The 95,553-nt window shown below is 69.8% G+C and carries 98 protein-coding genes; 61 read left to right on the forward strand and 37 right to left on the reverse strand.

Annotation, left to right across the window (positions count from 1 at the left end; genetic code table 11):
* The 7 genes from rhlB to H0E82_RS02905 form a co-directional block, all read left to right on the forward strand.
* Positions 1-412, forward strand: a 412-nt coding sequence (gene rhlB, locus H0E82_RS02880) for an ATP-dependent RNA helicase RhlB (protein ID WP_180543551.1), incomplete at its 5' end; no start/stop codon positions are given.
* Positions 413-557: 145 nt separating this feature from the next.
* On the forward strand, positions 558-1,247 hold the full coding sequence (gene ftsE, locus H0E82_RS02885) for a cell division ATP-binding protein FtsE (protein ID WP_180543553.1): 690 nt from the start codon (positions 558-560) through the stop codon (positions 1,245-1,247).
* The gene (ftsX, locus tag H0E82_RS02890; RefSeq protein WP_180543555.1) at positions 1,240-2,190 is read left to right on the forward strand and encodes a permease-like cell division protein FtsX; all 951 of its coding nucleotides are present in this window, start codon (positions 1,240-1,242) and stop codon (positions 2,188-2,190) included. Before ftsE ends, ftsX begins: the two co-directional genes overlap by 8 nt.
* An 8-nt stretch (positions 2,191-2,198) precedes the next feature.
* On the forward strand, positions 2,199-3,032 hold the full coding sequence (locus H0E82_RS02895; protein WP_180543557.1) for a response regulator: 834 nt from the start codon (positions 2,199-2,201) through the stop codon (positions 3,030-3,032).
* Between the two features lie 41 nt (positions 3,033-3,073).
* The gene (ung, locus tag H0E82_RS02900) at positions 3,074-3,772 is read left to right on the forward strand and encodes a uracil-DNA glycosylase (RefSeq protein ID WP_180543559.1); all 699 of its coding nucleotides are present in this window, start codon (positions 3,074-3,076) and stop codon (positions 3,770-3,772) included.
* Entirely contained in the window at positions 3,772-4,548 is a 777-nt protein-coding gene (locus H0E82_RS16650; RefSeq protein ID WP_328796952.1) for a HipA family kinase, read from the forward strand. Before ung ends, H0E82_RS16650 begins: the two co-directional genes overlap by 1 nt.
* Complete coding sequence (locus H0E82_RS02905) at positions 4,526-4,930, forward strand: DUF3037 domain-containing protein (protein WP_328796944.1); 405 nt, start codon at positions 4,526-4,528, stop codon at positions 4,928-4,930. The genes H0E82_RS16650 and H0E82_RS02905 overlap by 23 nt, the downstream gene beginning before the upstream one ends.
* Positions 4,931-5,022: 92 nt before the next feature.
* Here the strand turns inward: H0E82_RS02905 and H0E82_RS02910 are convergent, their stop codons facing one another.
* Both H0E82_RS02910 and queD read right to left on the reverse strand, forming a co-directional pair.
* Positions 5,023-5,424, reverse strand: a complete 402-nt coding sequence (locus tag H0E82_RS02910) for a phasin family protein (protein ID WP_180543563.1) — start codon at positions 5,422-5,424, stop codon at positions 5,023-5,025.
* Positions 5,425-5,613: 189 nt separating this feature from the next.
* Positions 5,614-5,976 carry a 6-carboxytetrahydropterin synthase QueD gene (gene queD, locus H0E82_RS02915; protein WP_180543565.1) on the reverse strand — a complete coding sequence of 121 codons (363 nt, stop codon included), beginning with the start codon at positions 5,974-5,976 and terminating at the stop codon, positions 5,614-5,616.
* A gap of 171 nt (positions 5,977-6,147) precedes the next feature.
* Here queD and H0E82_RS02920 point away from each other — a divergent pair, with 171 nt between their 5' ends.
* The 8 genes from H0E82_RS02920 to H0E82_RS02955 are packed head-to-tail and all read left to right on the forward strand — an operon-like array spanning position 6,148 to position 13,403.
* Positions 6,148-7,095, forward strand: a complete 948-nt coding sequence (locus tag H0E82_RS02920; protein ID WP_180543567.1) for an acyl-CoA desaturase — start codon at positions 6,148-6,150, stop codon at positions 7,093-7,095.
* A gap of 2 nt (positions 7,096-7,097) precedes the next feature.
* Positions 7,098-8,411, forward strand: coding sequence for an NAD(P)/FAD-dependent oxidoreductase (locus H0E82_RS02925; protein ID WP_180543720.1), 1,314 nt, complete (start codon positions 7,098-7,100; stop codon positions 8,409-8,411).
* Positions 8,402-9,214: a DUF1365 domain-containing protein gene (locus tag H0E82_RS02930; RefSeq protein ID WP_180543569.1), complete on the forward strand. Its 813-nt coding sequence runs from the start codon at positions 8,402-8,404 to the stop codon at positions 9,212-9,214. Before H0E82_RS02925 ends, H0E82_RS02930 begins: the two co-directional genes overlap by 10 nt.
* The gene (locus H0E82_RS02935; protein ID WP_180543571.1) at positions 9,211-10,464 is read left to right on the forward strand and encodes an SAM-dependent methyltransferase; all 1,254 of its coding nucleotides are present in this window, start codon (positions 9,211-9,213) and stop codon (positions 10,462-10,464) included. The genes H0E82_RS02930 and H0E82_RS02935 overlap by 4 nt, the downstream gene beginning before the upstream one ends.
* Positions 10,461-11,252 carry a DUF1295 domain-containing protein gene (locus H0E82_RS02940; RefSeq protein ID WP_180543573.1) on the forward strand — a complete coding sequence of 264 codons (792 nt, stop codon included), beginning with the start codon at positions 10,461-10,463 and terminating at the stop codon, positions 11,250-11,252. The genes H0E82_RS02935 and H0E82_RS02940 overlap by 4 nt, the downstream gene beginning before the upstream one ends.
* On the forward strand, positions 11,249-12,328 hold the full coding sequence (locus H0E82_RS02945) for an SAM-dependent methyltransferase (protein ID WP_180543575.1): 1,080 nt from the start codon (positions 11,249-11,251) through the stop codon (positions 12,326-12,328). The genes H0E82_RS02940 and H0E82_RS02945 overlap by 4 nt, the downstream gene beginning before the upstream one ends.
* Positions 12,329-12,360: 32 nt before the next feature.
* Positions 12,361-12,951 (forward strand): lipocalin family protein, encoded by a 591-nt coding sequence (locus H0E82_RS02950; protein ID WP_219338387.1) that lies wholly within the window; start codon positions 12,361-12,363, stop codon positions 12,949-12,951.
* A gap of 56 nt (positions 12,952-13,007) precedes the next feature.
* The gene (locus H0E82_RS02955) at positions 13,008-13,403 is read left to right on the forward strand and encodes a YbaN family protein (RefSeq protein ID WP_180543577.1); all 396 of its coding nucleotides are present in this window, start codon (positions 13,008-13,010) and stop codon (positions 13,401-13,403) included.
* Between the two features lie 209 nt (positions 13,404-13,612).
* Here the strand turns inward: H0E82_RS02955 and H0E82_RS02960 are convergent, their stop codons facing one another.
* The gene (locus H0E82_RS02960; RefSeq protein ID WP_180543579.1) at positions 13,613-14,047 is read right to left on the reverse strand and encodes a hypothetical protein; all 435 of its coding nucleotides are present in this window, start codon (positions 14,045-14,047) and stop codon (positions 13,613-13,615) included.
* Positions 14,048-14,059: 12 nt separating this feature from the next.
* Entirely contained in the window at positions 14,060-15,157 is a 1,098-nt protein-coding gene (locus H0E82_RS02965) for a DNA/RNA non-specific endonuclease (protein WP_180543580.1), read from the reverse strand.
* A 138-nt stretch (positions 15,158-15,295) separates the two neighbouring features.
* Between H0E82_RS02965 and H0E82_RS02970 the strand changes: the two genes are divergently transcribed.
* From H0E82_RS02970 to H0E82_RS03015, 10 genes are all read left to right on the forward strand, one after another.
* A complete protein-coding gene (locus tag H0E82_RS02970; protein WP_180543582.1) occupies positions 15,296-15,583 on the forward strand; it encodes a hypothetical protein in 288 nt (95 codons plus the stop codon).
* 41 nt (positions 15,584-15,624) lie between these two features.
* Entirely contained in the window at positions 15,625-16,473 is an 849-nt protein-coding gene (dapF, locus tag H0E82_RS02975; RefSeq protein WP_235974152.1) for a diaminopimelate epimerase, read from the forward strand.
* A gap of 25 nt (positions 16,474-16,498) precedes the next feature.
* A complete protein-coding gene (locus tag H0E82_RS02980) occupies positions 16,499-17,173 on the forward strand; it encodes a DUF484 family protein (RefSeq protein WP_180543584.1) in 675 nt (224 codons plus the stop codon).
* A gap of 11 nt (positions 17,174-17,184) precedes the next feature.
* Complete coding sequence (gene xerC / locus H0E82_RS02985) at positions 17,185-18,075, forward strand: tyrosine recombinase XerC (protein WP_180543586.1); 891 nt, start codon at positions 17,185-17,187, stop codon at positions 18,073-18,075.
* A gap of 212 nt (positions 18,076-18,287) precedes the next feature.
* Positions 18,288-18,650: a hypothetical protein gene (locus H0E82_RS16735; protein ID WP_235974153.1), complete on the forward strand. Its 363-nt coding sequence runs from the start codon at positions 18,288-18,290 to the stop codon at positions 18,648-18,650.
* 48 nt (positions 18,651-18,698) lie between these two features.
* Positions 18,699-19,253, forward strand: a complete 555-nt coding sequence (gene hslV / locus H0E82_RS02995; protein WP_096297100.1) for an ATP-dependent protease subunit HslV — start codon at positions 18,699-18,701, stop codon at positions 19,251-19,253.
* Between the two features lie 85 nt (positions 19,254-19,338).
* The gene (gene hslU, locus H0E82_RS03000; protein WP_180543590.1) at positions 19,339-20,724 is read left to right on the forward strand and encodes an ATP-dependent protease ATPase subunit HslU; all 1,386 of its coding nucleotides are present in this window, start codon (positions 19,339-19,341) and stop codon (positions 20,722-20,724) included.
* 76 nt (positions 20,725-20,800) lie between these two features.
* A complete protein-coding gene (locus H0E82_RS03005) occupies positions 20,801-21,157 on the forward strand; it encodes a type II toxin-antitoxin system prevent-host-death family antitoxin (protein WP_180543592.1) in 357 nt (118 codons plus the stop codon).
* Between the two features lie 53 nt (positions 21,158-21,210).
* A complete protein-coding gene (locus H0E82_RS03010; RefSeq protein WP_180543594.1) occupies positions 21,211-21,843 on the forward strand; it encodes an ATPase in 633 nt (210 codons plus the stop codon).
* A gap of 67 nt (positions 21,844-21,910) precedes the next feature.
* A complete protein-coding gene (locus tag H0E82_RS03015) occupies positions 21,911-23,104 on the forward strand; it encodes a DUF1176 domain-containing protein (RefSeq protein ID WP_180543596.1) in 1,194 nt (397 codons plus the stop codon).
* A 34-nt stretch (positions 23,105-23,138) separates the two neighbouring features.
* Here the strand turns inward: H0E82_RS03015 and H0E82_RS03020 are convergent, their stop codons facing one another.
* From H0E82_RS03020 to H0E82_RS03030, 3 genes are all read right to left on the reverse strand, one after another.
* Positions 23,139-24,017, reverse strand: a complete 879-nt coding sequence (locus tag H0E82_RS03020; RefSeq protein WP_180543598.1) for a universal stress protein — start codon at positions 24,015-24,017, stop codon at positions 23,139-23,141.
* Between the two features lie 10 nt (positions 24,018-24,027).
* Positions 24,028-25,656, reverse strand: coding sequence for a SulP family inorganic anion transporter (locus H0E82_RS03025; protein WP_180543600.1), 1,629 nt, complete (start codon positions 25,654-25,656; stop codon positions 24,028-24,030).
* 280 nt (positions 25,657-25,936) lie between these two features.
* The gene (locus tag H0E82_RS03030; protein ID WP_180543602.1) at positions 25,937-26,392 is read right to left on the reverse strand and encodes a nucleoside deaminase; all 456 of its coding nucleotides are present in this window, start codon (positions 26,390-26,392) and stop codon (positions 25,937-25,939) included.
* Between the two features lie 103 nt (positions 26,393-26,495).
* On the opposite strand from H0E82_RS03030, the gene ubiE reads away from it, so the two are divergent.
* From ubiE to H0E82_RS03045, 3 genes are all read left to right on the forward strand, one after another.
* Positions 26,496-27,257, forward strand: coding sequence for a bifunctional demethylmenaquinone methyltransferase/2-methoxy-6-polyprenyl-1,4-benzoquinol methylase UbiE (gene ubiE / locus H0E82_RS03035; RefSeq protein WP_180543604.1), 762 nt, complete (start codon positions 26,496-26,498; stop codon positions 27,255-27,257).
* Positions 27,258-27,341: 84 nt separating this feature from the next.
* Positions 27,342-29,321 carry a M1 family metallopeptidase gene (locus H0E82_RS03040; protein WP_180543606.1) on the forward strand — a complete coding sequence of 660 codons (1,980 nt, stop codon included), beginning with the start codon at positions 27,342-27,344 and terminating at the stop codon, positions 29,319-29,321.
* A 268-nt stretch (positions 29,322-29,589) separates the two neighbouring features.
* Entirely contained in the window at positions 29,590-30,318 is a 729-nt protein-coding gene (locus H0E82_RS03045) for a hypothetical protein (RefSeq protein WP_180543608.1), read from the forward strand.
* A 21-nt stretch (positions 30,319-30,339) separates the two neighbouring features.
* Here the strand turns inward: H0E82_RS03045 and H0E82_RS03050 are convergent, their stop codons facing one another.
* Both H0E82_RS03050 and H0E82_RS03055 read right to left on the reverse strand, forming a co-directional pair.
* Complete coding sequence (locus tag H0E82_RS03050) at positions 30,340-30,888, reverse strand: hypothetical protein (RefSeq protein ID WP_180543610.1); 549 nt, start codon at positions 30,886-30,888, stop codon at positions 30,340-30,342.
* The gene (locus H0E82_RS03055; protein ID WP_180543612.1) at positions 30,863-32,359 is read right to left on the reverse strand and encodes an MATE family efflux transporter; all 1,497 of its coding nucleotides are present in this window, start codon (positions 32,357-32,359) and stop codon (positions 30,863-30,865) included. Before H0E82_RS03055 ends, H0E82_RS03050 begins: the two co-directional genes overlap by 26 nt.
* 255 nt (positions 32,360-32,614) lie before the next feature.
* Here H0E82_RS03055 and H0E82_RS03060 point away from each other — a divergent pair, with 255 nt between their 5' ends.
* Positions 32,615-34,219, forward strand: coding sequence for a hypothetical protein (locus H0E82_RS03060; protein WP_180543614.1), 1,605 nt, complete (start codon positions 32,615-32,617; stop codon positions 34,217-34,219).
* A gap of 788 nt (positions 34,220-35,007) precedes the next feature.
* Here the strand turns inward: H0E82_RS03060 and H0E82_RS03065 are convergent.
* The 7 genes from H0E82_RS03065 to H0E82_RS03095 all read right to left on the reverse strand — a co-directional run bounded on the left by H0E82_RS03065 (position 35,008) and on the right by H0E82_RS03095 (position 41,058).
* Positions 35,008-35,448 (reverse strand): bleomycin resistance protein, encoded by a 441-nt coding sequence (locus H0E82_RS03065; protein ID WP_180543616.1) that lies wholly within the window; start codon positions 35,446-35,448, stop codon positions 35,008-35,010.
* 181 nt (positions 35,449-35,629) lie between these two features.
* Positions 35,630-36,046, reverse strand: a complete 417-nt coding sequence (locus H0E82_RS03070; protein WP_180543618.1) for a cupin domain-containing protein — start codon at positions 36,044-36,046, stop codon at positions 35,630-35,632.
* Positions 36,047-36,124: 78 nt separating this feature from the next.
* Positions 36,125-36,454 carry a hypothetical protein gene (locus H0E82_RS03075; protein ID WP_180543620.1) on the reverse strand — a complete coding sequence of 110 codons (330 nt, stop codon included), beginning with the start codon at positions 36,452-36,454 and terminating at the stop codon, positions 36,125-36,127.
* Positions 36,455-37,707: 1,253 nt separating this feature from the next.
* Positions 37,708-38,025: a hypothetical protein gene (locus H0E82_RS03080; RefSeq protein WP_180543622.1), complete on the reverse strand. Its 318-nt coding sequence runs from the start codon at positions 38,023-38,025 to the stop codon at positions 37,708-37,710.
* 189 nt (positions 38,026-38,214) lie between these two features.
* On the reverse strand, positions 38,215-38,556 hold the full coding sequence (locus H0E82_RS03085) for a hypothetical protein (protein ID WP_180543624.1): 342 nt from the start codon (positions 38,554-38,556) through the stop codon (positions 38,215-38,217).
* A gap of 57 nt (positions 38,557-38,613) precedes the next feature.
* On the reverse strand, positions 38,614-39,132 hold the full coding sequence (locus H0E82_RS03090) for a hypothetical protein (protein WP_180543626.1): 519 nt from the start codon (positions 39,130-39,132) through the stop codon (positions 38,614-38,616).
* A 978-nt stretch (positions 39,133-40,110) separates the two neighbouring features.
* Positions 40,111-41,058: a carbohydrate kinase family protein gene (locus H0E82_RS03095; protein ID WP_180543628.1), complete on the reverse strand. Its 948-nt coding sequence runs from the start codon at positions 41,056-41,058 to the stop codon at positions 40,111-40,113.
* 223 nt (positions 41,059-41,281) lie between these two features.
* On the opposite strand from H0E82_RS03095, the gene H0E82_RS03100 reads away from it, so the two are divergent.
* The 8 genes from H0E82_RS03100 to H0E82_RS03135 all read left to right on the forward strand — a co-directional run bounded on the left by H0E82_RS03100 (position 41,282) and on the right by H0E82_RS03135 (position 50,954).
* Positions 41,282-42,328, forward strand: coding sequence for a rod shape-determining protein (locus H0E82_RS03100; protein WP_180543630.1), 1,047 nt, complete (start codon positions 41,282-41,284; stop codon positions 42,326-42,328).
* Between the two features lie 128 nt (positions 42,329-42,456).
* Positions 42,457-43,482: a rod shape-determining protein MreC gene (gene mreC / locus H0E82_RS03105; protein ID WP_180543632.1), complete on the forward strand. Its 1,026-nt coding sequence runs from the start codon at positions 42,457-42,459 to the stop codon at positions 43,480-43,482.
* Entirely contained in the window at positions 43,479-43,958 is a 480-nt protein-coding gene (gene mreD, locus H0E82_RS03110; protein ID WP_180543634.1) for a rod shape-determining protein MreD, read from the forward strand. The genes mreC and mreD overlap by 4 nt, the downstream gene beginning before the upstream one ends.
* 15 nt (positions 43,959-43,973) lie before the next feature.
* The gene (mrdA, locus tag H0E82_RS03115) at positions 43,974-45,995 is read left to right on the forward strand and encodes a penicillin-binding protein 2 (protein ID WP_180543636.1); all 2,022 of its coding nucleotides are present in this window, start codon (positions 43,974-43,976) and stop codon (positions 45,993-45,995) included.
* Positions 45,992-47,101 (forward strand): rod shape-determining protein RodA, encoded by a 1,110-nt coding sequence (gene rodA / locus H0E82_RS03120; protein ID WP_180543638.1) that lies wholly within the window; start codon positions 45,992-45,994, stop codon positions 47,099-47,101. Before mrdA ends, rodA begins: the two co-directional genes overlap by 4 nt.
* Positions 47,102-47,168: 67 nt before the next feature.
* On the forward strand, positions 47,169-48,299 hold the full coding sequence (mltB, locus tag H0E82_RS03125) for a lytic murein transglycosylase B (RefSeq protein WP_180543640.1): 1,131 nt from the start codon (positions 47,169-47,171) through the stop codon (positions 48,297-48,299).
* A complete protein-coding gene (locus H0E82_RS03130; RefSeq protein WP_180543642.1) occupies positions 48,299-49,654 on the forward strand; it encodes a septal ring lytic transglycosylase RlpA family protein in 1,356 nt (451 codons plus the stop codon). The genes mltB and H0E82_RS03130 overlap by 1 nt, the downstream gene beginning before the upstream one ends.
* Positions 49,655-49,709: 55 nt before the next feature.
* Positions 49,710-50,954, forward strand: a complete 1,245-nt coding sequence (locus tag H0E82_RS03135) for a D-alanyl-D-alanine carboxypeptidase family protein (protein WP_425600308.1) — start codon at positions 49,710-49,712, stop codon at positions 50,952-50,954.
* 74 nt (positions 50,955-51,028) lie between these two features.
* Here the strand turns inward: H0E82_RS03135 and H0E82_RS03140 are convergent, their stop codons facing one another.
* Genes H0E82_RS03140 through H0E82_RS03165 form a run of 6 tightly spaced genes read right to left on the reverse strand, consistent with a single transcriptional unit; the run spans position 51,029 to position 56,776 of the window.
* Positions 51,029-51,976, reverse strand: coding sequence for a phosphatidate cytidylyltransferase (locus H0E82_RS03140; RefSeq protein WP_180543644.1), 948 nt, complete (start codon positions 51,974-51,976; stop codon positions 51,029-51,031).
* Complete coding sequence (locus H0E82_RS03145) at positions 51,973-52,605, reverse strand: lysophospholipid acyltransferase family protein (RefSeq protein WP_180543645.1); 633 nt, start codon at positions 52,603-52,605, stop codon at positions 51,973-51,975. Before H0E82_RS03145 ends, H0E82_RS03140 begins: the two co-directional genes overlap by 4 nt.
* Complete coding sequence (locus H0E82_RS03150) at positions 52,605-53,060, reverse strand: hypothetical protein (protein WP_219338388.1); 456 nt, start codon at positions 53,058-53,060, stop codon at positions 52,605-52,607. Before H0E82_RS03150 ends, H0E82_RS03145 begins: the two co-directional genes overlap by 1 nt.
* A complete protein-coding gene (locus H0E82_RS03155; protein ID WP_180543647.1) occupies positions 53,057-54,394 on the reverse strand; it encodes a phosphatase PAP2/dual specificity phosphatase family protein in 1,338 nt (445 codons plus the stop codon). Before H0E82_RS03155 ends, H0E82_RS03150 begins: the two co-directional genes overlap by 4 nt.
* A complete protein-coding gene (locus tag H0E82_RS03160; protein ID WP_180543649.1) occupies positions 54,391-56,151 on the reverse strand; it encodes a bifunctional alpha/beta hydrolase/class I SAM-dependent methyltransferase in 1,761 nt (586 codons plus the stop codon). The genes H0E82_RS03155 and H0E82_RS03160 overlap by 4 nt, the downstream gene beginning before the upstream one ends.
* Positions 56,144-56,776, reverse strand: coding sequence for a CDP-alcohol phosphatidyltransferase family protein (locus tag H0E82_RS03165; protein ID WP_180543651.1), 633 nt, complete (start codon positions 56,774-56,776; stop codon positions 56,144-56,146). The genes H0E82_RS03160 and H0E82_RS03165 overlap by 8 nt, the downstream gene beginning before the upstream one ends.
* A 97-nt stretch (positions 56,777-56,873) precedes the next feature.
* Here H0E82_RS03165 and H0E82_RS03170 point away from each other — a divergent pair, with 97 nt between their 5' ends.
* The 7 genes from H0E82_RS03170 to rarD all read left to right on the forward strand — a co-directional run bounded on the left by H0E82_RS03170 (position 56,874) and on the right by rarD (position 65,077).
* Positions 56,874-57,152, forward strand: a complete 279-nt coding sequence (locus tag H0E82_RS03170) for a DUF493 family protein (RefSeq protein ID WP_180543653.1) — start codon at positions 56,874-56,876, stop codon at positions 57,150-57,152.
* 19 nt (positions 57,153-57,171) lie between these two features.
* Positions 57,172-57,618 carry a BLUF domain-containing protein gene (locus tag H0E82_RS03175; protein WP_180543655.1) on the forward strand — a complete coding sequence of 149 codons (447 nt, stop codon included), beginning with the start codon at positions 57,172-57,174 and terminating at the stop codon, positions 57,616-57,618.
* 8 nt (positions 57,619-57,626) lie between these two features.
* Positions 57,627-58,286 (forward strand): lipoyl(octanoyl) transferase LipB, encoded by a 660-nt coding sequence (gene lipB, locus H0E82_RS03180; protein ID WP_180543657.1) that lies wholly within the window; start codon positions 57,627-57,629, stop codon positions 58,284-58,286.
* Between the two features lie 80 nt (positions 58,287-58,366).
* The gene (gene lipA / locus H0E82_RS03185) at positions 58,367-59,377 is read left to right on the forward strand and encodes a lipoyl synthase (protein ID WP_180543659.1); all 1,011 of its coding nucleotides are present in this window, start codon (positions 58,367-58,369) and stop codon (positions 59,375-59,377) included.
* A gap of 175 nt (positions 59,378-59,552) precedes the next feature.
* Positions 59,553-61,745, forward strand: coding sequence for a carboxy terminal-processing peptidase (locus H0E82_RS03190; RefSeq protein ID WP_180543661.1), 2,193 nt, complete (start codon positions 59,553-59,555; stop codon positions 61,743-61,745).
* A gap of 1,503 nt (positions 61,746-63,248) precedes the next feature.
* On the forward strand, positions 63,249-64,169 hold the full coding sequence (yedA, locus tag H0E82_RS03195) for a drug/metabolite exporter YedA (protein ID WP_180543663.1): 921 nt from the start codon (positions 63,249-63,251) through the stop codon (positions 64,167-64,169).
* On the forward strand, positions 64,166-65,077 hold the full coding sequence (gene rarD, locus H0E82_RS03200; RefSeq protein ID WP_328796950.1) for an EamA family transporter RarD: 912 nt from the start codon (positions 64,166-64,168) through the stop codon (positions 65,075-65,077). The genes yedA and rarD overlap by 4 nt, the downstream gene beginning before the upstream one ends.
* A 9-nt stretch (positions 65,078-65,086) precedes the next feature.
* Here the strand turns inward: rarD and H0E82_RS03205 are convergent, their stop codons facing one another.
* Positions 65,087-66,154, reverse strand: coding sequence for an alpha/beta fold hydrolase (locus H0E82_RS03205; protein WP_180543664.1), 1,068 nt, complete (start codon positions 66,152-66,154; stop codon positions 65,087-65,089).
* A gap of 139 nt (positions 66,155-66,293) precedes the next feature.
* Between H0E82_RS03205 and H0E82_RS03210 the strand changes: the two genes are divergently transcribed.
* On the forward strand, positions 66,294-67,292 hold the full coding sequence (locus H0E82_RS03210; RefSeq protein ID WP_235974154.1) for an XdhC family protein: 999 nt from the start codon (positions 66,294-66,296) through the stop codon (positions 67,290-67,292).
* Entirely contained in the window at positions 67,289-67,900 is a 612-nt protein-coding gene (locus H0E82_RS03215; protein ID WP_180543666.1) for a nucleotidyltransferase family protein, read from the forward strand. Before H0E82_RS03210 ends, H0E82_RS03215 begins: the two co-directional genes overlap by 4 nt.
* Before the next feature lie 15 nt (positions 67,901-67,915).
* On the opposite strand, the gene H0E82_RS03220 is transcribed toward H0E82_RS03215, so the two are convergent.
* The 5 genes from H0E82_RS03220 to H0E82_RS03240 form a co-directional block, all read right to left on the reverse strand.
* Entirely contained in the window at positions 67,916-68,224 is a 309-nt protein-coding gene (locus tag H0E82_RS03220; RefSeq protein WP_180543668.1) for a hypothetical protein, read from the reverse strand.
* The gene (locus H0E82_RS03225) at positions 68,221-69,531 is read right to left on the reverse strand and encodes an ABC transporter permease (protein ID WP_180543670.1); all 1,311 of its coding nucleotides are present in this window, start codon (positions 69,529-69,531) and stop codon (positions 68,221-68,223) included. The genes H0E82_RS03220 and H0E82_RS03225 overlap by 4 nt, the downstream gene beginning before the upstream one ends.
* A gap of 54 nt (positions 69,532-69,585) precedes the next feature.
* Complete coding sequence (locus H0E82_RS03230; protein ID WP_180543672.1) at positions 69,586-70,743, reverse strand: ABC transporter permease; 1,158 nt, start codon at positions 70,741-70,743, stop codon at positions 69,586-69,588.
* Positions 70,744-70,768: 25 nt separating this feature from the next.
* A complete protein-coding gene (locus tag H0E82_RS03235) occupies positions 70,769-71,461 on the reverse strand; it encodes an ABC transporter ATP-binding protein (protein WP_180543674.1) in 693 nt (230 codons plus the stop codon).
* Between the two features lie 95 nt (positions 71,462-71,556).
* Positions 71,557-72,798 (reverse strand): efflux RND transporter periplasmic adaptor subunit, encoded by a 1,242-nt coding sequence (locus tag H0E82_RS03240; RefSeq protein WP_180543676.1) that lies wholly within the window; start codon positions 72,796-72,798, stop codon positions 71,557-71,559.
* 219 nt (positions 72,799-73,017) lie between these two features.
* Between H0E82_RS03240 and H0E82_RS03245 the strand changes: the two genes are divergently transcribed.
* Genes H0E82_RS03245 through H0E82_RS03265 form a run of 5 tightly spaced genes read left to right on the forward strand, consistent with a single transcriptional unit; the run spans position 73,018 to position 78,441 of the window.
* Positions 73,018-73,950 (forward strand): ABC transporter ATP-binding protein, encoded by a 933-nt coding sequence (locus H0E82_RS03245; RefSeq protein WP_180543678.1) that lies wholly within the window; start codon positions 73,018-73,020, stop codon positions 73,948-73,950.
* Positions 73,947-74,726, forward strand: a complete 780-nt coding sequence (locus tag H0E82_RS03250) for an ABC transporter permease (RefSeq protein WP_180543680.1) — start codon at positions 73,947-73,949, stop codon at positions 74,724-74,726. Before H0E82_RS03245 ends, H0E82_RS03250 begins: the two co-directional genes overlap by 4 nt.
* A gap of 45 nt (positions 74,727-74,771) precedes the next feature.
* Positions 74,772-76,607, forward strand: a complete 1,836-nt coding sequence (locus H0E82_RS03255) for a CIA30 family protein (RefSeq protein WP_180543682.1) — start codon at positions 74,772-74,774, stop codon at positions 76,605-76,607.
* An 8-nt stretch (positions 76,608-76,615) separates the two neighbouring features.
* Positions 76,616-77,767: a sensor histidine kinase gene (locus tag H0E82_RS03260; protein ID WP_328796951.1), complete on the forward strand. Its 1,152-nt coding sequence runs from the start codon at positions 76,616-76,618 to the stop codon at positions 77,765-77,767.
* A gap of 44 nt (positions 77,768-77,811) precedes the next feature.
* Positions 77,812-78,441 (forward strand): response regulator transcription factor, encoded by a 630-nt coding sequence (locus tag H0E82_RS03265; RefSeq protein WP_180543684.1) that lies wholly within the window; start codon positions 77,812-77,814, stop codon positions 78,439-78,441.
* 320 nt (positions 78,442-78,761) lie between these two features.
* On the opposite strand, the gene hglS is transcribed toward H0E82_RS03265, so the two are convergent.
* Entirely contained in the window at positions 78,762-80,132 is a 1,371-nt protein-coding gene (gene hglS / locus H0E82_RS03270; protein ID WP_180543686.1) for a 2-oxoadipate dioxygenase/decarboxylase HglS, read from the reverse strand.
* A gap of 173 nt (positions 80,133-80,305) precedes the next feature.
* Between hglS and H0E82_RS03275 the strand changes: the two genes are divergently transcribed.
* A complete protein-coding gene (locus H0E82_RS03275; protein ID WP_180543688.1) occupies positions 80,306-80,731 on the forward strand; it encodes a hypothetical protein in 426 nt (141 codons plus the stop codon).
* A gap of 16 nt (positions 80,732-80,747) precedes the next feature.
* On the opposite strand, the gene H0E82_RS03280 is transcribed toward H0E82_RS03275, so the two are convergent.
* The gene (locus H0E82_RS03280) at positions 80,748-81,449 is read right to left on the reverse strand and encodes an FMN-dependent NADH-azoreductase (protein ID WP_180543690.1); all 702 of its coding nucleotides are present in this window, start codon (positions 81,447-81,449) and stop codon (positions 80,748-80,750) included.
* A 131-nt stretch (positions 81,450-81,580) separates the two neighbouring features.
* On the opposite strand from H0E82_RS03280, the gene H0E82_RS03285 reads away from it, so the two are divergent.
* A complete protein-coding gene (locus H0E82_RS03285; protein WP_180543692.1) occupies positions 81,581-82,471 on the forward strand; it encodes a LysR substrate-binding domain-containing protein in 891 nt (296 codons plus the stop codon).
* 16 nt (positions 82,472-82,487) lie between these two features.
* Here H0E82_RS03285 and H0E82_RS03290 read toward each other — a convergent pair whose 3' ends face one another.
* The 7 genes from H0E82_RS03290 to H0E82_RS03320 form a co-directional block, all read right to left on the reverse strand.
* The gene (locus H0E82_RS03290) at positions 82,488-83,852 is read right to left on the reverse strand and encodes a leucyl aminopeptidase family protein (RefSeq protein WP_180543694.1); all 1,365 of its coding nucleotides are present in this window, start codon (positions 83,850-83,852) and stop codon (positions 82,488-82,490) included.
* Complete coding sequence (locus tag H0E82_RS03295; RefSeq protein ID WP_180543696.1) at positions 83,849-84,577, reverse strand: HAD family hydrolase; 729 nt, start codon at positions 84,575-84,577, stop codon at positions 83,849-83,851. Before H0E82_RS03295 ends, H0E82_RS03290 begins: the two co-directional genes overlap by 4 nt.
* 61 nt (positions 84,578-84,638) lie before the next feature.
* A complete protein-coding gene (locus H0E82_RS03300) occupies positions 84,639-85,760 on the reverse strand; it encodes an AI-2E family transporter (RefSeq protein WP_180543697.1) in 1,122 nt (373 codons plus the stop codon).
* Between the two features lie 18 nt (positions 85,761-85,778).
* Entirely contained in the window at positions 85,779-86,360 is a 582-nt protein-coding gene (locus H0E82_RS03305) for a protein sip-5 (RefSeq protein ID WP_180543699.1), read from the reverse strand.
* Entirely contained in the window at positions 86,357-86,905 is a 549-nt protein-coding gene (locus tag H0E82_RS03310) for a phage holin family protein (protein ID WP_235974156.1), read from the reverse strand. The genes H0E82_RS03305 and H0E82_RS03310 overlap by 4 nt, the downstream gene beginning before the upstream one ends.
* 9 nt (positions 86,906-86,914) lie before the next feature.
* Positions 86,915-87,271, reverse strand: coding sequence for a hypothetical protein (locus H0E82_RS03315; RefSeq protein ID WP_180543701.1), 357 nt, complete (start codon positions 87,269-87,271; stop codon positions 86,915-86,917).
* 69 nt (positions 87,272-87,340) lie between these two features.
* Positions 87,341-88,765 carry a Do family serine endopeptidase gene (locus tag H0E82_RS03320; RefSeq protein WP_180543703.1) on the reverse strand — a complete coding sequence of 475 codons (1,425 nt, stop codon included), beginning with the start codon at positions 88,763-88,765 and terminating at the stop codon, positions 87,341-87,343.
* A 553-nt stretch (positions 88,766-89,318) separates the two neighbouring features.
* Between H0E82_RS03320 and H0E82_RS03325 the strand changes: the two genes are divergently transcribed.
* From H0E82_RS03325 to H0E82_RS03360, 8 genes are all read left to right on the forward strand, one after another.
* A complete protein-coding gene (locus H0E82_RS03325; protein ID WP_180543705.1) occupies positions 89,319-91,469 on the forward strand; it encodes an adenosylcobalamin-dependent ribonucleoside-diphosphate reductase in 2,151 nt (716 codons plus the stop codon).
* 145 nt (positions 91,470-91,614) lie between these two features.
* On the forward strand, positions 91,615-92,424 hold the full coding sequence (locus H0E82_RS03330) for a hypothetical protein (RefSeq protein ID WP_180543707.1): 810 nt from the start codon (positions 91,615-91,617) through the stop codon (positions 92,422-92,424).
* A 94-nt stretch (positions 92,425-92,518) separates the two neighbouring features.
* Entirely contained in the window at positions 92,519-93,301 is a 783-nt protein-coding gene (locus H0E82_RS03335) for a TSCPD domain-containing protein (RefSeq protein WP_180543709.1), read from the forward strand.
* Positions 93,302-93,332: 31 nt separating this feature from the next.
* Positions 93,333-93,812, forward strand: coding sequence for a hypothetical protein (locus H0E82_RS03340; protein ID WP_180543711.1), 480 nt, complete (start codon positions 93,333-93,335; stop codon positions 93,810-93,812).
* On the forward strand, positions 93,809-94,162 hold the full coding sequence (locus tag H0E82_RS03345; RefSeq protein WP_180543713.1) for a hypothetical protein: 354 nt from the start codon (positions 93,809-93,811) through the stop codon (positions 94,160-94,162). The genes H0E82_RS03340 and H0E82_RS03345 overlap by 4 nt, the downstream gene beginning before the upstream one ends.
* A gap of 234 nt (positions 94,163-94,396) precedes the next feature.
* The gene (locus H0E82_RS03350) at positions 94,397-94,897 is read left to right on the forward strand and encodes a hypothetical protein (protein ID WP_180543715.1); all 501 of its coding nucleotides are present in this window, start codon (positions 94,397-94,399) and stop codon (positions 94,895-94,897) included.
* Between the two features lie 122 nt (positions 94,898-95,019).
* The gene (locus H0E82_RS03355) at positions 95,020-95,271 is read left to right on the forward strand and encodes a hypothetical protein (RefSeq protein ID WP_180543717.1); all 252 of its coding nucleotides are present in this window, start codon (positions 95,020-95,022) and stop codon (positions 95,269-95,271) included.
* Positions 95,268-95,553 (forward strand): hypothetical protein (locus H0E82_RS03360; protein WP_180543719.1); only part of this gene is annotated, 286 nt, incomplete at its 3' end. The genes H0E82_RS03355 and H0E82_RS03360, both read left to right, overlap by 4 nt.

The following is a 95,553-nucleotide window of genomic DNA, read 5'->3' on the forward strand; positions in this document are numbered from 1 at the left end:
CGGGCCGCGCAAGCCGCGCAGTCCGGCCGGCAAGCCCGTGGTCGAGGCCGCTGCGCCTGCAGCGCCGGTCGTCGAGACGCCGGCACCGGTGATCGATGCCGCCGGCGCCGTGGCCGCGGCCATGCCGGACGAATCGCGTCCGCCGCGCAAGCGGCGCCGGCGCCGGGGGGGCAAGAAGATCGAGGGTGCCGAGGCAGCCTCGACCCAGGGCAACGGTGCAGGGCAGGCGAAGGCCCCGGCCGTCTCCTCGGGCGGTCCGCCGCGTTCCGGCGCGGCGCAGGGGCCGCGCGAGGTGCGTCCGACGGCGCGACCGGCGCCTGCCGCTCCGGCGGGGCAGGAGGCGGCGCCGTCGCTGTTCAGCCGCATCGGGCGCGGCCTGCGCCGTCTGGTGTCCGGCGGCGACGCGCGCTGATCAACGCGTCCTGGAAAGCCCCGCGCAGGCGGGGCTTTTTTCGTTGTCGCGCATGCGTCCGCTCATCCGAGCGCGTGCCCGGAGCACCCGCCGGGCACATACCGGCGACAGCGCTCGCCCACGAATCCCTGCGATACTTGGCTGCATGAGCGTTCTGCGATTCGACAACGTCAGCAAGCAGTATCCCGGCGGCCACGTCGCGCTGTCGGACGTCAGTTTCGACATCGCCGCGGGCGAGATGCTGTTCGTGACCGGCCATTCCGGTGCGGGCAAGAGCACGCTGCTCAGGCTGATCCATCTGGCCGAGCGGCCGAGCCGCGGCGCCGTGGTGTTCGCCGAGCGCAATCTGCTCAAGGTGCGCGGGCGCAGGGTGGCCATGCATCGCCGCGAAGTCGCGGTGGTCTTCCAGGATCACCGCCTGCTGCCCGACCGGAGCGTGTTCGACAACATCGCGCTTCCGCTGATCCTGCGCGGCATGCGCCGACCGGAGATCGGCAAACGCGTGCGCGCGATTCTCGAACGCCTGGAACTGGGCACGCGCGAGCGGGCCCTGCCGACGCAGCTCTCCGCCGGCGAGCAGCAACGCGTGGGCATTGCGCGCGCGATCGTCGGCGAGCCGCGTCTGCTGGTGGCCGACGAGCCCACCGGCAATCTCGATCCGACCCTGTCGGCCGAAATCATGACCCTGTTCGCCGAGCTTCCCGCGCGCGGCACCAGCGTGATGGTCGCCAGCCACGACCTCGGCCTGGTCAAGCGCATGAAGAAGCGCACCCTGGTCCTCGACCACGGCCGGCTGGCCGACGACATCGCCCCCGAGGACCTGGCCGATGCCTGAGGCGGCACGCAACGCGCCGGCCCGCAGCGGCGGGTCGCCGATCGGCACCTGGATGGACCACCATGCCTACAGCGTGGTCGCCAGCCTCGGGCGGCTGCTGCGCCGGCCGTGGTCGACCGCGCTGACCATCGGCGTGATGGCGGTCGCGCTGGCCCTCCCTCTCGGTCTGTGGCTGGTGCTCGACAACCTCGGCCGGCTCGGCGGCAGCATCGACGCCTCGCGCGAGATCAGTGTGTTCCTGCGCGAGGATGTCGACGCCGCTGGCGCCGAGGCACTCGCGGTGACCCTGCGCGCGCGCAGCGACGTCGGCAGCGTGGTGCATCGCACGCCCGACGAGGGCCTGATCGAGCTGCGCGAACGCGGTCAGTTCGGCGACGCCATCGATGCCCTCGACGACAATCCGCTGCCGCACGTGCTGATCCTCACCCCGGGCGGTGACGAGATGCTGCTGGCCGAAAGCCTGCGCCGGTTGCCGGAGGCCGAGCTGGTCCAGCACGACGCGCAGTGGCGGCAGCGGCTCGACGGCTGGCTGCGCTTCGGGGGCCGCGTGGTGTGGGTGCTGGCGGCCCTGCTCGGGCTCGGCGCGCTGCTGGTGGTCGGCAATACCGTGCGCCTCGACATCCAGTCGCGCCGGGAGGAACTCGGCGTGCTGCAACTGCTCGGCGCCACCGACGGCTTCATCCGCCGGCCTTTCCTGTATCTGGGCGCGTGGTACGGCCTGGCCTCGGGCGCCGTCGCGCTGGCCCTGCTCGGCGCCGCCGCCAGCGCCCTCGATGCGCCCCTGGCCGAGCTGGCCGCCAGTTACGGCGCCGGCTTCGCCCTGCGCGGGTTCGGTCCGGCCGGGCTGTTCGCCGTGCTCGGCGGCGCGACCGCGCTGGGCTGGATCGGCGCCGGTGTCGTCACCGGGCACTTCCTGCGTCAGACCCGACCCACCGAGACCTGAGCCGACCGATGCCCGTGCAGGATTTCCGCCATGTCGTCAGCGCGCAGCCGCGGATCATGGTGGTCGATGGTTCCAAACTGGTGCGCCGGCTGATCGGCGACGTGCTCCGCCAGGCGCTGGCGGACGTGGAGATCGTCGAGTGCGGCGGGCTGGAGGAAGCCCGCGCGGCGCTGGCCAGCGCACCGGTGGATCTGGTCAGCACCTCGCTCCTGCTGCCGGACGGCGAGGGCCTGCACCTGGCGCGCGCGGTGCGCGAGGCGGCGGGACAGCGTTACGTACCGGTGATCGTCGTCTCCGGCGATGCCCAGGCGCATCTGGAGGCGCGGCGTTTCACCGAGGACATCACCGACCACTTCGACAAGGCACTCGGCCATCGCGCCCTCGCCGAGTTCGTGCGCGGCTACGTGCATCCGGCGCCGATTCCGGATGCGCACGTGCTCTACGTCGAGGACAGCCGCACCGTCGCCCTGGCGACGCGGCGAATGCTCGAGACGCAGCAGATGCGGGTCACCCACGTCGTCAGTGCCGAGGATGCGCTGGCCTATCTCGACGCCTACCGCGACACCGCAGGCGCCCCCGGCGCCGACCTCGTGTTGACCGACGTGTACCTGAAAGGGGAGCTCAGCGGGCACGACCTGCTGCGTGCGATCCGCCGCGACTTCGGTTACGGCAAGCGGCGGTTGCCGGTGCTGGTGATGACCGGCGACGGCAACCGCGACAACCAGATCGACCTGCTGCATGCCGGTGCGAACGATCTGGTGGTCAAGCCCGCGGAAGAGCGTGTGCTGGCCACCAAGGCGTTGTTCCAGCTGCGTCTGTCGGCGATGCCGGAGAGTGGCTGAGCCGCGTCCGGCCCGCCGCCCAGAGTGTCGTCCGCCCTTCGATGACCACGATCCGGCTCGAACCGTCCTGGAAGGCCCGCATCGGCGACTGGCTGCTGCGCGAGGACATGCGCGCGCTCGCGGCGTTCCTGCGTGAGCGCAAGGCCGCCGGCGCCCCGGTGTTTCCGCCAGGCCCGGAGATCTTCGCCGCCTTCGATGCGACGTCCTTCGATGCGGTCAAGGTGGTGGTGCTGGGCCAGGACCCGTACCACGGCGCCGGCCAGGCCCACGGGCTGGCCTTCTCGGTGCGTCCCGACGTGCGGGTGCCGCCGTCGCTGGACAACATGTTCAAGGAACTGCAGCGCGACACCGGCATGCCGCGCCCCGACCACGGCTGGCTGATGCCGTGGGCGCAGCAGGGCGTGCTGCTGCTCAATGCGGTCCTGACGGTGGAAGAGGGCCAGGCCGGTTCGCACCAGGGCCGTGGCTGGGAGGGCTTCACCGACCACGTGGTCGACGTGCTCAACCGCGAGCGCGAGGGCCTGGTGTTCCTGCTGTGGGGCAGCTATGCCCAGGCCAAGGGCCGGATGATCGACACCGCCCGGCACCGCGTGTTGCGCACCACCCACCCGTCGCCGCTGTCGGCGCATCGCGGATTCCTCGGTTGCGGCCATTTTTCGAAGACCAACGCCTACCTGCGCCGGCGCGGCCTTGCGCAGATCGACTGGACGCTGCCGCCGCGTGCAGGCCTGCCGGCATGATCCGCGCGGTCGAAGCCACGCGGTACGTCACACCGCTGCGCGAAGGCGGCTCGCTGCCGGCCGTGGTCGAAGCCGACGACGACGGCATGTACGTGATGAAGTTCCGCGGCGCGGGTCAGGGGGCCAAGGCGCTGGTGGCCGAACTGGTCGGCGGCGAGTTCGCACGCCTGCTGGGGCTGCCGATCCCGGAGATCGTGTTCATCGATCTCGATCCCGACATGGCGGCGACCGAACCCGACCCGGAGATCCAGCACCTCATCCGCGCCAGTGCCGGTTGCAACCTGGCCCTGGACTACCTGCCGGGTGCGATCAATTTCGACCCCGCGGTCGACGCGCCGAATGCGGAACTCGCCTCGCGCATCGTCTGGCTCGACGCCTTCATCTGCAACGTCGACCGCACACCGCGCAACACCAATCTATTGGTCTGGCATCGCCGCCTGACCCTCATCGACCACGGCGCGGCGCTGTATTTCCACCACGACTGGGACAGCGCGGCGCGGGTCGCGGTCTCACCCTTCGGGCGTATCGGCGATCACGTGCTGCTGCCGTTCGCCTCGGCGCTCGTCGAAGCCGACACGGCGCTGTCGGCGCGTGTCGGCGAGGACGACATCCGACGCATCGTCGACACGGTGCCCGATGCCTGGTTGCCCGCCGAAGCCGGGCTGCCTGATCCGGCCGCACACCGCCGCGCCTACGTCGAGTTCTTCTGCCAACGACTGGCGCATCGCGCCGTCTTCGTCGAGGAGGCGCAGCGTGCGCACGCCGGTCGTCTATGACTACGCGGTCATCCGGGTCGTCCCCCGGGTCGAGCGCGAGGAGTTCATCAACGCCGGCGTGGTGGTCTCGTGCCAGGCCACGCGGACCCTGGCGGCGGCGATGGCGCTCGACGCGGCGCGGTTGCGTGCGCTGGATCCGCATGTCGACATCGAGACCGTCGAGCGCCATCTGGACGCGATCGTGCGCATCTGCCGCGGCGACAGCGACGGCGGGCCGATCGCCGCACTGCCGGCGCGGGCCCGCTTCCACTGGCTCACCGCGCGGCGCAGCTCGGTGATCCAGGTCTCGCCCGCGCATACCGGCCGCACCGACGATCCCGACGGGCTCTGTGACCGCCTGCTGACGCGCATGGTGCTGCCCCCGCCGCCACCGCGCGCATGAAAAAAACCCGGCCGCCTTGCGGCCGCCGGGTCCGACCGGGCGAGGGAGGGATCGCCCGGAGGTTCAGTGCACGGGGCGGAGCCCCGATGCGATCAGCGCTTGCTCGCCTTCGTGGTCGCGGTGGCGACCTTCTCGGCTTCGGCGCGAACGTCGGCCGTGGTGGACTCGATCTGCGACTTGGCGATCTCGGCGATCGTCTCGTGCGTCTTGACCGTGTGACCCATCACTTCCTGGGTGGCGCTGACCAGACGCTCGACGTTCTCGCGGGCCACCTGGGCGCCCTTGGGCAGCAGGGCCTTGAAACCGTCGAGGTCGCGCACGTCGATCGCCTGGCTGGCGAGCGCGAACGTGGCGTTGGCGTTTTCGCTGAAGGTCGCCAGCTGGAGGCCGACGATCTTCTGGAAGTTTTCCAGCGCGATGTGGTTGATCTGGGATGCGGCATCGGCGAACTGGCGCGACGCGGCGGTGAACTGCTCGTTGAACTGGTAGGACATGGCGGTTACCTGCGTGGGCCGGCGAACTGCCGGGTTTGTGCGATGCAGCATAACGCAGCCATGTTGCGATGCAACATAAAGCCGACGAGCGGTCGTCTCGTGTTCAGTTAGAAGCGGAGAACGCCTTCGAAATCAGATGCTTGAGCCGGAAATCGGCAATCGGCATCCGGACCCGGTGCCGTCCGGTCGTCAGTCGCCCGGGCCCTGATACCGGCATCCCGAGGTGCAGGTTTCCCGGATCACGATCGCGCTCAGCGCAGGCACTGCAGGCTTGAGCCGTTCCCAGATCCACATCGCGAGCCGCTCGCTGGTGGGATTCTCCAGTCCCGGCACCTCGTTGAGATAGTGGTGATCGAGCTGCGCATGGATCGGCGCGAACGCTGCCTTCAGTTCCCCGAAATCCATGATCCAGCCGGTGTCGGCGCCCGGGGTGCCCGAAACGTGCACTTCGACCTGGAACGAATGCCCATGCAGGCGCGCGCATTTGTGGCCGGGCGGCACGTTCGGCAGTCGGTGTGCCGACTCGAGGGTGAAAACCTTGAAGATATCCATGTGCGCATTGTCGAGCGTGCCCGCTGCTGGGGCAATCGCCGGCGCCGGCCGGTTCCGCGCTTTTCCCAGGGTGTGGGAATGCGTGGACGGGCCGGCGGCGCCGATGATCCAAACCACCCCTGGCGCCGTAACCATGCAATCCATGCCGATCGACCACTCACCGGAGTCCCGATGCCGTCACCTCCCGTCCACCATCCAGCCCGCCGGGCCGGCCGCGGAAGCTTGCGTCGCTGGTTCGATACCGGTGTCGACGACGATGCCGGCGGTGATGGACGCCGGGTGGACTGGGTACGCGCGCTGCCGTTCCTGCTCATGCATCTGGCCTGCCTCGCGGTGGTCTGGGTCGGCTGGTCACCGGTGGCGGTGGCCGTGGCAGTGGCGCTCTACGCGGTGCGGATGTTCGCGATCACCGGGTTCTACCACCGCTATTTTTCGCACCGCACGTTTCGCACCTCGCGCGCGGTGCAGTTCATCGCGGCCGTGGTGGGCGCCTCGTGCGTGCAGCGCGGTCCGCTGTGGTGGGCCGCCCACCATCGCAACCATCACCGCCACACCGAAACCGCGCTCGATCCGCATTCGCCGCGCGTGCACGGGTTCTGGCGCAGCCACATGGGCTGGTTCCTGACCCGCGAGGGCTTCCGCACCGATCTGTCGCGCGTGCCCGACCTCGCGCGGTATCCGGAGCTGCGCTGGCTCGACCGCTACGACACTCTCGTGCCGGTCGTGCTCGCTGCAGGTCTGTACGGGTTCGGTGCCCTGCTCGCGCGCGTGGCGCCGGGACTGGGTACGAGCGGAGGCCAGATGCTGGTCTGGGGCTTCTTCGTCTCGACCACGGTGCTGTTCCATGCGACGGTCACGATCAATTCGCTGGCGCACCGGTTCGGCAGCCGGCGCTTCGAAACCGCCGACGACAGCCGCAACAATCTGTGGCTGGCGCTGCTCACCTTCGGCGAGGGCTGGCACAACAACCACCATTTCTTTCCGGGCACCGTGCGCCAGGGCTTCCGCTGGTGGGAGATCGATCTCACCTGGTACGGCCTGATGCTGATGCGCTGGTGCGGGCTGGTGCGCGATCTCAAGCCGATCCCGGCCTGGGTGCACGCGAAGGCACGCGCATGAGCCTGCGTATCGCGGTCGTGGGCTCCGGCATCGCCGGGCTCGCCAGCGCATGGTGGCTGTCGCAGCGGCACGCAGTGACGCTGTTCGAGGCCGCACCGCGTCTCGGTGGCCATACCCACACCCACGAGGTGCATCTGCAGGGGCGCGACTACGCGGTCGACACCGGCTTCATCGTGTTCAACGCGCCGCACTATCCGCTCCTCACCCAGCTGTTCGAAACCCTGGGGGTGGGCTCGAAGCCGACGACGATGAGCTTTTCGGTGCACAGCGAAGCGAGCGGCGTCGAGTACAACGCGACGTCGCTGGACGGCCTGTTCTGCCAGCGTCGCAACCTGGTCTCCCCGCGGTTTCTGGGCATGCTGCGCGATCTGTGGCGCTTCTATCGCGAAGCGCCCGCGCTGCTCGCGATGCCCGGCCCGGGGCCGAGCCTCGGCGACTGGCTCGCCGAGCGGCGCTACGGCGCGGCGTTCCGCGATGAGCATCTGGTGCCGATGGCCTCGGCGCTGTGGTCCTCGCCGGCCGCCGCGATCCTGGACTTTCCCGCGCGCTACCTCGTGCAGTTCATGGCCAATCACCAGATGCTGCAGGTGGAGGGGCGCCCGCAGTGGCGTGTGGTCGATGGCGGCTCGTCGCGCTACATCGACGCGCTGCGCGCGCGCTGGCGGGTCGAAGTGCGCACCGGATGTCCTGTGCTCGGGCTGGTGCGCGGCGAGGCCGGCGCGACGCTCACGACGGACGCGGGGGCGGAGCGGTTCGACCACGTGGTGCTGGCCTGTCACAGCGACCAGGCATTGGCCCTGCTGGGCGATGCAGACGCGTCCGAGCACGCGATCCTCGGTGCCATCCGCTACCAGCCCAACGACATGGTGCTGCATACCGATGCGCGCCTGCTGCCGCGCCAGCGCAAAGCCTGGGCGGCGTGGAATGCGCACGTGCCCGTCGTGCAAGGGGCGGCGTGCACGGTGAGCTATTGCATGAACCTGCTGCAGGGCCTGGACGCGCCCGAGCCCCTGATCGTCACCCTCAACCGCAGCGACGCGATCGATCCGGCGCGGATCCTGCGGCGGGAGCGCTACGCCCATCCAGTGCACGACGCCGCGGCGGTGGCCGCGCAGGCACGCGCGCACGAGATCCAGGGCCGCCGCCACACCTGGTTCGCAGGCGCCTACTGGGGCTGGGGCTTCCACGAAGACGGCGTGCGCAGCGCCGCACGGGTGGCCCGGGCCTTCGGGCTGGGGCCGTTGGCGGAGCCGGCGCCTGCATCCGCGCCGCGCCGCGATGCCGCAGCGCCGACCACGGAGGTCGCATGGGCGTGATGACCGCCGTCGCCGCGCCGGCCCTGGCGAGCGCCGTCTACGAAGGTGTCGTGCGCCATCGCCGGCATGCGCCGCGCGCGCACGCGTTCCGCTACCGCATGGCCCAGATGTGGCTGGATCTGGACGAGGTGGACGAGGTCTTCGCGCAGCGCTGGCTGTGGTCGAGTACCCGCGCCAACGTCGCCTGCTTCCGGCGGGCGGACTACCTCGGCCCGACCGAGGTGCCGCTTGCCGACGCCGTGCGTGCCCGGGTCAAGGCGGCCACCGGCCGTGCGCCGGAAGGACCGATCCGTCTGCTGACGCATCTGCGCTACTACGGACACGTGTTCAATCCGGTGAGCTTCTACTACTGCTACGCAGCCGACGGGATCAGCCTGGACACCATCGTCGCCGAGATCACCAATACCCCGTGGGGGCAACGTCATGCCTACGTCCTGCCCGCCGACGCGGCCGACCGGCGCGGGCGCGCCCTGGAGTGGAGCTTCGACAAGACCTTCCACGTGTCGCCGTTCATGGCCATGGATCGTGTTTACCGCTGGCGCTTCACGCCGCCGGCCGCGGATCTGCTCGTGCACATGGATGTCCTCGACCGCGGCACGCGCGAGTTCGATGCGACCCTCGCCCTCCGCCGTCGCCCCCTCGGCGGAGCCTCGCTCGCGCGGGTGCTCTGGCGCTATCCCGCGATGACCGCCCAGGTGGTCGGGGCGATCCACTGGCAGGCGCTCCGACTGTGGCTCAAGCGCACGCCGGTGCACGACCATCCGCGGCTGGCGCCGTCGCCACGCCCGGGGGCACCGGCATGAGCGGGGTCATGGCCGGCAGTGCGGTCCCCGCCTACGGCATGCTCGACCGCATGCTGCGCCAGCGCCTGCTGGCGGCATTCGAGCAGCTGCGCGGCGGCGCGCTGCGGGTGACCGACGGGCTGGGCGAGACGGTGTTCGGCGACACGCGCGCCGCGCCGCCCATCGGCGTGCGCGTGCACGATCCCGCCTTCTATCGGATGGCGGCCGCCACCGGGAGTGTCGGTGCGGGCGAGGCCTATATGGACGGCCACTGGGATTGCGACGATCTCGTCGGCCTGATCCGGCTGCTGGTGCGCAACCGCGATCTGCTCGACGGGATGGAGACGGGGCTGGCGCGCGCCGGCGGGCTCGCGCTACGTGGCTGGAACACGCTGCGGCGGAACACGCAGGCCGGGAGCCGGCGCAACATCGCCGCGCATTACGACCTCGGCAATGCGTTCTTCGCTTTGTTCCTGTCGTCCGACCTGATGTACTCGTCGGCGCTGTTCGAGCACGACGACGACACGCTGGAGGTCGCGTCGACGCGCAAGCTCGACCGGATCTGCCGGGCGCTGGCGCTCGCGCCCGGCGACCGGGTGCTCGAGATCGGCACCGGCTGGGGCGGTTTCGCGATGCATGCCGCCCGGCACTACGGCTGCCACGTCACCACGACGACCATCTCCCGCGAGCAGCACGCGTTAGCCAGCGCGCGTGTCGCCGAGGCCGGGCTGCAGGACCGGGTGACGCTCCTGCTGCAGGACTACCGCGATCTCGAGGGCACCTACGACAAGCTGGTGTCGATCGAGATGGTCGAGGCCGTCGGCGCGCAGTACCTGACGACCTACTTCGCCGCCCTCGGCCGCCTGCTCGCTCCGGACGGTCTGGCGCTGCTGCAGGCGATCACCATCGAGGACCATCGCTATGAACAGGCGCGTGATTCGGTGGATTTCATCAAGCGTTTCATTTTTCCCGGGAGCTTCATCCCGTCGGTCGCCGCGATGTTGACCGCCAAGACCGCCGCGAGCGATCTGCAGCTGCTGCAGTTCGAGGACTTCGGTCCGTCCTATGCGCGCACCCTCGAGGCCTGGCGCGAACGCTTCATGGCCCGCCTGCCCGAGGTGCGGGCGCAGGGGTTCGATATGCGCTTCGTGCGAATGTGGGAGTTCTATCTGGCCTACTGCGAAGGCGGCTTCCGCGAGCGGTCGATCGGCGTGGCCCATCTGCTGCTCGGCAAGCCGGGCCACCTGCGTGCATCCAGGGGGGCGTCATGAGCGCGCCCTGGTTGACACTGCTCGCGGTGTGGGCGGGCGCGGCGTCCGCGATGACGCTCGCCTGGCGCTGGCAGCGGGCACGCGACAACGCCGGAATCGTCGACGTGGTCTGGGCCGCCGGGGTCGGCGGCGCTGCGATCGTCGCCGCGCTGCTCGGCAGCGGCGCACTTCTGCCGCGCATCCTGCTCGCCGTCCTCGGCGCGCTCTGGGGCGCACGCCTGGCCTCGCATCTGTGGAAGCGGGTACGGCGCGAGGACGAGGACGGCCGCTACGCCTATCTGCGCGCCCACTGGGCCGGCGATCAGCGCAAGTTCTTCCTGTTCTTCCAGGGCCAGGCGCTTCTGGTCGTGCTGTTCGCACTGCCCTTCGTCGCGGTGGCGGCCAACCCGGCGGATTCGCCATGGCTGCTCGCGGCGATCGCCGTGTGGCTGGTGAGCGTGGGCGGCGAGGCGGTGGCGGACCGCCAGCTCGCCGACTTCCGCGCCGATCCGGCCAACCGGGGACGCACCTGCCGGGATGGCCTGTGGCGCTACTCGCGCCATCCGAATTATTTCTTCGAGTGGGTGCACTGGCTGACCTACGTGGTGCTCGCCGCGGGCTCGCCGTTGTGGTGGCTGTCGTTGACCGGACCGGTGCTGATGTACCTGTTCCTGCGCTACGTCAGCGGCATTCCCTTCACCGAGCAGCAGGCGCTGCGCAGCCGGGGCGAGGACTACCGCGACTACCAGCGCACCACGCCGATGCTGTTTCCGTGGTTTCCCGGCTCTTCGAAAGGATCCTCCCCATGACCCATACGGTTCGTGCCGAGCTTGCGCACGATGCGCCCGCCGCCGGTGCGCTCGGCCTCGCCGAGCGTGGCCTCGTGCCCGATGCCCTGCTGCGCCGCGGTATCCGGCGTCTGTGCGCGCAGCGCCTGCGCGACGAGCGTGCGGGCGGGATCGAGGCGCAGTCGCGGCGCTACGCCGGGCTGGTCGAGTCGCTGCGCACAAGTCCCGTGGCCATCCATACCGATGCCGCCAACGCGCAGCACTACGAGCTGCCCCCGGCGTTCTTCCGCCTGTGTCTCGGCGCGCGTTTCAAGTACAGCAGCTGTTACTACCCCACGGGCGGCGAGACGCTGGACCAGGCCGAGGATGCGATGCTCGCGCTCTACGGCGTGCGCGCCGGACTCGCCGACGGCCAGGAGATCCTCGAGCTGGGCTGCGGCTGGGGCTCGTTGACCCTCTGGATGGCCGAACGCTATCCCGGTGTGCGCATCACCGCGGTGTCCAACTCGCGACCGCAGCGCCTGCACATCGAAGAGCAGTGCCGGCGACGCGGGCTCGGCAACGTCACCGTGATCACCTGCGACGTGAACCGGCTCGAGCTCGATGCCGGGCGTTTCGACCGCGTGGTGTCGATCGAGATGTTCGAGCACATGCGCAACTACCAGCTGCTGATGCAGCGCATCGGCACCTGGCTGCGTCCGGGCGGCCAGCTGTTCGTGCACATCTTCGCCCACCGCACGCTGATGTATCCCTACGAGACCGAGGGCGAGGACAACTGGATGGGCCGGCATTTCTTCACCGGCGGGCTGATGCCGGCGGCCGATACGCTGCTGCACTTCCAGCAGACGCTGGCGCTGGAGGCGCGCTGGTTGCTGGACGGAACCCACTACGAGCGCACCGCCAACCACTGGCTGGCCAACCAGGACCGCAACCGCGACGCGGTGATGGCCGTACTGCAGGAGGCCTACGGCGCCGACGGCGCGCGGCTGTGGTTCCAGCGCTGGCGGATGTTCTGGATGTCCTGCGCCGAACTGTTCGGCTACGACGGCGGCCGCGAATGGCTGGTCGCCCATTACCGCTTCGCGCGCGCGGCGTGACGTCGCGCGCATCCATCGCTGGAGGTCCACCCATGACCCGTTCGAACCGGCATCGTTCCGCCGGCCTCATCCTCGCCGGCCTCGCCGCCGGCATGCTCGCCGCCTGCGGAGGCAACCGCGTGAAAGATCCCATCCCGCCCGTCCCCCAGGTCGACGTCGAACGGTTCATGGGCGACTGGTACGTCATCGCCCAGATTCCCACCCGTCTGGAACGCGAGGCCTACGATTCGGTGGAGACCTACACGCTGCGCGAAGACGGCAAGGTGGATACCACCTTCCGCTATCGCGACGGCGGTTTCGACGAGAAGATCAAGACCCTGCATCCCGTCGGCACGATGCGCGAAGGCACCGGGAACGCGATCTGGGGCATGCAGTTCGTCTGGCCGATCAAGGCCGAGTACGTGATCGTCTACCTCGACGAGGACTACCAGCAGACGATCGTCGGCCGCAGCAAGCGCGATTACGTGTGGTTGATGGCGCGCACGCCGGCGATTCCCGAGGCCGATTACGCAGCGCACATCGCCCGGATCCGCGCGTTGGGCTACGACGTGTCCAAGATCCGGCGCGTGCCGCAGTCGGCGGCCGGTGCGTCCCGCCCTGTGGAGGCACCGGCGACGCCTTGACGGGCGGGGCGGTGGCCGTCGCGCCGCATGCGGGGCGCGCCGCCTAGAATGCGTGCATGCACCGTCGCACGCGCTTCCGCTGGGCCTGGTGGCTGCTGGCCTACGCCAGCCTGGGCCTCGGCATCGTGGGCGTGTTCGTGCCCGGGCTGCCGACGACGGTCTTCGTGCTGGTCGCGGCCTGGGCCGCGGCGCGCGGCTCGGACCGGTTGCACCGTTGGCTGCTCGACCATCCCCGGTTCGGCCCCTCGATCCGCGACTGGCAGGCGCACGGCGCCGTGAGTCGGCGCGCCAAATGGCTCGCGAGCGTCACCATGGCGCTGTGCGCCGCCGTGTTGCTGGCGCTGATGCTGTGGATCCCGGCGCACCGCTGGTGGATGACCGCATTGCCGATCGCCTGCATGGCCGCCATCGCGGCCTGGCTGTGGTGGCGGCCGGAGCCGCCGGCCGGTTGATCCGGCGAGCGCAGACCGTGACGCGCGTGGCGCGCCGGGGCACGCGGCTGCAGGGTGTGGACGACATCGCCACGCATGGGATCGGGTCACCGGAGCGCGCCCGGTCCGCCGCCGGCGCCGGCATCACGATCGCCCGCATCCGGCCTGCGCGCCGCAGGCCGAACGGATCGCACGGCGGCCGTCCGGCACCGCCGGACCTGCGCGCGGCATTACGGCGTCCCGGTCTCCGCCTTGTACCGCTCGAGGTAATCGCGGTAGCGGGTGTCGTTGAGATTGCCCGACAGCCGGTAGGGCGGGGTATAGGCGAACTGGAAGTCGTAACGGCCGTCGCGCTCGACCACCAGGGTGCTGGTGGTCCACCACTGGCCTTTCTGCGCGTGCATGATCCGGCCGATTTCGGCAAAGCCCGCTTTCGCCGCCGGCGACAGGCGGAAAGCCACCTTCTCGAGCGGTCCGTCCCCGGCACGGGCGACGGCGAAGGAAATGCTGCTGGTCCGCGGCGCACCGCTGCCGTCGTCGAGCGATTCGAAATCCACCACCAGGCGCAGCCAGTCGCGCGCACCCCATTCGCCGTCGTTCACGTCCTGGACGCTGGCGGCCACGGCGCGCACGGTGTCCGCATAGGCGGCGTTGAGATCATCCATTCGGCGGTCGCATCACTTGTTGGGGAACGTCTGGTCGATCCAGTCCCCGCCGTCGACGCGGTACTCCGCGACGAAGGCATCGGGCCGGGAACTGGTGTTGCCCGGATTGTATTGGGGCGATACCCGCATATCCACGTCGTGACCGGCATCGGCCAGGCGTGCGAGCTGGTTCTCGAAGCGCTTGTAGTCGCCGTTGTTGAGATTGGGCAGGCCGTCGCCGATCGGTTTTCCGTTGCCGGGCACGACGTTGAGCCGGTTGGTCGGCCCGCCGAGACGGTCGGCGATGACGTGGAAGCCCACGTCGGTGGGACGGCCCTCGTTGCCGATCTCGCGCTGCAAGCCGCTGTCGTTGCGGCCGACCGGCTCGAGATCGACACGCCCTTCGGCGCGGATCACACGCGCCTGATCGTCGGTGGTCCACCGGTAGTTTCCGAACTCGTAGACGGTGTCGGGCCGTGCGGCGTTGGCGGCGAGATTGAAGTCGTCCATCGATTCGAACGCCAGCACCGGGCGGCCCGCCACGACGCGGCCGGTGTCCGCATCGGCGACGACATCGGACAGGCGGGTGTCGTCGGCGCCGCGTGTGGCGGTGCGCCCGGCATGCCCCGGTGTGTCGACCCGATCCGCGGCGCGGACGGCATCGACGGCGGCGTCCGCCGCATCGGCGGCGCGGGCGCCCTTCGCCGCCTTGTCCGCGCCCTTGGTGCCGACCACGGCGAGGACCAGTTCGGCCGCGCCGCGACCGATGGCTTCGCCGTAATTGCCGGCCTGCCAGTCCGCGGTGATCGGCTCGACCACGGCATCGACCAGCAATCCCGGATTGCGCGCGAGCGTGGACGCGACCTCGGCCGCCGCCTCCATCCGTTCGCCGCCGCGCGCCGCCGAGGGCAGCCAGTCCGGTGCGTCGAGGGCGTGTCCGGTGACGCGTTCGTAGCCGCCTGCGAGCGCATCCACCGCCCACCCTGCGGGCGACAGGTCGTAGCCGGCCTTGAGCGCATTCCCGCCCAGCGTCACGACGCCCGCGCCGGTCTCCCACAGCACCTCGCCGGCGCCCTTGAAGACGCCACCCACCTGCGAGGCGGCATTGCCCAGTCCATCGAGGAGGCCCATCGGTCGACCCTGTGCACACGGAGGCGGCCAGTGTCGGCAGCGCCGGGACGCGCCACAATCTGGGGCGGACCCTTGGTGGAAGCAGATGCAGCGCGCCGGAGATGCCCCGCGCCTTGGCCCCGGGCTACACTCCGCGCCATGCCTATCCGTCTTCCGTTGATCCTCGCCGCCGCGCTGCTGCTCTCCGCCTGCGGCAACAAGGCCGACCTCCTGCAGCCGTCCCAGGTGCCGCCCGAGGACCGCGGCCGGTTCCTGATCAAATCGTCCATTCCCACGCGCGAACAGCGCGAGGCGGCCGAGGACGCGGCCTGGGACGACGCCGACGAGGACGAGGCGGAGACCACGGACGACGGGGACGCCGACACCCCCGCCGTCACCCCGGTTCCGATGATCCGCGACGTGCCCGCGGCGACCGGCACCCCGTGAGCGCGCGGGCGCGTCGCGCCCCGCCCGAACCGCAGTCATCGATGGCCCACGTCCCGACACCCCTGCGTTTCACCAAGATGCACGGCGCCGGCAACGATTTCGTCGTGCTCGATCTGCGCGACGGGGGGGCTGCGCCCGATGCCGCCCTGTGCCGGGCCCTGGCCGACCGGCGTACCGGCGTGGGCTGCGACCAGATCCTCACCGTCGAGCCGGCGCGTGCGCCCGGCGCCGTGGCCCGCTACGGCATCTGGAACGCGGACGGGTCCGCCTCGCAGCAATGCGGCAACGGTGCGCGCTGCGTCGCGGCGTGGCTGGTCCGGGCGGGTGCCGCCGGCGCGGAGCAGTTCGCGCTCGACAGTCCGGCCGGCCGCCATGCGGTGGACCGCGACGGCGCCGGATTCCGCATCGCGATGGGCGTGCCCGACTTCACCCCGGCCCGGATCCCGCTTGCCGGCGTCGACCGCCCGCAGGCGTTGTATGCGTTGCCGGTGGAGGGCGTCGGCGAGCTCGCGTTCGGCGCCGTGTCGATGGGCAACCCCCACGCGGTGATCGAAGTCGACCATGTCGATACGATCGAGGTCGAACGCATCGGCCGTGCGCTGCAGGCCTCGTCGTGGTTCCCCGAATCGGTCAACGTCGGCTTCGCCCAGATCGTCGCCGACGATCGCATCCGCCTGCGCGTGTTCGAGCGCGGCGTCGGCGAGACCCTCGCCTGCGGCAGCGGTGCATGCGCGGCGGTGGCCGTGCTGGCGCGACGCGGCCGCCTGGCCCGCTCGGCCGCGGTCGCCTTGCCGGGCGGCACCTTGCAGATCGACTGGCCCGCCGACGATGCCACGGTGTCGATGAGCGGACCGGCGACATTCGTTTTCGAAGGGGAAATGACCCGATGACCGACCGCGCCACGAGATGCCGCGCATGACCGCGACCACCGAGACCCTCGGCGCCCACGAGGTCGCCGCCTGGCTGCGCCGGCAGCCGAAGTTCCTGCAGCAGTTCCCCGATCTCGCGCTGACCCTGGTGGTGCCGCGCGAGGACGGTCCGGCCGCATCGCTCGCCAGCTACCAGCTCGAGGTGCTGCGCGACAAGAACCGCGAACTGTCCAAACGGCTGCGCGATCTGTACGCGGTGTCGCAGGAGAACGAACGCCTCGCCGTGCGCACCCACCAGCTGACCCTGGCGTTGATGCGCCAGGCCGACCCCGCGGCGACGGTGCGCGCACTGGTCGCCACGCTGGTCGAGGACTTCAGTGGTGATCTGGTGCGCGTCGTGCTGTTCGCGCCGGTGCCGGGCCTCGCCGAGGACTGGCTGCAGGTGATCGCGCGCGACGACGGCCTGCTGCAGCCCTTCGTCGATTGCCTCAAGGACGGCGAGCCCCTGTGCGGCCGGCTGCACCCCGACAAGCAGGCACTGCTGTACGGGCCGCGCGTGGACGAGGTGCAGTCCAGCGCGCTGCTGCCGCTGCCGGGCCTGGGCCTGGTGGCCGTCGGCAGCCGCGATGCCAACCGGTTCTACCCGGGCATGGGCACGTTGTTCCTGCGCATGATGGGCGAGGCTTTCGCGATCGCCATGCGGCGGTTCGAACCCGACTGAGCGTGACCGGGATGCACGCCGACATCGAGGCCTTCCTCGCCCATCTCCAGGTGGAGCGACGGATGTCGGCGCATACCCTGGACGCCTACCGCCGCGATCTCACCGCACTCGCCCGCTGGACCGGCGATGCCGCGCGCGGCGAGCTGCGCGCGCTGCAGGGCGACGATCTGCGCGCCTTCGTCGCCGCCGGGCACCGCGGTGGACTGTCGCCCAAGAGCCTGCAGCGCCGGCTTTCGGCCTGTCGCAGTTTCTACCAGTGGCTGTTGCGCCATGGCCACATCGCAGCCAATCCGGCGGCGGGCGTACGCGGCCCCAAGGCGCCGCGCAACCTGCCGCAGGTGCTCGACGTCGACGAGGCCACGCAGCTGGTCGAGGTGCCGGTCGACGCGCCGCTCGGCCTGCGCGACCGCGCCTTGCTGGAACTGTTCTATTCCTCGGGCCTGCGCCTGTCGGAGCTCGTGGGCCTGCGCTGGCGCGACCTCGACCTCGACGGCGGCCTGGTCATGGTGACCGGCAAGGGCAGCCGCCAGCGCAGCGTGCCGGTGGGCACCCACGCCCGCCAGGCGCTCGCCGCCTGGCGGGCGGAGAGTGCCGCCACGGCCGATGCTCCTGTGTTCCCGGGCCGGGGCGGCGGACCGATCACCTCGCGCGCGGTGCAGCTGCGCATGCGGGTCCTGGCGCAGCGCCAGGGCCTGTTCAAGCGGGTGCACCCGCACCTGCTGCGGCATTCGTTCGCGAGCCACGTGCTCGAATCGTCCGGCGATCTGCGCGGCGTCCAGGAACTGCTGGGCCACGCCGACATCGCCACCACCCAGATCTATACGCATCTGGATTTCCAGCATCTGGCGAAGGTCTACGATGCCGCGCACCCGCGCGCGAAGCGCAGGAAAACCACGGACTGAGCCGATGCGGCGCAATGCGCCGTCCGGATCCGGCGAGTGTCGGAGCACGGCGCGCCCCGGACGCGACCTCCCGTCCAGTGAGGTGTGTCCACGACGTTCCAGATCGCGGGGCTCGACCCCGAGCGCATCGAGGCGCTCTTTCTGATGTCGGATGCCCGGTTGCGGCACCGCGGCGCCATGCGCTGCGTTGCAGCCGCGGACAGCGGCGTCGAGTGCCGGTATCGATCCAGGATGCGCGGCGCGGCGGCGACCTGCTGCCCAGCTTCGAACATCCGCCCGCGAGCACGCCCTTCCGGGCTGCGGCCCGATCCACGTGCGCCGTGGCGCGGCCCGCGCAGTGCGGTCTCGGCGCGCCGTGCCGCTGTGCGTCCAGCCGGCCGATCTCGCTGCGGGCCGACGGGCACACGCAACTGACGATCGATGCCGAGGTCAGGGACGGGATGGATGTCGCCACGGAGCGCGCGCATGTTCGATGCGCCCGCCGTGGCCTGCGTCCAGCTGCACGACGCCCGGCGCGGCTGCTTCTTCTGCACCGCGACGCGCGCCTGACCGGGGGCGGGCAGGGCGCGGCTTGAACCGCGCAGCCGTGGCCCCATCCAGTGGATTCGATCCTTGGAGGCCGCATGGACCCCAGTCAGAACCCCAACGTATTCCACGCCACGACGATCGTGTCGATCCGCAAGGGTGGCAAGGTGGTCGTCGCCGGCGACGGCCAGGTCACGCTCGGCCACACGATCATGAAGGGCAATGCGCGCAAGGTGCGACGGCTCGGCGAGGGCGGCAAGGTGCTTGCAGGGTTCGCCGGCGCGGCGGCCGATGCCTTCACCCTGTTCGAACTGTTCGAAGGCAAGTTGCAGCAGCACGGCGGCCAGCTGGTGCGCGCGGCAGTGGAGCTGGTCAAGGACTGGCGCACCGATCGCCGCTACGGAAAGCTCGAGGCGCTGCTCGCGGTCGCCGATGCGGAGACCTCGCTGATCATCAGCGGCAACGGCGACATCATCGAACCCGATGACGGCATCATCGCGATCGGGTCCGGCGGCTCGTATGCGCTGTCGGCGGCGCGCGCGCTGCTCGCGCACACCGATCTCGATGCACGCACGGTCGCCACCGAGGCGCTGAACATCGCCGGCGACATCTGCATCTACACCAACCGCAACGTGGTGGTCGAAGAGCTGTGACCGACCTGTGGCAGCGCGTGCCGATCCGTCGGGTCGCACGCGCCCGCCGGTCGCGCGCATCCGCCCACGCTTCCATGGACATCCAATGACCAACGCCAATTCCTCGACCATGACCCCGCGCGAGATCGTGCAGGAACTCGACCGCCACATCGTCGGCCAGAACGCCGCCAAGCGCGCGGTCGCGATCGCGCTGCGCAACCGCTGGCGCCGCGCGCAGCTCAGTGACGACCTGCGCAACGAGGTCATGCCCAAGAACATCCTGATGATCGGCCCGACCGGCGTGGGCAAGACCGAGATCGCACGCCGGCTGGCGACGCTCGCCAACGCGCCCTTCGTCAAGGTCGAGGCGACGCGCTTCACCGAGGTCGGCTACGTCGGCAAGGACGTCGAGCAGATCATCCGCGATCTCGCCGACACCGCGGTCAAGCTGTACCGCGAGCAGGCCAAGGTGCGCGTGCGCACGCAGGCCGAAGAGCGTGCCGAGGACCGCATCCTCGATGCCTTGCTTCCGAAGCGTGAGACGCCGCAGCCGGGCTTCGGCTTCGGCGCGCAGACCGCGACCGTCGACATCGGCGCCGAGCCCTCGTCGAAGGAATCGGAGACGCGGCAGAAGCTGCGCCGCCAGCTGCGCGCCGGCGAGCTCGACGATCGCGAGATCGAACTCGAACTCAGCGCCGGGCAGGGCATGGACATCATGACCCCGCCGGGCATGGAGGAAATGGGTCAGCAGCTGCGGCAGATGTTCGCCAACCTCGGCGGTGGCAAGACCCACAAGCGCAAGCTCACGATCCGCGCCGCGCGTCCGCAGCTGATCGAGGACGAGGCCGGCAAGCTGGTCAACGAGGACGATGTGCGCGAAGCCGCGATCGAGGCCTGCGAGCAGCACGGCATCGTCTTCATCGACGAGATCGACAAGGTCGCCAAGCGCAGCGAAGGCGGTGCGAGCGGCGCCGATGTCAGCCGCGAAGGCGTGCAGCGCGATCTGCTCCCCCTGGTCGAAGGCAGCACGGTCAGCACCAAGTACGGCTCGGTGAAGACCGACCATATCCTCTTCATCGCATCGGGCGCGTTCCATCTCGCCAAGCCCAGCGACCTGATTCCCGAGATGCAGGGCCGCTTCCCGATCCGGGTCGAATTGACCGCACTGACCAAGGACGATTTCGTCCGCATCCTCACCGAGCCCAAGGCCGCGTTGACCACGCAGTACGTACAGCTGCTGAAGACAGAAGGCGTCGGCCTGACCTTCGCTCCGGATGCGGTGGAGCGGCTCGCGGAGATCGCCGCGCATGTCAACGAGCGCCAGGAGAACATCGGCGCACGTCGCCTGCACACCGTGCTTGAGCGCCTGCTCGATTCGCTGAGCTTCGAGGCGCCCGACAAGGGCGGCACCGTGGTCATCGACCGTGCGTATGTCGACCAGCAGCTGGGCGATCTGGTGCAGGACCAGGATCTGAGCCGCTACATCCTCTGAAGGCCCGTGCCGGGCTTCACGGCACAAAAAGGGAAATCTGGCTATATTGGCCTCCAGTCCACCGGAGGCCGCCGCCATGACCGTCGCCCTGAAGCTCGATGCCCTCGATGCGCTGCCGCGCACACCCGCGTCCGACGTCAAGAAGCTCGGCTGGCGTGGCGTGATGAAAACGGTGGCGCGCGACGGCCGGGTCCTGGTGACCAACCACGACACGCCCGAGGCGGTGATCCTCTCGGCCGACGCCTACGACGCCATCCTGCGTGCGCTCGACGCCGCCGGCGCCTCCCAGCGCAGCGCGCTCGAAGAGTTGCAAGCCCGGTTCGATACCCATCTGGCCACCTTGCACGCCGGTGACGCGGGGACACGGCTGCGCGCGGTGATGGACGGACCGGTCGCCCTGCGCGGCAAGGTCAAGGCCGGCGCCTCGCATTGAGCGGGCGGTCCGGCGCGCGCGGTCCACGGCGCCGTCCGGCGCAGGACGCCGCGATGCAGCGCCCGGTCCTGTACGTCCTGGCCGGTGTGAACGGCGCCGGCAAGAGCTCGGTCGGCGGCCACCTGCTGACCCGCGCCGGGCTGAGCTGGTTCAATCCCGACACCTTCGCCCGCGAGCTCGTCGCACGCACGTCCTGCCCCTGGCCCGAAGCCAATGCCGCCGCCTGGCACGAGGGTATGCGCCGCCTCGACATCGCGCTCGACACCGGCCGCGACCACGCCTTCGAGACCACGCTGGGCGGGAACACCGTGCCGGCGCGAATCGCGGCTGCGGCGCGCAGCCACGACGTGCTGATGTGGTTTTGCGGCCTGGACACCATGGAGCGTCACCTGGCCCGCGTGCGCGCCCGGGTGGCCGCCGGCGGCCACGATATTCCCGAGGCGACGATCCGCGCGCGCTGGTCGCGTGCGCGCGAAAACCTGGTCGGCCTGATGCCGCATCTGGCGCGTCTGCAGGTCTGGGACAACAGCAAGGATGCCGCGCCCGGTGCATCGGTGCCCGATCCCCGCCTGTTGCTGGAGATGGTCGGCGGCCGCCGGGTGTATCCGGCGACCGACGACGTCGACGCCCTGCGCGCCACCCCGGCCTGGGCGCAGCCGCTGCTCGGGGCCGCGCTCCAGCCGTGATCCTTCACCGGGCCCGCGGCGCGATGGCCCACCATGCGTCATGCACCTTCATCTTCCGGACGACCGAATGACCGTGACGCCGCGTGCCCTGGCAGCGCTCCTCGCTCTCGCGCTGCTCGTGGCTGCCTGCACCGAGACCCCCTCTCCGTCGCCTGCCGACCCGGCGCCCCCCGGAGCACCGACGAGTCCCGGAACGGCACCGCAGGCCGATGCGCCCGCCGCGGTGGAGGCCGTGCAGGGCATACGGCCCGTGCATCGTCTGTTCCGGGAGACCACCGTCGCCTGCGACAACGGCCTGCGCTGCGAGGTCCTGCTGGTCGGCGACGATTCGAGCTTCGGGCTCGTGCTGCGTCTGCTGCGCGAGCCCGGGCCCGGGGGTGCACAGCGGCTGCGCCTCGGCACCTACGAGACCACGCCGCCACCGGCGACGCTCCGGCTCGACACGGTGGCGAGCACGGATCTGCCCGCCCTGCCGTGGCGCAACGATGCCGATGCGAATGCCTGGGTCCTCGACACGCCGCAGGCGATCGCACGCTTCATCGACCTCGTGCGTGATGCGGGCACGCTGTCGATGGGCGAGGGCGATGCAGCCGTGTCGGTTTCGCTCGCGGGCTTCAGTGCGGCCCTGGTGTTCGTCGACGAACACCAGCACCGCCTGGACACGCGTGGTGCGTGGCTGCAGCGCGGCGACCGGCACGACGCCGACGTGACTCCCGCGCCGGCCCTGCCCCGACTCCCGGGCCCGCCGCCGCCGCTGCCGTCCTTGACCGGCGAGGAAGTGCGCAGCTTTGCCGACCGCGTGCGGGACACCGAGGCAGCGGTCCTGCGCGGGGCCGAATGCGACGCGCCGCGCGCCGCGTACGACATCCGCCGAAACGACGATGCCCAGGCGCTCGATCGGGCCCACGTGCTGGTCTTCGTGGCCTGTCACATGGGCGCCTACCAGGGCTCGAGCCTGGTCTTCAGGGTGGCGCGCGACGGCAGTCGCAGCGAACGCATCGTGCCACCGTCGCCACCGGGCGCCGGCATCGTCGAGGTGGGCGGCGCTGCGCATTTCGGCTTGCTCACCAGCGCCGCATACGTGCCGGCGACCGGCACGCTGTCGCATCTCGCCAAAGGCCGCGGCCTGGGCGACTGCGGCGAAGCCGCGACCTGGCGCTACGATGGCCAGGCCTTCCAGCTGGCCAGCTATTCCGCGCTGCGGCGCTGCGGCGGGGCGGCACCGGGCGACTGGCCGAGCCTCTGGCGCACTGCCGATTGACTGAGCCGGCCGCACGCGCCAGCGCGTGCACGGCTCAGCGCAGCAGCACCACCGGCACGCGTGTGGTCCGCAGCACCTGGGTGGTCGTACTGCCGACCAGCAGATGGCGGATACGCGAGTGGCCATAGGCACCCATCACCAGCAGGTCGAGATGCTCGGCCGTCACGTGGGTGACCAGTGCCGCGTCGGGCGCGCCGGCGAGCGCGATCACCTGCGGGGCGAAGCCCGCGGCCTCCAGCGTGGCCACCGCAGCCGCGTGTACGGCGGCGTGGCGGTCGTCGTGGCCGACCGTCACCAGGTGGCAGCGCAGTCCTCGCAGCAGCGGGCTGGCCGCGACCAGGTCCACGCAGCGCTGCGCCGTGGCGCTGCCGTCGAAGGCGACGGCGAATGCGGCGACCGTCGTCTGCGGCCGGGTGACGACCAGCACCGGGCGACGCACGGCACGGATCGCACGCTCCAGGTTGCGACCCAGGTGGCCCGGTGCGCCGTCGTCGTCCGCCCCGCGTCGGCCCAGCACGAACAGGCGCACATCCGGTTCGACATCGGTCAGTGCGTCCACCAGCGCACCCTGACGCAGGCGTGCCTCGGCTTCGATGCCGGCCGTTTCGCGCAGATGCGCGCGCACCTGGTCGAGCAGGGCGCGGCCGTGGCGCTGGGCCAGCTGGCCGCGCTGTGTGTCGTGCGCGGCGAGTTCGGCCAGTAGCGTTTCCTGGCTGCCGAGTGACAGGCTGCCGCTGAGGTCGGCCGGCGGCGCGACCGTGCTGTCGCGCTCGATCGCGTGCATCACGTCGAGCCCGACACCGAGCCGCTGAGCGGCCCACGCTGCGAGGTCGGCCACCCCGCGGGCGTGGGTCGAGGCATCAATGGCGGCCAGCACGCGGCCGCCGGTGGGGGTCAGGGGTGTCGTGGTCATCGGCATGTCCTCAGTGGCCGCCCATCAGGCGCTCGGCATCGGGTTTGTCGTGCACGCCGAGCTGGTCGACGATGGTGGCACTGGCTGCATTGAGGCCGATGATCTCGACCTGCGCGCCTTCGCGGCGGAACTTCAGCACCACCTTGTCGAGCGCGCCGACGGCGCTGAGATCCCAGAAGTGCGCGGCCGAGACATCGATGGTCACGCGCTCCAGTGCCTCGCGGACATCGAACGCCGAGACGAACCGCTCGGCCGAGGCGAAGAACACCTGGCCGGTGACGACGTAGGTGCGCGCAGTTCCATCCTCATGTGCATGCGAGCCGACATGCAGCACGCGGCTGACCTTGCGCGCGAAGAACAGCGCCGACAGCAGCACGCCGGTCAGCACGCCCTTGGCGAGGTCGTGGGTGGCGACGGTGACGATCACGGTGCCGAGCATCACGATGCTCGACGTGCCCGGATGCGTGCGCAGCTGCTTGATCGAGCTCCAGCTGAAGGTGCCGATCGAGACCATGATCATCACCGCGACCAGCGCCGCCATCGGAATCGTCGCCACCCACGGGCCGGCGAACACCACCAGCATCAGCAGCACCACACCGGCGACCAGGCACGACAGCCGCCCGCGGCCGCCTGATTTCACGTTGATCACCGACTGGCCGATCATCGCGCACCCGGCCATGCCGCCGAACAGGCCGGCGGTGATGTTGGCGACGCCCTGACCAGCACATTCGCGGTTCTTGTTGCTGGGCGTGTCGGTGAGGTCGTCGACGATCTGCGCCGTCAGTAGTGATTCCAGCAGGCCGACGACGGTCAGCGTCGCCGAGACCGGCAGGATGATCCACAGTGTCTCGAGCGTCAGCGGCACGTCGGGGAACAGGAACACCGGCAGGCTGTCGGGCAGCGCGCCCTTGTCGCCGACGGTCGGCACCACGGCGCCGAAGTACAGCGCGAGGCCCGTCAGCAGCACGATCGCGACCAGCGGCGCGGGAATCACCAGATTTCGGGTCCAGCGGAACAGCACGGCCGCAGTGCCGAGACCGACGATCGCCACCGGATACAGCAGGCGCGGGTCCATGCTGCCGAAGGTCAGCGCGAAGCCGATCACCAGCAGCACCAGTCCCACCCCCGGGAACGTGAGCCGCCCCAGCCAGGGCAGGCCGTAGATGATCGCAAGGCCCAGCGCGACCATCGGATAGACCAGGGCCGGCACGCCGACCAGCTCGGGAATCTGCGCCATGAAGATCAGGATCGCCAGCGCGTTGACGAAGCCGGTGATCACCGAGCGCGAGACGAAACGCATCAGCGCGCCGAGCTTCAGTGCGCCGGCGACGATCTGCAGCACGCCGGTCAGCAGTGTGGCCGCCAGCAGGTATTGCAGGCCGTGGTCGCGCACCAGCGTGACCATCACCAGCGCCATCGCGCCGGTGGCGGCCGAGATCATGCCCGGCCGGCCGCCGGTGAAGGCGATGACCACCGCGATGCAGAACGAGGCGTACAGGCCGACGCTGGGATCGACGCCGGCGATGATGGAGAACGCGATGGCTTCGGGAATCAGCGCCAGCGCGACGACGAGTCCGGAGAGCAGATCGCCGCGGACGTTGCCGAACCATTCCTGGCGCAGCGTGGGGGAGAAATTCAATGCAATGCCCTGTTAACACCCGGATACGGATCCGGGGAAGTGAGATCGAACAACAGCTATGTCCGCGAGCTTCGTGGCGCGGAGATCGCGGACGATCCCGCCATGCGTCGCGCGGCGGAGCGGACCAGCAGGAGACGGCCGCGTCAGCGACGGGCGGCCGGAGCTATGGCGGCGTGATCATCATCAGGGCAGGAATTCGGAGCGGCGGGCCGATGCCGCGCGGGCATCGTCGAGGCGCGCAGTGTAGTCGAAGGCGGCGGAGGCCGTCGCGCGGCGCGAATCAGTCCTCGCCAATATCCTCGTTCCACACCTCGGGATGCGCGGCGATGAAGCCGCCGAGCAGGTCCACGCAGTCCTGGCTCTGCATGTCGATGACCTCGACCCCGGCCTCGCGCAGCCAGTCGATGCCGCCCTGGAAGGTCTGCGATTCGCCCACGACCACGGTGCCGATGCCGAACTGGCGCACGAGACCGCTGCAGTACCAGCACGGGGCTAGCGTGGTCACCATGATCGTGTCGCGGTACGAGCGCTGGCGTCCGGCCTTGCGGAAGGCATCGGTCTCGCCGTGGATCGACGGGTCGCTTTCCTGCACGCGGCGGTTGTGGCCGCAGCCGAGCAGGCGGCCGTCGCGGTGATACAGCGCCGCGCCGATCGGAATGCCGCCTTCGGCCAGGCCCTGACGGGCTTCGGCGATGGCGGTGTCGAGCAGGGCGCGGTAGTCGGGCGTGGCGATCATGGGCGGCGACATCGGTGAGCGGCCGACGAGTCTGACCGCCGCGGGCCGCGGGGTCGAGCCGGCGTGCACGGGCGCGCGCTGGAAGATGAGGGATAATCGGCCCATGAACGACGATTCCAGCAAGCCGGGCACCACCCACTTCGGGTTCCGCGACGTGCCCACGGGCGAGAAGCAGAAGCTCGTCGGTCAGGTGTTCTCGTCGGTCGCCGGCAACTACGACCTGATGAACGACCTGATGAGCCTGGGCATCCACCGCGTGTGGAAGCGCTACTTCGTCGCCACCGCCCAGGTGCGCACCGGCGACCGCGTGCTCGATCTGGCCGGCGGCACCGGCGACATCGCCGCACTGCTGCGCGACCGCGTGGGCGGATCCGGCGAGCTGGTGCTCGGCGACATCAACGCGGCGATGCTGCGCGTCGGCCGCGACCGCATGACTGACCGCGGCCACGTGCGCGGCTTCGAATACGTGCAGTGCAACGCCGAGACGCTGCCGTTCCCCGATGCCAGCTTCGACCTGGTGACGATCGCCTTCGGCCTGCGCAACGTGACCGACAAGGCCGCCGCGCTGAGCGAGATGCTGCGCGTGCTGAAAGTGGGCGGGCAGGCGCGGGTGCTGGAATTCTCGGAAGTGAAGGCCGACTGGTTCAAGCCGATCTACGACTTCCACTCGTTCAGGATCCTGCCGCGGCTGGGCCAGCTGTTCGCACGCGACAGCGACAGCTACCAGTACCTCGCCGAGTCGATCCGCAAGCACCCGCCGCAGGACGAACTCAAGGCGATGATGGAAACGGCGGGCTTCTCGCGCTGCAGGTACCGCAACCTCAGCGGCGGCATCGTCGCCATCCACGACGGCTTCAAGGCCTGAGCGGCGCACGCCGACAGCCCGGCGCCGGCCGGGCGCGGGCGGCACGCTAGAATCGGCGTCCTGTTCCCCGTCCGGATTCCCCTGATGCGCCCGATCCGTTCCGCCGTTTGCGTGCTGGCGCTGGCCGCCCTCGCACTGGCCGCCTGCAACCGCGAACCGGCCCCCGCCGCCGCGGCCGATGCACCGCCTCCTGTCGCTGCCGCCGGCGGCGATCGCGATGAACATTCCTACGCCGAGCCGGCCAAGGTGGTCACCGAGGATCTCGCGCTGGACCTCGCGCTGGATTTCGATGCGCGGACCATCGCCGGCACCGCCACCTACACCCTGCGCTGGGTCGATGCCGCGGCGACGCAGCTCGTTCTCGACACACGTGATCTGACCATCGAGAAGGTCGAGGGTGAAGCCGGCGGGGCCTGGCAGCCGCTGCGCTACGCGCTGGCCGAGGCCGATGCCACGCTCGGCAGCAGGCTCACCATCGAGACCCCCGAGCGCAACGCGCGCGTGCGCGTCACCTATGTGACCTCGCCCGGGGCATCCGGCCTGCAGTGGCTGACCCCGGAGATGACCGAAGGCAAGCGGCTGCCCTTCATGTTCAGCCAGTCCCAGCAGATCCATGCGCGCAGCTGGGTGCCGCTGCAGGACACGCCGGCGATCCGCTACACCTACACCGCCCGCGTCACCTCGCGTCCCGACGTGATGGTGCTGATGAGCGCCGACAACGCGACCGACGCCGCGCGCGACGGCGAGTACACGTTCTCGATGCCGCAGAAGATCCCCTCGTACCTGATGGCGATCGCCGCCGGCGACCTGGTGTTCAAGGAGATCTCCGCTCGCGCCGGCGTCTGGGCCGAGCCGTCGATGGTCGACCGGGCGGTGGCGGAATTCGCCGACACCGAGAAGATGATCGCCGTGACCGAGCAGCTGTACGGTCCCTATCGCTGGGAGCGCTACGACCTGCTGATCCTGCCGCCGTCGTTCCCCTACGGCGGCATGGAGAATCCGCGGCTCTCGTTCATCACGCCGACGGTGATCGTCGGCGACAAGTCGCTGGTGTCGCTGATCGCGCACGAGCTCGCGCACAGCTGGTCGGGCAACCTGGTCACGTTCGCCAGCGCCAAGCACGGCTGGCTCAACGAGGGCTTCACCAGTTACGTCGAGAACCGCATCGTGGAGTCGCTGTACGGCAAGGAGGTCAGCGACATGGAGTACGTGATCGCCCGCAATGCGCTGGTCGACGGCATCGCGGCGATGCCCGAGGCCACCCAGGCGCTCGCGGTCAAGCCCGGAACCGAGCTCGACGCCGACGATGCGCTGAGCGCGGTCGCCTACGACAAGGGCGCGTGGTTCCTGCAGTTCCTCGAACAGCGCTTCGGCCGCGAGACCTTCGACGCGTTCCTGCGCGGCTACTTCGACCACTTCGCCTTCCAGAGCATCACCACCGAGCAGTTCCTCGACTACGCCCGGGCCAATCTGTTCGATGCCAACCCCGGTACGGTCACCGAGGCCGAGATCCAGGAGTGGGTTTATGCGCCCGGCATCCCGGCCTACGCCCCGCAGGTGATGTCGCGCAACTTCGGCATCGTCGATTCCGCGCGCCTGGCCTGGCTGGGCAGCCCGCAGCTGCCGCCGCGGCAGATCACCGATGCCTGGTCCACGCAGGAATGGCTGCACTTCCTGGAAAGCCTGCCGCAGACCCTCACGATCGAGCAGCTGACCCAGCTCGACGAGGCCTACGGCTTCACCGGCACCGACAACGGCGAGATCGCGATGCGCTGGTATCCGCTCGCCATCCGCAGCGGCTACACCCAGGCCAACGAGGCGCTTGCGGCGTTCACCGCGCGGGTCGGCCGGCGCAAGCTGATCATGCCGATCTACACCGCCCTGGTGCAGACCGAGCCGGGTCTGGCCCTGGCCAAGGAGATCTTCGAGAAGGCGCGGCCGGGCTACCACCCGATCACGACCGGTTCGGTGGAACGGGTCATCGCCGAGGCCACGCCCGCACCGGCCCCTGCGCCGGCGGCGGGTGAGCCGACGCCGGTCGAGGTACCGCCCGCGGCCGGCTGATCGGTCCTGCGCGCGTTGCCATGCGGCCGCCGATCCGGCGGCCGCATGCATTTCAGGCCCGCGCTGCGCGCGTCGGCGTGCGGAGGCCGCGTCGCATGCGGGCGTGGACGGGAGGGCACGTCGCCCGGGGCGCTGCACGACGGCGAGGGCCCCGGGCGCGACCGGCGGGCGCGTCTCGCGCGGTACCCTCTCCTGCGGACCACCGCGCGTGCCCACGGCGCAGCGCCGGACCGGACCGCCGACACCGATCCAACCGAGAGGACAGCCCATGCATTCCCGATTCCTGCCCGCCGTCGCCCTGCTTGCCGCGTTGACGCTGACCGCCTGCCAGGACCGCGAGGCCCAGGCTGCAGCGCAGGCCGCCGCCCAGGCCGCGGCGAGCGAAGCGCAGGCCGAGGCCGGCGAGCGTGACTTCGAGGCCGCGGTCGCCGCGGAAAACTGGGCGCTGGCCAGAGCCCAGGCGGACGTGCTGCTGGCGCGGCACCCGCAGTCCGCGGCCGCCGAGCGGGTGCGCGCCCGCTTCGACGACGTGCGCGCCAAAGGCGAGGCCGAACGCGAGGCCGCGCGCACCGCGGCCCTGTGGAGTTACGACACCCGTGCAGCCGGCAAGGGCGACCAGGTCTCGGCGATGCTCTACGCGCGTGATCCGGTGGACGTGGACGGCAGCGGCGCCAAGCGCGTTCGCCTGATCTTCCGCGACCACCCGGAATGGGGCCGCAGCAGTTATCTGGTCCTGGAGGCCGGGGATTTCGACTGCTATCCGCGCTGCCGGGTGGCGGTGCGGGTGGACGACGGCGAGCCACGGCGCATGGCTGCCAACCGCCCGCAGACCGACGAGGCGATCGCCATGTTCATCGACGACGAGCGCGCGCTGTGGGGCCTGCTCGACGGCGCGAAGACGCTCGCGGTGGAGTTTCCGGTCAAGGCCGGCGGCACGCGCAGTGCGGTGTTCGAGGTGGCCGGACTGGACCGGGCGCGGATGCCGGGCTGGAACTGACGCCGGGGCGGCGGCCGTCACTCAGCGGCAATTGGCCCGGGCCACCGCAAGCCGCTGCGCGGCGTCCCCGCGTTCCCGGGCGATCGCACGTTGCTGCGCCTCGCGCTGCGCGCGCAGGCCCGACCGGTCGGTCGGATCGGTGACATCGCCACCCGTGGCCGTGCGCCGCGTCTCGGCTGCGCCCAGGCCGCGCTGGGCGGCGGCGATGCGCTGATCGGACACCGGCTGCACCGCGCGTTCGGCGGTTTGCAGGCAGCGTTGTTGCGGCGAGAGCGCCGGAACCGGATCCACCGGGCGGGTGACGTCGGTCGGAAGTTCGCGGATCGTCGGCGGCGGCCTCAGGGCCGTATGCGCCGGTGGATCCGCGGGATGGCGCAAAGCCTGCGCAGCGACCGGACCGGTCGGCATCAGACCGAGGGTCGCGGCGACGAAAATCAGGGCGATGCGCATCTGGAGCTCCCGAGCGTGCGACAGGACTGTCTGACAGAAGATGGCACCGCGCGTGCCCGCATCAAGCCATGACGGAGCCGGCGATGGCCCGGATTCATCGCGCATGCGCGCGCGGCGCACCGCGATCGACCTCCGCTGGACACAGGCCGGCCAGTGGCCCCGGCGGCGCCGACGGCACTTCCGCGGGCACTGCGGCCGGCTCGTCGCTGGCCAGCAACCGTGCCCCGCGCCAGCCGCCCCATCGGTAATAGCCGATCGCCAGCAGCATCGCGCACACGGCGCTGGCCGGAAAGCTCCACCAGATCGCATCCGCGCCCAGCACCGGCTGCAGCCAGGTGGCGAAGGGGACGCGTACGCCCCACAACGTGGCCGCCAGGATCAGCAAGGGCGGCAGCACAGCGCCGGTCGACCGCACCACGCCGAACAGCACGAAGGTCACGCCGAAGAACAGGAACGACCAGATCGCGATCCGGTTCAGATGGCGCGCCGTGTCCAGGATCTCGCCGCCGGCCGGCAGGAACAGCGCCAGCGCATGCCGGTCGAACACGATCAGCGCCGCGATCAGCACGCCGGTCATCAGCAGGTTGAACGCCACGCCCGTGCCGGCCACGCGCGACACCCGCGCCCACTGGCCGGCACCGACGTTCTGCGCGGCCATCGTCGAGCACGCCGCGCCGATCGCCATCGCCGGCATCTGCACGTAGGTCCACAGCTGGAGCGCCGCGCCGTAGGCCGCCGCGGTGACGATGCCGTGGCGATTGACCATCGCGATCATCGCGATCATCGCTGCCGACAGCATCACCATCTGCAGTCCCATCGGCAGGCCCTTGCCCAGCAGTGCGCGGACGATCGTCCAGTCCGGGCGGTAGAGCGCGCGCTCGCTGCGGTGGATCCACAGCCTGTGGTCGCGATGGCGCAACCACGCCAGCATCGCCACCACGCCCAGCGCGTTGGCGATGAGATTCGCGGTCGCCGCGCCGGCCATGCCCATTGCGGGCAACGGTCCGATGCCGAGCAGCAGCAGCGGCACCAGCACGATGTCCAGCGCGACCACCAGCAGCAGGAACAGGAACGGCGTGCGCGAATCGCCGGCGCCGCGCAGGATCGCCGACAGGAAGGCCAGCGCGTACAGAAACGGCACCGCGAGGAAGATCACCTGCAGATAGGCCGCCGCATGCGGCAGCGCCTCGGCCGGCGTGTCCATCCATTCGAGCACCCGGCGCGCCAGCGGCAGGCCGGCCAGGGCCACCAGCACCGATGCGCCGAGGAAGGTCGTCGCACTGGTCCCGATCACCCGGCGGGCCGCGGCCAGATCGTCGCGCCCGACGGCCTGGGCCACCAGGATCGTCGCCGCCATGCCCACACCGAACACCGCGCCCAGCAGCAGGAACATGATGTTGTTGGCATTGGCGATCGCCGCCAGCGCATCGGGTCCGAGCAGGTGGCCGATCCACACCGCGTTGATCGAACCGTTGAGGGACTGCAGCACGTTGCCACCGAGGATGGGCAAGGCGAACACCAGCAACGTGGACGCAATCGGGCCCCGGGTGAGGTCGCGGGGCGGCGCTGGCGGCGTGGACGCAGGTGGCATCCGTGCATTCAAGCGGGCGCCGGATCGCGATGCGGTGAGGACGGGGACGTCGGCAACGGCTGCGCACGGTCTGCAGCGCCATGTGCTGCTCGTCGACAGCCCGCTCGTCAGGGTGCGGGCCCGGTCCGGGTCGCGCACTGTTCAGCACCCGGGCGGCGCTGCGCGGGCCGGCGCTGTCCTCCTAGGGTTGTCCCCAACTGGAGGGCGTCCGCCGGGCCCGATACGGTGGCGGTATCGTCCCCCGGATCCACGCCCATGACCGACATCCAGACGCTCGCGACCGACATCCTCAAGGTCGGCGACCGCTTCCTGCGGGCGGACAATTACGAAGCGCGCATGGACCGCTTCGCCGCCGAGATCGAAGCCCTGCCATCCGCTGCGCGCGGCCAGCTCTTCGACCAGATTCTCGAACAGGACAGCGGCGCCCTGATGTCCTGGCTCACGGTGGACCGGCTGGACACCCTGGTGGACGAGGGGCAGATCACCCAGCAGGAGCGCGGCGCCATCTTCGATGCATTCGGCGAAGCCTATCTGGCGGGCGACATCGCCATGGGCGATGCGCTGCAGTTCACGAATGTCTTCGGCTCGGGAGCCGTGAGCGCGATCGGTCTTCTGCCCGACGCCGATGCGCTGGGTGGACTGATGGATACCCTCACCGCAGGCAGCAGTGCGTATTCCAACGAGTTCCTCGAAACCTTCGCGAGCGATGTCCTGCGTGAGCGGGTCCTGGCCGATCCTCCGGGCCTGCTGCCGAACGAGCAGGGGCCCTACGCCGGCATCCTGGTCAATGCGCTGGACCGAGCAGGTGGAAGCGCCGCGGTCAATGCGGTGCTCGGCACTCTGTCGTCCGAGCAGCAGGTGGCCCTGCGCGAACTGCTGTCGGCGGAAGGGCGCGCGTTCGGCAATCCGACGTTCGACAGCGCCGGCGTCCGCGACCCCATGGCGATCTACGTCGAAACCGTGTCGCGTCACGGCAGCAGCGCGGAGGCCGTCGATCTGGTGCGGTTCGTCAACACGCATTCGTCGGGCAACATCCTGGAGAACCACTATTTCAACAGCGACAACACGCCCATCGAAACCCGCGCGGCAGCGCTGGGCGAGCTGTTCGTCACGCACGGCGACGCCATCCTCACCGACCTCACCGTGGCCCGGCCCACCCAGACCGAGGGCTCGACGAACGATCGCCAGACCGTGATCGGCGACAACCTCATGGCGCTCTCCAATCTCGTGCGTCTGACCGGCCTCAATCCGGACAACCCGCGCGCCGGGCAGGTGATGGACCTGATCGGCGACTTCGCATCCGCCAATATCCGCGTCGGCAACATGACCGAGGGCTCCGACGCCAACAACGACGGCGTGGTCGACAGCGCCGACCTCGAGGCCATCGATGCCGGCAACGGTCGAATTGCGATGATCGGTGCGGTGATGCAGGATGCCGTGAGCAGCGGCTACGTCGATCTGCGGGCCGACGTCGCCGCGCGCGACGCCTTCATGGGCTTCGTCCTCGATACGGTGATCTCCGCCATCCCGGTCGGCGGCAGCCTGGCCGCAGACGTGATTTCCGACCGCGTGAAGGGCGCACTCGACGGCGTGAGCGATGCCGTGCGCGACCAGATCGCCGAGTCCCTGTCGTCCATCCCCAAGGATCTGCTGACCAACGCACAGGGCCAGCTGACCGACCAGGCCAAGGCGGCGATCATCGATGCGCTGCCAGAGGACTACCAGTACCTCGAAAGCATCAAGGACACGTCCAATACCTTCATTCTCGACACCATCCTGGGTGCCAGCAGCCGTGACTACCAGATCACCGAATCGGTAGGCGAATACCGGAACTACATCGACGGCTCGCGGGGCCGCTGACTTGCAGACAACACGCCCGGCGACTCATGGACAGGCGCCGTCGGGCGTCTCGTCCATACCGTGATCCAGGCGGGCCATCAGCCCTGATCGGCGTCCGCTGCCGGCGCGCTGGCCGCGCTGGCCCTGCAAGGGCCGATGCATGCGGCCCCGCCACGCGAGCGCACCGCAGGCGCGCCAGAAAATGCCGGGACCAGTGGATCCGGCCCCCGCGTGCGGACGCAACCCGCCGGAGTCGTGACTGAATCGGGGGGCGCGGTGCGACCCTCCGACATGCTTCGGGAGGCGGAAGGTCGTCGCGCGTGGAGCGTGTCGGCAAACGGCGGACGCTCATGACATGGCCGGAAGGACTGGATCTGACCTTGGCGCCCGCTCGAAGCCGGATCGGCGCACCGGGAGGGGCAGGGCGGTGGGAGCAAGCAGAATGGCCGCCAAGGAAGCTCTGGGGCGGTTGAAATCCCCGTGTGAACCGTCTCCGCACACAATCTACATCTCACGTGTTGCCAGGCAGCAATGCACGCAGGAGTGGCAAGGACTGCCGCGTCCAGCGCATCGGTGACGCGCCGGCACCCAGGTGCTGTTGAAGGAGCAACAGCAACGACACCGAGCGCAACGTTTGCGCCGCTGATGGCAGAAGGACGCATGCGCTCAAACGTTGATTCCGTCAGGCGCACAGAGCCCGAAGCCCGCATGCCGTCCAGGCACGTGGTCGTGAGTTCGCGATCTCGCGCCACTCGATGGCCAGCGCCTGAATGGACGCGCCGCGAGGCGGCGTGAGCCCGGACAACGCATCAGGCCGCACTCCGGTTCCCAAGACGCTGCGAGAAACGAAATAAGTAGCCGTCCGGGTCTTGAGCGAGAAACTCGCGTTGCCCCTTCTCTACGTTGGGCGCGACTGCGTACCACGTGTCTTTGATCTCTCTGAAAAGCGATACGCCGATCGCCACCAGAGCGGAGCGGACCGCATCCGCGTCCGGGACCTCGATCTGAAAGTTCACTCCTCGCCCAAGCGGATGATCGAGAGGCATGACATTCCATCCGCGCTCGTGTCGTTGTTCCAACATCAGCTGAGCCTGCCCGAGTTCGAGGTAGGCGAACGCGGGTTCATCGCGCTGGAATCGAACAGCGAACCCGGCAGCCGCGTAGAAGCGAAGGGAGACGTCAAGCTGGCTCACCGTGAGCTCGGGTACGAGCGAGTTCCAGTAATGTTCTTCAAGCGCGGGAGCTTCCATGGCGAATTCAGTGCGGCCTTGTGCTTGAGTTGAGCCTGGAGTGAACGTGGCTTCGGCTTGAATGCATCGTCAGGCTGTGCCGCCCGAAAACCTGGACCAGGACTGCCGAAGCCCCACGATTCCTGCGGGGCTGACACTCGAGCAAAGCCCGCCGCAAAACAGCGTCAGCTTGGGCGAGGTGTTAGACAGTTGCCCGACCGGGGGGGTGTTTCGCGAACCAATCGACGATCATGCCCATGCTCCGCTCAAAGCCCCCAGGCACAGACAGGTTGAGCACGCCTGCGCGGACACTGCCCCGATTCTGGAAGTCATGGGTGGCACCCGCTGGTGCCAGGACGAACGACCCCTTCGGGCAGTCGATCCACTCATCGTCGATCAGGAAGCTCATGGTGCCTTCCAGCACATAGAACGCATCATCCTCGGGATGGGAGTGCGCGCCCGGACCTTGTGTATCCGGCTCGAGCCACCATTCCGAAATGGAGTATCGACCAGCCGTCTCGCCTTCATCCGCCTTGAACTGAGCTGACATCCCGCCCATGCGGTAGCCTCGCCCTTGGCCGGGCCGGAGAACGATGGAGCTTCGAGCTGTTTCGGTCATGGCGAGATTCACTCCTCTTAACTGGCGAACGCGCTGAATCAAGTCGCGTTGCGAAACGGCGTCGGCTTGGACGAATTGTTAGGCCGCGGCGCCATTACCCGATGCCTCGTTGGGGTAGAAGACCAGGGTGCTGCCCTCTGAAAGGGCGCCCTCATAGAACCCGGAAAATCCACGATAGAGATCGGTATTGAGCACCTCGACTCGCAGCTTGCCATACCGCATGTTCGCAACGGCCTCGAAGCCGTACCTCCGGCATTCTGCTAGGGCCGACTCATACTCGACGGAGTCTGTCTCCTGGCTGAGAAAGAGCATGCACCTGTGGGTTGCCCCTACTTCAGGGTAGTCCCGGTCGTACTCCAACACGCCCCAATAGCGGCCAGTGAACCCGTAGATGGCGACAATGGTCATCGAGCGGCCTAACACATGAGTTAAGCCGCGCCGCGAAGCGGCGTCGGCTTGGACGAATTGTTTTGCGGCTAGCAGCCGACCACGGTTGCGTACATTTCCACGAGCACGCCACGGCGAAACACTACATATCCTTGGCCGCAGGAATTTGTAAACGGCCGCAACTCGTTTCCAGCCTTAACCCTCCCCTTGAACCTCACCCAAGGCTCATGAGTGGCGTAAGCAGGACCGGGGTTAGAGTCAGAAACGGGTATGGACGGAGCGAACTGCCATCCTAGCTGCTGCAACTGTTCCATAGTCTGTGGATGGGAGCGATACGCGTGTTGCTCCTCCGTCAGCAAGCCTCGGCAGGCCACGGAAGAGGACAACACGATCGCGAGAAGAGTGATCTGCCGCATAACACCTGAGTTAAGCCGCGCCGCGAAGCGGCGTCGGCTTGGACGAACTGTTAGGCATTGCCGGCGGGCTTTGCCATTAGCGCAGCGGGTGATGCCGGAACGAGTATGGACCCGGCAGAGCCAACGATTGGTAACATCAAGTCCCGAGCGTTGCGGATCACGTGATCTCCAAGACGATACCCGCGACCAGGCCATGTGTCATTGCCGGGCGGGGACACGACTACGATGACTTGGCAGCCGTGACAGCAGGTGTAGATGGTTTCAGCGCCCCTTCGGGAAACGGACGCCTGGGCGAGATTCTGTTCAGTGCCGCATGCTGGACACGACGTTGAAATTTCAGAGTCGAGAGGCAAGCGACAGCCGGGGGGAGCTTGGACTTGCCCCTGCAGTACTGACTCGACTCTGGTCAGCTCCGGGAGAAGGCTCAGGCCTAGAAAAGCGATGCCGATGCCAGCTAGGTATCGGCCGAGACACTCATCGCGGTGCGATGCCCCGGCATGTGAGCCTGCGCCGCCCGCAACCGCCATGAACTCCTGAACAAGGCGGGCGCTGCGTGCCGGGAGCACCCCACGCTGCTCTAAATGCTCTCTCGCTTTTCCGCCAGTCTTCTTAGTGCCAGTTGTTATCGCTGCCACATGATTGAACAGCGACTCAAGCGCCGAGCGCATCTGCGCGTTGCAGCTTTCCCACTCCTCGCGAGTTAGCGCCGCATGTGCTTGTGCAAGGTGGCGCTCGGCTTCGCCAAGCCCGCTCACAGAGACGCGCTGCCTTAATTCTTCGAGGTGCGATGTAGGCTCAAGCAATGGCTAACGCCTGAATTAAGCCGCGCCGCGGAGCGGCGTCGGCTTGAATGAACTGTTAGGGGGCAATTTTGACGACTGACTTGCGGATACCGTCCTCCGGTGGGCCGTAGCGCTTGGTTACCGTGGCACCAGCCATGAATGAAGAGGACTGAAGCACGGGCTCTACAGCCGCGAATAGCTTGTCCGCGTCTGGACCGTACATGTACAGATATCCATCGCTGCCGTCAGTGGCCACCTCGTTGCCGTCGAACTCTCCAGCGTCCGCAATAGAAATTGCCTGCTCAAGCTCGTCTTCAAGCGCAAACAAGCGCTGCAGGTCAGTTGACCCGTAGTTGAAGTGAACGATAACGGCGTGTTCCGGCGTGTTGCTCATCGATTGGGCCTGGCAAGTAGTAGTTGATAAGAGTGCGCTGAGCGCAAGCAGTGTGGCGGATAGACAACGATGCACGGTTTGCCCCCTAACACCCGAGTTCAGCCGCGTTGTAGCGGTGATTGGCTTAGGTGGCAAGCTTTTCCTGCCGCCTAAGCCAAGCGCCGGTGCAACGTCGGCTGCAACGAATCGTTAGGCCCCACGCCGCCGCCTGCGCGCCAGCCAGCTGTGCAACGGCCAAGCGATGCAGACAATGATTGCCGCCGGGACCCATCCGACGACGGCGACAAAAGCTCTTGGGGCGCCATCGCGATCGTAGAGCTTCAGCAGCTCTTCGGGGCTGGCGCTTGCGGCGAACAGCTCTTGTGAGATGACGACATGGGCCACAGCAAGTAGCCAACCCGCAGCAACGGCAACCGAAGCTCGCAGCAGCGTTCCCTTGCCCGATCGGAAATCGTTCGCTGCGACGAGCAGCAGATAGGGCGCCGCCATTGTGGCCCAGCCGAAACAGGAAAGCGCAAAGTCCTTGTCCATGGGGCCTAACACCTGAATTAAGCCGCGCCGCGAAGCGGCGTCGGCTTGAATGAATTGTTAGGCCAGACCTTCAATCTTCCCATGGCGACACCTGAGGATGAGCCGCTTGATACCTGTACTGCCGAATACAAGCCAGATGGCGAGAACCAACTCAGCGACTGTGGTGACAATATGAGCAATCTGCTCACGCCCCCACTCAAAGTGTCCAAACTCGGGGCTGCGAGTTAGCAGAAAAATCGTTGTCCAATAGATCGCATCTGGTAGCGCATAGGCCAAGACCCACACACCCAAAAGCGTCAGTCCTACGGATAAGGCTACCGAGCCGCTCATAGAGGTCTCTGAGCGTGGCTCACTCATCGCCGGCAACAGCTTTCTTGCGATGGTGAGGGGAAAAAACCAGAGGATGGCGCAGACAGCGATGCTAGATGCCAGTACAACCCCCACGAGTATCAGCGATGGTTGTGGCCCATCTTGTCCGATGAGCGCGACCGCACTCGGGAACGAGCGCACAACTGTCACCAAGAGGAAAACCGCGAAGACTCGGGCGGCTATGGCAATGACATCTTCCCTGCTCACGACAATCTCTCCTATGGCCTAACGCCTGAGTTAAGCCGACCGGCGAAGCCGGTTCGGCTTGAACGAATAGTTAGGGCGCCGGCGATGGAACTGCCGGGCCCGTTGCCGAAACTGTACGCCAAACGCTAGCCACGTAGGGCTTGCTCAACGGCATGTCGGAAATGACTTGACACGGAGAAGAACGTGAGCAGAAGGCTTGCCCCAACGAACCGTCGGGAGTGAGCTTGCTGCGCGCCCCTCTGGGGCGACCGGCTTGCGCCGGCGGTACGCAGATGCCGTGGCCAAACAACTGGACATGGATGCCTGACCGGGCGGCCTAACTCCTGAGTTAAGCCGCGCCGTGAAGCGGCGTCGGCTTGGACGAATTGTTAGGCCGCTGACTGGTGTCCACTAACCCAACCTCAACTGTGCTCCCACATTGCCCGACAATGCTGCGGCAACAGCATCTTGCCACCCTTGAACAAACGCCTGATCTGCGGGAGACCCATCTGCAAGTAGTGACATTGACCCAAGAATCCCTCCAAGCTCCTCGCAGCCTAGCGAGAATTGCTTGTCTAAGAAGGCATACATAGCCAAATACGCTTGGTGTTGGGTCAACTGCGCTTGTGTGGTCATGGCGGCGCCTGCTCCTGTGGCCTAACTACTATTGGACCGCCAAAACGCGGTGTTGCACCGAGTATCCGGTAAGCGGGGCGCCGCGAAAAGGGGTCGTTTATCCCGAAGATCAACGGCTTGGGTGGTTGGCACATCGCCGCCGCCCCGGTGTTATCCGACGCAAATGCGGGTGTATGAGTTACGCCCGCTGATTCGCGGCTGTAACAGGTGCGGTTCCCGATCCGCGGGCGAGGCAGCGCGACGCGCCGGGTGCGCGCCATGCATGGCATTGATCGCGACGACGCGCCGCCTGCGGCGGTGCAGGCCAGAACGAAACAGGGCGCCCAAGGGCGCCCCGTTCCCGATCTCTGCTCTCTCGCCGAATCAGGCGTTCTTGCTTTCCAGCGAATACCCGAACTGCTGCCGGAACTGCAGCGAGAACTCCTCGTAGTCGAACCGCTGGTTCTGGGTGCCGGGGTGTTCCACCTTCAGCGCGCCCATCAGGTTGCCGATGCGGCCGATGGTCAGCCAGTCGTAGCCTTTCTCGATGCCGAAGATCAGGCCGGCGCGGAAGGCGTCGCCGCAGCCGGTGGGGTCGGTCACGCGGCGCTCGTGTGCGGGCGGGACGTCGTGGGTGGTGCCGTCGGCATGGATGACGACGCCCTTGGGTCCGCGGGTGCAGATGTAGGCGCGCACCTTGCCGGCGATGACGGTCTCGTCCCAGCCGGTGCGCTCCTGCAGCAGGTTGGACTCGTAGTCGTTGACGACCACGTAATCCGCCAGCTCGATGAAGTTGCGCAGTTCCTCGCCGTTGAACAGCGGCATGGCCTGGCCGGGGTCGAAGATGAAGGGAATCTTGCCCTCGTGGAATTCACGGGCGTTCTGCAGCATGCCGTCGCGACCGTCGGGGCCGACGAGGCCGATGGTCACGCCCGGCACATCCTTCACGTGGTTCTCGTGGCTGCGCATCATCGCGCCCGGGTGGAAGGCGGTGATCTGGTTGTTGTCGTGGTCGGTGGTGATGAAGGCCTGCGGCGTGAACAGCTCGGGGATCTCGCGCACGTGGTCGAGCGTGATGCCGTGTTCCTGGAACCACTCCCGGTAGGGGCCGAAGTCCTGGCCCACGGTGCCCATCGGGATCGGGTCGCCGCCCAGCAGTTTCAGGTTGTAGGCGATGTTGCCGGCGCAGCCGCCGAACTCGCGGCGCATCCGCGGCACCAGGAACGAGACGTTCAGGATGTGCACCTTGTCCGGGAGGATGTGGTTCTTGAACTGATCGGGGAACACCATGATGGTGTCGTAGGCCAGGGAACCGCAGATCAGTGCAGACATCGCGCGAGCTCGTGTCGTGAAGTTGGCCGGGTAGTTTACGGCACCGGGCTAGGGGCCCCCGCCGCAGCCGCACCCCGCGCGGGGCATGCGTGCAAGCGGGCCGCAGAGCGCAGCCCCGCAGCCTCGACGGCCGCGCAATCCGGGCCGCCCCGAGCCGCGGACGGGCGGCTTTTTTGCTAGGCTAGCGCGCTTGTTTCGCCCCCCTGACGGACGCCCCTTTCCGATGTTCAAGAAGTTCCGCGGCCTGTTTTCCAACGATCTGTCCATCGATCTGGGCACCGCCAATACCCTGATCTTCGTCCGCGGCCAGGGCATCGTGCTCAACGAGCCGTCGGTCGTGGCCGTGCGCCAGGACCGGTCGGGCGGCGGCCAGAAGGTCGTCGCCGCGGTCGGCACCGAGGCCAAGCAGATGCTCGGGCGCACACCCGGCAACATCACCACGCATCGCCCGATGAAGGACGGCGTCATCGCCGATTTCACTTACACCGAGGAGATGCTGAAGTACTTCATCAAGAAGGTGCACAAGTCGCGCTTCCTGCGCCCCAGTCCGCGGGTGCTGATCTGCGTGCCGGCGGGCTCCACCCAGGTGGAGAAGCGGGCGATCAAGGATTCGGCGCTCGAGGCCGGCGCGCGCGAGGTCTCGCTGATCGAGGAGCCCATGGCGGCTGCGATCGGCGCCGGCATGCCGGTCACCGAGGCGCGCGGCTCGATGGTCGTCGACATCGGCGGCGGCACCACCGAGGTCGCGGTGATCGCGCTCAACGGCATCGTCTACTCGCAGTCGGCCCGCATCGGCGGCGACCGCTTCGACGAATCCATCATCAACTACGTGCGCCGCAATCACGGCATGCTGATCGGCGACGCCACGGCCGAGCGGATCAAGCTCGAGATCGGCTGCGCCTACCCGCCGGAGCAGGTGGCCGAGATCGAGGTGTCGGGCCGGCATCTGGCCGAGGGCGTGCCGAAGATCATCACCATCAGCTCGAGCGAAGTCCTCGATGCGCTGCGCGAGCCGCTGTCGGGCATCGTCGAGGCGGTCAAGCAGGCGCTGGAGCAGACCCCGCCGGAACTGTGCGCCGACGTCGCCGAACGCGGCATCGTGCTCACCGGTGGTGGCGCGCTGCTGCGCGACCTCGACCGCCTGATCAGCGAGGCCACCGGCCTGCACGTCCAGGTCGCCGAGGATCCGCTGACCTGCGTGGCGCGCGGCGGTGGCCGGGCGCTGGAGCTGCTCGACCTGCACGGCAACGAGTTCTTCGCCGCCGAGTGATGGCACAGGCGCGACGGCGGGTGCGTCCCACGCCGTCGCGGACGACCCGCTGCGGCGGGTCCGCATGCGGTCCGGGCGGCGCGACCGCCGTACCGGCTCTCCACTCCCGTTCCGCTCCCGGCTTCTAGATGTCGTCTTCCGCCAGCTCCCCGGCCCCACGCCCCGGCGATGTCGTCGGCACGCTGCGGTTGCTGGCCTATCTGGCGCTGTCCTGCGCCTTGCTGGTGCTCGACCACCGCGGCAGCTGGCTGTCGGAAGCCCGCCACCAGGCCAGTGTCGCGGTGCAGCCGCTGTGGTGGCTGGCGGGCATGCCGTCGCGCATCGGCTCGAGCATGCGCAACGATGCCGCCACCCGCACCCTGCTGGCCGAAGACAACCGCCGGCTGCGCAACGAGCTGCTGGTCCTCACTGCAGGGCAGGCCCGGCTGCGCGTCGAGGCGCTCGAAAACGCGCGCCTGCGCCAGCTGCTGGGCGCGGTGGAGCAGGGCAGCCTCGATGTCCAGCTGGCCCCGATCCTCGATGTCGACCAGGACCCCACCCGCCAGCGGCTGCTGCTCGATGCCGGGCGGCGCAACGGCGTGCGCGAGGGCCAGGGCGTGATCGACGCCGGCGGCCTGCTGGGGCAGGTGATCGCGGTCACTCCCACCACGGCCACGGTGCTGCTGCTGACCGATCTCGACCACGCGGTGCCGGTGATCGTGTCGCGCAACGGGGTGCGTCTGGTGGTCTACGGCAGCGGCCGGCCGGACCGGCTGGTGCTGCGGAGCGTGCCGTTGTCGGCGGACGTGAGGGTCGGGGACACCCTGGTCACCTCGGGCCTCGGCGGGCGGTTTCCACCCGGGTTTCCGGTCGGCACGATCGAGTCGCTGGAACCCGACGACAGCCGCGCCTTCCTGACCGGCGATCTGGTCCCGGCGGCCCAGGTCGATCGAGGCCGCGACGTGCTGTTGTTGCGCGATGTCGTGGTCCCCGTGACCACGGCCGATCTCGAAGCCGCGGCCGCCGAACGCGAAGCCGCGGCCCGTGCGGCGGCGGATGAAGCCGCCAACCGGGACACCGGCGAGGCGGCGGACGCGACGCCCGCCAACGCCACGCCCCCCGCCGACGCCGGACCGTCGCCTGCACCCGTGGACTCCCCGGAGCCCGTGCGATGAGCCGTCGCCGCAAGCGCTGGGTGCTGCCGGTGAGCATCGTGCTGGCCCTGCTGCTGGGCCTGTTGCCCTTGCCGGCCGGCTTGCAGCCGTATCGCCCGTACTGGCTGGCGCTGGTGGTCGCCTACTGGGTGATCGAAGACCCCGACCGGGCCGGTCTCGGTGTGGCCTTCGGCGTCGGTCTGGTCGCCGATCTCGCGTTCGGCGGGCTGCTCGGCGAGCAGGCCCTGCGGCTGGTGGTGATGACCTTCATCCTGCAGCGCTTCCGCACCCAGCTGCGGTTCTTCCCGATGGCCCAACAGGCACTGGCGATCGGCGGGCTGCTGCTCAACGATCGCGTCGTCAGCGCCGCCATCCACCTGGCGCTCGGCGTGCCGCAATTGCCCTGGACCTGGTGGCTGGCGCCGCTGCTGGGCATGCTGCTGTGGGCGCCGCTGTACCTGGTGATGGACGCGCTGCGTTTCGGGCGCCGGACCTGAGGCCCGGGCGACCGCATGGCCAGGCGCCACCGCCGCAGCGACATCCGCGACCCCGCCGGCGAGGCCGCGGGCTTCCGTCGGCGTGCGCTGATCGGGCTGGGCGGCGTGGTGCTGGCGCTGTGCGTGCTCGGCGGCTGGTACTTCAAGCTGCAGGTGATCGACCACGACATCTACGCCAAGCGTTCGGAGGCGAACCGCATCAAGCCGCGGCCGGTGGTGCCGGGGCGCGGACTGATCCTCGACCGCAAGGGCCGCATCCTGGCCGAGAACGAGCAGGCCTACCGCCTGGACGTGACCCCGGAAGAGGCCGGCGACATGCGTGCGCTCGTCGCCGGGCTGGCGAGCATCGTCGCGCTGTCGCCCGAGGATGTGGCCCGGTTCGAGCGTGAGCGCCGTGCCCAGCGCAGTTTCCGCGCGGTCACCCTGAAGCTGCGGCTGAGCGAGGACGAGATGGCGCGCTTCGCCATCGACCGCTGGCGCTTTCCCGGGGTCGAGGTGGTGCCCTACCTCAACCGCCACTATCCCTACGGCGACCTGTTCGCACACGTGGTCGGCTATGTCGGCCGCACCGACCAGGCCGACGTCGACCGCTACGGCCAGGCCCATCTGCTGTTCCCGCAGACCGGGCGCACGGGCCTCGAGCGCTATTACGACGAGCTGCTGCGCGGCCAGATCGGGTACGAGCAGGTGGAGACGAACGTCGAGGGCCGCGCGCTGCGCCGGCTCGGGCTGCAGGCCGCGACCGCCGGCACCGACCTGCGCCTGAGCGTGGACGCCGACCTGCAGCGTGCGATGGTGCTCGCCTTCGGCGGGCTGCACGGCTCGGCGGTCGCGGTGGAGCCGGCCACCGGCGACATCCTCGGCATGGTCAGCCTGCCCAGCTTCGACCCCAACCTGTTCGTCAACGGCATCTCGCACACCGACTACCGCCGCCTGATGGACGATCCGGCGCGGCCGCTGTTCAACCGCAACGTGCTCGGTGGCGGGCCGCCGGGCTCGACGATCAAGCCCCTGGTCGCGCTGGCGGGTGTCGACAGCGGGCTGCGCACGCCCGAATCGCGGGTGTTCTCGACCGGCGAGTTCTTCATTCCCGGACAGCGCCGCGGCTACCGCGACGCCGGGCGCGGGGCCGGCTGGACCGATCTGCGCGACTCGATCTCGCGCTCGATCAATTACTACTACTACCAGCTCGCCTACGAGATGGGCATCGAGCGTTTCGACCAGTACATGACCCGCTACGGCTTCGGCCAGCCCACCGGCATCGACCTGCTCGGCGAGACCGCGGGCATCGTGCCGTCACCGCGCTACAAGGCCTCGCGTTCGCGCGAGCCGTGGTACGCGGGTGAGACGGTCATCGCCGGCATCGGCCAGGGCTACTGGATCGCGACCGCGTTGCAGCTCGCGCGCGGCACCGCGGCGATCGCCAGCGGAGGCGATCTGCACACGTTGCACATCGCCGCCGAACGGCGCGACGGCTTCGACGCGCCGTGGCGCGCGGTCGCGCGGCCGGCGCCCACGCGCATCACCGACAACCCCGCCCATCTGCGCGCGGTGCAGGAAGGGATGGTCAACACCATCCACGGCCGCGGCACCGCCACGCGCATGGCGATCGGCGCGGAGTACCGCATGGCCGGCAAGACCGGCACCGCGCAACGGGTGAGCCGCCGCGGCAGCGCGAGCATGGACCCGCGCAACCTGCCCTACCACCTGCGCCATCAGGCGCTGTTCGTCGGCTACGCGCCAGCGGAGGCGCCGGAGATCGCGATCGCGGTGGTGGTCGAACACGGCGGTTACGGCGGCACCACCGCCGCGCCGATCGCGCGCAAGATCTTCGATGCCTGGCTGCTCGGGGTCATGCCCGAGGTCGAGATCGACCCGGCGACCGGAGCGCCGGCCGCGGTGGCGGCGGCCGGTCCGCAGGCCGCGCTGCGCCGCGACGTGTCCTTCGACAGCGTGGTCGATCACGTGCGCGTGGTCGCGCCGGCGCGGCTGCATTCGGTCAGCGATGTGCCGGTGGGCGGCGGGATGGCGCGATGAAGACCATCCTGCGCTGGCTGCTGGATCTGTGGCTGCGCTTCGCGCGTACGATCGACTGGCCGCTGCTGGGCGCACTGGTCGCCCTGATGGTGATCGGCCTGGCCGTGCTGCACAGCGCCGGCGGACAGAACCCGGTCTTCGTCGCCTCGCAGGCGAGCCGCTTCGGCGTGGGGCTGGTGGCGATGTGGCTGCTGTCGCGGGTGCCTGTGGTGCAGCTGCGCCGCTTCACACCCCTGGCCTACGCGGCCTCGCTGCTGCCGCTGGCGGCGGTGCTGTTCATGGGCACCGGGCGCAGCGGCCAGCACTGGCTCAATCTCGGCGTGGTCTACGTGCAGCCGGCGGAACTGATGAAGCTGTCGCTGCCGATGATGGCGGCCTGGTGGCTCGGCCAGCGCCCGACCCCGCCACGGCTGGACACGCTGGCGGTGGCGGCGCTGATCATCGGCGTGCCGACCGGCCTGATCCTGCTCCAGCCCGATCTCGGCACCGCGGTCCTCGTCGCCTCGGGCGGCGCGTTCGCGCTGTATCTGGCGGGGCTGTCGTGGTGGTGGTTCGCCGGCGGCGCGGCCTCGTTCGCACTGCTCGCGCCGGCGGCCTGGCTCTGGTACCTGCAGCCCTACCAGAAGGCGCGGATCATGATGTTTCTCGATCCCGAGTCGGACCCGCTCGGCGAGGGCTGGAACATCATCCAGTCCAAGATCGCGATCGGCGCCGGCGGCATGGCGGGGCAGGGCTGGGGCCGCGGCTCGCAGTCGCATCTCAACTACGTGCCCGAGCACACCACCGACTTCATCTTCGCGGTCCTGAGCGAGGAGTTCGGCTGGATCGGCGTCGCGGTCACCCTGGGGCTGTATCTCTTCATCGTGGGGCGTTGCCTGTGGATCGCGAGCGAGGCCCGCGATGGCTTCTCGCGTCTGCTGGTCGGCAGCCTGGGGCTGGCGCTGTCGGTCTACGTGATCGTCAACGGCGGGATGATCTCCGGCCTGCTGCCGGTGGTCGGCGTGCCGATGCCGCTGCTGAGCTTCGGCGGCACCGCCGCGGTCTCGTTGCTCGCGGGCTTCGGCGTCGTGATGTCGGTGCAGGCCAGCGCACGCCGTCGTCGCTGACCGGGCCTGCAATCAGGCGCCGCGCGCGGGTTCGGCGCCCGCGACACGCGTGCTAACCTCGCCGCCGATGAGCCGACGCCCGTACCTGCGACTGACCCTTGCCGTGCTGCCGCTTGCGTTTGCGGCCTGCGCGACCCCCGTCAACCCGACCGACGCCCAGACCGGCGAGGCACAGGCCGTGCGCCCGTTGCCCGAACCGGAGCGGCCGCAAGGCGCGCTGTTGCCGCCGGTGCCGCAGCCGGCGGAGCGTCCGGTGGCGCCGCCCTCGGTGACCGATGCGTCGATCCCGCGCGCCCAGCGCGTCGACAACTTCGTCGCCTACACCGCGCAGACCTACGGCGTGGACCCGGCGCACGTGCGCCGTGTGCTCGCCCAGGCCACGGTGCAGCAGCGCATCCTCGATGCGATCAGCCGGCCCGCCGAGGCCGTGCGGCCGTGGCGCGACTACCGGCCGATCTTCATCAACGACGCGCGCATCAACGGTGGCGTGGCGTTCTACCGCGAACACCGCGCGGCGCTCGACAGGGTGGCCGCCGAGACCGGCGTGCCGGCCGAATACATCGTCGCGATCATCGGCGTCGAAACGAGCTACGGCCGGGTCACGGGTACGTGGAAGGTGCTCGACGCGCTCTACACCCTGGCGTTCGACTATCCGCCGCGCGCGCCGTTCTTCGCCGGCGAGCTGGCGCAGCTGTTCGCGCTCGAGAAGGCCGAGCCGCAGCTCCAGCTCACCGAGCTCAAGGGCAGCTACGCCGGCGCGATGGGCATGGGCCAGTTCATGCCGTCGAGCTACCGGCTGTGGGCGAAGGACGGCGACGGCGACGGCCGCCGCGACCTGCTCACGCATACGCCGGACGTGTTCGCCTCGATCGCGAACTATTTCGTGGTGCACGGCTGGGAACGCGGCGGGCCGGTGGTCGCACGCGCGCAGCGCGCCGAAGGCGCCGCGGACTTCAAGCCGGAGAACTGGGAGCCGGTGTATCCGTTGGCCGACCTCGCCGCTCGGGGCTACACCCCGCAGCCCGGCGAGCCCGTGGCCCCGGGCGCGACCCTGCTCTCGCTCGACGGCAGCAGCGGCATGGAGTACTGGCTGGCCTACCGCAACTTCTATGTGATCACCCGCTACAACCGCTCGCCGATGTATTCGCTGTCGGTGCACCAGCTCGCCCAGGCCATCCGGGCGGGAGCCCAGCGTTGATGCGCTGGCTGCTGCCGCTGGCGGCGGTGGCCCTGCTCGCCGGTTGCGCCGGTTCGCCGAGGAAGCCCGACCCGGGCAGCGCGCAGCGCGTGGGCACGCCACCTGCGGGCGGCACGCCGGCGACGCCCGCTCAGCGTCGGGTCTCGCCTTACGCGCCGGCCCAGGAAGATCCCAGCACACGCGGCCACTACACCGCCGGCGGGCTGTACCGCCCGGGCGTGCCCGACAGCCTGCCCGACTATCTGCCGAATGTGGATCTGATCCCCGAGCCGGATGTCGTCGACCTCCCCCGATCGCCGGTCGGCAACCGCAGCCCCTACCAGGTGCTGGGCAAGACCTATCACGTGCTCGACGACCACAGCGAATTCGCCGAGACCGGCACCGCGTCCTACTACGGCGCCAAGTTCCATGGTCGCCTGACCTCCAACCGCGAGGTCTACGACATGTACGCGTTCACCGCGGCGCACAAGTCGCTGCCGCTGCCCAGCTTCGCCCGCGTGACCAATCTCGATACCGGGCAGTCGGTGGTGGTCCGGGTCAACGATCGCGGTCCGTTCCACGAAGGGCGGGTGGTCGATCTCAGCTACGCCGCGGCGGTGAAGATCGGCATCCATCCGCGCGGCACCGGGCGGGTCGAGGTGCGTGCACTGAGTCCGGGCGAGAGCGCGCGGCAGACCTGGGACGCCGTGGCGGCCACGCCGGCCGCTGCGGCCCCGACGGCGAGCACGGCCGTCGCGGCGACACCTGTCCGGTCGCGTCGTGGCCGGGCCGCCGCTGCGGTGGCGCCGCCGGCGGCGCAGCCCAGCGCTGCGGCCAGCGCGATCGATACCATCGTCGAGCATCTGCCGCTCGGCACCGCCCATGCGAGCGAGCGCCCGGCGCCGTCGCCTGCGGGCGCCAGTGCCGCCGACGGACGCTTCAACATGTACCAGAACGGCCGGGTCATGACCGCCGACGACTTCGACGCATGGCTGGCCGCGCGTGGCTTGAAGCTCGAGAACGGGCGCCAGGTGCCGATCGATCCTGTCTCCGGCGCGGCAGCGCCGCTGGCGTCGACTCCGGCAGCGAGCAGCGGCACGTCGCCGGCGGCATCGCAGACCGCGCCGGCCATCGTCGCTGCGGCCGGTGGCGTGACCCTGCAGGTCGCGGCCTTCGGTGCGCGCGCCAATGCCGAACGTGCCTTGGCCACCCTGCGCGGCGCCGGCATCACCGCCGCGCAGCTGCACGACGGCTCGTCGGCCGGTAAACCGGTCTGGCGCCTGCGAGTGGGACCGGTCGACGCCGCCCGCGTCGCGGAGCTGTCCAGCCGCGTCGCCGGGCTCGGCTTCGGCGCGCCCACCGTCGTGCGCGACTGATTCCATCCCCATATCCGTCGGCTCACGCGGCCGGCTTTCCGGAGTGCTGTACCCGATGAACCTGTCTGTTGTCGTTTCGCGCATGCTGCTGGCCGCGCTGGCCACCGGCACGGTGGGAATCGCCGTGGCCCAGGACCCTGCGCCGACCCCGCGCCCGGCCGGGCCGACGCCCGCCGCGCCGGCCGGTGCCGCGGCCGCGCTGAGCGATGAACTGCCGACCCCGCCGCCGCCCGCGATCACCGGCACGGCCTGGCTGGTGATGGATTACGCCACCGGCCAGATCCTGGCCGGCGAGAACATCGACGAGCGGGTCGAGCCGGCCAGCATCACCAAAGTGATGACCAGCTACGTGGTGGCCGCCGAACTGGCCGCCGGCAAGATCAGCGTCGACGACCAGGTGCTGATGAGCGAGAACGCCTGGCGCAAGGGCGGCGCCGGCACCGACGGCAGCTACAGCGGGTTTCCGGTGAACCAGCGCGCGCGCCTGCTGGACATGGAGATCGCGATGGTGGTGCAGTCGGGCAACGACGCCGCGATCGCCCTGGCCGAACACGTGGCCGGCAGCGAGGAGGCCTTCGCCCAGCTGATGACGGCCTACGGCAAGCGCATCGGCATGAAGAACACCAACTTCACCAACGCCACCGGCCTGTCCGGCCCCGAGCATTATTCGACCGCGCGCGACCTCGCGGTGATGGGGCGGGCGATGGTGCGCGATTTTCCCGAGGAATACGCCCACAACAAGATCCGCGAGTTCACCGTCGGCCCGATCACCCAGCACAACCGCAACCGCCTGCTGTGGCGCGACGACAGCGTCGACGGCATCAAGACCGGCCACCATTCCGGCGCCGGCTACTGCCTGATGGCCTCGGCGCAGCGCGGCGACCAGCGCCTGATCACCGTGGTGATGGGCTCGACCAGCGAGGCGCAGCGCGCCACCGATTCGCTGGCGCTGCTGAACTGGGGCTTCCGCTTCTTCGAGACCCACGCCGTGTACGACGCCGACAAGGCGGTGTCCACCCAGCAGGTCTGGAAGGGCAAGGTCAACGAGGTGCAACTGGGCGTCGCCGAGCCGATGCTGGTGTCGATGCCGCGCGGCAAATACGCGCAGCTCAAGCCGTCGATGGACATTCCGCAGACCCTGGTCGCGCCGATCGAGAAGGGCCAGCAGATCGGCACCGTGCGCGTCGAGCTGGACGGCGAGGTGATCGCCGAGCGCCCCCTGGTCGCGCTGGAAGCGGTCGAGGAGGCCGGCTTCTTCAAGCGCCTGTGGCACGAGTTCCTGATGTGGTGGAAGTCCTGAGGCCGACCTGAGCCCGCGGCCGCCGGTCGCGGGTGGCCGTCCAGACCGGCCTGCCGAGACGGTGGCGTCGGGGCTCAGGCCCACCAGTAGGCAGTGATGTGGAAGAACACCGGCGCGGCGAAGCACACCGAATCCAGCCGGTCGAGCATGCCGCCGTGGCCCTCGATCATGTGGCCCCAGTCCTTGATGCCGCGATCGCGCTTGATCGCCGACATCACCAGGCCACCGAAGAATCCCATCAGGTTCACCACCAGCGCGATCAGGCCCGCCTGCCAGGGCGAGAACGGGGTGATCCACCACAGCGCCGCGCCGAGCAGTGACGCCGACGCCACGCCGCCGATGAAGCCCTCGACGGTTTTCGACGGCGACAGCAGCGGCGCGATCCGCCTGCGCCCGAGCAGCTTGCCCCAGACGTACTGCAGCACGTCGGACGACTGCACCACGATCACCAGGAAGGCGATCAGCAGCAGGTTGCGCTGCTCGAAACCTTCGATGCGCAGGTTGAGCAGCGCGGGCACGTGGGAGATGCAGAACACGCTGATCATCAGTCCCCACTGCACCTTCGCCATGCGCTCGAGATAGCGCGTGGTGTCGCCGCCGATGGTGGCCAGGATCGGCAGCAGCAGGAACGCGTAGACCGGGATCAGCAGGGTGTACATGCCGTACCAGTCGATGTGCACCAGCCAGTACTGGTAGGGCAGCACGATGTAGAACGCCGCGAGCAGCGCGTAGTAGTCGCCGCCGCGGGTGGGCGTGAGCGTGATGAACTCGCGCAGCGCGAACAGCGACACCAGCGCGAAGAGCACGATCACGCCGGTGCGTCCGCCGAGAAAGGACAGGCCGACGATGGCGGCCATCACCCACCAGGCGCGGATGCGCGCGGTGAGGTTGTCGAGCACCGCACTGGGACCGCCCGCGCGCCAGCGCAGGGTCTCGGCCACCGCCGTGGCCAGCAGCAGAACGATGCCGATGCCGCCGAACAGCAGCGCGGTGTCGGGCAGGCCGGTCAGCCAGGTCGTCATCGGCCTGCTCCGGTGTCGTCGTCGGCCAGCGCGAGCAGCGCGTCCCGGGTGCGGTCGAGAAAGGCGGCCTTGTCCTCGCCCGCGCGCAGCCGCAGCGGCGCGCCGAAACGCGCGGTGCACAGCAACGGAAGCGGGATCAGGCGGCCCTTGGGCATCACCCGGCGCAGGTTGTCGAGCCAGACCGGCACGAATTCCAGCTCCGGGCGCTGGCGGGCGAGGTGATAGATGCCGCTCTTGAAGGGCAGCAGGCCGTCGCCGGTATTGCGCGTGCCTTCGGGAAACAGGATCAGCGAGGCGCCCCCGTCGACCGCGGTGCACAGGGTCTGCACCGGATCCTCGCTGCGCGCGGCGGGATCGCGCTCGATCAGCACGCCGCGGAACACCGAATGGATCAGATAGCGGCGCAGCGCATCGCGGTTCCAGTAGTCGGCGCCCGCGACCGGACGCACGTCGCGACGCAGCGCCGGCGGCAGGGCCGACCAGATCATCACGAAATCGCCGTGGCTGGCATGGTTGCCGTAATACACGCGGCGATCGGCCGAGGGCGCGCAGCCGTCCCACAGTGCGCGCGCGCCGGTCAGTACGCGGATCGCGGCACTGAAGCCACGGGCGAGCAGGGCATCGAACATCAGCCGGTTCCTCCGTGGACCACCGCCCAGCCCCCGGCCAGGCCCAGCAGCACGGCCTGGCCGGCCGTCGCCACCAGCTGGCGGCGCAGCCAGCCGCGTGCACCGCGCCAGCGTGCGGCCCAGTCGCGGCCGCCGCGGTCGGCGGCCTGCAGTCCGAGCGCGCACAGGCTGGCATCGAGTGTCGCGGCGGGATCGTCGCCTGCGGGCGTGGTGGCGAGGGCCTGCAGCAGCTCGGCATCCAGCGCGGTGCGGGTGGCGCAATAGGCCTGCCAGAGGTAGAGCGCCAGGCTCGCGGCGAGCAGGACGGCGACCGGCGTGGCCATCGTGTGCAGGCTCGCGGCGAGCAGCCACAGGGCGGCCAGCGCAGCCAAGCCCGCCGAGATGGCATCGGCCCGGCGCCCCTGGCGCAGCAGCGCCGCCATCACCACGAAATCGAAGGGCCGGCCCGCGATCACGCCGCCGGCGTCCGTGAGGCCAAGGGGGCACCCGCGGTGGGCGCTGCCACGAGCGCCTGCAACGCCCGCATGTGGGCCGCGCGCAGCACGATCTGCGGCCGCGCCGCGCGCACGATGGCCACCGCGGCCTCGGGCGTCGCCGCGCGGCCGCCCAGCAGCAGCCAGGCGGCGACCGCCAGGGCGCTGCGCGAATAGCCCAGCGCGCAGCACACCCGGACCGCACCGGCGCCCCGCGCACCTTCGATCGCTGCGGCGGCGGCGCGCAGCACATCGGGCTCCGGCGCCACCAGGTCCAGCATCGGCACGATGCGGTCGTGCGCGCGCGCCCCGCCCGGCAGCGACAGCTCGGCGCAGACGTCCACGATCGTGTCGTGGCCGCGCGCCTCGCGGGACGGGATGCGCCCCAGATGGACGCCTTCGAGCACATGCACCGGTGCGGGCGCACGCCAGGTCCACAACCGCGAGTTGAGCCATGCCGCCGCGAGGTAGGGCGCCAGCAGCCAGCGGCTGGCGAGGCTCAGCCGGCCGTCGGCGCGCTTCTGGAAGCCCGCCGCGCCGAACAGTGCGTAATGCATGGCCACCAGGCCCAGCGACAAGGCGGGCCACCAGGCCCAGAGCCAGACGCCCCCGCCCCGTGTGCCGAGCGCCGCGCAGGCGACGGCGCCGAGCGCGTAGAGGGCGGCCAGGCGCCAGCGCGCGGGGTCCGCCGCCAGCCGCACGGCACGCATCGGCGGCGTCGCGGCGCGCGGCCACAGCCACACGCAGAGCCAGCCGGCGGCGAGCCCGGTCGGGATGTCGATGAAATGGTGTTGCCAAGTGGTCAGCACCGAGGCGCAGACCAGCAGGAACCAGGCATGCAGCGCGATCCGCCACGCACCGCGCAGGTGGCGCCCGTACAGCGTCCACAGGATCACCGTGAGGGCGATATGCAGGGACGGGGCCTGGTTGTAGGGCCGGTCGAAGCCCTCCAGTGCGGCAAACATCGCGCCCAGCACGCCCGTGACGGGTGGCCGGACGAACGAGAACGCCAGCGGCCAGGCCAGGAAGCAGGCCACCGCCAGCACCTGCACGCTGAGCAGGCGCAGGGCGTGGGTGTCGAGTTCGGCGCGGTCGCGGCACAGGAAGAGCGACGCCGCGTAGAACAGGTTCGTGGTCCAGTACGGCACGATCGTCCAGGCCATGAACGGCACCGCGTGCTCCCAGCCGAACACGATGCTCGGCACGTCGCCACGCCGCGCCGCCATCGCGTTGGCGAAGCCGTAGCTCGCGTAGAAGAACGGGCCGAGTACGGCCAGCCACGCCGCCGCGCGTCCCCAGGGCCGGCCGCCGCTCATGCGGGTGCGTCGGCCACGCGCTGGGCCAGCGACACGGTGAAGATGCCCCAGCGATCGATCCGCTGCTCGAGCTTGCGGAAGCCCGCGGCGGCGACCAGTTCGTCCATCTCGGCCTGGATGCGCCGGCGCATTACCCACGCCGCGCCGCCGCGGTGGCTGGTGAGTGCGCGGGCGATGAACTCCAGCTGCGGATGCCAGGGCTGGCCGGTGTACACGAGGTAGCTGCCGGCGGGCATGGCGTCGGCCAGGCCCTGCAGCGACGCGCGCACGCGGTCGTTGTCCGGAAACAGCTCGTACAGCCCGGAGACGATCGCCACGGTGGGCGCCGGCTGCAGCGCGGCCAGGTCCTCCCGGTCGAACGCGTCACCCGGTTCGAAGCGGGCGATGTCGTCCGCGCCGAGCGTCGCGATCAGCGCGCGGCCCTTGTCGACGTTCAACGGACTGTAGTCGCGCAGCAGGATGCGGTCGGCACGTGCCTCGCCGCCGGCGAGCGCCTCCAGTGCATAGCGTCCGTGGCCCGCGGCGATGTCCACCGCGACCACCGGCTGGCCGGCGTCGCGCAGCCGGCGCATCGCCAGCGCCAGCAGCTCGCGGATGTGCGTGCGCCGCACGCGGATGCCGCGCCAGCCGATCGCGTCGAGGTAGTTGCGGTCGACCATCCGCCCGAGCGGCCCGCGGCCCCGTGCGCTGTCCTCGTAGATGTAGTCCAGCGTGCTGCCGGAATCGAAGCCGGTGTCGAGGCCCAGGCGGATGCCGGCCGACAGGCGCCCGCCCAGGCGCAGGCCGGCCCGCACGCCGCGCCAGCGCAGGTCCTCCAGCGACCACCGCTGCGGCGGCCAGGCGAGCACCTGGGCCTCGTCGAAGGTGACGCCGTGGCGATGCGCGCCCAGGTGCGAGGCCAGCTCCGGTGCAGGAGCCGCGAAGCGCGCCTCGAGGAAGCCGCGGATCATGGCCACCGCCGGTGCGCGGTCGCGCTCGCCCAGGGTGTCGTGGAAGAACCCCGGCAGCAGGTGGCGCTCCTTGACCCGCGCGCCCAGCCGCTCGAAGAACCGGTCCTGCGGCGCCCGGTGGACAACGAAGTCCGCGCCCGAGACCAGCAGCTGGGTCGGCACGCCGATCGCCGCGGCATCGGCGACCACGCGGGCGGCGGTGGCGTGCAGGTCCAGCAGCAGGCGCACCGAAATCGGCCGGGTGATCAGCGGGTCGCTCCGGTAGCTGTCGATGCGTGCCGGATCGTGGGTCAGGAACTGCGGCTTGACGTAACTGTTGACGAAGAAATTGCCACGCAGCCGCTGCATCAGGGCCAGCGCGGGACGTGCCAGCGGGACGTACAGCTTGACCTTGAAGGCCGGCGAGGCCAGCACCAGCGCGCGCAGGCGCGGTGCGTGGTCGTGGACCCAGGTGGCCGCGATCACCGCGCCCACGCTCTGCGCGATCACGGCCACCTGCTCGACCGGCACATGGTGGGTGGTGCCGATCCAGGCCACGAAGGCGTCGAGGTCGCGGACCAGTTCGGCCACGCCGTCGGCATCGCCGCGCGTGCCCGGCGAGCGGCCGTTGCCACGCGCATCCCAGGCGAAGACGTCGTAGCCGGGCATGTCGAGCTCGTCGGCCAGATGCGCCACACGCCCGGAATGCTCGTGACCCCGGTGCAGCAGTACGATCGCGCCGCGCGGGGCGCCGCTCGCCGGCCAGTGCCGGTAGAACAGCGGCTGGCCGTCATGGGCCGGAAATCGGAGTTCCACATGGTCACGCATTGCGATTCTGTCCCCCGGCGCGTCGCGCCTCGTCGAGTCCCCTGGCCACCCGGCGCCAGACCGTGACCGCGCACAGCACGCTCATTGCCGCCAGCACACCCCCCGCCGCGCCCGCGCCCACCCAGCCCGGCGCAAGCGCCAGGCCGAGCGCGCCGATCACGAACGCGCGATCGCTCTTGCCCATCGGCCCGTCGTAGCGCCGGCTGGCGCCCACCGGCACGCCGAGCACGCCGGCGTATTCGGTCAGCAGCGCGGTGACCACGAGGGCCCAGACCAGCACCGGCGGCACACCCGGCACGCCGAGCAGTGCCAGGAACAGCGCGCTGTCGGCGACCACGTCCCCCAGCTCGTTGAGATAGGCGCCGAGCCTGGATTGCTGGCCGAACTCGCGCGCCAGCATGCCGTCGATCGCGTTCAGGGCCATGCGCAGCAGCATCCACAGCGGCAGCAGCGCATACAGCGCCGGATGCGTCGGGGCATGCCGGTAGACCACCCACGCCACCGCGAGCGACACCAGCGCCGCGGTCACCGTCACCTGGTTGGCCGTCGCGCCGGCGCCGTGGAGGCGGCTCACCGCGGGCCGAAGCAGCGCCTGGAAGCGCCCCTTCAATGCATAGATCGACATCCGTGTTTCCCCGTTTCCCGCCGCGGAGAGTACGTCACGCTCACGGCGAATGCCCGGGTGACTTGGGTTCGCGGCCTGCCGGCCCGATAATCGGCCGATGGACATCACCTCCGACAACCCCGATCACGGCTTCCAGTTTCCCGGTGTCTTCGAGCTCACTGCGATGGGCCCCGCCGATGCGGGCCTCGACGTGGAGATTCCGAAGCTCCTCACCGCCGCCGGTATCCACGTGCTGTACGAGACCGTGAGTACGCGCGCCTCCAGCGGCGGGCGCTACGTTTCGATCAAGCTCGACATCCGGGCCGACTCGCGCGAGCAGTACGATGCGGCCCATGCCGCGCTGCGCGGGCATCCCGAGGTGAAATGGACCCTCTAGCCACATCGTCCCCGGCCGCATGATCCGGCAGCTCCTCTACCGCAGCGGCCAGCTCTACGAGTTCACCACGGCCGACATGATCCGGCTGCTGCTGGAATCGCGCTCGCGCAACGCGCGGCGTGGGATCAGCGGCATGCTGTTGATGCGCGACGGACTGTTCATGCAGCTGCTCGAAGGGCCGGCGCCCGATGTCGACGCACTGTTCGCCCGGATCAGCGTCGACCCGCGGCATTGCGAAGTGCAGCTGGTGACCCGAACCGAGCGGGACACGCCGTTGCTTTCCCACTGGCGCATGGCCTGGGCGGAGGCGCCGGTGGACGCTGCCGGTCCGGCATTCTCGGGCCTGGATACCGATGCCCGTGCGCTGGAGGTCCTCGAGGCTGCCGGCCGCGAGCCGATCGCCCTGACGATGCGCGCATTCCTGCGCGGCGATCGCCCACCCGCGTCGCTGCGGCACCTGCAGTGAGTGCCGCCATGGGCCGGCGTGCAGCGCAGGTGCGCAGGCTCGGCCTGCGCCCCTACGCGCCCGTCTGGCGCGCGATGCAGCACGTCACCGATACGCGGGGTCCCGATACCCCGGACGAGGTCTGGGTGGTCGAGCATCCGCCCGTGTTCACCCTGGGGCAGGCGGGTAAGCCGGAACACGTGTTGGCGCCCGGCGACATCCCGGTGCTGCAGGTGGACCGTGGTGGACAGGTGACCTACCACGGCCCGGGCCAGCTGGTGGTCTACCCCCTGCTCGATCTGCCGCGGCTGAAGATCGGCGTGCGCGACTACGTCTGTCGGATCGAACAGTCGATCATCGACACCCTCGGTGACTGGAACATCGAAGCCGCACGCCGTCCCGGCGCGCCGGGGGTGTACGTCAACGATGCCAAGATCGCCGCGCTCGGCATCCGCGTGCGCCGCGGCTGCACCTTCCACGGCCTGGCCTTCAACGTGGCGATGGACCTGGCGCCGTTCCGGCGGATCAATCCTTGCGGCTACGCCGATCTGCCGGTGGTCGCGCTCGCCGATCTCGGCGGGCCATCCTCGCTCGACGCCGTGGCCGACGCGCTGCTCGGCCACCTGGCGGACCAGTTCGGCCTGGCACTCGCGGACGCACCTGCGCAGGTGCCCGACAGCGCTGAATGACACGCAGTGTCCCCGGCCTCCGGCAAGACACTGCCGGAGCCGGGGCCTACAATGGCCGTCCGCCCGCCGCCTGGCCCGCCATGTCCCGCCCCGCCGACAAATCGATCCCGCTGCAGGTGCTCGCCGCGCCGCCGGCGCCGTCGCTGCAGACCGGCGTCAAGCAGGTCGCGGGCGACAAGATCGCGCGCTCGCCGGTGCAGTTCGCCGATGCCCCGGTGCTGCGCAAGCCCTCGTGGATCCGCGTGCGCATTCCGTCGAACGGCGCGGTCGCCGCGCTCAAGGCCAAGCTGCGCGAGAACCGCCTGGTGACGGTCTGCGAGGAGGCGAGCTGCCCGAACATCCACGAATGCTTCGGCCACGGCACCGCGACCTTCATGATCCTCGGCGAGGTCTGCACCCGCCGCTGCTCGTTCTGCGACGTCGCCCACGGCCGGCCGAAGCCGCCGGACGCCAGCGAGCCGCTCAAGCTCGCCTCGACGATCGCCGACATGGGCCTGAAGTACGTCGTGATCACGTCGGTCGACCGCGACGACCTGCGCGACGGCGGCGCCCAGCATTTCGTCGACTGCATCCGCGAGGTCCGCGCGCAGTCGCCGCAGATCCGCATCGAGATCCTCACCCCGGACTTCCGCGGCAAGGGGCGCATGGAGCGCGCGCTGGAGATTCTCCGGAACGCGCCGCCCGACGTGTTCAACCACAATGTCGAGACCGTGCCCGACCTCTACCGCAACGTGCGCCCGGGCGCCGACTACCAGTGGTCGCTGGATCTGCTGAAGAAGTTCAAGGCCCAGCATCCGGACGTGCCGACCAAGTCCGGCGTCATGCTCGGCCTCGGCGAGACCATGGAGCAGGTGCAGGGCACCCTGCGCGACCTGCGTGCGCACGACGTCGACATGGTCACGATCGGCCAGTACCTGCAGCCGTCGGCGCATCACCATCCGGTGCTGCGCTACTGGACGCCCGAGGAGTTCAAGGCGCTCGAGGACTACGGCATGGCGCTGGGATTCAGCCACGTCGCTTCCGGGCCGCTGGTGCGCTCGTCCTACCACGCCGACCAGCAGGCGATGGGCGCCGGCGTCGCCGCTGCCTGAGCGCCGGCGGCCGGGCGCACCCGCGGCGGGTCGCGGTTCACGCCCGGGCCATGCCGGGGCTTTAGAGTCGAATGCACATGCCGTTGAAACTTTCGGCACTGTCGAGGCGTCGGAGCACGCGACAGTCTCGAACGCTTGTCGCATGATCCCCCGCATCCGCTTCCCAGGACCCCGCATGAAAGCTTCCCGCGTCGTCTCCGCCTCCGTGATCGCCCTTGCGCTTGCCGTACCGCTGGCGCTCATGGCGCGACCCGATGCCGTCGGCGAGGTGCCGGCCGCGCCGAGCGTGGACCAGGTGGCGGCGTCCAAACTGGTCTACGGCCTGCTGTCGGACAGCCGGTATGCGTATCGCCCGCGGCCGATGGACCAGGCGATGTCGGGCGAGGTCTTCGACCGCTATTTCGAGAATCTGGACGGCGGCAAGCTGTTCTTCACCGCGCAGGACATCGCCCGGTTCGAGGCGCTGCGCCCGCGGATGGGGGCGGCGGTGCGCGAGGGCGACATCGCGCCGGCGCTTGAGATCTTCGCGCTCTACAAGACCCGTGTGGCCGAACGCTCGCAGTACGCGCGCGACCTGCTGGGCCAGGACATCTTCGATTTCAGCGGCAGCGACCGCTGGGAATACGACCGCAAGGACGCCGAGTGGGCGGCCGACCCGGGCGAACTGGACACCCTGTGGCGGCAGTCCGTGCGCAACGACTGGCTGCGTCTGCAGCTGGCCGGCAAGCAACCCGACGAGATCCGCAAGACGCTCGACCGGCGCTATCTCAACATGGGCAACACGGTCGCCTCGCTCAATGGCGAGGATGCCTTCAGCAGCTTCCTCAACGCCTATACCGGCACGATCGATCCGCACACCGATTACTTCAATCCGCGTGCCGCGCGCCTGTTCAACCAGAACATGTCGCTGTCGCTGGAAGGCATCGGCGCGCAACTGCAGAAGCAGGACGACGTGGTGGTTATCCGCGAGGTCATCGCCGGTGGTCCCGCGGCGATGAGCAACCGCTTCAAGCCCGGCGACCGCATCGTCGGCGTCGGCCAGGGCACCAGCGGGCCGATGGAGGACGTGGTCGGCTGGCGTATCGACGACGTGGTCGAGAAGATCAAGGGCCCGAAGGACACCCAGGTGCGCCTGGACGTGGTGCCGGCCGAGGCCACGCTCGACAGCGAGCCGGTGCGCATTACGCTCACTCGCGCCCGCGTGCGTCTGGAAGAGCAGGCGGCCAAGGCGCAGACCCTGACCCTGCCGGCCGACACGCCCGGCGGCCGCGACAAGCAGATCGGCGTGATCAAGTTGCCGGCGTTCTACCAGGACTTCGAGGGCCGGCGCACGCGCAACGGCGAGTACGCCTCGGCCACGCGCGATGTCGCCCGCCTGCTCGAGCAGTTCAAGCAGCAGAAGGTCGACGGGGTGGTGCTGGATCTGCGCAACAACGGCGGCGGCTCCTTGAACGAGGCGGTCGAGTTGACCGGACTGTTCATCGACCAGGGCCCGGTGGTGCAGGTGCGCGAGTCCGGCGGCCGGGTCGGCGTGCAGGGTGACCGCGATCCCGGCGTGGCCTGGGACGGCCCGCTGGCGGTGCTGATCAACCGCGGGTCGGCGTCGGCATCGGAGATCGTGGCCGGTGCGATCCAGGATTACGGACGTGGTCTGATCATCGGCGAGACCACCTTCGGCAAGGGCACCGTGCAGAACCTGGTGGACCTCGACCGCTGGCCGGCCAACGAGTCGCAGCGCTACGGCCAGGTGAAGCTCACCATCGCGCAGTTCTTCCTGCCCGGTGGCAGCAGCACCCAGAACAAGGGCGTGGAACCCGACATCCGGTTCCCGGTGACGGTGGACGCGACCGAGTTCGGTGAGAGCACCTACGACAACGCCTTGCCCTGGACGCGCATCGCCGCGGTGCCGCATACCCAGTACGGCGACTTCTCGTCGCTCCTGCCCAAGCTCGAGACCTCGCATCAGGCCCGCGTCGCGACCGACAAGGAGTTCGTCTGGTGGGCCGAGGACATCGCCGAGTTCCGGGCCGAGCGCGAGAAGAAGTTCGTCTCGCTCAACGAGGCCGAGCGTCGCGCCGAGCGTGACCGCCAGACCGAGCGTCGCCAGGCGCGCCAGGAAGAACGTCGCGCGCTGGGTCTGGATCTCGACCCGCTGGCGGAGGACTCCGACGACGACGGGCTGCAGGCCAGCGAGCGTGCGATCGCCCAGCAGAATCGTCTGGAGAAGGCGGCCGAGGAGCGTCCGGACCCGCTGCTGCGGGAATCGGCGGCGATCCTCGCCGACGCCGTGCGCCTGCTCAACAACGACCGCCAGCTGTCGGCGGCGGTGCTGCCGGTGTCCACCGCGCCGGGTCGCTGGGCGCGCTGAGTCGCGTCTGCAGCGTCACCAGGAACCGCCGCGTCGTCGGGGCGGTTTTTCCGTGTTGGATGACGCCGTGATACCGGCCCTGCAGGTTTTGGGAAATCTGCGGGCACGCGCGGGCGCGTGACGCGGGCTCGCCTCTGCGCACCCCGGCAGCGGCCGACATTCTCATCACGCAGGCAGAAGCGCGCCGTCGCGGCGCGCGTCTGGTCCGCGTCGCACGACGCACCGGACGCCCGCGTGGCCGTGGCGCGGAGGCGCTCACGCGCATGCGGCAGGCGAGTGGCGCGCCCGCCGGTCGAGCAGCGCGAGCAGGCGTCCACCCGGATTTACGCACGAGGACACGAGCGCAGCCAGCCGGCAGGGCTGCGGGCGGGTCCGATCACGACCGCGCATCGCGGGCGCCGGGCGGTCCCCGCGCTGCAGGACACCGGGATCATCGCAAGAGGCATCCAGAGGCCGCGGGGTGCGAGGCTGCGCTGGCGGGCCTGGGCCGCAGTCGGTCGTCCCGACCGCGACGGTCTTGCGTCGATCCCATCCCGGTCGCACTCGCGCCTTCGCGCTTAGGCCCGCCTCGTGGATCGCGTCTTCCGGCCGCGGCTTCAGTGTTCGCAGGGCCGGTGGCACGGAGACAGCCGCAGCGGCATTGCCGCGCTCGGATTCGGCCGTCGCCTGCGTGCGGGGCCGGAGCATGATCCCGCCATCCCGCCATCCCGCCATCCCGCCATCCCGCCATCCCGCCATCCCGTCGTCCTCCCGCCGCCGCGCCGGACCGCGCGACGTCCCTGCCAGAAAAACTGCCGCTCCGGTGTGTTCGCGCTCCAGTCCCGCTCCGATCCGGTGGTGTGCACGCGCGGACATCGTCTCCGGTGCGCATGCCGTCGACCCGGCGTCTCGGGCCGACAGCATCGCGGCCGGAGACATCGCCGCACCGGCACCGGCGCGCCAGCTTCATCGATCCGGGCGGGTCTGGGCGCACGGGCCCCTACGCGGATCGCCGATCCGTCCGTGCCTCGGCCTGCGCGACGTCGGCCGGGGGCGCCGGCGTGAAGCCGGCGGCGCGATGTCCGTCGTCCGGGCGGGGCGGCGGGCACGCACCGGAATCGCCTCCGCCGCACACGTCACTCCGTCGGCATCTCGGGCCGCGCGGCTTCGCGGCCGGGAACGGTGCCGCACTGGCATCGTCGCGTGCCGGCGCGAAGTCCGAGCGGCGCTGCCGAACGCGCGCGTCCCATGGAGTCCGGGTGCGCCTGCGCGCAGGCGCCTCGACGCCGGTCGCCGATTCCCCGCCGCCTCGGCCTTCGCGATGTCGGCCGCAGCGCCGTCGCGTGAGCCCGGCGGCGTGATGTCCCTCGTCCAACCGGGTCGCCGGGCACGCACCGAGGTGGGCCCGGCGCCTGCGACCGCCATGCCGTTGCAACACCAGTGTTCCGGTCGTGCACGAGGATGCCGGCGTAGAATTCCGGTCCCGCGTGCGCGGTCGTCTTCGTCCTGTTTCACGGAACTCCCATGAGCGTCGCGCCGGTGTCCCGTTCTGCCTCGGTCCTGTCGGTCGCGCTCGCGCTGGCGGCGGTGTATCTGGTGTGGGGCTCCACCTATCTGGCGATCCGCTTCGCGCTCGAGGGCGGCTATCCGCCGCTGCTGATGGCGGGTTCACGCTTCATCGTCGCCGGCGGCCTGATGTACGCGGTGCTGCGTCTGCGCGGCGTGCCCGCCCCGACCTGGTCGCAATGGAAGACCCTGCTGGCGATGGGCATCCTGCTGCTCGGCTTCGGCAACGGCATGGTGTGTATCGCCGAGCAGAGCGTGTCCTCGGGCCTGGCGGCGGTGGCGGTGGCCTCGGCGCCGATCTGGATCGCGCTGTTCTCGCTGATGCGCGGCGACCGGCCCGGCCGGCTGGAATGGCTGGGCCTGGCGGTCGGCTTCGCCGGTGTGTTGTGGCTCAATGCCGGCAGTTCGCTGACCGCGACACCGGCCGGGCTGGTGGCACTGCTGATCGCGCCGCTGGCTTGGGCCTACGGCTCGGTCTGGAGCCGGGGCCGCGACCTGCCGTCGCCGTTCATGGCGGCTGCGGCGCAGATGCTCGCCGGCGGCGTGCTGATCCTGCTCGCGGGCCTGCTGCTGGGCGAGCGCCTGCAGGCCATGCCGACGCTCAAGGGCACGCTGTCGCTGGCCTACCTCACCACGTTCGGATCGATCATCGGGTTCACCGCCTACGTGTGGCTGCTGCACAACGTGCGCCCGACGCTGGCCGGCAGCTACGCCTACGTGAATCCGGCGATCGCGGTCCTGCTCGGCGCGTGGCTCGCGTCGGAGCGGTTCCAGGTCAACGATCTCGGTGCGATGGCGGTGATCCTGCTGGCAGTGGTGGCGATCACCCTGGGCCGGGTGAAACGGCCCGTGCCCGTCGCCGTCGGCGAGCGCGCGTGATCGACGCCGCACAACGCCGGCGCGGGCTGTGGATCGCCATCGCGGCCTTCGTGATCTGGGGGCTGATGCCGCTGTACTGGAACCTGCTGCGACACGTGCCGTCGCTGCAGATCGTGCTGCACCGCGCGGTGTGGTGCGCCATCCTCGTCGCAGCCTGGCTGACCCTGCGCCAGGGCCGGGGCTGGCTGCGCGAGATCCTGGCGCAGCCGCGGCTGGCCGGCATGCTGGCGATGTCGGGCGTGCTGATCGCCGGCAACTGGAGCCTGTACGTGTGGGCGGTCAACAACGGCCACGTGGTCGAGACCAGCCTGGGGTACTTCATCAACCCACTGCTCAACGTGGTCATCGGCGTCGCCTTCCTGCGCGAGCGGCTGTCGCCGCCGCAGTGGGTCGCCGTGGTGCTGGCGGCCTGCGGCGTGCTCTGGCTGACCTTCAACTACGGCAGCTTTCCGTGGATCGCGCTGTGCCTGGCGGTGTCGTTCGCGCTGTACGGCCTGATCCGCAAGTTCGCGGCGGTGGAGGCGGTGCAGGGGCTGGGGGTGGAGAACCTGTTCGTGTTCGGGCCGGCGGTACTCGCTCTGGCGTGGTTCGAATGGCGCGGCGGAGGCGGCTTCTTCAACCTCGGCTGGGGCGGCTGGACCGATGTGCTGCTGGTGCTCGGCGGTGCGCTGACCGCGATCCCGCTGATCTGTTTCGCCTACGCCGTGCGCCGCGTGCCGCTGACCGCGATCGGCCTGCTGCAGTACATCGGCCCGACCCTGCAGCTGCTGCTGGGTGTGTTCTTCTTCGGCGAGGCCTTCGGCACGGATCGCGCCGCCGGCTTCGCCTTCATCTGGGCCGGCCTGGTGGTGTTCGCGGTCGACGGCTACGTCCAGGCGCGCAGGCGCATCGTCGCCCAGCAGGCCTGAGGCGCGCCGTCAGCGCGCGGCCAGCGCGCTGCGCGGACAGGCGGGCGCGTCGAACCAGTCGACGACGGTGGGTGCCAGACGGTCGAGGCGCATCGGCAGGCTGAGATGGTCCTCGCCGGCGATCTCCAGATAGCGCGCCTGCGGCACCGCTGCAGCCAGCGCACGACCGTGGCTGACCGGAACGTGCCGGTCGGCCGTGCCGTGCACCAGCAACACGCAGGCGTCGGTGACATCGGCGAGTGCGGCGCCGACGTCGACCGCATCGAGCGGCAGGGCCAGGGTCTCGCCCGCGCGCGCTATCGCCGCATCGACCACGCCCCCATCGATGCGCCAGCGCAGCCAGCGCCGGGTGAGCCGCTCGCGCAGAGGACCGGCATCCTCCTCCAGCATGTGCGGCACCATGTCGCGGATGGCCGCGCCGGCATTGTCGAAGGATTCCAGCGCGACCACGTGGGAGGCGCCGAGCCGCGGATCGGCGGCCGCGAACAGCGCGGTGGCCGCGCCGTAGGACACGCCGAACACGTGCAGCGGGCCGACGATCTCGCCGCGCGCACGCAGGGCCGCGACCGCGTCGACCACGTCGCCGGCCTCCCGGGTGCCGTAGCCCGATGGCCCGGAACCGGACCGGCCGTGGTTGCGCAGGTCGAGCGCGATCGTGCGGTAGCCCGCCTGGCCGAGCGCCAGGGCCCAGGGCAGCAGGGAGCCGCCGTCCATCATCCAGCCGTGCAGCAGCAGCACCGTGCCACGCGGCGTCGGCGCGGGCGTGGCCGGCGTCTGGAAATCGAGTTCGAACGACACCGCGTGCGCGTCACCGGCATCGCGTGTCCAGGCGTAGTCCATGCGGTAGTCGCCCGGATCGAGTGCGCGCCAGAACACCGGCACTCCCTCGGACGTGGTCACCGTTCCGCTGCGATCGGGCAGACGCGCGTACGCCGCTTCGATGCGCGCGGCGGGCAGCAGGGGCGAGGCACCGGCCGGCGCGACCAGGTTTGCGGCCAGCGTCGACGACAGGCCGGGCCAGGACGAGAAGCCGGCCAGGAGCAGGCAGGCGAGAACGACAGCGATGCAACGGATCATGGCGGCAGGCCGGACGCGGCCGCGCAGGCTAGCGAGGCCGCGCGCCCGGGCGCTATCGCAACGGGATGACAGGGCGATGACAGACGGCCGCCGTTCATCGGCGGATCGCGCGCGCGGCGACGACGCGGTTTACGGCAGCATGGCGTGGATGCCTGCCGCCGCCACCCTGTCCGTTCCCGTCCCCGCCCCGATCCACGCCGTGATCGCCGCGGCCTGCCATGCCTTGGAAACCGGTGCCGCCGCGACGCTGGTGGTGGTGGTCGAGACCGACGGTTCCACGTATGCCCAGCCCGGGGGGCTGGCCCTGTTCGGTCCGGGCGCGGCGCGGACCGGCTGGCTCAGCGGCGGGTGCCTGGAGCCGGCCATCGCGCGGCGCGCAGCGCACAGCGCGGACACCGGCACGCTGGGCTGGATGGAGGTCGATACCCGGGACGATGCCGCCCTGCTGTCGGGTTCGGCGCTCGGCTGTCGCGGGCGGCTGCGGCTGGCGCTGCTGCCTCTGCGCGAGATGCCGGGTCTGGCGATCCCGCTGCACGCCTGGATCGCGGGCGGCGGGGCGGCGCACTGGACGATCGCGCGCGACGGCGGCGTCGCGCTGGCGGTGGATCAGGTGCGCCGGGCCTGGCGCATGCCGGCCGGGCCGGTCGGGTGGGACGGGGCGTCGGCGTGGACACCGCGCATCGACGCGCCCGCCCACGTGCTGCTGTGCGGCGGCGGCCCGGAAACACCGTTGCTGGCACCGCTGCTGCGCGATCTTGGCTGGCGGCTCACGCTGGCCGAACGCCGGTCGGCGTGGACGACGCTCGGCGCCCTGGTCCATCGCCTCGTGCCCGACCCCGCAGCGGCGCTCGCGGGGGCGCCGTGCGTCGATGCCGCGCTGGTGATGCACCACAATTTCGAACTGGATCTCGAAGCCCTCGCAGCGCTCGCTCCGGCGCAGGTGCCCTTCGTCGGCCTGCTCGGTCCGGTGCGCCGCCGCGATGACCTTTTCCGCGTTCTGGCGCCGGATGTGCGCACCGCGCTGCAGGGGCGCCTGCATGCCCCGGTGGGGCTGGATCTGGGCGGACGCGGGGCCGAGGCCATCGCCCTGAGCATCGCCGCCCAGCTGCAGGCCTGGCGCCACGGCCGTCCCACATGAGCGGGCGGCATGCCGCGGTGATCCTGGCGGCCGGCGGCAGCACGCGCCTGGGCCAGCCCAAACAGGTGTTGCGACGCGACGGCGAAGCACTCGTGGCCCGGGTGGCGCGCCTGGTCGCGGGGACCCGGCCTGCGCGTCTGCTGGTGATGCTGGGCGGTCACGCCGACACGGTGGCGTCCGCGCTCCACGGCGTCGCGCCGGTCGAGCTGCATCGCGTCGCGGCCTGGCGCAGCGGCCTGGCTGCAAGTCTCGTCCAGGCGGGGCATGCGCTCCAGGCCCACGATGGCCCGGTGCTGGTCACCGGCGTGGACCAGCCGGCGCTGGCGCCCTCGCATCTGCGCGCGCTGCTCGAAGGCGCCGCACGCGCCGCCTCGGGCTGCGCGGCGGTGCTGCACGGCGCGGCGCCCGGGGCTCCCGCCGTCCTTGCGGCCGAGCTGTTCGCGCAGGCGCGGCATCTGTCCGGCGACCGCGGCTTCGGCGCGCTGCTGGCTGCGCTGCCAGCCGACAGCCTCGCCCTGCTCGATGCGCCCGAGCTGGGGCAGGACATCGACGCCGAAGCCGACCTGCGCACAGCGCAGGCGGCGGGGTTGCTCGATCCCGTGGTCTGACGCCGACGCGCGGCGTCAGACCATGCGCAGGGCCAGCCAGGCCACGACCGCGGTTCCGGCCATGCCGGTGACCAGGGCCGCGCGGCGCCAGCGGGCGGCGCGACGTCGATACCGGGCGACGCGCTCGGCGTTGAGCGCGCCCGCGCGCGCGATCCAGGGCGCGCTGTCGCGCTCGGCCCGCGCGTAGATCGCGTCGGCGCGCGCCGGATCGGCTTCGGCCTGCAGGGCCGCGTCTTCGTAGCGCTCGAACGCGCGCTTCTGCAGCGCCTGGATCTCGCGGGCGATTTCGGCGTTCGACAGCGTCCCGGGCGTCGCATCGCTCATGTGGCGCGCAGGGCCGCGGTGACCGGCAGACGCGCCGCGCGGAGGGCCGGGAACAGGCCGCCGACCAGACCGATGCCCAGCGCCCATTTCAGCCCGTTCCACAGCAGCTCGGGCGACACCTTGAACTGGAACACCACCTGGCTGAAGTTGTTGCCCAGCGTGCTGACGCTGTAGCCGTTGAAGATGCTCCACGCCAGCAGTCCGCCGAGCAGGCCGCCGAGCAGCGCCAGCAGCATCGTTTCCAGCATCACCGCGACCACCACCGGCAATCCGCGGAAACCGATCGCGCGCATCGTCGCGATCTCGCGCGCGCGGCCGGCGACCGCGGCGTACATGGTGTTGAGCGCACCGAACACCGCACCGACCGCCATGATCGCGCCGATCACCGTGCCCAGCACATTGATCAGCGTCGCCAGCTGGCCGGACTGCCTGCCGTAGTAGTCGCGCGTCGTCGAGACGTCCAGCTTCAGGCGCTGGTCGGCGTCCATCGCGGCCTTGAACGCGGCAAAGCCGGCGGTGCCGTCGGTGCGCACGGTGATCGACTGGTAGGCGCTGCGGTTGTAGGTGGAGCCGAGCGTCTCGGCATCGGTCCACAGCTCCGAATCGTGCGCGTCGCCGGACGCGAACACGCCGACGACGGTCCACTGCTGGTTGCCGAGCGTCAACGTGTTGCCGACCTCGAGCCCGCGGAACTGGCTGCGCGCGCCCTGGCCGACGACGATCTCGCGCAGGCCCGGCGCGAACCGGCGGCCTTCGATCAGCTGTACCTTGTCGCGCACCGCCCAGGCCAGTTCGCCCACGCCGCGGAACTGCGCGTTGACGTCGCTGCCGTCCGCTCTCGAGGGCAGGTTGACCACCTGCGACAGCTCCGGCGACAGCAGCGGCCGGCCCTGCGCGTCGCGCGCGATACCGGCCAGCGTGCCGATCAGCGGCACCTGGTCGCGGGTGATCACCGAGTTGGTCTCGGCCTGCGAACCACCGCGCAGCACGATCGCCGAGGTGTCGTCACCGGTGCTGTTGAGCGTGGCCTTGAAGCCTTCGCCCATCGCCAGCATCGCCACCAGCACGCCGACCACACCGGCGATGCCGACCACGATCACCGATGAGGCGCCCCAGCGCTGCGGCAGGCTGCTGATGCCGATGCGCGCCGCCGCCAGGGCCAGCCGGCCGCCGCGCGTCAGCACCAGCCACAGCGCGATGGCGACCGCGATCGCCAGCACGCCGTACCAGGGCAGCAGCACCCACACCGCGAGGCCGACGACCAGCGCGACGATCGACAGCAGGTTCCAGAGCCAGGGGCTTTTCATGTCGGTCCGATCCGGTTGGTCGTGCAGCGGAAGGAAGTGCGATGGGCCATGACCTCAGCGTCCCGCCAGCGCGTCGACGATCTTCAGCCGCTGCGCGCGCAGCGCCGGCAGCACGCCGACGATGATGCCGATGCCGACCATCAGCGCGAGCCCGATCAGCCAGGTCTGCACCGGCACCGTGGGCAGCGCGATCACGCCGCCGCTCGCCGCGCTGACCCCGGGCATGATCGCCGCGGCCAGCCCCAGGCCGACCAGCCCGCCGATCACCACCAGCAGCACCGATTCCACCATCACCAGCACCAGCACGGTGCCGTCGGTGAAGCCGAGCGTCTTCAGTGTCGCGAGTTCGGGAATGCGTTCGCGCACCGCCTGCGCCATCGTGTTGCCGGTGAGCAGCAGCAGGGTGAAGAACACCGCGCCCATGATCGCGGTAACGATCAGGCCGATGTCGGCGAACTGCTTGGCGAAGGCCTGCTGGAACGCCGATTCGGTCTGCGACTTGGTCTCGCGGTCGGAGTTGGCCGAGAGCGCGTCGATGGCCTGGGCCACGCGCGAGGCCTGGTCGGCGTTCGCCAGCTGCACGGTGAACCAGCTGACCTGGTTCTTGATGTAGTCGTTGGACTCGTCGAAGTAGGCCCAGTTCATCATCAACTGGTTCTCCGCGCCGACATTGCTACGGTCTTTCGCGCGGAAGATCGCCTTGAGTTCCAGCGGCCAGTCGTTGCTGCCGCCGCGCGGGAAGATCGTCGCCTGCAGCGGAATCGTGTCGCCGATCTTCCAGCCGAACTTCTTCGCCAGCGCCTCGCCGACCGCTGCGCCGGTGCGCGTGTCGCGGAAGGCCTGCAACTGGTCGGGCGGCACCTCGTACTCGCCGTAGACGTCGAAGAAATTGGGCGCGACCGAGAAGTTGGGAAAGAAGTTGCGCTGGTCCTGGTAGATGCCGCCGAACCACATCGCGTACGTCACCTGCTGCACGCCGGGGATCGCCTCGATCTCCGCCTGCAGGCGCACCGGCAGCGACTGGGTGATCGACAGCCGCGAGGCGACGATCAGCCGGTTGGCGCCGTCGACGCTGCCGCCCGAGTTGAACGCCACACGTACCGAGTCGAGCATGCCGAACAGCAGGAACGCCGCCACCACCGACAACAGCGTCAGCAGCGTGCGCGTCTTGCTGCGGAACAGCTGGGCCCACACCAGCGACAGGTATTTCATCGTGCCGTCTCCCGGTTGCGGTGGGTCAGTGCGCGCCGACGGGCGTGTCGACCAGCTCGCCCTTGTCGAGGTGGATCGTGTGCGTGGCGTACTCGGCGGCCTTCGGGTCGTGGGTGACCATGACGATGGTCTTGCCGTGTTCGCGGTTGAGCTCCTGCAGCAGGCCGAGGATCTCCTCCGCGCTCTGCCGATCGAGATCGCCAGTGGGCTCGTCGCAGATCAGGAAGGTCGGGTCGGACACGATCGCGCGGGCGATCGCCACGCGCTGCTGCTGGCCACCGGAGAGTTCATTGGGCTTGTGCGTGCGCCGCTCGGCCAGGCCGACCAGGGTGAGTGCGATCTCCGCATTGCGCTTGCGCTGCGCCGCGCCGAGCGAGGTGAGCAGCAACGGCAGCTCGACGTTCTTCTGCGCGTTGAGCATCGGCATCAGGTTGTAGAACTGGAACACGAAGCCGACGTGGCGGCTGCGCCAGTTCGACAGCTGGCCGGCGCTCATCCGGTCGATGCGTTCGCCCTCGATCTCGATCTCGCCGGCAGTGGGCGTGTCCAGACCGCCGATCAGGTTCAGCAGCGTGGTCTTGCCCGAACCCGACGGCCCCATCAGTGCGACGAAATCGCCGCGCGGAATCTCGAGGTCGATGCCGTGCAGCACGTCCACCTTCTCCGGGCCGCGCTGGTAGGTCTTGTGCAGGTTGCGGATGCTGACGAGGGACGACATGGCGCGCTCCGGAGTGATGGGTGCGTGCGCGACGGCGCACGGGGGGTCTGCTGCTCAGTAGGTGAACGAGGGCCGGCACCGGCCGCGGTGCGTGCTCATCGCGCGTCTCCCGACGCCATGCGCACCTTCGCGCCGTCGGCCAGCGCCTCGGGCGGGTCGAGCACGACGGTGTCACCGGCATTGACGCCCGACAGCACCTGGCGGTCGTTGCCGAGCGCGATGCCGGTCTGCAGCTCGCGTTGCGACACGGTGTCGTCCTCGCCGAGCACGAAGGCGACGTCGACGCCGCCGCGCTGCACGATCGCCGCGCCCGGCACGCGCACGCCGCGCGGCTGCTGCGCGTCCTCGGCCTTCGGCGCCTCGAGGAAGCTCACGCGCACGCCCATGTCGGGCACGATCCGCGCGTCCTTTTCCTTGATCGCGATGCGCACCTTGACCGTCGCCTTGCCACGGTCGGCGGCCGGGATGATCGCGATGACCTCGGCGGGAATCTTCCAGTCCGGGTAGGCATTGAGCGTCGCTTCGACCGGCATCTTCGGCTGCACGCGGCCGATGAAGGCCTCGCCGACATCGACTTCCACTTCCAGCGAATCCATGTCGACGATCGTGCCGATGCCGGTGCGGGTGAAGCCGCCGCCGGCCGACAGCGGCGAGACGATCTCGCCCGGCTGCGCGGCCTTGGCGGTGACCACGCCCGAAAACGGCGCGCGCACCACGGTGTTGTCGACGCCGAGATCGGCGATCGCCAGCGATGCGGACGCGACCTGGGCATTGCGCTGCGCGGTGAGCAGCTGCGCGCGCAGCGCATCGCGCTGGGCGACGGCCTGGTCGTACTGCGAGCGCGACACCAGTTGCTGATCGACCAGCAAGGCCAGGCGCGTCGCATCGGCTTCCGCCTGGGCCAGCTGGGCCTGCACGCTGCCGGTCTGGCTGCGGGCGGCGGCGAGCTGCGAGGCCGACAGGCTGCGCTGCGCATCGGCGTCGATCGGATCGAGCGTGGCCATGACGTCGCCGGCCTCGACGCGCTGGCCTTCCTCGATCAGCACCTCGCGCACCCGGCCGGTGATCTTGGACGACACCGTCGCCGTGCGCCGCGCGACGACGTAGCCGGTCGCGTCGAGCACCGAAGCCGTCGCGCCGCCCGCGCTGATCGCCACCACCGGGGCCGTGCGTACCTCGACGCCGCCGTCGCGCCCGAACAGCGCCCAGCCGGCGGCCAGCACGAGCAGCAGCACGACCACGGCGACGGCGATCCACAGCCCGCGCCGCGAGCGCGGCTCCGGCGGCGCCTTGCGGTCGATGCGGAGTTCGTTGAGCAGATCGGCGTTCGTGTTCATCGCAACCTTGGATGGAGAAGCCGGGCCCAGTGTGACCGGCGGCCGGCATGGATTCCAACCTGCCGGAAGTCAGCAGATGGCGCCGCGTCGAGGGCACGAGTCTGCGCGTTCGCTCGCCGCGCCACACCTGACGACTGTCATGTGCGGGATGTGACAGACGCGCCTGCCGTGCTGTGCGGCGGGCCGGGACACTGGTGTCCGGTCACCAGGAGTTCGCCGATGTCGACGTCAGATCCCATCCCACCCGGCCCACTGGCACGTCTGGACGGCGTGCGCCGGCGTCGCGGCACCGTACAGGCGCTCGACGGCCTCGATCTCGTCCTGCCGCCGGGCGGGGTCACCGCGCTGCTCGGCGTCAATGGTGCCGGCAAGTCGACCGCGATCGAGATCCTGCTGGGCCTGCAGCCCGCCGATGCCGGCAGCGTCCGTGTCTTCGGCCTGCCGCCAGGGGCGCCCGCCGCACGCCAGCGCACGGGTGTGATGCTGCAGCAGGCGCAGTTGCCCGACCGGCTGACGGTCGGCGAGCTGCTGGCGCTGACCCGCAGCTGGTACACAGCGCCGCGCAGCGTGGCCGACTGCGTCGCACTCGCCGGCCTAGACGGGTTGTTGCCGCGCCGCTACGGACGGTTGTCGGGTGGACAGCAGCGCCGGGTCCAGTTCGCACTCGCGTTGTGCGGTCGCCCGCAGCTGCTGTTTCTCGACGAGCCCACGACCGGACTCGACATCGATGCGCGACGCCAGGTGTGGCGGGCGATCCGCTCGCTGGTCGAGGAGGGCGTCGGCGTGCTGCTGACCACGCACTACCTGGAAGAGGCCGATGCGCTCGCAGACCGCGTCGTGGTGATCGATGCCGGCCGGGTCCGCGCCAGCGGCACCGTGGCCGAGGTGCGCGCGCGGGTGACCCAGGGCCGGGTGCGCTGTCGCAGCGCGCTGGCGCCGGAGGACGTCGCGGCCTGGCCGGGCGTGCACCAGGCTGCGCTCGACGAGGACGGCGCTCTCGATCTGCTGGTCGACCATGCGGAGGCGGTGGTGCGACGCCTGCTCGACGCCGACCCGCACCTCGACCGGCTCGACGTGCGACGGGCCGGCCTCGCCGAAGCCTTCAGCGCGATGACCGGCGGGGACGCGCCGGACCTGCAGGAGGCCGCATGACCACCGTCGATGTCACGACGCCCCCTCCGTCGCGCGCGCCGCATTGGCGCAGCCTCGCCATCGAGTTGCGGTGCGAGGCCATGCGTCTGCTGCGCGAGCCGATGTACATCATTCCCACCCTGCTGTTCCCGGCCCTGTTCTACGCGATGTTCGGCCTGCTGATGGGCGGCCGCGGCGGCGGCGAGGCGGCCCGTTACCTGCTGGCGACCTACGGTGTGTTCGGTGCGCTGGGGGCAGGCCTGTTCGGGTTCGCCGTGACCGTGGCCATCGACCGGGAGCGCGGCTACCTGGCCCTGCGCCGGGCGCTGCCCGCGCGCACCAGCGGCTGGATCGTTCCGCGGCTGTTGATCGCGATGGCGTTCTCGCTGGTCATCGCCCTGGAGCTGGCGCTGCTCGGAAGCGTCTTCGGCGGCGTGAGTCTGGCGCCGGGCCAGTGGGCCCTGCTGTGGACCGTGACCGCGCTGGGCGCGCTGCCGTTCTGCGCGATCGGTCTCTGGCTGGGCCTGGTGTGCAGCGCCAACGGCGCGCCGGCGGTGGTCAACGTCGTGTTCCTGCCGATGGCGTTCCTGTCCGGCCTGTGGCTGCCGCTTTCGATGCTGCCGGCGTGGCTGGCGCAACTCGCGCCACTGTGGCCGGCCTATCATCTGGCGCAGGTCGCGTTGCAGGTGGTGGGGCAGGGCGGCGCGGGAAGCATGTGGGGACACGCCGGCGTGCTGCTCGGGGTCGGCGTGGCGTTTTCGGTGCTCGCGCAGCGCAGGTTCGCGCGGGTGGGGTGAGGTCCGCGCATGCGCTGCATGCGCTTCATGAAAGGAGATCGCGATATGGGACGACAGGCGAACGGGTGGCGCGCACGCGTGCCGGACATGCTCGCGGTGGCCACGCTGGTGGCCGCGGTGGGTGCTGCATTCGCGATGGAGACGCGCGCGTCCGCGCCGTCGGTGGCGCCCGCTGACGCCGGAGGCGACGCGGGCGCGTTCGCCATCCGCGACGTGCGCATCTTCGACGGAGCGGAGGTGATCGAACGCGGTACCGTGCTGGTGCGCGACGGCCGCATCGAAGCGGTCGGCCGCGATCCGGACATCCCCGACGGCATCGCCGTCGTGGACGGTGCCGGCAGGACCCTGCTGCCCGGACTGATCGACGCCCACGTCCACGCCTGGGGCGACGCCCAGGCCGACATGCTGCGCTTCGGCGTGACCGGTGGACTCGATATGCACGGCGTGCGCGGGCGCGCCGCGGGCCTGCGCGCCCAGCGGGATGACATGGGCAATGCGAGCCAGGCCGATCTGTGGGCGGCGGGCACCGCGGTCACCGCCGAAGGCGGTCATGGCACCCAGTACGGCTTTCCGGTGCCCGCGGTCGGCGCCGACACCGATGTCGAGGCCTTCACGGCGGAGCGGATCGACGAGGGCGCCGACTTCATCAAGATCATTGTCGAGGACATGAGTGGCTACGGCGACCGGCGCATCCCCAGCCTGGATGCATCGCAGGTGCGCAGCGCCGTCTCCGCGGCGCGCGCGCGGTCGCGCCTCGCGGTCGCCCACGTCTCGACCCTGGACAGCGCCCGGGCCGTGCTCGACGCCGGTGTCGACGGCCTGGTGCACGTGTTCGACGATGCGCCGGCCGATCCGGCCTTCGTCCGCGACATCGCCCGTCGCGATGCCTTCGTCGTTCCGACCCTGGTGGTGATCGCCTCGGTGGCCGGCACCGGCGAGGGTGCGCGACTCGCGGCCGATCCGGCGGTCGCGCCACGACTGTCGGCCACGCAGCGCGGCACGCTGGAGGCGCCGTTCCCGCTGGCGCCGCAACCCCGGCGTCTGGCCGACGCGATCGCCAGCGTCCGCGCCCTGCATGCGGCCGGTGTCACCCTGCTCGCCGGCAGCGATGCTCCCAATCCGGGCACCGCGCAGGGAGCCAGCCTGCACGGCGAGCTCGCGCTGCTGGTGCAGGCCGGGCTGTCGCCGGCGCAGGCGCTGGCGGCAGCGACGTCGCTGCCCGCCGCGCGCTTCGGCCTGGCCGACCGCGGCCGGATCGCGCCCGGCCATCGTGCCGACCTGCTGCTGGTCGATGGCGATCCCTTGCGCGACATCACTCGCACCCGGCACATCGTGGCCGTCTGGAAGAACGGGCGGCCCGTCGCGCTCGATACGTCCACGGCCGCCGGGGACGACACCACGGCTTCGCCCGCAGCGGGCCTCGCCAGCGATTTCGCGCGCAGCCTGTCGGCACGTTACGGCAGCTGGTCGACGACCACCGACCAGATGGCCGGTGGCGCGTCGACGGTGGACCATTCCGTGACCGACGGCGCCCTGCTGGTGCGTGGCGAGGTGCGGCCGGGCTTCGCCTATCCCTGGTCGGGGATGATGTTCTTCCCGGCTGCGAAACCGATGGAGCCGGTCGATCTGTCGGCACGCACGTCGCTGGTGTTCCGGGTGCGCGGCGACGGTCGTACCTACAGCGCCATGCTGTTCTCGGGCCCTGCGGACAATGCGCTGCCGGCGGTGTTGCCGTTCGTGGCCGGGCCGGACTGGACCGAAGTGCGCCTGCCGCTGGCCGACTTCCGCGGCGCGGATCTCGGCCGCGTCCGCGGCATCGCCTGGACCGCGGGCACACCCGGCGCCTTCGAGTTCGCACTCGACGACGTGGCGCTGGATTGAGAGCGCCGGTGCCCCCGTGGCTGGCACGCCGGCTGCGCCCGGCGCCGGACTCCGTTCTCGGTGCGGCCCTGCGCCAGGGGCGGCCGGCATGGGGCGAATACATCCACGCCATGTGGTCGGTGTGGGTGTTCGTGGTCCCGGCGTTCTCGCCGCAGGGCTACGACCTGCGCTGGTGGCTGCTGACGCTGCTCTCGTACCCGCTGTTCCTCGTGCTGTTCTGCGGAGCCCTGCTGCTGTCGCCGCGGCGCGCGCCGTGGTGCGCGCTGGGCATGATCGTGCTGTGCATCGCGCTGCTGCCCTGGTACGTCTCGGGGCTGAGCTATTTCGTCTTCGGCTGCATCTTCATGGGCGCACTGGTCCGCAGTGCGTTGTGGCGCTACCTCGCGCTGCTGGCCGTGCTGAACCTGCTGCTGGTGGGCTGGGCGCGCTGGCTGGGCTACCCGTGGACGGCGCTGGCGTGGATGCCGCTGACGACGCTGGTGATCGGCATCCTGGTGCACGTGGAGCGATTGAAGCAGGCCCAGGACTGCGCGCTGCGGCTCTCGCACGAAGAGGTCAGGCGGCTGGCGGCCGTGGCCGAGCGCGAGCGGATCGGCCGGGACCTGCACGATCTGCTCGGGCACACGCTGTCGATGGTCGCCCTGAAAGCGGACCTCGCGGCTCGGCTGGTGACCCGCGACGCGGCGCAGGCCGCGCGCGAGATCGGCGAGGTGGGCGGCATCGCGCGCGACGCGCTCGCCCAGATGCGGCAGGCGGTGAGCGGCATCCGTGCGGCGGGCATCGCTGCCGAGCTCGCCTCCGCGCGTCTGCTGCTCGAGACGGACGGCATCGGACTGGACGTGACGATCGGAGAGGCCGCGCTCGACGGCGGGCTGACCGCCGAGCGCGAATGCGCGGTCGCCCTGGTCCTGCGCGAAGCCGTCACCAACGTGCAACGTCACGCCCGTGCGCGCGCGGCGCGGGTCGAACTCGACCGGGTGGACGGCCGGCTCCGGCTGCGCGTGGTGGACGACGGGCGCGGCGGCGCGATGGTGCCCGGCCATGGGCTGTCGGGCATGCGCGAGCGCCTCGCGGCGGTGGACGGCACGCTGCGCATCGATTCGCATGCCGGCCGGACCTGCGTGGAAGCCCAGGTGCCACTGGACGGCGCCGCCGCCTGAGTCGCCGCGTCGCCGCGAATGCGCGTGGCTGCTAACGTCGCCGGATGAACCGCCTGCCGACCGCTGATGCCCCCCTGCGCGTGCTGCTCGCCGAAGACCAGGCGATGCTGCGCGGGGCACTGGCGGCGCTGTTGAATCTCGAGGAGGACATCGAGGTGGTCGGCAGCGTCGGCGACGGCGAGTCCGCCTGGCGCGAGCTCCAGCGGCTCGCGCCGGAGATCCTGGTCACCGACATCGAGATGCCCGGGCTGACCGGTCTCGAGCTCGCGCAACGCATCCAGCGGCATGGTCTGGCCGTGCGCGTGGTCATCGTCACCACCTTCGCGCGCAGCGGGTTCCTGCGTCGTGCGCTGGACGCGGGCGTCGCCGGTTACCTGCTCAAGGACGCACCGGTGGAACAGCTCGCCGACGCCTTGCGCCGCGTGCAGGGCGGCGGGCGGGCGCTCGATCCGCAACTCGCGCTGGACGCCTGGAGCGAACCGGACCCGCTCAGTGACCGCGAACGCCAGGCGCTGCGGCTCGCGGGCGAGGGCATGAGCGCGGCCGAGATCGCCGGCCGGCTGCACCTGTCGCACGGCACGGTGCGCAACTATCTGTCCGAGGCGATCGGCAAGCTCGGTGTGGGCAACCGCATCGAGGCCTACCGCCTGGCGCGGCAGAAAGGCTGGCTGTAGCCGGCACCGCGTGCGCGCGTGCGCAATCCGGTGGATGCCTCACCGGGCCGCGCCGATGCGGCGGGCGACACCGGAAAACCGCCCCGGCATTCCACGGCGACCGTGCTGCCCCGTCCGGCGTTTCCGCGCGCGGGTCCGCCGCCGGGAGCGCGCGTACGCCTGCGGCAGGCAGGCGCAGGCACGGCCGCCGCTCCGCCCTGATCACCGCTCGTCATCCGCCGCCCACGGCGCGCCACGAAGGCGACACATGCAGCTGCGGGGGATCCGTCCCGTGCGGCCCATGTCGGCCGCCACGCGTCGATCCCGCGCCGGAGCCGTCGTCAGCGGGTCAGCCCCAGCGCATCCAGCGAGGCCTGCTCGAGTTGCGCATACCAGGCGAATGCATCGTTCACCGGCCCGCCCAGCGCCGCCTCGAAGGCGGCCTGGTTGGCCTGCGCTGCATAGGCGCGCTGTTCGTCGCCGCCGAGATTGGACTGGAAGATGCCTGCGGCGCTGACCGGCAGGAAGTCCTCGTAGACGACCGGATCGGCGCGCACGAGACCGGCCTCGATCGCGGCATCGGCGGTCAGTCCGGCCACGGCCGCCCGGTCCGCCTCGCCGTCGGCGGTCAGCGCGTAGCGGAAGTAGCCGAGGCCCTCGCGGCGCAGCGTGGCCTCGTCGTCGGGAAACGCGGCGAAGGCCTGCGCGAGGCGCGCAGGGTAGTCGCCGGCCGTGCTGCCCGCGCCGTCGGTCTCGCGCGCCTGCGCCAGCAGCCGGTCGTACAGCGCCCGGCCCTTCGGCGTCAGGGCGAGGCCGCGCTGCTCGATCTCGCCGAAGCGGGCGGTGTGGGTGCCGGCATCGGCCCGGTGCTCGGCCGGAAACATCACTTCTTCCTGCAGCGCCTTGAAACTGGTCTGGCGCAGCAGGATCGGGCAACGCCGCGGCGGCGGGCCCTCGATGACCGCCTTGGCGTCGATGCCGCGCGCCTGCATCGCGCGCTGCGCGGCGTCGATGTCCAGGGTGCGCGGTGTGAGGTGGTTGATGTGCGGGCCGCGGAAGCACACGACGTCGGCCACCAGCCGGTGCGCGGACAGCAGCGCCTGGTAGGTCGCGTGCGACACGGTCGCCTCGCTGTGCCAGCGGAAGGTTTCCAGCGCCTGCTCGACGAACGCGCGGGCCTCGTCCGCATCGAGGCCGCCGGCCTGTTCGGCGCGGTCGATCAGTGCGAGCGCGCGGGGGGTGAAGATCGCGCGGCGGTCCAGGATCGCCGCGGCCTCGTCGCGCAGCGCGGTGTCGGCGATCAGCTCCAGGCGCAGCAGCGACGTGAACACCCGGAACGGATCGCGCGCCAGCGACGCCGGATCGAGCGGCCGGAAGGCGGTGGCGTGCACCGGCACCCCGGCCACGGCCAGGTCGTAGTAGTCAACCGGATGCATGCCCATCACCGCGAACATGCGCCGCAACGTGGCCAGTTCCCGGGGCGTGCCCACGCGGATCGCGCCGTGCCGCTCGGCATCCAGCCGGTCCAGCCCGTCGCTGCGCGCCAGTCGTCCGGCCAGCGCGGGATCGGCGGCCAGGGACGCGGCATTCACCTCGGCGACCAGTTCCACCAGTGCGCCGTACAGCGGCACTTCCTCGCGGTACATGCGCGACATGGCCTGGGCGAACAGGTGGCGGATTTCGTCGGGGGAGACCAGGGTCGGAGCGTTCATCGATAGCCGTCGTGCGCCGGACGTCCCGGCCAGGTGCGCATTTTCGCCTGCCCGGGCCCGCCGCGGACAGCGTGCCGCCGGCGGCACGCACGCGCTTCAGCCGTCGTCGTGCCGGGCGGATGCCTGGCCACTGCTACCCTGTCGCGCCGATGTCGCGCGCAACGAGGACACCGATGCAGAGTCGAATGCCGTTGGGCGGACGCGTGGTCGCGCTGACCGCGTTGCTCTGGAACCTGTTCGGCCTGCTGGTCTTCGTGCTGCAGCTGGCCATGACGCCCGAACAGCGCGCCGCGTTGCCGGTCGAGCAGCAGCAGATCGACATGGCACTGCCGGCCTGGGTGCTGCTGCTGTTCGGTGTGGCGACGATCGCGGGTACGGCCGGCTCAATCGCGTTGCTGTTCGCGCGGCGCTGGGCGGTGCCGATGCTGCAGGCCTCGCTGCTCGCGATCGTCGCGCAGATGCTCGCGAGTTACGCGCTGACCCCGGTCTGGTCGCTCACCGGTGGCCGGGGTCTGGTGCTGCCGGTCCTGCTGATCCTCGTGGTGGCGGCGTTGTGGCTGTTCGCACGCGGCGCCGCGCAGCGGGGCTGGCTGCGCTGACGCGTGCGGGCCGTGCTCAGGCGGCTCGCGATGCCCGGCGCGCCGCTGGTGTGGTGGCCTGCAGACGATCCACCAGCGCGTCGACGGCGCGCTCGGCGGCCGCGACCGATGCCGCCAGTCGTGCGCCTCCGGCTTCCTGATGCTCGACCGCGATGCTGCGCATGTCGCGCAGTCCGATGAAGTCGAGCGCGACGCGCAGGTGCGCCTCGAGATGATTCATGTGCGCGCAGGCGCCGCCGGGATCCTGGTCGTGGCCGCCGCGCGCGGCCAGCACCACCGCGGTACGTGGCCGGTCGGCGAGCAGGGGCGTGTAGGGGTCGGCCCGCGACGGGTCGATGTCCACCGTGCGGCCGACGCGGATGATGTTGTCCACCCAGGCCTTGAGCGTCGACGGCATGCCGAAGTTGTAGAGGGCGGTGCCGATCACGACGACATCGGCCGCGAACAGCTCGTCGATGAGCCGGTCGCTTTCCGCCAGCCGTGCGCGCATCGCACCGGTCGCGTCCGAAGGCGCGGCGAAGGCGGCCGCGATCCAGGCGTGGTCGACATGGGCCGGTGGCGCAAGGCCGATGTCGCGACGAAGCACGGTGGTGTCCGGCGCGGCGCGCAGCCAGCGCTCGACGAAGCGCGCGCTGAGCGCACGCGAATGCGAGCCGTGGGCGGCGGCTCCGGCCAGGCCCGGGCGTGCGCTGGCATCGATGTGCAGGAGTGTGGTCATCTTGGGGCTCCGAAGTAATGCGGCTCAGCCGAACCGCCGTGATCTGCATGCTGGAGCCGGCCGTCCGGCCTGACAAACGACGCTTTCTCGTCCCGAGGATGAGACGAATTCATCTGTAGAGCCCCACCTGCATGTCCAGACGCCTGCCCTCCCTGTCCGCCCTGCGCGCGTTCGAAGCCGCCGCCCGCCTCGGCGGTGCCAAGCAGGCCGCCGCCGAACTGTCGGTCACGCCGACGGCGATCAGCCATCAGATCCGCAAGCTCGAGGACCAGCTCGGATGTGCGCTGTTCGTGCGCCGGCCGCGCCAGCTCGATCCGACCGCCGAAGGCCGTGCGCTGCAGGGCGCGCTGGCGCGCGCCTTCGACGGTATCGCGGACGCGGTGGCGCAGGTGCGCCAGCCGACCCGGCGCGCGCTCACGCTCAGCGTCACCCCTGGCGTCGCGTCGCGCTGGCTGGTGCCGCGCATGCACCTGCTCGGCGTCGCCTGCCCCGAGCTCGATCTGCATCTGCAGGTGTCGCACGCGCCGGTGGCGCTCGACGGCAGCGGCGCGGATCTGGCGATCCGCTACGGCGACGGCCGCTGGCCCGGTCTGGTCTCGCACCTGCTCTTCGACAACGTCTTCGCCCCGGTGTGCAGTCCGGCACTCGGCATCGGCGGCATCGGCGATCTGCGGGGCGCCACGCTTCTGCATTTCGCGCCGGCCGGATCGGTGTCGAGCGTCATCGACTGGTCCGCCTGGCATCGGCTCGCAGGCCTGCCCGATCACGACACCGGCGCAGGCCCCGTGTTCTCGGACGAGACGCATGTGATCTCGGCCGCGCTCGGGGGGCAGGGCGTCGCCCTGATGAGCCTGCCGCTGATCGGAGACGAACTCGCCAGCGGCGCCCTGGTGCAGCCCTTCGGACCGGTGATCCAGGCGCCGGGCTTCCATCTGGTGTATCCGCAGCGGCGCGCCGACGATCCGTGGATCGCGGGGGTCCGTGACTGGATCCTGAGTCTTCCGCGACCGGGCGCGCCGTGACCCGCGGCGGCGACGATCAGCTCGCGCGGGCCTTGAGCATCGCCCAGGCCGCGCGCAGGCCGAGGGCTTCGCCGCCCTGCGGATGGCCGGCGCGGCTGGCGTCGTTCCACGCGTAGGTGTCGAGGTGCGCCCACGGGGTGCGCTCGGGCACGAAGCGCTCGAGATACAGCGCGGCGGTCACCGCGCCGGCCATGCGTGAGCCGGCATTGGCGATGTCGGCGATGCCGCTGGTCAGGTAACGCAGGTACGGGCGCCACAGCGGCATCCGCCAGACCGGGTCGCGGGTCGCTTCGCCGCCGGCGATCCACGCATCGGCCAGCGCGTCGTCGTTGCTGAAGAGCGCCGGCAGATCGGGTCCCAGCGCGATGCGCGCCGCGCCGGTGAGCGTGGCGAAATCGAGGATCAGGTCGGGCGAGCGTTCACCGGCATAGGCCAGCGCGTCGCACAGCACCACACGGCCTTCGGCGTCGGTGTTGTCGATCTCGACGCTGATGCCCTTGCGCGTGGCGACGACGTCGCCGGGGCGGTAGGCGTCCGGGCCGAGCGCGTTCTCCACCGCGGGCACCAGCAGGGTGATGCGCAGCGGCAGGCGCCGCGCCATCACCAGCTCGGCCAGCGCGATCGCGTGCGCGGCGCCGCCCATGTCCTTCTTCATGTTGCGCATGCCGTCGGCCGGCTTGACGTCGAGGCCGCCGGTATCGAAACACACGCCCTTGCCGACGATGGCCACGTGCGGATGTGCCGTCGATCCCCATTCCAGATGCAGCAACCGCGGCGCGCGATGGGAGGCGCGACCCACCGCATGGATGGCCGGGAAGTTCTGCGCCAGCAGGGCATCGCCGACGATGCTCTCGAAGCGCGCGCCGTGATCGTCCGCGATCCCGCGCACCACGTCCTCCATCTGCTCCGGGCCCATGTGCTCGGTCGGCGTGTTCACCAGGTCGCGCACGCGCGTGGTGGCGGCCACGAGGCCGATGACGTCCGCGTCCGCGCTCTGCACCAGCAGACGGGCCGGGCGCCGCGACGCGGCCTTGTAACGGGTGAAGCGGTACGCGCCCAGACCCCAGCCCAGCTGCAGCGCATCGGCCTCGTGGTCGCCCTCCACCCGCCAGTCGCCTTCGGGCAGGCCGTGGGGGGCGTGCGCATAGCTGTCGGGGTCGCGTGGATCGCCGATGCCGATCACCGCGCCCGCCACGCCCGCATCGCCCGGCAGCAGCACCAGCGAACCGGGCGCGGCGTCGAAGTTCTGCGCATCGAGCCACGCACGCACCGCGTCCGGCTGCGATCCGCGCCAGGCGGACACGGTGTTCCGGTCGAGCACGTGGAGCACGCGCGCATCGCGCGAGCTGGTGACGAAGAGATCCTGCGTGGTGTCGGTCATTGCGTGGGCCGGTCAGGGGCGTCGGCGACGGTGGGCACGGCATCGAGCCAGTCGGCGAGCGCGGTCAGGGTGTCGAATTCGAGATCGGGCGTGAGCTCGGGATGCTCCCAGCGCCGGTCGTCGCGGTTGATCCAGCAGCTGCGCAGCCCTGCGCGTGCCGCGCCCGCAACGTCCATTTCGATGTGGTCGCCGACGTGCAGCACGTCGCCGTGCGCGCAGCCCAGCCGGTCGCAGGCCGCGCGGAAGATGCTGGCGTGCGGTTTGGCCGCGCCGTGCTCGCGCGAGCCGAGGCTGAAGGCGAACAGGTGGGCGATGCCGACGCGCTCGAGATCCGCATTGCCGTTGGTCAACGCCGCCACCGGCACACGCGCGGCGATGCGTTCCAGCGCCGCCAGGCTGTCGGGGTAGTACTCCACGCGGTTGCGCTCGGCGTAGAAGACCTCGTAGGCGGCATCGAGCAGGGCCGGATCGCCGCCGCTTTCGCGCAGGGCGTGTTCGATGGTGAGCTGGCGCAGCGCGGAGAGGTCGTGCATCAGGTGCGCGTTGTCGGCGAACACCCGCTCGCGCAACGCGCGCATCGCGTCCACCGGAAACATCGCCGCCGTCTGCGGACTGTGCTCGCGCAGGAAGGCATCGAGCGTGCGTTCGATGCGCGCGCCGATCGGCGCGAACGGCCAGAGCGTGTCGTCGAGATCGAGGGTGATGGCGCGGATCGGAAACGTCATGCCCGCATTGTAGCCAGTGCACCCGCCGCGCCCGGTGCGCGTATGCCGCACGCCCGACCGGTCATTCCAGCAGCCGCGCCCAGCCCTCGAAGCCCTCCACCCGCTGCAGCACCAGCTTGACGCACACCAGCAGCGGCACCGCCAGCAGCAGGCCGACGATGCCCCACATCCAGCCGAACAGCAGCAACGCCAGTACCAGCATCAGGGGCGAGAGCGCCATGCGTCGGCCGAGCACGATCGGGGTGATCAGCTGGCCTTCGATGGTCTGCAGCACCAGGTAGATCGCCGCCGGCACCAGGGGCGCCCAAGTGGGGTTGGGCCAGGTGCCGGTGTAGCTCACCACGCCCATCAGCAGCATCATCAGCAGGCCGATCAGCGGGCCGACATAGGGCGCGAAATTGAGCAGCGCGATGATCGTGCCCCACAGCAGCGCGTCCTGCAGGGTCATGCCCATCCACATCAGAACGCCGGCGAAGGTCGCACCGAGCAGGGTGTTGATGATGGTGATGGTGAGCACGTAGCGCGAGATCTCGCGCTCGATCGAATGCAGGATCTCCACGGTGAGCTTCTTGCGCTGGCGTGTGGGCAGCATCGCGATCGCGTTGCGCTGCAGGTTCTCGCCGTAGACCATGAAGAAGAACGTCAGCAGGGCCACCGCCAGCACCGAGGCGAGCATCATCGGGGTGGCCACCAGCGTGCGCCACGAGGCGTTGTCCTGGATCTGCACCAGCTGCACGCGTTGCCTGGGCCGGTTCTCCGCCGCGCGGGCGAAGGATTCCGCGGCCTGGCTGGCCTGCTGGACCGGCTGGGTCATCGACTGCAGGCGCGGGGCGAGCTGGCGCAGCTGCTTGGGCGCCTGCTGCATCCATTCGCTGGCCGGCCCGTAGAGCTGCACGCCCAGCGTGCCCGCCGCGGTCAGGCCGGCGAAGAGCACCAGCAGCGCACCGAGGAACCGCGGCACCCACAGCCGGCGCAGGGCACGCAGCAGCGGATTGCCCACCAGGGCGAAGAACACTGCCAGCAATACCGTCAGAAAGACCGCCTGCGCCACCCACAAGGTGACCAGGACGGCCAGCGTGGCGAGCACCACCAGGGCGGTGGACGCGCGCGGCCGCGGTTCCACGGGCGTCGGCTGCGGCAGCGGAACGCCTTCCTCCGGCGGGGACGTGGTCGGCACGCTCATCGGACGATGCGCCCGCGCTTAGCGGTCGGGTTCCGACATTTCCGTCGCCGCTTCCGCGGGGCGGGGCTGCTCGGCGTAGGTGGGTTCGGGGCGACGACGATCGACCGCCGGCCTCGCAGGCTCCGAGGCGGTGGCGTCGGCCACGGTGGCGCCGGCCACCGCGGGCGAGACGCTCGCCTGGGACTGCGATTGCGCACGCGGGCGGGGCGTCTCGCCGGTCGCCGCGGTGCGCGCCGCACCCTCGGCCGTTTGTGCGGCGTCGTCCGCGGTATCGGCGGCCTCGTCGGCCGTACTCGCGGCCTTCTCGGCCATGGTGGCGGCGATGGTGGCCTGGATCGAGGTCATCAGACCGGCCACCGCACTGATCATCTGCAGGGACTTCGGCCCGCCCAGCTTGCCGAGACGGCGCAGCGCCCGATGCGGCTGGGTGGCGCCGGCAACCATGCCGGCGACCAGCCCGGCGATCACGATGCGCGGCGGCGTCCAGGCCTGGCGCCAGCTCGAATCCAGCGCGAGGTAGCGGTCTCGGGTCTGGTCCAGCCGGCCTTCGACCAGGCTCTCGGCGCGATCGACGCGGCTCTTGATGCCTTCGAAATTCATCGCGGCGGGGTTCCGGTCGGGGCAGGGGCAAGGCCGCCGCCGGCAGGCGGCGCCTTCGGCGGCGCCAGCGCGTCGTCCTCGTCCGAGTCGTGCTCGGAGAACAGACCCAGGCGGGAGAGCTGGCGACGGGTGGCATGCATGCCGGCGAGATCGAAGAATACCGAGACGCGCCAAGCGGCCAGTCCGGCGACCACCAGGCTGAGCAGCATCGTGATCGAGATCGAGGCCAGCCACGACAGGCCCCAGGACTGCAGCAAGGCGATCGCCGCGCCCATGGCCAGCAGCCAGGCCGACGCGCCGAAGATCACCGACACCGCGGACCAGGCCAGCCCTCGCCCCAGGGCACTGCGTGCGAGGGCAAAGTCGGCGGAAATCAGCTTGCGCAGTGCGCGCCCGCTGTCGAGGCCGGACGAGACCGTCTCGGTCGCCGCCGCACGGATGCGGCGGATGCTTTCGTCCAGGTGGGGCGTTTCCCCGGGGGCCCGGCCGGCGCTGCCGGCGGGCTCGTCCTCGCGCGGGTCTTCCCCGTTCACGCGCTCGGTCATCGACTGCGCTTACCGGCTGCGCGCGAGCTTGGCGATGATCCAGCCGGTCGCGAAGGCGACGCCGAACGACGCGATCGGGCGCTCGCGGATCAGGTCCGCCGCGCTGTCGATCAGGTCGCGGCTCTTGTCCATCAGCACGTCGTACTGTTCCTTGGCGGCCGCCTGGCCTTCTTCCACGGCGGCCAGGCCGGCCATCGCGGAGTCGGCGAGATCGGACTTCACCGTCGCGCGGCCCAGCTTGAGTTCGTCGCCGGCCACGCTGGCCGCGCTCTTCACCGCCGTGCCCGCGTCACGCGCGGCCTGCGCCAGGCGCGCGCCGGCTTCGCCAAGATTGTTCTTCACCGCATCGGTCGAGGTGGGGGTCATCGTGCTTGCTCCTGTGGGATTGGCGCGCCGCGCCGGACGGCGTGGCATCGAGCCGGTCTACTAACGGCGTCAACGCATGATCACGTTGTAGATGCGTCCACCGCGTGAAATGCGCAGCACCAGCTCCGCCTGGCGCGAGCCGAGCACGTCGCGGAAACCGGCGAGGTCGCGGAAGTCGCCGCTGCTCGCGGCCACGATCAGGTCGTTCTCGCGCAGACCGGCCTGGTGGGCCCGGCTGCCCGGCTCGACCCGTTCCACCAGCACGCCTGCCGCGCGCGCGTTCTGCCTGCGGATCGCTTCGGGGATATCGGCCAGCGTGGCGCCGGTGAGGCGCGGGTCGAAGCTCGCGCCGTCCCGCGGCAACGCGCGCAGGCGCGTCTCCACCTTCAACGTACGCCCGTCGCGCAGCACCTCGAGCACCACCGGCGCGTCCAAGGTCTGCAGGCCCTGGAAGTTGCGCAGCGCCTCGCTGTTGTCGATGCGCTGACCATTGGCCGACACCACCACGTCGCCCGGGCGCAGGCCCGCCGCCGCTGCCGGCGAGCCGGTGTGGACGCGGGTGACCACGGCCCCGCGCGCGGCATCGAGGCCCAGGCCCTGGGCGATGCGCGCATCCACCGTCTGCGTGTCCACGCCCAGGGTCCCGCGGCGCACGCTGCCCGTGGTGGCCAGCTGGGTCATGATGTCGCGGGCCAGGCTGATCGGAATCGCGAAGCCCAGGCCGATGTTGCCGGCCATGCTGCCGCGGGTGTTGAAGCTGGCGGTGTTGATGCCCACCAGCTCGCCGCGCAGGTTGACCAGCGCGCCGCCCGAGTTGCCCGGATTGATCGAGGCGTCGGTCTGGATGAAGTTCTGGAAGCCGATGCCCGGCACGTTGCTGCGGCCCACCGCCGAAACGATGCCCGAGGTCACCGTCTGTCCGAAGCCGAAGGGGTTGCCCACCGCGACGACGAAATCCCCGACCTGAAGGTTGGCGTCCTGCGCCAGCGGAATCGCGGTGAGGTTGTCGGCCTGGATGCGCATCAGCGCGACGTCGGTGTCGACGTCCGAGCCGATGAACTCCGCGGCGACCGTACGGCCGTCGGCCAGGGTCACCGACACGTCGTCGGCGCCCTCGATCACATGATGGTTGGTGAGCACGTAGCCCTGGCGCGCGTCGACGATCACGCCCGAGCCCAGGGATTCGTTGATCCGCTCCTGCGACAGCTCGGGGAACATGCGCCGGAAGAACGGGTCGTTGCCGAAGGGGCTCACCCGCACGCGCTGCTTGGTCTGCACCGAGACCACCGACGGCGTCACCGTGCGCAGCATCGGCGCCAGCGACGGCAGCGCCTGGCCGTCGACGGCCGTGGGCAGGGCCGCCGCCAGCGGCACCGTCGCCGCAGGGGGCACGGCGCCCGCCGGCTGCTGCACCACATCGCGCAGCGCGGTCGCGGCGAAACCGCCGAACGCGGCGGCGGCGGTCAGGGCGAGGAGAGTGGTCTTGGCGCGCATCTGGAAACCCCTGTCGTCATGGCCCGCTGCAGCGCAGCGGAACGAGGCACGGTCGGACGGCGCGGATCAAACGACGGTGAATCCGGCCGTGGCTGCCGGCAAGTCTCGCCGTCCGCGCTTGAATCCGCGTTGAAGTCCGCATTCATACATCAGGCCGATGCGCGATGCCGCAGTGGAGCGCGCGCATGCCTCACCACGATGCGCGCGCCGCGCGATCCGGCGGGCCTGGCGCGGCGTTGACAGCCCCCGGCGCCGGGCGTAGCGTGGGCCCCCGCGTCGGCCACAACATCTTGGGTGTCGCGCAAGCAGCGACCCAAGCGATGGGGCTTTCCCGCACAGCGTCGGGCACGCCGCAGGGGAGAATTGATTAGACCGGTCCAGCACGATTCCAGCGTGGAATGCCGCATGCCCGCCGCATGTTCGCCGGCCGGGTCGTGCTCGGTGCGTCCGCCTCTTCAAGCGCACGCGGTGTGCGGCACCCGTTGAACCCGATATCGCATCCACACCGTCGCCCGGCGCCTGCCTGCGCGACCTGCAAGGAGAGTGAAGCAGCATGAGCACGGTACGCCTCGAGGCGGTGAAAACGCAGACCGGTCCCAGGATTCCAATGCAACCGGCCTCGACCGACATCTGGGACAAGAAGTACCGGCTCAAGACCAAGCAGGGTGTGGCGGTGGACGTCGACATCGACGGCACCTACCAGCGCGTCGCGCGTGCGCTGGCCGAGGCCGAGACCACCCCCGAGGCGCGCACCTACTGGTACGACCGCTTCCTGTGGGCCCTGCGCCGCGGGGCCATCCCGGCCGGCCGCATCACGTCCAACGCCGGCGCGCTCGACCACAAGCCCGCCACCAGCACGATCAACTGCACCGTGTCGGGCACGATCACCGACTCGATGGACGGCATCCTGCAGAAGGTCCACGAGGCCGGGCTCACGCTCAAGGCGGGCTGCGGCATCGGCTACGAATTCTCCACGCTGCGGCCCAAGGGCGCCTTCGTCGCCGGCGCCGGTGCCTACACCTCCGGCCCGATGTCCTTCATGGATATCTACGACAAGATGTGCTTCACCGTCAGTTCCGCCGGCGGTCGCCGCGGCGCGCAGATGGGCACCTTCGACGTCAGCCACCCCGACGTGCGCGACTTCATCCGTGCCAAGCGCGAGGACGGCCGCCTGCGCCAGTTCAACCTCTCGCTGCTGATCACCGACGGGTTCATGCAGGCCGTCGACAGCGACGCCGACTGGCCGCTGGTGTTCCCGCTGGCCGAGGCCGAGGCGCACGAGGTGGATCTCGCCGATGCCGGGCAGGTGGTCTGGCGCGAGTGGCCGCACAGCACCGGCTACGTCACCCGCGACGACGGCCTGGTGGCCTGCAAGGTCTACGGCACCGTCCGCGCACGACACCTGTGGGACATGATCATGGTGTCCACCTACGACTACGCCGAGCCGGGATTCATCCTGATCGACAAGGTCAACGAGATGAACAACAACTGGTGGTGCGAGACCATCCGCGCGACCAACCCCTGCGGCGAGCAGCCCCTCCCGCCCTACGGCGCCTGCCTGCTGGGCTCGGTCAACCTCACCACCTTCGTGCGCGAGCCGTTCACCGAGCGCGCGTGGTTCGACTGGGAGGAATACAAGGAGGTCGTGCGCGTGTTCACCCGCATGCTCGACAACGTGGTCGAGGTCAACGGGCTTCCCCTGCAGCAGCAGCGCGACGAGATCATGCGCAAGCGCCGCCACGGCATGGGCTTCCTCGGCCTCGGCAGCACGGTGACCATGCTGCGCATGAAGTACGGCGAAGCCGACAGCTGCGAGTTCACCGAGCGCATCGCGCGCGAGATGGCCGTGGCCGGCTGGGAGACGGGCCTCGCCCTCGCCCAGGAGAAAGGCCCGGCGCCGATCATGGAAGAGCGTTTCACCGTCACGGCCGAGATGCTGCGCAAGCGGCCCGAGATGGCCGCCGACGGCTGGGCGGTGGGCCAGGAAATTCCCGGCAAGGTGCTGCACGCCAAGTATTCGCGCTACATGCAGAAGATCGCCGAGGTGGCGCCCGACCTCGTGGACCAGCTCGCCGAGACCGGCGCACGCTTCACCCACCACAGCTCCATCGCGCCCACCGGCACCATCTCGCTGAGTCTGGCCAACAACGCCTCCAACGGCATCGAACCGTCCTTCGCGCACCACTACAGCCGCAATATCATCCGCGAGGGCAAGAAGTCCAAGGAAAAGGTGGACGTCTTCTCGTTCGAGCTGCTGGCCTACCGCGAACTGGTGAATCCGAAGGCCATGCCGTACTCGGACGACGCCGAAGCGAAGCTTCCGGACTACTTCATCGCCGCCGACGACATCACCCCCAAGGCGCACGTCGACGTGCAGGCCGCCGCCCAGCGCTGGGTGGACAGCTCGATCTCCAAGACCGCGAACGTCCCCACGGATTACCCCTACGAGGACTTCAAGGACATCTACACCTATGCCTACCGGCAGGGGCTCAAGGGCTGCACCACGTTCCGCTTCAATCCGGCCGCCTTCCAGGGCGTGCTGGTGAAGGAAGCGGACCTGGCCAACACCACCTACCGCTTCGAGCTGGAAGGCGGCGAGGTGGTGGAAGTGAAGGGCAACGAGCAGATCGAATACGACGGCGAGATGCACACCGCCGCCAACCTGTTCGACGCATTGAAGGAAGGGTATTACGGCAAGTTCTGAGCGGGTGGCCGGCGCGCGCGGGCCGGCCGTTTCCGCTCGCACGGGGTGATCGAAACCGCGCAGCGCTTTCCCACCGATGCACATTCTTCGCGCTACATTTTGCGCGCGGGCAATGGGCTCCGCTTCCACTGACGAGGACACCACCATGAGCAACGGGAACGGGGTGACGGACACCCTGAGCAGTGCCGCCGACGACGTCGCGGGAGCGGCGAAGGAGCTCGTCTCCGCGGTCACCGAGCGCGCACGCGCCGTCGTGACGTCGGCCCGCACCACCGCACGCAATGCCGAGCAGGCCGTGAGCACGCGTGCCAGCCGGGTGAGCCGGTCGGCGAGCGACACCGTCGCCAAGGCCGGCGAGGCGGTGAGCAAGCGCGTGACCGCCGCGAAGAACAGTCTGAGCGCGGCCAAGACCGCGGCCGCGGCCGAGATCGCCGCGCTCAAGCGCAAGGGGGCCGGCAAGGCGGGCGCCGCGGATGCCGCGTCCACCGCCGGGACGTCCGCCACCCGGGCGCCTGCCAAGAAGACGGCGACGAAGAAGACGGCCACCAGCAAGGCCGCCCCGCGCAAGGCGGCCGCGAAGAAGACCGCCGCCACCCGCACCGCTGCGAAGACAACGGCCACCGCGAAGAAGGTCGCGCGGAAGCAGGCCACGAAGACGGCGACCGGCGGCCGCGCCCCCGCGCGCAAGACGCCGGCCAGGACCGCCGGTGCCGGCGCCGCGAAGTCCGCCGCCAAGAAGGTCGCGAAGAAAGTCGCGAAGAAGACCACGAAGAAGCCCGCGAAGACAGCCACTACCGCAAAGCGCAGCGTGTCCGCCCGCAAGACCGCGGCGCCCCGCAAGGCCGCCACCGCCACACGCAAGGCGCCCGCCAAAAAGGCCGCGGCCCGCAAGGCGCCGGCCCGCAAGAGCGCCGCCAGGAACACCGCCTCGCGCAGCACGCGCACGCCGACCTGACACCGACGCCCGCCCTGTCCGGATCCGGACGGGGCGGGCGCGGCATCGGCGGCGTCCCATCGCCCGTATCGCATCGCACACCAGGAATGGCGCCATGGCCGTCAAGATCGACCGAAAGATCACCGGATACGCCGTCGTCAAGCCCGAGGACGCCGCCGTCGAAGGCCAGTCCGTGCCGCGCGCGACCGTCGAGGCCGAGCTGCCCAGGGCCGACGTGATCCATATGCACGAGCGCATCGAGCGCCCCGAAGTACTGATCGGCAGCACCTACAAGATCAAATCCCCGCTGGTGGAACACGCCATGTACGTGACCATCAATGACATCGTGCTCAACGCCGGCTCCGAGCACGAGCAGCGCCGCCCGTTCGAGATCTTCATCAACTCCAAATCCATGGAGCACTTCCAGTGGATCGTCGCGCTGACGCGCATCATGTCGGCCGTGTTCCGCAAGGGCGGCGACGTGACCTTCCTGGTGGAGGAGATGCGCGCCGTGTTCGACCCCAAGGGCGGCTACTTCAAGGCCGGTGGCGTGTACATGCCGTCGCTGGTGGCCGAGCTCGGCATGATCGTCGAGGACCACCTGAAGTCCATCGGCATGATGCACGACCCGCAGATGAGCGACGCGCAGAAGGCGCTGATCGCCGAAAAGCGCAAGCAGGTCGAGCAACGGGAAGGCTCAAAAAAAAACGCTGATGTAAGCGCGGCGCCGCAGGCGCGCGGCAGTACCGACGATCACCCCGAGGACATCGCCGTCACCGGCGACGGCGCGAGCTTTCCGCCGTCCGGGACAATGTGCCACAAGTGCAGCACGAAGGCGCTGGTGCTGATGGATGGGTGTGCGACGTGTTTGAACTGTGGGTATTCGAAGTGCGGGTAAAATCTAGCTGCGCGGTGAATACATGACAGCTATGGAAATTGTCAGCCTAGTAAGTGCCACGCTCACGTTAGCCGGCTTGGTCTTGGCAATAGTGGAGGCTCGTCGTGCTCGCGTTGCGTCGATTAGTGCCGAAAATGCCGCTAAAGCAGCTAGAGATGCAAGCCTTCGGTCGGCAGCGGTTCTTGATCTGAGCGCGACAATAAAAGCATTGAGTGAAATAAAAAGCTTGCATAGGGCGGCCGCGTTGGAAGTCCTTCCCGCTCGATACGAAGCCCTCAGGCACTCACTTACTGCTATGCGACAAGTAAGGCTGTTCTCAGAGACAGACGTTCAAAAGTCTATGCAGAGCTTAATTACCCGTTTGGCGGGTATCGAAAGAATAATCGATCAAGGGGTAACCGTTGAAGATTTTAAGTCGCAAGTTCCAAGAATAAACGCGCAAATAACAAGGGCGATGGATGATATGCAGGCGGTGATGGTTGTTGTTGCGCACCAAGGAGTTAAGTTATGAGCGGCCAAAAGCTTGTTGCATTAACTAGGATGCTAGCTGAGAGAACCGAGCGTGGAGAGCTTAAGTGGGAAGAGTCAGAGCGGCCTGGCGTCTTTCAGGTTTCTTTTTCAAATTCATCAGTTCGAATTTTGCATCGCGATAGTCGACTCCAGCGAGGAAGTACAGAGTATGTGATTTCAATTATAAATTCGTTGGGAGTGGAGGTTGATGAGATTGGGGATGAGTCGATGCCAACCGAGGGCGCTTATTCCTTGATGAAGCAAATGTATGAGCAGGCTCGGAGAAAAGCTATGGGTGTCGACACGGCAATCGACTCGATTATTGAAGATCTTGAGTCTGGTATTTTTTAAGAATTTGTTAGCTTTGGGTTGATGGGCTCAATCTAAATTTTCTGATTTCTTGGCGTTTGGAGGGGGGTCTTGAGTCTCGCGCCCTTTAAACTACTAGAGCTTGGATTAAGCGATTTCGGGGAATTGGTCTCGAATTAATGGTGCTGTTTTCAACCGTTCGTATTATCTGATCGCGGATGTCAGCTTCCTTCCCTGTGGATCGCAATAGGCTTCGTGTTTCGGGACAATGCAAATATGTCGTCGTTGGGCGGCACCTTTACTGATCGGCAGATCGTTGATCACTTCCTGACCAAGCATTCAAGCATCGACGGGGTGCTGCTGATCTGCGTAGACGAAAAGCACGAATTTTTTACCGGTCAGACGACGCGATCGCTGCGTTTTGATCTCCGTGCACGAGGGGTCGTTGATCCGCGGCGGCTCACATCACCCCACGCAGAACTGGATCAACTCGTTAGAGGTGCTTTGAAGTACTTTCCTGAAGCGCGCCTCGCGCCTTACAACGCCGCTCGACTCTGTCTTGGAGCGGAGTCGGACAAGCGGTGCCAAGGCCGATACCGCGTGATTAGCAAGGGAATTGACAGCATGAGCGTTAGTGTTTCGTCCCGCGATCTGATCCGACTGCTTGCGGGCGATCTGTCGCAGGAAGACTTCTTAAAGACGTATCAATGGGGTGACGGTCAATCCAACCCGTTCGCGCTTGCTTTAGCTCAAGGGCGCTCGATTCAGTGCGAGTAACGGGGTCAGGTTCACTTATCGCGCTTGTCGCGGGCTAGCGAATCGACGCCCCATGACCTACGTGAATCAGGCCCTACACTCGGACCGGAACACGCCATGCCGGCGTTGACTTGGGGAAACGGATGACCAGTGAACTTGGGGCGGGAATTGCTGCGTTGGGTCTGGTGTGGATGTTGTTCGTCGGGCTGCTCGCGATTCTGTGGATTCTTGTGCCGTTCGCGATCTTCGGTATCAAGCCATTGTTGCGTGAGCTGGTCCGCGAGCAGAAGGCGACGCAGGCACTACTCACGACGATTTCCCAGCAGGTTTATCCGATCGCGGTCGAGGTGACAAAGCCGCGCGCTTCGCAGATCGATACTGCGCCGCACGTGTGATCATCGCGACACAGGCACTCGATATGGAAATCCAGGCGCAAGCTTTGAGCTTCACGGCATTGGAAGCTCGCCTCCGCGACATGCCCGGCGGACCGGCGTCGATCCTGAAAACACCGAGTTGGATTCGCTGGTTAAATGTTGCCGGCACTGTCGCGGTCGGCGTTGGTTTGCTGCCCTTCCTGCTGGTGCAATTTTTGACGCCGCAAATGTGGATGGTGCACATGGCGCAGGTCGGTGTCGGAAGTGCGTGGCTGCTCTACGGACCCGGAATGGCGCGGGGTG

The organism is Luteimonas deserti (assembly GCF_013425765.1).
GTDB lineage: Bacteria > Pseudomonadota > Gammaproteobacteria > Xanthomonadales > Xanthomonadaceae > Luteimonas > Luteimonas deserti.

Excerpts from the sequence above, each read along its gene's own strand:
- H0E82_RS02960 (WP_180543579.1), bottom strand. The coding sequence starts at position 14,047 with ATGGATGATCTCAACGCCGCCTATGCGGACACCGTGCGCGCCGTGGCC.
- H0E82_RS03330 (WP_180543707.1), top strand. The coding sequence starts at position 91,615 with ATGAGCAACGGGAACGGGGTGACGGACACCCTGAGCAGTGCCGCCGAC.
- H0E82_RS03320 (WP_180543703.1), bottom strand. The coding sequence starts at position 88,765 with ATGCGCGCCAAGACCACTCTCCTCGCCCTGACCGCCGCCGCCGCGTTC.
- H0E82_RS02965 (WP_180543580.1), bottom strand. The coding sequence starts at position 15,157 with ATGGGCCTCCTCGATGGACTGGGCAATGCCGCCTCGCAGGTGGGTGGC.
- H0E82_RS02955 (WP_180543577.1), top strand. The coding sequence starts at position 13,008 with ATGCACCGTCGCACGCGCTTCCGCTGGGCCTGGTGGCTGCTGGCCTAC.
- H0E82_RS03145 (WP_180543645.1), bottom strand. The coding sequence starts at position 52,605 with ATGTTCGATGCCCTGCTCGCCCGTGGCTTCAGTGCCGCGATCCGCGTA.
- mreD (WP_180543634.1), top strand. The coding sequence starts at position 43,479 with ATGAGCCGTCGCCGCAAGCGCTGGGTGCTGCCGGTGAGCATCGTGCTG.
- ftsX (WP_180543555.1), top strand. The coding sequence starts at position 1,240 with ATGCCTGAGGCGGCACGCAACGCGCCGGCCCGCAGCGGCGGGTCGCCG.
- rodA (WP_180543638.1), top strand. The coding sequence starts at position 45,992 with ATGAAGACCATCCTGCGCTGGCTGCTGGATCTGTGGCTGCGCTTCGCG.
- H0E82_RS03230 (WP_180543672.1), bottom strand. The coding sequence starts at position 70,743 with ATGAAATACCTGTCGCTGGTGTGGGCCCAGCTGTTCCGCAGCAAGACG.
- yedA (WP_180543663.1), top strand. The coding sequence starts at position 63,249 with ATGAGCGTCGCGCCGGTGTCCCGTTCTGCCTCGGTCCTGTCGGTCGCG.
- queD (WP_180543565.1), bottom strand. The coding sequence starts at position 5,976 with ATGGATATCTTCAAGGTTTTCACCCTCGAGTCGGCACACCGACTGCCG.
- H0E82_RS03245 (WP_180543678.1), top strand. The coding sequence starts at position 73,018 with ATGTCGACGTCAGATCCCATCCCACCCGGCCCACTGGCACGTCTGGAC.
- lipB (WP_180543657.1), top strand. The coding sequence starts at position 57,627 with ATGGGCCGGCGTGCAGCGCAGGTGCGCAGGCTCGGCCTGCGCCCCTAC.
- H0E82_RS03010 (WP_180543594.1), top strand. The coding sequence starts at position 21,211 with ATGCAGCGCCCGGTCCTGTACGTCCTGGCCGGTGTGAACGGCGCCGGC.
- H0E82_RS03315 (WP_180543701.1), bottom strand. The coding sequence starts at position 87,271 with ATGACCCCCACCTCGACCGATGCGGTGAAGAACAATCTTGGCGAAGCC.
- H0E82_RS03355 (WP_180543717.1), top strand. The coding sequence starts at position 95,020 with ATGACCAGTGAACTTGGGGCGGGAATTGCTGCGTTGGGTCTGGTGTGG.
- H0E82_RS02895 (WP_180543557.1), top strand. The coding sequence starts at position 2,199 with ATGCCCGTGCAGGATTTCCGCCATGTCGTCAGCGCGCAGCCGCGGATC.
- H0E82_RS03100 (WP_180543630.1), top strand. The coding sequence starts at position 41,282 with ATGTTCAAGAAGTTCCGCGGCCTGTTTTCCAACGATCTGTCCATCGAT.
- H0E82_RS02940 (WP_180543573.1), top strand. The coding sequence starts at position 10,461 with ATGAGCGCGCCCTGGTTGACACTGCTCGCGGTGTGGGCGGGCGCGGCG.
- H0E82_RS03310 (WP_235974156.1), bottom strand. The coding sequence starts at position 86,905 with ATGACCGAGCGCGTGAACGGGGAAGACCCGCGCGAGGACGAGCCCGCC.
- H0E82_RS03280 (WP_180543690.1), bottom strand. The coding sequence starts at position 81,449 with ATGACCACACTCCTGCACATCGATGCCAGCGCACGCCCGGGCCTGGCC.
- H0E82_RS03155 (WP_180543647.1), bottom strand. The coding sequence starts at position 54,394 with ATGAGCGGCGGCCGGCCCTGGGGACGCGCGGCGGCGTGGCTGGCCGTA.
- H0E82_RS02980 (WP_180543584.1), top strand. The coding sequence starts at position 16,499 with ATGACCGCGACCACCGAGACCCTCGGCGCCCACGAGGTCGCCGCCTGG.
- ubiE (WP_180543604.1), top strand. The coding sequence starts at position 26,496 with ATGAACGACGATTCCAGCAAGCCGGGCACCACCCACTTCGGGTTCCGC.
- H0E82_RS03290 (WP_180543694.1), bottom strand. The coding sequence starts at position 83,852 with ATGACCGACACCACGCAGGATCTCTTCGTCACCAGCTCGCGCGATGCG.
- H0E82_RS02930 (WP_180543569.1), top strand. The coding sequence starts at position 8,402 with ATGGGCGTGATGACCGCCGTCGCCGCGCCGGCCCTGGCGAGCGCCGTC.
- H0E82_RS03015 (WP_180543596.1), top strand. The coding sequence starts at position 21,911 with ATGACCGTGACGCCGCGTGCCCTGGCAGCGCTCCTCGCTCTCGCGCTG.
- mltB (WP_180543640.1), top strand. The coding sequence starts at position 47,169 with ATGAGCCGACGCCCGTACCTGCGACTGACCCTTGCCGTGCTGCCGCTT.
- H0E82_RS03085 (WP_180543624.1), bottom strand. The coding sequence starts at position 38,556 with ATGGACAAGGACTTTGCGCTTTCCTGTTTCGGCTGGGCCACAATGGCG.
- H0E82_RS03350 (WP_180543715.1), top strand. The coding sequence starts at position 94,397 with ATGTCGTCGTTGGGCGGCACCTTTACTGATCGGCAGATCGTTGATCAC.
- hglS (WP_180543686.1), bottom strand. The coding sequence starts at position 80,132 with ATGAACGCTCCGACCCTGGTCTCCCCCGACGAAATCCGCCACCTGTTC.
- H0E82_RS03250 (WP_180543680.1), top strand. The coding sequence starts at position 73,947 with ATGACCACCGTCGATGTCACGACGCCCCCTCCGTCGCGCGCGCCGCAT.
- H0E82_RS03210 (WP_235974154.1), top strand. The coding sequence starts at position 66,294 with ATGGCGTGGATGCCTGCCGCCGCCACCCTGTCCGTTCCCGTCCCCGCC.
- H0E82_RS03285 (WP_180543692.1), top strand. The coding sequence starts at position 81,581 with ATGTCCAGACGCCTGCCCTCCCTGTCCGCCCTGCGCGCGTTCGAAGCC.
- H0E82_RS03300 (WP_180543697.1), bottom strand. The coding sequence starts at position 85,760 with ATGAGCGTGCCGACCACGTCCCCGCCGGAGGAAGGCGTTCCGCTGCCG.
- H0E82_RS02950 (WP_219338387.1), top strand. The coding sequence starts at position 12,361 with ATGACCCGTTCGAACCGGCATCGTTCCGCCGGCCTCATCCTCGCCGGC.
- H0E82_RS03345 (WP_180543713.1), top strand. The coding sequence starts at position 93,809 with ATGAGCGGCCAAAAGCTTGTTGCATTAACTAGGATGCTAGCTGAGAGA.
- H0E82_RS03070 (WP_180543618.1), bottom strand. The coding sequence starts at position 36,046 with ATGACCGAAACAGCTCGAAGCTCCATCGTTCTCCGGCCCGGCCAAGGG.
- H0E82_RS03065 (WP_180543616.1), bottom strand. The coding sequence starts at position 35,448 with ATGGAAGCTCCCGCGCTTGAAGAACATTACTGGAACTCGCTCGTACCC.
- H0E82_RS03335 (WP_180543709.1), top strand. The coding sequence starts at position 92,519 with ATGGCCGTCAAGATCGACCGAAAGATCACCGGATACGCCGTCGTCAAG.
- H0E82_RS03325 (WP_180543705.1), top strand. The coding sequence starts at position 89,319 with ATGAGCACGGTACGCCTCGAGGCGGTGAAAACGCAGACCGGTCCCAGG.
- hslV (WP_096297100.1), top strand. The coding sequence starts at position 18,699 with ATGGACCCCAGTCAGAACCCCAACGTATTCCACGCCACGACGATCGTG.
- H0E82_RS03205 (WP_180543664.1), bottom strand. The coding sequence starts at position 66,154 with ATGATCCGTTGCATCGCTGTCGTTCTCGCCTGCCTGCTCCTGGCCGGC.
- H0E82_RS03130 (WP_180543642.1), top strand. The coding sequence starts at position 48,299 with ATGCGCTGGCTGCTGCCGCTGGCGGCGGTGGCCCTGCTCGCCGGTTGC.
- H0E82_RS03135 (WP_425600308.1), top strand. The coding sequence starts at position 49,710 with ATGAACCTGTCTGTTGTCGTTTCGCGCATGCTGCTGGCCGCGCTGGCC.
- H0E82_RS02945 (WP_180543575.1), top strand. The coding sequence starts at position 11,249 with ATGACCCATACGGTTCGTGCCGAGCTTGCGCACGATGCGCCCGCCGCC.
- H0E82_RS03225 (WP_180543670.1), bottom strand. The coding sequence starts at position 69,531 with ATGAAAAGCCCCTGGCTCTGGAACCTGCTGTCGATCGTCGCGCTGGTC.
- H0E82_RS03045 (WP_180543608.1), top strand. The coding sequence starts at position 29,590 with ATGCATTCCCGATTCCTGCCCGCCGTCGCCCTGCTTGCCGCGTTGACG.
- xerC (WP_180543586.1), top strand. The coding sequence starts at position 17,185 with ATGCACGCCGACATCGAGGCCTTCCTCGCCCATCTCCAGGTGGAGCGA.
- H0E82_RS03305 (WP_180543699.1), bottom strand. The coding sequence starts at position 86,360 with ATGAATTTCGAAGGCATCAAGAGCCGCGTCGATCGCGCCGAGAGCCTG.
- H0E82_RS02970 (WP_180543582.1), top strand. The coding sequence starts at position 15,296 with ATGCCTATCCGTCTTCCGTTGATCCTCGCCGCCGCGCTGCTGCTCTCC.
- H0E82_RS03060 (WP_180543614.1), top strand. The coding sequence starts at position 32,615 with ATGACCGACATCCAGACGCTCGCGACCGACATCCTCAAGGTCGGCGAC.
- H0E82_RS03140 (WP_180543644.1), bottom strand. The coding sequence starts at position 51,976 with ATGACGACCTGGCTGACCGGCCTGCCCGACACCGCGCTGCTGTTCGGC.
- H0E82_RS03040 (WP_180543606.1), top strand. The coding sequence starts at position 27,342 with ATGCGCCCGATCCGTTCCGCCGTTTGCGTGCTGGCGCTGGCCGCCCTC.
- H0E82_RS03255 (WP_180543682.1), top strand. The coding sequence starts at position 74,772 with ATGGGACGACAGGCGAACGGGTGGCGCGCACGCGTGCCGGACATGCTC.
- H0E82_RS02935 (WP_180543571.1), top strand. The coding sequence starts at position 9,211 with ATGAGCGGGGTCATGGCCGGCAGTGCGGTCCCCGCCTACGGCATGCTC.
- H0E82_RS03295 (WP_180543696.1), bottom strand. The coding sequence starts at position 84,577 with ATGACGTTTCCGATCCGCGCCATCACCCTCGATCTCGACGACACGCTC.
- ung (WP_180543559.1), top strand. The coding sequence starts at position 3,074 with ATGACCACGATCCGGCTCGAACCGTCCTGGAAGGCCCGCATCGGCGAC.
- H0E82_RS03030 (WP_180543602.1), bottom strand. The coding sequence starts at position 26,392 with ATGATCGCCACGCCCGACTACCGCGCCCTGCTCGACACCGCCATCGCC.
- mreC (WP_180543632.1), top strand. The coding sequence starts at position 42,457 with ATGTCGTCTTCCGCCAGCTCCCCGGCCCCACGCCCCGGCGATGTCGTC.
- H0E82_RS03235 (WP_180543674.1), bottom strand. The coding sequence starts at position 71,461 with ATGTCGTCCCTCGTCAGCATCCGCAACCTGCACAAGACCTACCAGCGC.
- H0E82_RS03080 (WP_180543622.1), bottom strand. The coding sequence starts at position 38,025 with ATGAGCAACACGCCGGAACACGCCGTTATCGTTCACTTCAACTACGGG.
- H0E82_RS03175 (WP_180543655.1), top strand. The coding sequence starts at position 57,172 with ATGATCCGGCAGCTCCTCTACCGCAGCGGCCAGCTCTACGAGTTCACC.
- H0E82_RS03265 (WP_180543684.1), top strand. The coding sequence starts at position 77,812 with ATGAACCGCCTGCCGACCGCTGATGCCCCCCTGCGCGTGCTGCTCGCC.
- lipA (WP_180543659.1), top strand. The coding sequence starts at position 58,367 with ATGTCCCGCCCCGCCGACAAATCGATCCCGCTGCAGGTGCTCGCCGCG.
- H0E82_RS03055 (WP_180543612.1), bottom strand. The coding sequence starts at position 32,359 with ATGCCACCTGCGTCCACGCCGCCAGCGCCGCCCCGCGACCTCACCCGG.
- H0E82_RS03215 (WP_180543666.1), top strand. The coding sequence starts at position 67,289 with ATGAGCGGGCGGCATGCCGCGGTGATCCTGGCGGCCGGCGGCAGCACG.
- H0E82_RS03020 (WP_180543598.1), bottom strand. The coding sequence starts at position 24,017 with ATGACCACGACACCCCTGACCCCCACCGGCGGCCGCGTGCTGGCCGCC.
- dapF (WP_235974152.1), top strand. The coding sequence starts at position 15,625 with ATGGCCCACGTCCCGACACCCCTGCGTTTCACCAAGATGCACGGCGCC.
- H0E82_RS02920 (WP_180543567.1), top strand. The coding sequence starts at position 6,148 with ATGCCGTCACCTCCCGTCCACCATCCAGCCCGCCGGGCCGGCCGCGGA.
- H0E82_RS03190 (WP_180543661.1), top strand. The coding sequence starts at position 59,553 with ATGAAAGCTTCCCGCGTCGTCTCCGCCTCCGTGATCGCCCTTGCGCTT.
- H0E82_RS03275 (WP_180543688.1), top strand. The coding sequence starts at position 80,306 with ATGCAGAGTCGAATGCCGTTGGGCGGACGCGTGGTCGCGCTGACCGCG.
- H0E82_RS03075 (WP_180543620.1), bottom strand. The coding sequence starts at position 36,454 with ATGACCATTGTCGCCATCTACGGGTTCACTGGCCGCTATTGGGGCGTG.
- H0E82_RS03165 (WP_180543651.1), bottom strand. The coding sequence starts at position 56,776 with ATGTCGATCTATGCATTGAAGGGGCGCTTCCAGGCGCTGCTTCGGCCC.
- hslU (WP_180543590.1), top strand. The coding sequence starts at position 19,339 with ATGACCAACGCCAATTCCTCGACCATGACCCCGCGCGAGATCGTGCAG.
- H0E82_RS02910 (WP_180543563.1), bottom strand. The coding sequence starts at position 5,424 with ATGTCCTACCAGTTCAACGAGCAGTTCACCGCCGCGTCGCGCCAGTTC.
- H0E82_RS03340 (WP_180543711.1), top strand. The coding sequence starts at position 93,333 with ATGGAAATTGTCAGCCTAGTAAGTGCCACGCTCACGTTAGCCGGCTTG.
- H0E82_RS03095 (WP_180543628.1), bottom strand. The coding sequence starts at position 41,058 with ATGTCTGCACTGATCTGCGGTTCCCTGGCCTACGACACCATCATGGTG.
- H0E82_RS03170 (WP_180543653.1), top strand. The coding sequence starts at position 56,874 with ATGGACATCACCTCCGACAACCCCGATCACGGCTTCCAGTTTCCCGGT.
- ftsE (WP_180543553.1), top strand. The coding sequence starts at position 558 with ATGAGCGTTCTGCGATTCGACAACGTCAGCAAGCAGTATCCCGGCGGC.
- H0E82_RS03160 (WP_180543649.1), bottom strand. The coding sequence starts at position 56,151 with ATGCGTGACCATGTGGAACTCCGATTTCCGGCCCATGACGGCCAGCCG.
- mrdA (WP_180543636.1), top strand. The coding sequence starts at position 43,974 with ATGGCCAGGCGCCACCGCCGCAGCGACATCCGCGACCCCGCCGGCGAG.
- H0E82_RS03220 (WP_180543668.1), bottom strand. The coding sequence starts at position 68,224 with ATGAGCGATGCGACGCCCGGGACGCTGTCGAACGCCGAAATCGCCCGC.
- H0E82_RS03005 (WP_180543592.1), top strand. The coding sequence starts at position 20,801 with ATGACCGTCGCCCTGAAGCTCGATGCCCTCGATGCGCTGCCGCGCACA.
- H0E82_RS03240 (WP_180543676.1), bottom strand. The coding sequence starts at position 72,798 with ATGAACACGAACGCCGATCTGCTCAACGAACTCCGCATCGACCGCAAG.